This window comes from Pantoea sp. JGM49, assembly GCF_018257655.1.
GTDB classification, from domain to species: Bacteria; Pseudomonadota; Gammaproteobacteria; order Enterobacterales; family Enterobacteriaceae; genus Pantoea; species Pantoea communis.
In genome coordinates this window covers 1-111,766 of record NZ_JAERJM010000001.1, presented here as the reverse complement: position 1 = coordinate 111,766, position 111,766 = coordinate 1, and the positions used below count along the sequence as shown (strand labels likewise).

The window sequence follows — 111,766 nt, the reverse complement described above, 5'->3', positions numbered from 1 at the left end:
GGGGTTTTTTATTGCCTGTCGATCCTGCTCTGCCGCAATGACTCGTGATGATCTGGCAGAGTAGAAAAACCGACCGCTGCGCCGCAGGAGGCAGGTGCGAAGAGGTGGTGATCTGGCAGAGTACACAAACAGACCGCGGCTCCGCAGGTGCCAGGTGCGATGAACGGTGCGACGAAATGACAGGCAAAAAAAATCCCACGGCCCCAAAAGGCGGTGGGAGAAACTAAGCGCGCCCGGTTTAAGCACGCTCAAATTTTCAAGTCAGATCTTATGAATTCAGCTGGAACAGTGACATCTTCGACATATCAGTGAAGGTCTTGTAAGACGCTTGCAGTGCTGTCTGTTGCATGGTGTAACTGGAAATGGCGGAGGTGTAATCGACATCTACCAAATCGCTCATTTGCGACGTCATGATAGTATCGCGATCGTCACCCTGCGCATTCAGCGTGTCGAGTTCTGACAACTGTGTACCGACTGCAGAACGCACAGTCAAAACGTTGTTCAGTGAATTACTGAGGCCACGGTTGGTTTTATCCATCGCATCCTGGAACGTTTGTTTGGTCGCATCATCCGCATTGTCTTGTGGCACTTTAAGGGCCGCAATGGCGCTGTCGAGCATATTAAAGACATTGGTCTCGCTCGCCGTTCCATCTGGTTCAACTTTCGCATTGCTGGTAATCGACATGAACACAGAAGATCCGGTACTGCTCACATCCATAGTGCGCCCATCATCGACTTTCTGCGTGATAGCCTGATCGCCGCCCACATAGCTCACGCCAGTGCCGGCAGTATCGGTGAATGGTGCCGTATCGGTTTTGTAACCGGCGAAAATATAGCGACCATTACCATCCTGGCTGTTGGCCTGATTGAGCAACTGGGCGCGAATACCTTCCAGTTGGGTGGCGATAGAGGCACGGTCGTCATCGCTAAGTGTGCCGGTAGAGCCATAAACGATCAGGGTTTGTGCATCCTGAATGCTACTGGTCGCGCCTTTAAGCGCATTCTCTTCCATCGACAAGCTTTGATCCGCGAAACTACGCGCGGTCGCGTATTGGGTACTTTTCGCCTGAGACTGCGACAGCACCACGGCACGAGAGGCCGCAATGGGATCATCAGATGGGTTGTTAACACGACGACCGCTGGAAAGCTGTTCGCCCACTTTTAACCAGGAAGATTGCGAGTCAGTAATCCCGCGCACCTGCTGGTCAAAAATCATATTGGTACTAAGACGCATGGTTTTTATCCTCTATGCTTAGCCGCGGATGTCCATCAGCGCGTTGAAAATCGTGCTGGCGGTTTGCAATACCTGCGCATTCGCCATATAAAACTGCTGATATTTGGTCAGGTTGGCGTACTCTTCATCAAGGTTCACCCCTGAGACCGACTGCTGACGGTCGGTAAGCTGATCGACCACGTTTTTCTGCGTGGTACTGGCCGTTTCCAGCGTGCTGGTTTTGTTACCCACCGTGCTGACGATGCTGGCATACGCTTGCGCAATCGTTGCGTTGCCGTTAACCAACTTCGCATCCTGCAAATCCAGCATTTTTTGGGCGTTGGTGTTGTCACTTTCGCCACTGGTCGCACTGGATGCAGCAGCGATTTGCGATTCATCCGTGATAGCCACAGACATACTGCTAATCACGTTCTGGACCGGTTTTACCAGGAAACTATCTTTATTATCAGGCGTACCGGTAACGGTTAATTTCAGACCATCAAAGCTCAGTGTGCCGTCTGTCGCATCAGGCGTAACGCTAAATTTCACGTTGTCAGACAAGCGAGTCACAGACCAGGTACTGCTGGCGCTGTCATAGCTCATGGAGTAGTTTGAGGCTTTAAGCGCACTGGTATCAGACCATTCTGCGGTCACCGTTGCAGTGGACGTATTCTTGCTGTTACTCACTACGTTCGGTGAGCCGATGTTGAAGAATTTCGTGCCCAGATCGCCGTTACTGTCATATCCTGCAGTTTGCACGGCGTTAAAGCTGGTGGTGAAGGCTGCCGCTAACTGGCCAAGCTGATTCTGTACGGTATCTAAATCCTGCGTGCGGAACGCCAGCAAACCACCCAGTGAACCGGTCGTCAGGGTTTTTTCAGGAATTTCGACATTACCTGCTTGCTTGTCGACATAACCAACAGTGATACGCGAGTTATCGGCGCTGGAAGGCATCGCGACCAAATTAGTCGAATTTTTGCCGTTAACCAGAGTGACACTCCCCATCGAGACGATATAGCTACCCTCTTGCTGAGAGACGTTTACCCCAACGATGTTATTAAGGTTGTTCACCAACTGATCGCGTTGATCCAGCAGATCATTCGGTGCAGCACCGTTGCCGGTGGTCAGTTTTGCAATCTGGGTGTTGAGATCGGCAATCTGGCTGGTGTAGGTATTAATCTGGTCAACGTTAGAGGCGATATCCGTATTCACGCTGGTTTGCATGTTATTCAAGTACTGCGCCGTGGTCTGAAACTGATTGACCAACCCCTGGGCATAGCTCAGCATTGATTGACGTGCAGACGGATCGTTTGCATTACTTACCACGTTTTGCACATTGGTAAAGAAGCTTTGAATCGACGTTGAAAGGCTGGTGGTCGATGTCGACAGCAGGTCATCAATGTTTGAAATCTGACTGTATTGGGTATTCACCGCGCTGTAATTGGCATTGGATCCGCGCAACTGAGCAGTAACAAACTCATCATATTCACGCTGCACGCCAGACAGCGTCACGCCATTGCCATAGTAGCTGTTGCCTTGTAGGGTGCTATTGGCCTGCGACAGAATGGTGGTCTGACGTGAGTAACCCGCTACCGTGTAGTTGCTGATGTTGTTACTGGTGGTGCTTAATGCGGCCTGTGCGGCGCTCAGCCCACTCATCGCTGAGTTAATTATGCTGGACATCTCGGTTCCTTTATTTCCCGTTAACCGGGCTGGCAGTCATCAGTGCGATTGGGCGGGCTAAAACGCCCGCAGCTTATGATGGTTATCGGCGTGCTTAAGTGAAACTTGAGGTAAAAAATCAGAACAAATCGGTGATATCCTGGCTGTACGCCTTCACGACTTTCTCGCCCATGTTTTTGAATTGCTGGATCATTCCCACCAATTTCTGCGCATATTTCGGATCGGTGGCGTAGCCCGCTGCCTGCAGGGCTCGTGCGCCCTGCTCCGGCGTTGCGGCATTGGCAACGGCGGCATAGCGCGGGTTATTGGACAGCAGTTTGACGTAGTCGCTGAGTGCTTCCATATAGGAACCATACACACGGAAGGTGGCACGCACTTTCTTCGCCACGCCACCTTCATATTCGGTGGTCATGATGTCGGTGGTTGCGCCCTTCCAGTCACCACCGGCCTTGATGCCAAACACGTTGTAGCTCGGCTTGCCGTCACGCGTCAGGATCTGGCGCTGACCCCAGCCCGATTCCAGCGCCGCCTGGGCAAGGATCAAGTGATGAGGAATACCACTCTGCTGACTCGCGGCCTGCGCGGGTTGGGATAACTGGGCAATAAAGTCGTTGCTATCCGCTGGGAAACTGGACGGCGAGACCGGCAGACGCGGCACCGCTTTGCGTACCATCTGCTCCAGTTGGTTGGAAGGCAGATTGCTATAAATGAAGCTGTTATCCAGCTTCATCGGTACCGTGCCAGCGGTTTCATCAGGCTCTTGCGCGGGCTGCATCTGTTTGACGATCAAATCCGCCATACCCAGCCCGCGTTTACCGATTTCCTGCGCAATCTGCTGATCGTACATTGAGGTGTACATCTTCGTTGAGTCGCTGCTAAAGATGCCATCCTGCGGCAACGCTTCACGCATGCTCTTCAACATCATCTGTACGAACATTCCCTCAACCTGTTTTGCCACCTGCAGCGCCTTCCCTTTCGGGTCGGCGGCTGCTTCGCGTTTCAGGTTGTTCAGTGAGCGGCTGTCATAGGCCGCACTCATCAGCGATTGCGTATCGGTCATCAGATGATTTCCAGTTTGGCGCGCAGACAGCCTGCACTTTGCATCGACTGCAGAATCGACATCAGCTCAATCGGCGTTGCGCCCAGGGCGTTAAGTGCACGGACCACGTTATTAAGGTTGGCGCTGGCGTTAACACGCTGCAAGGCTCCGCCGCTCTGGCGCAAGTCGATCTGCGTCTGCGTCGTCGCCACGGTTTGTCCACCGGCGAACGGCGTGTTCGGCTGGCTGACGTTCTGCTGCTGATTCACTGTCACCGACAAGTTGCCTTGCGCCACAGCACAGGTATTGAGCGTCACCTCGCGGTTCATGACCACCGAACCGGTACGCGAGTTGATGATGACTTTGGCATCTTCAACCGGCACGGAAACGTCTATATTCTGGATTTCTGACAGCAGGCGCACCTGTGAACTGTTGTTGGGTGAAACGCGAATCTGCACGGTACGCGCATCAAGTGGCTGCGCTGAACCCACGCCACGGCTATTAATCGCATCGGCAATACGCTGCGCCATGGTGAAATCTTCAGTATTCAGTTGGAGATTGATGGTGTTTTGGCTGCCAAAGTTACTTTGCAGCTCGCGCTCTACCGTTGCACCATTAGTAATGCGGCCACCGTTTAGCTGGTTAACCTGCACACTGCTGCCGCCTGCAGATGCACCTGCACCGCCCACCAGAATATTTCCCTGCGCCAGCGCATACACCTGGTTATCGACCCCTTTCATCGGCGTCATTAACAGCGTGCCACCGCGCAGGCTTTTGGCGTTACCCAGCGAAGAGACCACCACGTCAATATTCTGCCCCTGCCGCGCAAACGACGGCAGCTTCGCCGTGACCATCACCGCCGCCACGTTTTTCAGCTGCATATTGGTGCCGGTGGGCACGGTGATACCGAGCTGCGACAGCATGTTGCTTACCGTCTGGGTGGTAAACGGGGTTTGTGTTGTCTGGTCACCTGTCCCATCAAGCCCCACCACCAGGCCGTAGCCGATCAGCTGGTTTTCGCGCACGCCCTGCACGGATGTCAGATCGCGAATGCGGTCAGCCTGGGCCATCAGACTGACACCGAGCAGCAGGCTCAGGCTCAGACGCAGCAGAGTGTTCATTTTCATCATTACCTCGATTACATCGGCGACACGTTCAGGAAGAAACGCTGGAACCAGCCCATGGTTTGCGCCTCATTGATATACCCGTTTCCGACATACTCAATACGTGCATCGGCCACCTGCGTTGACAACACGGCGTTGCTGGCGCTGATGGTGCGTGGGTTAACCACACCGGAGAAGCGAATAAATTCGGTTCCCTGGTTAATTTCGATCTGTTTCTCACCGACCACGCGCAGGTTGCCATTCGACAACACCTGATTCACGGTGACGGTGATGGTGCCGGTAAAGGTGTTATTGGCCGTTGCGCCACCTTTGCCAGCGAAGTCATTTTTGCCATTGGCATCCAGTCCGGCTTTCTCACCGGCGGCGCCGACCAGACCGCTCAGGCCGGTTGGCACAGTGCTCACGCCAAAGCTGTTGCTGCCATCGCGGCTCGCATTGGCTGAAGAACTTTTGCTGGCGCTGACATTTTCTTGCAGCGTAATCGTCAGAGTATCGCCAATGTTACGTGGACGGCGGTCTTCGAACAGCGGCTGATAGCCATAGTTCAGTGGCGCAACGCCCTGGAAAATGGAACCGTTTACCACTGGCGGTGCGGAAGGCGTGGGTTCTGCCGTTGTGGCACCCTGCACCAGAGGCGTACGCGGGACTAACGCACAACCGTTTAATGTCAGTAGCAGCGTGGCTACTAACCAATGCCCAGGCTTGAGAATCACTTGCTTCGCCACGGAGTTCTGACCTTATTCATGTTCTTAATCGGGCCAGCCAGGCTGGCCCAACGGCCCCAGATTAAACCTGGGTTAATTTCTGCAGCATCTGATCAGAGGTGGTGATCGCTTTGCTGTTGATTTCATAAGCACGCTGCGTCTGAATCATGGTGACCAACTCTTCCGCCACGTTGACGTTAGAGGTTTCAACATAACCCTGATACAGCAAACCAGCGCCGTTCTGCCCTGGCGTACTCTGCGTCGCCGCACCGGATGCCTGCGTTTCCTGATAGAGGTTTTCACCCAGACTATCGAGGCCCGCATCGTTCATAAAGGTGCTCAGCGTCAACTGTCCCACCTGCGCTGGGTTGGTCTGCCCCTGCTGCGTCACGCTCACCACACCGTCACGCGAGATGGTGATGCTGGTGGCGTTCGCCGGAATAGTGATCCCAGGCTGAACCGGATAGCCGGCGTTGGTCACCAGCTGACCGTTCTGATCTACCTGGAATGAACCGTCACGCGTATATGAAGAGGTACCGTCTGGCATCTGCACTTCGAAATAACCCTGACCGTTGATCGCCACGTCTTTTGAGTTGCTGGTCTGCGACAGGTTGCCCTGGGTATGCAGACGCTCGGTGGTCACTGGGCGCACACCGGTACCAATCTGCAAGCCTGAAGGCAATGTGGTCTGTTCCGATGACTGCGTGCCCGGCTGACGCAGCGTCTGATACATCAGATCTTCGAACACGGCACGCGAACGTTTAAACCCGTTGGTTGAAACGTTCGCAAGGTTGTTCGAAATGACGTCCATATTGGTTTGCTGGGCGTCAAGGCCGGTTTTAGCGATCCATAAAGAACGAATCATGTTGTTTTCCTTACGCCTTAGCTGCTCATGTTGAGCAGTTGATTGGCTTTTTGTTCGTTTTCATCGACGTTAGTGATGACTTTCATCTGCATCTCGAAACGTCGGGCGTTGGCGATCATGTCGACCATGGTTTCCACTGGCTTAACATTGCTGCCTTCCAGCACGCCTGGCATGACTGCGACCGTTGCATCAGGGGCTAAAGCCGCACCGCGTGTCGCCTGCGTCGCCTGGGTTGGACGGAACATGCCGTCGTCACCACGCTGTAACTCTTTGCCCGTGGCCTTAACCAGCTTCAGCTTGCCAATCTGCACCGTGGCGTTCGGTGCATCACCCGCATTACGCGAGGTGATGGTACCGTCAGCCGCGATGGTCAGTTCGGAGCCTTGTGGAATGGCGATTGGACCGCCATCGCCCATCACGGGATTGCCCTGAATGGTCAAAATACCGGTCGAGCTGATCTGCATATTGCCGTTGCGGGTATAGGCTTCAGAACCGTCAGCGGTTCGCACCGCCAGCCAGCCATCTTGCTGTACGGCCACATCGAGCGGGCGTCCGGTGTTGTCCATCGCCCCTGGCGTCATATCGGCACCCGGCGTTGAGGCAGCCACTAAGGTGCGCGTCGGCAGCGACCAGCCGTTGACCGGCACCGCGCGCAACGCGTTGAGCTGGGCGCGGAAGCCCGGCGTTGAGGCGTTGGCGAGGTTGCTGGCGGTCACCGATTGTTGTTCCATCGTCTGACTGGCGGCGCCCATCGCGGTATATATTGCGTGATCCATAATGCAATCCCGTTAGCGAATTAACGTAAGTTGATCAGGGTGTTGAGGATCTGATCCTGCGTTTTAATCGTCTGGCTGTTCGCCTGATAGTTACGTTGTGCAACGATCATGTTGACCAGCTCTTTACTCAGATCGACGTTGGAGGCTTCCAGTGCACCTGAAGTCAGTGAACCGTAAGTGCCGGTGTTAGCCAAACCGATAGCTGCCTGACCCGAAGAGTTGGTCGCAGACCAGACGTTATCGCCTTCTGACTGCAGGCCTTCCGGGTTAGAGAAGCTGGCCAGAACGATTTGACCCAGCAGCTGAGTTTTCTGGTTCGAATAGGTACCGGTAATGGTGCCGTCATCGTTGATGGCGTAGCTGGTCAGGTCGCCCGGCGCATAACCATCCTGCGTTGGGTTTCCGAATGACGTGGTGCCGGTGTTTTGTTGCTGGCTTCCAAGTACGCTCAACGTGATGGCCTGATTAGCCGCAGCACCATTAGATCCCTGAATAGTCAAGCCAACAGTGGTTGCGCCTGCGGTGGTTGTCCCGCCGCTTGTGATAGATTGCAGCTTACCGTTGGAGTCAAAGGTCATGGAGAAATCACCTGCCGACGCTCCAGTCGTGGAATCAATCGCGTGCACATCCCAGTTGTTATCACTGGTTTTCACATAATAGAGGTCGAGAGCATGATCGTTACCCTGTGAGTCATACACAGTGACGGTGCTTTTGGCGTTGTAGCTATCGACGTCTGACGAGCTGAAGGTTGCCACTGTTGGCACGCTATCTGTGGAGTTCAGGTTAGACACCAAACCGGCGGTCGTGGTCGCGCGCGCCGACATCTGCGTCGTCGGTACGCTCAATGCCACCGGGTTTGCACCCGTCTGAATGGTCGGCGGGGTACCGGTTGCCGGATAGCCGGTCACGCTCATGCCCTGAGTGTTCACCAGGTTACGGTTGGCATCCAGCGTGAACTGACCATTACGAGAGTAGTACACGCTACCCGCGGCATCGGTCATTCGGAAGAAACCGTTACCGCTCAGTGCCACGTCCAGACCACGGCTGGTTGAGGTCGTGGTACCGTCGTTGAAGTTCTGAATAACCGCAGCGACCTTGGTACCCATACCGATATTTGAACCAGCAAACATATCCGCGAACGAAATGGTGCTGGATTTGAAACCCGCGGTCGCGGAGTTGGCGATGTTGTTACCAATGACATCCAGGTTACTGGAGGCCGCATTCATACCACTGACAGCTTGAGAAAAAGACATAACGTGTCTCCTGCTAAAATTGAATTAGAGAATCTGACGAACTTCATCAAGAGTGGCGGAGCCCATGGTGCCGAGGTCCAGTTTTGAGGTGTTATCCACCGTACTCACGCCATTCACGTAAGCGTAATTAAGCGGTTGTGCCACCAATTGTGTGCTGCCATTACTGGCGGCAATTGATACAGAATATTTACCATCAGCCACTGTCGTGCCATTCGCATCTTTGCCGTCCCAGGAGAAGGCGTGAACGCCGGACGTCAATGCGCCCAAATCGACAGTGCGAACCACAGTGCCGTTCGAATCTTTGATGGTCGCGGTGGTGGCGGTAGAGGCTGTACTCAACTCCACACCGAAAGGTGTCGTGGTACCACTGCCCACCAGGATCTGGCTGCCATCAATCATCACACCATGCCCAATCAGCGTCGTACTCTGCAGTGACTGGCTGGTGGTGAGCTGACCAGAGATAGAACCCAATGTGGTATTCAGCTTCTCAATGCCGCTCAGGGTGTTAATCTGCGCCAGCTGTGTGGTGAGCTGGCTGTTGTCCATTGGGTTGGTGGGATCCTGGTTCTGCAACTGCGTCACCAGCATGGTCAGGAACTGGTTCTGCAAGTCCTGAGCACTGTTTCCCGTCCCTGTTGAACTGGACGAACTCAGTACCGTTGGGTCAAGATTGGCATTAACGCCGACTGCTACGCTCATGTTCGTGCTCCGTTATTGACCCATCGTCAGGGTTTTCATCATCATTGATTTCACCGTATTCAACACTTCGACGTTGGCCTGATAACTGCGGGACGCTGACATGGTGTTGACGGTTTCTGATACGACATCGACGTTTGGCATCTTGACGTAACCCTTCTCATCCGCCATCGGATTACCGGGGTCATACACCAATTTGGCCGGGGTAGGATCGTTCACCACGCCCGCGACCTTGACGCCACCGGTCGCCGCGCCAGGGGCGGCATCGGTCTGGAATATCACCTGTTTTGCCACATAAGGCTGGCCATCCGGCCCGGTGACGCTGTCGGCGTTGGCCAGGTTACTGGCACTGACGTTGAGGCGCTGTGATTGCGCGGTCATCGCAGAACCGGCGATATCAAAAATATTCAGCAATGCCATGGTTATTGCCCCTGCAGAACGCTCATCATGCCTTTGATTTGGCTACTGATGAGGGTGAGATCGGTTTGGTATTTCAGGCTGTTATCAGCAAACTGGGTACGTTCACGATCCATATCCACGGTGTTGCCATCCGCGGCAGGTTGATCGGGAATGCGGTACATCAGGTCCATGGATGGCTGAGAGTTGGTTTCAGCAGCGATGTGGCGTGAAGAGGTGACTTTCAGCGCCATGCTGCTCCCCTCCGCGCGACCATTTTCCATCACCTTGCTCAGCTGGCTGGCAAAGTCGATATCCCGCGCCTGGTAGCCCGGGGTATCGGCGTTGGCAATATTGGACGCCAGGATTTCCTGGCGCTGAGCACGCAGATTTAACGCTTCTGTACCAAATCGCAGCGCGGCATCGAGTTTGTCGAGCATGCTTCCTCCGCGAATGAGAATTTCGAGCTGACAGCTTAAGTGGACAAATGCAAGGGCGATCGTCTGAATAGCAGCAAAAATCACGGCTATTTTTGACATTGAATTTTTCGCGCGAAGAGTAGACTCAGGCCATCTTCTCGACAGGAGGCGTTTATGCGCAGTTCTTTATCTTTGCTGGCCACGTTGTTGTTGGCCTTCGCGCTGCCCGGCCATGCGGCGGACCTGACCGCACAGTTAACGCAGTTTTTTAAAGCGCGCGATCCGCAACATGCCGCGGGGATGACCGTGGTGGTGCGCACACCCAAAGAGCAGTGGCCGACCTGCGAGGCACCGGCGTTACAACTGCCGGGCAACAGCCGCCAGTGGGGTAATCTCAGCATTGCCGCCAGTTGCGATCAGAATCGTCGTTTCCTGCAAGTTCAGGTACAGGTGACCGGTCAGTATTTAGTTGCCAGCCGTCAGGTCGCCCGTGGCAGTACCCTCGACCCGAATGATTTCCGTCTCGAGACCGGGCGTCTGGATGAACTGCCTCCGCGAGCCCTGTTCGATAACAACAGCGTGACCGATGCGATTGCGCTGCGCGATATCCCGCCTGGACAGCCGGTGACCGCAATGATGCTGCGTCAGCCCTGGCGGGTCAAAGCAGGACAAAATGTGATGGTGGTAGCCAGCGGAAACGGGTTTAATGCCAGTAGCGAAGGACGTGCGCTGAACAACGCCAGCGCGGCACAAATGGTGCGCGTGCGCATGGGAAATGGTCAGGTTGTCAGTGGGCGCGTCGACGCGGATGGGAATATTCTGATATCGCTATAAAGCGTTAAAGAACCTTGTTGTTCTGCCGATAGAGATATCAACACAGACATTACCCTATGCTGACTCAGTTGACTGACCCTCAGCTGACCTTACAGGAGCACGACCATGAGCATCGACAGAACGCAGCCTTTAATTCCGGTGAGCACTGTACAATCCCGCGACACCAACGATAACAACGGCAAGGTGCGCCAAAACGTGACTGCTTCAACCAACGCCAGCACCAGCGAAAGCGGTGCCGAAGTGAAGTTGAGCACGGCTCAGGCGCAGTTAATGCAGCCGGGCAGCAAAGACATCAACACTGCACGTGTTGAACAACTGAAAACCGCTATTCGTAATGGCGAACTGAAAATGGATACCGGTAAGATCGCCGACGCGCTGATCGCCGATACCAAGGCGTATTTAGAGGGTAACTAATCCCAATGGACAATCTGCTGACCACCTTAGATAAAATGCAGGACGTGCTGGCTTCACTCACTGTGGTGATGGATGAAGAGCAACAGCAACTGTCTGCCGGCCAGGTTAATGGCAACCTGTTGCAGCGCATATCAGAAGATAAAAGCGCGCTGCTGACGACGTTGAATTATCTGGACGACATGCGCCGAAATACCGAAAAATCACTCGGTACTCAGGCGCCCTATGATGGTCACAGCGATCGTGAACGCCGCTGGCAGAGCATTCAGCAGCATACCCGCCGTTTGCGCGATACCAACACTCATAACGGTATTCTGCTGCAGCATCAAATCAGCTTCACCAATGATGCGCTCTCGGTACTGAAACCGCACCAGACTCAGGCGTTTTACGGTCCCGATGGATTAGGCAAAGGTCAGTCGACGCTCAGCCGCAAAGGTTAATAAAGAAAAATCCCGCCGAGGCGGGATTTTTTTATGCCAGCGTGCGGCGGGCAAAATCTCTCGGGCGGAAGCCCAACAGACCCAGCATGACAAAGTAAGCACCACCGCCAATAGCACAGACTGCAGCCAGACGCAGTAACCGCCACCACATCTGCCCTTCTTCCCAGGCCGGCATCACATGCAGAATGCCCAGCAGCGCTGCTGCCATGACCACAACCGCAATCATCAGACGCACCAGGAAGCTAAACCAACCCGGCTGCGGCTGGAAGATATCCTGTTTACGTAATTGCCAGTACAGCAGCGCGGCATTCAAACAAGCCGCTAATCCAATCGACAACGACAATCCGGCATGTTTGAGCGGGCCGATAAACGCCAGGTTCATCACCTGCGTCATGATCAGCGTCACAATCGCAATCTTCACCGGGGTCTTAATGTCCTGACGCGAATAGAATCCGGGCGCCAGCACTTTGACCACAATCAGCCCCATCAATCCTACCGAATACGCCACCAGCGCACGCTGCGTCATGGCGGCATCGAACGCGGTGAATTTACCGTACTGGAACAGCGCCACCGTCAGTGGGCCAGAGAGGATGCCGAGGGCAACAGCGCTCGGTAGGGCCAACAGGAAGCAGAGGCGCAGGCCCCAATCCATCAGACGCGAGTACTCATCATGATTGCCGCTGGCGAAACTCTTCGCTAACGATGGCAGCAAAATCGTGCCCAGTGCGACACCCAATACGCCCGACGGGAACTCCATCAAACGGTCAGCATAGTACATCCACGACACTGAACCCGAGACGAGGAATGAGGCGAAAATGGTGTTGATGATCAGGGATATTTGGCTCACCGATACGCCAAGAATCGCCGGTCCCATTTGGCGCATGACGCGCCATACGCCGGCGTCACGCAGGTTGAGGCGCGGCAACACCAGCATGCCGATTTTCTTCAAGTGCGGCAGTTGGTAGAACAGTTGCAACACCCCACCGACCACCACAGCCCATGCCAGCGCCATCACCGGTGGATGGAAATGCGGGGCAGCAAACACCGCAAAGCCAATCATGCTGATGTTTAATAACGTCGGCGCAAATGCCGGAACCGAGAAACGATTCCAGGTGTTGAGTATCGCACCGGCCAGCGACGCCAGGGAGATCAGCAGAATATAAGGAAAGGTAACGCGTAGTAGCGAACTGGTCAGCGCGAATTTATCGGCGGTATCAGCAAATCCGGGCGCAGTGACCATAATCACCCAGGGCGCGGCAATCATGCCGAGCACCGTCACCACCGCCAGCACCAGCGTCAGCAAACCGGAAACGTAGGCCACAAATACGCGTGTGGCCTCTTCGCCCTGCTTGCTTTTGTATTCGGCAAGAATGGGCACAAACGCCTGAGAAAAGGCGCCTTCCGCAAAGATACGGCGCAGCAGATTGGGCAGTTTAAAGGCCACGAAGAAGGCATCGGTGGCCATACCGGCACCGAAAACGCGAGCCACTATGGCATCACGGGCAAAGCCCAGCACGCGGGAAAAAAGGGTCATCGAACTGACCGCAGCCAGCGATTTCAACAAATTCATTTTGAGTGGCGCATCCTGAAAAGTGTCGGATAAATGAGCAACTTAGCGCGGACATCTGCTGATGTCCGGCGATAGTCTACTGCCACGGCGGGAAATGACCAGCATTGAGTGTTACAAGGGGTTATTCCTGTTCGGCATCGCGCCACAGTTTTTCCACCAGACGCTGCGCCGCCAGCGCCTGTTCACCGCTGGTTTCAGGCATCGTCTGATTTTGTACGCACTGGATAAAATGCTGTGCCGCACCGCTGAAACCACGCTGAGCAAGATGGCTTTGCCAGGAGGCTACCGGATCGGTGCGTAAGCCGCCGAGGTTCTCCTGCTGCCAGTCACGCATCTCATTAATTTCGATGTAGTCACCGTCGCAGATGGCGCTCACCACCTCGCGCTGCGTGCCCGCGCGACGATGCATGCTGGTGGTGATTTGCAGTGCCCCCGCCGAGAAGTGATGCTCGGCATACAGCATCGCCCCCTCCTCGTTAGTTTCAATAAAGCCCTGCTCACGCGTCAGTTTGCCCCCTGCCAGCCACAGCGCTGTATCCACCACGTGCAGGTAGTCATCCAACAAAGTGAAACGCAGATCCTGTGGACCCACGCTATCCGCACGATGCTTCTCAATACGCAGTGAAGCCGCTCGCGGCATTTCCGCTTTCAACTGTTGATAGCGTGGCGCAAAGCGACGATTAAACGCCACCATCAGTTTGCGTTTGCGCTTCTCCGCTAAAGCCACCAGCGCTTCCGCCTGCTGCAGGGTTTCGGCTAATGGTTTATCCACGCAAACATCTTTGCCCGCCAGCAGCAACGCCTGCACCACTTCAAAATGACTGGCGGTGCTGCTGTGCACAAAGACCGCATCACTGGCGGCTGCCAGCGCGTCCAGCTGACTGAAATATGGCATGCGGTAGCTGTCGCAAATCGGCTGGGCTTTAGCCTGATTCGGCGAAAACGCCCCTGCCAGCTGCCAGTCGGTGGCGTGCGACAACACGGGCAACCAGGCTTTTTGCGCGATGCCGCCTAATCCAACAATACCGATACGTAGCGTCATGTTATTGCTCCTTCTGCAACAGGTGCTCCAGCTGGGATTGCAGCTGAGCCACCTGTTGTTCCAACTGCGCAACCCGGCTGACCAAATCTTCACTGTCCATCTCATCCGTGCTCGCGGCGGGTGCTTCAGCCACATCGCCGCCGAACAGATGCATATAACGGCTTTCGCGTTTACCCGGCTCACGTGCCAGACGCACCACCATCGGGCCGTCATCACGGGTGATTAAGCCGTTCAACGTTTGCTCGACCTCATTCATATCGCTGAACTCATGCAAACGTCCACTGCGGGTACGCAGCTCACCCGGCGTCTGTGCGCCGCGTAAGAACAGTAGCGTCAGCACCGCCACTTCTGCGCTGTTAAGCTGCAAATTACCGAATGCAGAGTTACAGAATCGCTGTTCATACTTACTGACGCGTTGACCGAACCCGTTATTGGAGGTGGCAAGATGCTTTTTCACCAGCTCATCAAGCTGAGATTGCACCTCCATTTCACTCAGGTTCATCACCGGTTCACGGTTGGATTTTTGATTACAGGCGGTGACCACGCCGTTAAGGGAAAGCGGATATTGATCCGGAGTGGTGACCTGTTTCTCTAACAGGCAACCGATCACACGCAGCGCCTGCGCGGATAAAGCCATCTTCATGCGGTTTTCCTTTTATTGTCCACGCCGATCCGCGGTCCACTCCTGCCACGTCAGCGCGGTCAGCACGTGATCCTGCCAGCGTCCATCAATCAGCAGGTAATCTTTGGCATAACCCTCTTTCTCGAATCCGAGACGCGCCAGCAAATCACCGCTGCGCTGATTATGCGGCATATAGTTAGCCATAATGCGGTGAATGCGTTGCTGTCGTTGCATATAGCGAATCGCTGACTGCAACGCTTCAAACATCATGCCTTGCCCCTGCCACTTCTCGCCTAATGAATAACCGAGGTAACAGGCGTGAAATGAACCGCGCAGCACGTTGCTAAAATTGGCCACTCCGCGCACTTCATGCTCTTCCGGGTCCATCAGCACAAAATAGTAGGCAGAGCCCTGTTTATGCATATCCGCGATCAGTCCAAGGCGTGCCTGCCAGCCCGAGGGATAGCAGTGGCTCTCGTCGCGCACCGGCTCCCAGGGTTTAAGAAAGACGCGGTTCTCTGCATAATAATCTGCCAATCGCCAGGCATCGCGCTCGTGAACTAAACGGACCACCAAACGATCGGTAGTCAGGCGCACGCGGGGTCCAGCAGAACGATAGCCAAACATCATGACTCCTGAAATCCATAACTTTAAGAAAGATGTACGCCTGAGGCGATACTTCTCACTATAACCGTCCCTTTCACTACGGTAAAACCCTCAAGCCCCTGCCACGCAATTCATCCTTATCCAGGATTAATTTTTCTGCGGATTCGATGAAAAAATATCATCCTGGATACGCTGTCTTTCCCGTCAGCGCAGGCGGAAAATAGACCAACTGGTCACTTTTCTCTTCTCTTGCTCAGGATTAAGCATGTCTCGGGTAGCGCGGGCACGACGCCTCGGTAAAACATTCCTCTTAGTCGATAACATGTTGGTAGTGTTAGGCTTTTTCGTGGTATTTCCACTGATTTCTATCCATTTCGTTGAGCAACTGGGCTGGGCGGCGTTAATGGTGGGTATCGCGCTGGGTTTGCGTCAATTTGTACAGCAGGGGCTAGGCATTTTCGGCGGCGCGATTGCGGACCGTTTTGGCGCCCGTCCGCTGATTGTGACGGGCATGCTGATGCGCGCAGCCGGATTTGCCTGCATGGCGCTGGCGCATCAACCCTGGATGCTGTGGCTGGCCTGTTTGCTTTCCGGCCTCGGTGGCACCTTGTTTGACCCGCCCCGCAGCGCCATGGTGGTAAAACTGGTGCGCGCTCGTGAACGCGGTCGCTTCTTCTCGCTGCTGATGATGCAGGACAGCGCGGGAGCGGTGCTAGGGGCGCTGATTGGCAGTTGGTTGCTGGCGTGGGATTTCCGCCTGGTGTGCTGGGTGGGTGCAGCGGTGTTTGTCGCTGCGGCGATATTTAACGCCGTGTGGCTACCGGCGTGGCGCATCTCAACGGAACGCATTGCGATGCGCGAAGGTATGCAGCGTGTCTGGCAGGATAAACGTTTTCGCCTCTATGTGCTGACGTTGACCGGCTACTACATTCTGGCCGTGCAGGTCATGCTGATGCTGCCGGTGATGGTGAATCAGGTGGCTGGTGCGCCCGCCGCCGTGAAATGGATGTACGCCATCGAAGCCATGCTGTCGCTCAGCCTGCTCTATCCGCTGGCCCGCTGGAGCGAAAAACGCTTCCGCCTGGAAACCCGGCTTATGGCGGGTTTATTCCTGATGACCTTTAGCCTGCTGCCTGTCGGCATGACCCAATCTCTCCCTTCGCTGTTTTTGTTAATCGGCGTGTTCTACCTGGGGTCCATCATCGCCGAACCGGCACGCGAGACGCTCAGCGCATCGTTGGCCAGTTCACGCGCGCGGGGCAGTTACATGGGATTCAGTCGTTTAGGTCTGGCTATCGGCGGTCTGATTGGCTACTCCGGTGGTGGGTGGATGTTCGACATGGGCCAGCAATTGGCTCTGCCTGAACTGCCCTGGATGTTGCTGAGCAGCGTTGGCATCATCACTCTGCTGGCATTGTGGTGGCAGTTCCAGCCGCGCCCGGTGGCACCGATCATCTTCAGCAGCTAGTTTGCCCCTTCGGAGGATCTCTTCCATACTTCCCGCACGTCCGGAAAAAGGGTGACCTTTGTCACCCTTAGATTTACACAGGAGAAACGGGATGAAACTCTACATCTACGATCACTGCCCTTTCTGCGTGAAAGCACGCATGATTTTTGGCTTAAAGAACCTGCCGGTTGAATTGATCGTTATGCTCAATGACGATGAGCAGATGCCAAAAAAACTCATCGGGCAGAAGATGGCGCCCATTCTGCAAAAAGCCGATGGCAGTGCGATGCCAGAGAGTATGGACATTGTCCGATTGGTGGATAAGCAGGATCGCGAGCCGCTGCTTAATGGCAAAAACAACCCCGCCATCAGCGAATGGCTGCGCCGCGTTAACGGCTATATCAATAAGCTGCTGATTCCGCGCATCGCTGATGCCTCGTTTGCGGAATTTGCCACGCCGGAAGCGCGGAGTTACTTCCGTGAGAAAAAACAGGCCAGCGTCGGAGATTTCACTGAGCTGCGTAAACACGCGCCCGGGCTGATAAAAAACATCAGTGATGACCTGCGCCAACTCGATAAGCTCATCGTCAAACCCAATGCCGTGAATGGCGAACTGTCTGAAGACGATATCAATCTGTTTCCGCTCCTGCGTTCGCTCACCTTAGTGGCTGGCATCGAATGGCCGAGTCGCGTAGCGGATTACCGCGACAATATGGCGAAGCAAACCCAGATTAACCTGCTCTCTTCCATCGCGGCATAGCCCCGTCCGATGAGAAACGCTGCGGCGTTTCTCATCCCTCTCATGGTGACACCTGGCCCGGTTTCAGGCAGGCTATGGCTGTTTTGCCGTATCGTTCAGGATGAGGATCTATGAAAAAGGCGATGTCTGGGCTATTAGCCCTGTTTTTAGCCGTGCTGTTGAGCGGCTGTAATCAATTGACGCAATACACCATTAGCGAACAGGAAGTGAATCAAGCGCTGCAGAAGCGCAATAACTTCGAAAAAGACATCGGCGTATCCGGGCTGGTCAATGCACACATCGTGCTCAGCGATCTCACCAGTCAGATTGGTCGTGAAGAACCCGGTAAGATTACCCTCTCCGGCAAAGCAAACATCAATGTCAGCTCGCTGTTTGGTCCACAGCAGGCTGAGATGCAGCTGAAGATGAAAGCGCAGCCGATTTTCAATGCGCAGGAAGGCGCAATTTATCTGCATGATATTGAAATTGTCGACGCGCAAGTACAACCAGAAAAGATGGCGTCCATCATGAAAACACTGACGCCTTATCTTAATGAGTCTCTCAAACGCTACTTCAATGAGAAGCCTGCCTATGTGCTAAGCGAAGACCGTAGTAAAGGGGAAGCACTGGCGAAGAAATTTGCCAAGGGTATTGAAGTGAAGCCGGGACAATTGGTGATTCCGTTTACGGATTAACCTCAACCACCGCACCTTCGGGTGCGGTTTTTGTTTCCGGCAATAAAATCCCGTGCAAACGGTTGCTCACACCCTTATGATTACTCCCCGGCCTAAACGTGCCCATTCGTTTTTTCTCAGCCGGAGCCTTTTTGAATGACAGCCCAACCCCAGCAAATCACGATTCGCCGCCCTGACGATTGGCATATCCATCTGCGCGATGGCGCGATGCTTAATGCAGTTCTGCCTTATACCAGTGCGGTCAATGGTCGTGCGATTGTCATGCCAAACCTGGTTCCACCGGTGACCAGCGTCGAGGCCGCCAATGCCTATCGCGAGCGCATTATGGCTGCGCTGCCCGCTGAACACGCTTTTACGCCACTGATGACCTGCTACCTCACCGATTCATTAGATGCGGATGAAATTGAGCGTGGCTTCCGCGACGGGACCTTCACGGCAGCAAAACTCTATCCCGCGCATGCCACCACTAACTCCAGCCACGGCGTCACCAATGTTGATTCCATCGCCAGCGTGCTGGATCGTATGCAGCAGATCGGTATGCCGATGCTGGTACACGGTGAAGTCACGGATTCGCACATCGATATATTTGACCGTGAAGCACGCTTTATCGAAACCGTGCTGGAACCGCTGCGTCAGCGCTTCCCAGCCCTGAAAGTGGTGATGGAACACATCACCACTAAAGAAGCGGCAGAATATCTGGCTGCGGGCAACGACCTGCTGGGTGCCACCATTACACCACAGCATTTGATGTTTAACCGTAACCACATGCTGGTGGGCGGTGTTCGCCCTCATCTCTATTGCCTGCCGATCCTGAAACGCAATATTCATCAGGAAGCGCTGCGCGCCCTGGTGGCGAGTGGCAATCGTCGCGTGTTCCTCGGCACGGACACGGCACCGCATCTGCGTCATCTGAAAGAAGCCAGCTGCGGCTGTGCCGGCGTGTTTAACGCACCGACCTCGCTGCCTGCCTATGCCACGGTATTCGAAGAGTTGAATGCGCTGGAACATTTTGAAGCGTTCTGTTCAGAAAACGGCCCGAACTTCTATGGCCTGCCACTGAATGAAGGCACGCTGACGCTGGTCCGCGAGTCATGGACAGTGCAGGACACCATCAATGTGACCGATGACACACTGGTGCCGTTCCTTGCAGGTGAGACGCTGAACTGGCGCATCAAAGAATAATAATGCATGGCTTGCCTTTGGGATAATTTTACTGTACAAATAACCAGTATATTATCCCGGAGGCTTTTATGCGTGTTGAAATTACCGTAGCGAAAACTCAGCCCCTTCCCGCAGGTGCACTGGATGCACTCAGTGCCGAACTCACCCGTCGTATTTCCCGTGATTTTCCCGAAGATAATCACCATGTCAAAGTCCGTTATGCGGGCGGCAATCAATTGAGCGTATTTGGTGGCTGTAAAGCGTCACGCGAACGCATTAGCGATATTTTACAAGAAACGTGGGAAAGCGCAGACGACTGGTTTATTACTGATTAACTGCCACTGTGCCGTTTTTGCCGGGTTTCGCCACCCGGTTTTTTTGTTTTAATTTCCCTCTCGCCAGATAAAGTCGCTGCATCTAGACTCATGTTTAACGATACCCTATCCTTGCCTCGTCATGCTTACGGGAGGTGTTTTACATGACTACTGAAAAACCAGAAGAGGCGATGACCTTCGGTGAATTGCTGGCATTAATTGCTGAACAGCAGCGACGTTTAACGGTGCTGGAAAATGCCTTTGCCAGTTTGACGTTCTGCCTCGACGATCGCGCCAGTCAGTTACTGGTGCATAATCTGTCGCTCGAAGCGCAAAATCAGAACCACGACGCACAGTTACAGCAGCACTTTACTCGGTTGGCTGAAGAGATTCAGCGGCGTAATGGCCAGCTGCCTCCAGAAGCGCAGGCCTGAAACTGGCCTTTTTTTACTTGTCGCTGCAGCGTAAAGTTTTCCCCTAACGCCGCCGATAACTAAGGTGTAGCCACTGTCACGATTATCGAATAAAGGCCCGAAGCAGCGGGCACTTTATTATTCGACAAAAGTCGCATTCTGAACGCATTTATTATCGTTCTCTTTTTAATCGCCACACGTTTTAACTATTGTACCGCCTGTTTCATGTTATAATTGTTCCGCTAGTGCAAGAAAAGCCGCATTGAACCTCAAGAAGCACTTCGTTTAACGAGTAATAAGGAGGTTATAATGGACAGAAATAAAGACGTCATTCAGACTCATCCGCTGGTTGGATGGGACATCAGTACCGTAGACAGTTATGACGCCATGATGATCCGCCTGCACTCGCTATCATCGCAGGATCAGAAAGAAGAAGAAGCTGACGTGGGACCCACCTACTGGCTGACTACCGACGTAGCCAGACAGTTCATCTCGATACTCGAAGCTGGCATTGCAAAGATTGAGTCCACAGAGCAATACCTACGCGATAATCAAAAGCACTAATTTCTTACTTCGCGTGAAAGGGCACCCAATAGGGTGCCTTTTTCATGGACACGATTTTTTTGCTATGCTGTTGAAAAATTTCGTCGTTTGGCAGGAGTGATGTGGTTATGGTTTATGATCTGATTGTGGTGGGCAGCGGATCGGTGGGAGCCGCCGCCGGTTTTTACGCAACCCAGGCAGGCTTATCGGTATTGATGATTGATAGTGCCCATCCTCCGCACAGCCAGGGCACACACCACGGTGAAACACGCCTGATCCGCCATGCCTATGGCGAAGGTGAACGCTATGTCCCGCTGGTGCTGCGCGCACAAACCTTGTGGGATGAGCTGGAACGTCAGAGCGGTGAACGCATTATGCATCGAAGCGGCATCCTCAATCTGGCCCCCCTCACTTCCTCATTTATCCAAAATGTCATCGACAGCGCCAAAACCTATCAACTGGAAGTAAAAATCCTGCAGGCAGACGAAGTGCGCAAGCGCTGGCCGCAGATCTCTGTGCCCGACGGCTACGTTGGGGTATTCGAACCTCACTCCGGCTTCCTGAAATGTGAGCAGGCGGTTCGTAGCTGGATACAGCTGGCTGAACAGGCGGGCTGCGCACAACTGTTTAATTGCCCGGTGAGTGAGATCGCACGCGATGGTGACTTGCAGCAAGTCACTACCCGCGACGGCGTGTTTCGCGCGCGTAAATTATTGGTCAGTGCCGGAACCTGGGTGAGTGAGCTGGTAAAAGATTTGCCAGTACAACCGGTGCGTAAAGTCTTTGCCTGGTATCAGGCAGATGGACGTTATAGCGAGAACAACCAATTTCCTGGCTTCACGGTGGAGATGCCTGATGGCAGTCACTTTTATGGCTTCCCTGCCGACAACAATGCATTAAAAGTGGGACGTCACGATGGCGGGCAGCTGATGCAGAAACCCGAAGATCGTAAACCTTTCGGCAGTATCGCTGCAGACGGCAGTGAAGCCTTCAGTTTCCTGCGTCAGTTCTTACCGGGGGTTGGCGTTTGCTTACACGGTGAGGCCTGCAGTTATGACAACACACCTGACGAAGACTTTATTGTAGATACCCTTCCAGGCGAGCCAAATCGATTAATTATTACCGGCTTGAGTGGACACGGATTTAAATTTGCCAGCGTATTAGGTGAACTTGCCAGTGAATTTGCCCAGGATAAGCCCTTATCCTTTGACCTGAAGCCGTTTTCACTTTCGCGCTTTGCTTAACGTTGTCTCGCTGGCGCCTCAGGCGCCAGCCTTATATTGACGCAAGCTTACATTAATAGTTCTTTCCTGACATTTAAGCGTTAAGATTGCCGCATTAGGTGTAGCAATATTCAATTCAATTTTATTTCCCCGCCACCTATACAACCATCTTCAATATTTCTGACGCAGACATCGATATAAACGCACAATTTCCGAATGTCTTTTTAAATTTTATAGAAAGGTAAGCTTAATTGCTTTCATATTTCAAAGTATGGATGCTTATTACCACCTATTTCCAGATATGGATTCACTTTTATGTGGCGTAACTCCAGACAACATTTCGGGCTAATGACCATTATGTTGCATTGGCTAATGGCGCTGGTCATTTACGGCATGTTTGCGCTGGGTCTGTGGATGGTCGGATTGGGATATTACGATGGCTGGTATCACAGCGCCCCGGAAATCCACAAAGGCATTGGCATGCTCCTATTTGCCACATTACTGCTGCGCCTTGGCTGGCGTGTTATTTCTCCCCCACCCGCACTCTTACCACACTATTCTCCCTTAATTCGCCGCTCCGCCAGCCTGGCTCACGGGCTGTTGTATGGCTTGTTGTTGCTGCTACTGGTAAGCGGCTACCTGATATCGACCGCCGATGGCAAAGCTATCTCGGTGTTCGGATGGTTCGAAGTGCCCGCCCTGTTAAGTGGAGCAGGTGAACAGGCTGATTTGGCTGGCGATCTGCATTTGTGGCTGGCCTGGGGATTAGTGCTGTTTTCCGCGCTGCATGGGCTGGCGGCATTAAAACACCATTTTATTGATCGAGACGTCACATTGAAAAGGATGCTGGGTTACCGCATCCCGTTAACCTCTGAAAAGGAGAAGTAAAATGCTCAAGAAGACGCTACTGACACTGAGTGCCGCTAGCCTGTTAGGCACCAGTTTGCTGGCCAGCGCAGCAGACTATAAATTTGATAAAGAAGGCCAGCACGCCTTTGTTCAGTTCCGCATTCAGCACCTGGGTTACAGCTGGCTATACGGGACGTTCAAAGATTTTGACGGCACTTTTACTTTTGACGAAGCCAACCCAGCGGCCGATAAGGTTAACGTGACCCTGAACACCGCCAGCCTCGATACTAACCATGCCGAACGTGACAAGCATATTCGCAGCGCGGATTTCCTTAACACCGCCAAATTCCCACAAGCCACCTTTGCCTCAACCGCAGTGAAAAAAGAGGGCAAAGAGTACAAGATCACGGGTGACCTGACGCTCAACGGCGTGACAAAGCCGATCACGCTGGACGCCCGACTGCTGGGCGAAGGCAAGGATCCCTGGGGCGGCTATCGTGCCGGATTTGAAGCTAACGGTGAGATCGTGCTGAAGGATTTTAATATCACTAAAGATCTTGGACCGGCATCGCAGAAAGCTGAGCTGATTATCTCAGTGGAAGGCGTGCGGCAGTAAGGCAGAACCAGCCTGAGGTCATGCGGCCTCAGGCTGGATGCAGTTTACTTCTTCTCTGGCGCGGGGATCGCCATCGTCATGTTGAGTAAACCGCGTGACTTATTGAACACCTTATTACCGTTTTCACGGCCTGCGCGGCGTGAACGCTGCTCTTCCGGTGTTAATGTCGCCTCTTCCATGCACAGCGGGCTGCAGCAGTTGTGGTATTTCTCCGCACAGCTCGGGCACTGAATGAACAGCAGATGGCATCCGTCATTGACGCAGTTAGTGTGACTATCGCACGGCACGCCGCACTGGTGGCAACTCGAGAGAATATCGTCAGAAATACGTTCGCCCATACGTTCATCAAACACAAAGTTTTTACCTTTGAAACGGACAGGCAAACCTTGCTCACGCGCACGGCGGGTATATTCAATGATGCCGCCTTCAATGTGGTAAACATCATTGAAGCCTTTGTGTTTCATCCACGCACTGGCTTTTTCGCAGCGGATCCCGCCGGTGCAGTACATGACAATCTTTTTGTCTTTATGCTCCTGCAGCATATCCACGGCCATCGGCAGCTGATCGCGGAAGGTGTCGGCCGGGACTTCCATCGCCTGATCGAAATGGCCCACTTCGAATTCGTAGTGATTACGCATGTCGACAAACACCGCATCGGGATCATCCAGCATCGCATTGACGTCTGCGGCTTTTAAATAGGCACCGACATCGCTGGCATCAAAGCTTTCATCTTCAATGCCATCGGCCACAATGCGCTCACGAACTTTCAGGCGCAGTACCCAGAAAGATTTGCCATCATCGTCCAGCGCAATGTTCATTCGCAGGTTATTTAACGCCGGGTCAAACGCATACAGTGCAGTTTTCATGGCTTCGTACTGGCTGGCAGGAACGCTGATTTGCGCGTTGATCCCCTCTTTTGCCACGTAGACGCGTCCAAAGACCTTGAGCTTTGTTAGCGCAATGTACAGGGCATCACGGAAGACTTTCGGGTCGGCAATCTGGAAGTACTTGTAAAAAGAGACTGTGGTACGCGGCTCGTTTTCAGCCAGCATACGTTCTTTCAGCTCTTTATTGGAAACAAGGTTATGTAACACTGGCATGGTGTTCGATCCTGTTAGCAATCAGAGAAATTTAGCGCGCACATGATACCTGAATTCCGCTCGATGCAAAGCCCCTGGTCAGATAATCCTGAATGGCGTGATTACCGACGCAATTCTCCGCCGCAGTGGTAGATTAATGCGCAATCTGACTGCCTTACACCCGCCTGCAGGCTATGCTTGATTTCAGTCAGCACGAAAAAATGGCATAATCACGACAAATAACAGAAACCGGACTCTCTGGCACAAGACGCAGGATACTGACATTTCCATGACTCAACTTCCCCAATTTTCCCGTGAACTTCTTCACCCGCGTTACTGGCTGACCTGGATAGGTATCGGCTTTCTTTATCTGCTGGTGTTACTTCCTTACCCGGTGCTGCATACGATTGGCTGTGGCCTGGGCCGCATTGCCATGCGCTTCTTAAAACGTCGTGTGGAAGTCGCGCAACGTAACCTGGAACTCTGTTTTCCGGATATGCCTACCAGCGAACGTGAAGCCATGGTGAAGCACAACTTTGAATCGGTTGGCATGGGGCTGATTGAAACCGGTATGGCGTGGTTCTGGCCTGACTGGCGTATTCAAAAATGGGTGGCCACTTCCGGGCTCGAACATGTCAGCCATGCGCTTGCGGAAAAACGCGGCATTTTATTGATTGGCATGCATTTCCTGACTCTGGAGCTGGGTGCTCGCGTGTTTGGCATGCACAATCCAGGCATTGGCGTTTACCGGCCGAATGACAATAAGCTCATCGACTGGCTGCAAACCTGGGGACGCATGCGCTCAAATAAGAGCATGCTGGATCGCAAAGATCTCAAAGGCATGATTCGCGCCATGAAGAACAACGACATCATCTGGTACGCGCCTGATCATGATTATGGCCCGCGCAGTAGCGTGTTTGCCCCGTTCTTTGCCGTGCAGGATGCGGCAACCACCACGGGCACGCATATGTTGATTCGATTGGGCAATCCCAGCGTGATCCCGTTTCTCGCCCGCCGCCTGCCCAACGGACGCGGTTATGAGCTTAAAATGATGCCTGACATTCGCCATAAGTTCTCGCTCGAGAATGAACTCGATACCGCTATCGTGATGAATAAAGTGGTTGAAGAAACCGTTCTGTTGGCACCAGAGCAGTACATGTGGTTGCACCGCCGTTTTAAAACCCGCCCTGAAGGTCAACCATCGCTGTATTAATGTGATGTGGAGCACAGTCTGTGCTCCACGCTTTCCTGAAGAAATTTGCGTTATTTCACGACGATAGTCTGTCAATTTTAGTCAAACCGGACCAGTCTGAATTCAGGCTGATGGCATTGTTCGGTCCAGCTTTAACTTAATCCATGGAGCAGAATAACCTGTAGAAATGCAGAATATTCATCTTTGTTAACGAAATGTAAACACTAAAATGCGCATCTCTTTGAATTCTCATCCAGCAGCATCAAAAAGCTTCATCAATTGAAACAGGTGGTCACGGATCTAATTTTCACGCATTCCAGGCCTATTCCTATTTAATATTGCTGAATGCTTTTGCTCCGCTTATCAATCCAGTAAAATTAACTTACATAACAAGGTATTGTCTTAGTCCACCCCCTTTATATTCTGTTTCTACAAAAGAAGAGCTATGCTTATTCCTTTCTGGAATTTGTTAGCGAAATCGATTCCAGTTAATTTCAACCGTGACAGTTAGCCAAATAACTGCCCTTCTAAAAATATAAAAAGATTACACACAGCAAATATATCGCAGGAACCTATAATATGAATAAAGGCATCTATTACTACGTGACAATCAGTACCGATCAAGAGGGCTACCACCTCTTGCATCGGAAAGAGTGTAAACGTCTACCCGTTAAGGAGGATATGGTTTTTATCGGTACGCTCTATAATTTAAATCAGGCTTTATCAACCGCTCGTATTAATTTTAAAAAGGTGAAACCCTGTATTAAATGCTGCATTCGTTACTCTGCTCCTATTATTCGCGAGTCAGTACGTCCTGTACTGCATTTCCCGCAAAAGATGATCTAAACGGTTTGGGCGGTTGAATTGCATTCATCCGCCCGCCGTTATTCTATGCCTGCCCTGCACACTTCCATTTTTCGTCTATTCTTCTGTGAAATCCCTTTCAACAGACATGGAGTTCATTATGAGCTTGTACAGCACGCTTGAAGAAGCTATCGACGCCGCACGCGAGGAGTTTCTCGCCAGCCAGACGGATGTGCACGAGGACGATGCCAGCGTGAGCCAGTTCTCGCTACAAAAGTACGTGATGCAGGATGGTGACATCATGTGGCAGGCAGAGTTCTTTGACGGTGAAGATGAGCAAGGTGAATGCCTGCCGATCTGCAGCGGCGAAGCAGCCCAGGCGATATTTGACGGCGATTTCGACGAGGTGGAACTGCGTCAGGAGTGGCAGTCGGAAAACACCCTGCACGAGTGGGATGAAGGGGAATTCCAGCTGGAGCCACCACGCGATCTCGAAGAGGGTGAAGCTGCGGCAGAGGAATGGGAAGATGACGATAGCCCATCGGATAAATGGGCGTAAGCGTTACTCGTAAGGGCCGTGGCTGGCATCGACGGGCAGTAACAGCGTATCCATCACCAGCGAGAGTGGCAGATCAAGGATGGTCAGCACGCGCCATGGCCCGTCACGCACATCCCATTGCACACCGGGATAATACTGGCTGCCATGTCCCTGTCCCGGGACGGTTCGGCTGATAATACTGCCGCAGCCGCTCAAGACGAGTGTGGTGGCACACAATAGGGTTAATTTAAGGAAATAATTCACAACATTTACTCACAATGAACTGGCGTTAGTTTAACCGGGTCACGGGTGGAATAACTACACCTGTGCGCGTAAAGATTGTGTTAGTCAAAATGTTGGCAAAAAAAAAGCGGCATCGCTGCCGCTTTTAGGTTTTCGAGGTTAGCGCTGTGGAAGCGCCTCAGGATTGAGTGTCAATTTCTGATAACTCTCCACCCATTGATGATATTTCTCTGCACTTTCCCACAGGCGTGAGTGCACGCGCGCCAGCACTACCGGGTCACTGATGAGCTGCAAACGCTGCTCGCGGTTCAGTTTCTCAGGCGCATCGCTCAGTGCCTGATCGACACGGCGGTCGCGTGCATGATCCAGCAACGCACTCTGTTTGTGACGCGACGTGGCCATTGCGGTTGCCAGTGCATTGAATGCCGGGTTGAACAAGGCATGCATAAAGCCATTCTTCAACGCCCGCTCGCGGTTCAACTGCAGGTAGTGATCGGTATCAACCAGCTCTTTCGGTGGTTCATACTCTTCCGGGATCAGGAACAGCTTCGCATTCTTACTCTTCTGTCCCACCGTTGCACGGCTCGACATCACCGACACAAACGGCGACAGAATCAGTGAGAACACAATCGGCGCCAGCCACCATAAGAAGTTCAGATCGAGCACACCCATACCGGTCGCCCAAACGATACCTAACAGCATCTGAGAACCATGACGACGGAAAGCTTCGCCCCATGGTGTAGCATCGTCATCACGCTGCGGTGAGTTCCACACCACTTCCCAGCCGAGGAACGCGCTGACCACGAATACCGTGTGGAAAAGCATACGCACCGGTGCCAGCAACACCGAGAACAGCATTTCCAGAATCAGCGAGCAGAACAGACGAATGGCACCACCATAAGGTTTGGCACCTTTGAACCAGATCAACACCACACTGAGCAGCTTCGGCAGGAACAGCAGTACCAACGTGGTAGAGAACAGCGCGATCGCCAGATCAGGACGCCACTGCGGCCACACCGGGAACAGCTGGCGGGGTTGCAGGAAGTAGGTCGGTTCCATCAGCGTATGTACCACCTGCAACGCGGTGGACAAGGCGAGGAACATAAACCACAACGGTGCTGACAGATAAGACATCACACCGGTCAGGAACACCGCACGGTGAACCGGGTGCATCCCCTTCACCAGGAACAGTCGGAAATTCATCAGGTTACCGTGGCACCAGCGACGGTCACGCTTCAGTTCATCCAGCAGGTTCGGCGGCAGTTCCTCGTAAGAGCCCGGCAGATCATAGGCGATCCACACCCCCCAACCGGCACGGCGCATCAGCGCGGCTTCAACGAAGTCATGTGACAGAATTGAACCGGCAAAAGAACCTTCACCAGGCAGCGGTGCTAACGCACAGTGCTCGATGAACGGCTGAACACGGATGATGGCGTTATGGCCCCAGTAGTGCGATTCACCCAACTGCCAGAAGTGCAGACCGGCGGTAAACAGCGGGCCATAGACGCGGGTCGCGAACTGCTGACAACGCGCATACAGCGTGTCCATGCCTGACGCTTTTGGCGACGACTGGATAATACCGGCGTTCGGATTGGCTTCCATCATGCGCACCAGTCCGGTGAGACACTCACCGCTCATCACGCTGTCAGCATCCAGCACCACCATGTAGCTGTAATTGCTGCCCCAGCGACGGCAGAAGTCATCGATGTTACCGCTTTTACGCTTCACACGACGACGGCGACGGCGATAGAAAATCTTGCCTGCGCCTCCGACATCACGCACCAGCTCCATCCAGGCTTTCTGCTCAGCGATGGCGATATCGGCATCGTAGCTGTCGCTCAGGATATAGACATCAAAGTGCTCGGCATTACCTGTGCGCTGCACCGATTCCCAGGTGGCACGCAGACCGGCGAATACGCGTTCAACGTCTTCGTTACAGATCGGCATGATCAGCGCAGTACGATGCTCCGGATTGAGCGGCTCATCACCCGTGGTCGAATACGAAATGCTGTATTTGTCGCGACCCATCATCAACTGCAGGAAGCCCATCAACGCGGTCCAGAAACCAGCGGACACCCAGCAGAACAGAATGGCAAACAGGAACAATATCCCGGTTTGCAAAATGTAAGGCAGGATCAGCTCTACCGACTGCAGCCAGTTCTGGTTAAACAACTCGATAGGATCGAGCAGCGTCCAGCCCTGATATGGCAGAATGGTTTTCATGTACCAGGTCGCCACTACCGTCTGTAAAATCGTAAGAATCAGCAGGACATAACGGCGCATAGAACCGACATGACGCCACTTATCTTCGGTCTTTTGCTCTTCCGCTGTGGCATAACGCGGCGTGGATTTTTTCCCACGCACAGAATCCCATGCACGCGCGATCGGGTTGGTGCGCCAGATCTCAGGGAACATCAGCGAGCGCTTCACTTTAGGCATCGCCTTCAGCGTGGTGCGGTCGAGATAATCCTTACTGAGTTGTTGACCCTCGGCCAGTGAATCCGGCCAGGCCATCTGTACGCGTGATGACACCGATTTTAGCGGCGCATCATCCGGGCGATCGCTGGCGGCAACATCTTGCCCCAGCGCCGTATGAATAGCGTGGAACGCCTGGGCATTCTGTAACGAATCACTCAGACGAGCGCGCCCCGCCGCATCAAGCGGCAGGGCCTCCACGTAAGATTGAGGTAAAAAAGTCGATTTATTCATTGGCAGGTAGCTGATAGCTCCAGGTTTCCGTCAATGTCTTGTCGCCGCTCACCAGCGCCGCACGCATTTCAGTCGGCTGCTTGTTATCTTTCACGCGCAGACGCAATACCAAACGCCAGCCTTTGGTCACCGGGTTGTAGCGCACACTCTGCTCAACCACCTCGGCGTTGTTGCCCACACTGACCTGAGGCGCGACCTGGGTATTGTCCGGTAATTTGCTCATCGCTTTACCGACGAAGTCGATGGTAAAGGCAATGGAGCCATCCGGCTGACGTACCAGGTTAGACTGCTTCACATCACCCGCAGAACGCAGCGTGTTTTTCACCCACGCCACATCATCCTGATGCAGTTGGTTTTCATCACGCGTGAAGTGCAGACGATACTGGAAGTTCATCTCTTTGCCCGGCTCAGGCAATGACTCTGGCGTCCAGAAGGCCACGATGTTGTCGTTGGTTTCATCGGCCGTTGGGATTTCGACCAGTTCAACTCGGCCTTTACCCCAGTCGCCCTGTGGCTCAACCCAACCGCTTGGACGCAGGTCGTAGCGATCGTCGAGATCCTGATAATGGCTGAAATCACGGCCACGCTGCAGCAAACCGAACCCTTTAGGGTTTTCCACGGTGAACGTGCTCACCGCCAGATGTTTCGGGTTGTTCAGCGGACGCCAGATCCACTCGCCGTTGCCAGCATGAATCGACAATCCGTTAGAATCGTGCAATTCGTTACGGAAGTTGGTCACCGGTGAAGGCTGGTTAGCACCAAACAGGAACATGCTGGTGAGTGGCGCAACACCCAGCTTGCCGACGTTATCACGCAGGTAAACCTTAGACTGCACATCCACCGTCGACTCTTTGCCCGGCTTGATAATGAAGCGATAAGCACCGGACGCACGTGGTGAATCCAGCAGTGCATAGATCACCAGCTGCTTGTCCTGAGGTTTTGGACGTTCAATCCAGAACTCTTTAAAGCGCGGGAACTCTTCACCTGATGGCAGTGCAGTATCAATCGCTAAGCCGCGCGCTGAAAGACCATACACCTGACCTTCGCCAATCACGCGGAAATAGCTGGCGCCCAGGAAACTGGTGATTTCGTCGTCTTTACCCTTTTTGTTTAAAGGATACAGTACTTTGAATCCGGCAAACCCGAGGTTCTTGACGGAATCAGCATCGTGTTTCACGTTGCCGAAGTTGAAATAGTCAGGGTTATATTTGATTTCACGTACTGATGAGGCGGTGACTTCATTAATTTTCACCGGCGTATCAAAATACATGCCCTGATGGTAAAACTCGAGCTTAAACGGCGTGCGCAGTTTGCCCCAGTATGCTTTGTCGTGGTTAAACTGGATCTGCTGATAATCCGCAAATTTCATATCACGAAACTGAGAGGGTAAATTGCTCTTCGGCGCTTCGTAACCCTTCCCTGCCAGCGCCTTGGCTTGTTTTGCTACATCATCAATGTTGAACGCCCAGCTATTGTTGGCGTACAACGCCAGCAGAACTGCCGCGCCTACCCAGCGCATTTTTACCAGTCCCACTTTTTTATTCACTTTATTTAGCACATCCCCCCCTTTCGTGTGCTCAGATCAAACCCGTTTATCTTAAAGGATTATTCGGTTTTCCGACAGCTTATGCACAAGATTGTTCCGCTGATTTGTAAGCTGAAAGTGTGCTTTTCGGATAATTAAACCCTTCAGGTTAAGATACAGAATCACCTGATAGTATACGCTGTTTACAGGCGGTAGAATTTTCAGCCAGCATAATCCGGTTTCAGGGTGAAACCGGCAAGTAAACTGACAAATTGGAAGCTTATGAGTTCAGCAAAACCCGAACGCGAATATTTTCTCGACTCCATTCGAGCGTACTTAATGTTATTAGGCGTGCCCTTTCACGTCTCGTTGATTTACTCCACACAGCGCTGGGCCGTGAATAGCCACGATGCCTCAATGTGGTTAACCGTTTTGAATGACTTCATCCACGCCTTCCGCATGCAGGTGTTCTTTGTTATTTCTGGTTATTTTTCCTACATGCTTTACCTGCGCTATCAGCCACAACACTGGCTGAAGGTCCGCATGGAGCGTGTAGGTATCCCGCTGTTAACCGCCATTCCGCTCATTACCCTGCCGCAGTTTTTTATGCTAAAAAATCTGACCGACAAAGTGGGTCATTGGGATAGCTTTTCTTGGTATGACAAGTACAACACGCTGGCGTGGGAACTGATTTCTCACCTGTGGTTTTTACTGGTTTTAGTGATTCTGACGGCATTCGGCATGCTGACCTTCCGCTGGCTGAGCACTCAGCAGCGGAAGATTGATTATCAGCAGGTAGGCTGGGGGAAACTGACGCTGGCACTTCTGGCTTATGCATTGGTCTGGTGTCTGTTCCGCCGCGCGCTGTTTTATGCCGTACCGGCCGTGTTCGCCGACGGTCTGTTCAGCGTGGCCGTGATGCAAACCCTGACGTTCCTGCCGTTCTTTATGCTCGGTGCGCTGGCATGGAAACATCAGGCGCTGAAAGCCTTGTTTGTGCGCTTCAATCCGGTGATGTGCTTTGGCGCCATTGCGGTGTTTATCGCCTATAGCCTGAATCAACGCTACAGCAGCGGCGATGGCTGGCTGTATGAAATCGATGAGGTGATCTCAACCCTGATGGGACTTTGTATGCTGAATGTCTGCTTTAGCTTTGGCCACAAGCTGCTGAACAGCCACTCACCGCGCATCATGTATTTAGTGAATGCCTCACTGTTTATCTATCTGGTGCACCATCCGCTGACCATTTTGTATGGCATCTACGTCACCCCACACATTAGCAGCAACACGCTGGGCTTTTTTGTGGGCTTGCTGATGGTGTTTGGGATTGCTTTTACGCTGTACGAAATCCATCTGCGCATTCCGCTGTTGCGTTTCCTGTTCTCAGGTAAACCACAGCGCAATGAAGTTAAAACGCCCTCTGCTACACGGTAATCGGCATCAGCCCCCACAATGTGGGGGCGATTGTTGTCCGGTGCGCCAGCATGTCCTGCGGCATTTACAACAACCACTCCACCGGTAAGCGCCACACCAATCGCACCAACAGTCGTTGTACCCACGTACACTGCGGCTCATGCTTGTGCACCACCTCACCTGCTTCACCGGGATATTCAACCCAGTTCACCCGCCCCCAGTTGTCCAGACGCAGTGCCCAGGCACGATCGCGCATCCCGGCAATAAAGCGCTGATGGGTTTGCTGCGCCAGGGCTTCACTCTCAATCACCAGTCCCATTTCGGTATTCAGCACCGCAGAGCGGGGATCAAAATTAAACGAGCCGATAAACACCTTTCGGTTATCGACGGTGAAGGTTTTCGCATGCAAGCTTGAGCCGGAATTACCGGTTAACCCACGGTCATGTGGGGCTTCACTGGCATTCGCTTGTGGCTTCATCTCATACAGCGCAATTCCATGACGCAGCAGCTTTTTACGCCAGCGCGCATAACCTGCGTGCACCACGGACACATCATTGGCCGCCAGTGAATTGGTGAGTATGGCGATTTTGACACCCCGCCGCTTCAGTGCGACCAGATGAGCCACGCCGGCACGCGTGGGCACAAAATACGCCGAAATGATATCGAACTGCTGTTGCGGTGTGCCAATCACCTCCAGCATGCGTTGCGGCAACAGGCTGGAACGTTTCGCTTTGCCAAGTCCCTTGCGCGGATCATCACTCAGCAGACGCGATTCGGCCCACGTCATCTGCATTGATCCCTGTTCCATTTGGCTGACAAAAGAAGAGTGCTCCAGCCGCGCCAGATAACGCTGAACGGCTTCACTCTGCTGCCACTCTGCCGGTAAACGCACTGCCTGATGGGCATCGCCCGAGACATCTACCACCGCGCGCAAGGGGGAAACCGCTTTGCTCTGCCAGTAGCGCTCGAAATCGTGCGCGACTTGGTGTACCACCGGACCAATCGCCAGCACATCCAAATCGGTAAACAGCGGCTCATCGCCAGTCCCGAAATATTCGTCGCCGATATTGCGCCCACCGACCAGTGTCACGGCCCCATCCACCGTCAGGCTCTTGTTGTGCATGCGTCGATTAAGTCGGGCGAAATCAGTCAGATAACCGAGCGCGCGCAGGGTGCGAAAGGAAAAGGGATTGAATAAGCGCACCGCAATATTGGGATGACGATCGAGTTCGGCCAGCGTGTCATCCAGGCCCGGCGTATTATTGTCATCTAATAGCAAGCGAACTTTGACGCCCCGTTCGGCGGCATCCAGCAATGCGCTAAATAACAGACGGCCAGACATGTCGTTGTGCCAGATGTAGTACTGCACATCAATAGTGTGTTGCGCCATGCCCATCAGCAGGTAGCGCGCGGCAAAGGCGTCTAAACCATCGTTGAGGGGATGGATGCCACTCATCTCGGGATGCAGCGCACAACGTGCATCAACAATTTCTCGTAACCCTTCGCCCGCTGGCGGCTGCTGAACGGATGCTGCTTCACTCATACCGAATCCCTGAATTCACTGGATCTATTATTGTTAGTCTTACCGCATCGGATGGCCATCAGAGATATCTGCTACCGCTCGCTGACGCGTCTTTAGTTTACAGTCTAGACTTAGGCGTGCGTTCTGCATCCGACGTTTACCGTGAGGAGAGGATGATGACTCAGCAATCCCCGCGCCATCACCCGCAGCTTTTCCGCAGTTTCTTCCAGGGTAGCTTCCCCTGCTCCACCGCCTGCCGCAGCGGGGGCCGTCGTATGGATATGGTGATCAGTAGTGGTCACGATATGTTACTGGAGAAAGATTACGCTGCGTTGGCGCAGGAAGGATTACACACTGCCCGCGACGGTGCACGCTGGCATCTTATCGAAGCCACGCCTGGTGAATATGACTGGCGCAGCTTTTTACCGATGGTCCATGCCGCCGCACGTCACGATATGCAAATCATCTGGGAGCTGGCGCATTTTGGCTACCCGGAACATCTCGATATCTGGCGTAGCGCCTTTGTCGATCATTTTGAGCGTTTCGCACGTGCCATGGCGCAGTTGATGCGTGATGAAGGCGTTGAACACCCTTTTTTCACCCCAATCAACCAAATCTCCTTTTGGTCATGGGCCGGGGCAGATGTTTCCTGGCTTGATCCCTATGCCAGCGAGCGCGGCCGCGAGCTAAAACGTCAGCTGGTACGCGCCTCGCTGGCGGCGATGCATGCGGTTCGCGAGGTTTATCCTGATGCGCGCTTTGTACTCACCGATCCGCTAGTGCAAATCGCCGCCGACCCCGACAACCCCGACAGCAAACCCTACGCAGATGCACAGCATCAGGCCCAGTTTGAAGCCTGGGACTGGATTGCCGGGCGTGATGCGCCAGAGCTGGGCGGGCGTGAAGACTTCCTCGATATTCTCGGCCTGAATTACTATCCCGATAACCACTGGTTCTTTTCCGGCGACACCATCCCTGCTGAACACGCCACTTATCAACCGCTGCATCGCCTGTTGTTGCAATGCTGGCAGCGCTATCAACGTCCATTGCTGCTGGCAGAAACCGGTGCCGAAGGAGACGCGCGCGCGCCCTGGCTGCGGCATGTCATGGAACAGGCGCTGTTAGCGCTGGACGAAGGGGTGGCGCTGGAAGGCATTTCGCTCTATCCGGTAGTCGAATATCCGGCCTGGGCAGACGATCGACGTTCACCTGGCGCGCTGTTTGGCCTGGGCGATCCCAATGGCAATCGCACGCTACACGAAGCCCTGGCGTTAGAACTACGCAGTCAGCAAATTAAGTGGCACAACCGGGAAAAACTGAATTAAGAGTGTTGCGTCGGATGAACTTTTGGCGGACAGGTTTGTACATCAAGCGTGGGATCGGCGGGATGGCGCACATCGGTCAGCCATGTCATGGTGAACAGGAACACCACGCCAATTAAACAGGCGGAGAGCAGGCCAATTATGGCAATCAGTTTGTCATCTCGGGCTTCCATCGACATCTCCTTGCAGGCTTCCATGAACTGTTGCTGACCTTAGCTCATCCATAACGTCACCATCAGGACGAAGATTATAAGGGTAACAGAGGTCACTGCAAGTACCACAATAGCGAAGTGCGCATCATCCAGAGATTGTCGTAAAGGCTCGTCGTGATCGTCAGGTGGCGCGGGTGAACTCATGTCGACTCAATAACAAAAGACTTTTGTGCGCGGGATTGCCGCACTGAGTGTAATGGAATGCGTGGCAAGGTACAGAATTATTTCAGTATGAAATGACAACAGGGACGCAATGGCGTCCCTGTTAAGAGCCGGATTAGAAATCGTAGCTCATGGAGACTTTCAAGGTGCGAGGGTCGCCCTGCACCAGATAGGTGCCAGTACCATCTACGTTGGCCCAGTATTTCTCATTGGTCACGTTATCCACACCCACGCGCCAGACCAGATCGTTCTGGCTGACCTTCATGCGGTAACGCACACCCAAATCGAGCGTGGTATAGCTACCCAGTTTCAACGTATTGGCTGAGTTAGCATACTGCGAACCGGAGTGATTCAGCATGGCTGTCGCGGTCAAACCATCAACAGGCTTGATGTCGTACTCAGCACCCAGCACATAGTTGTAACGAGGCACACCGATAGCCTGTTTGCCATCATAGGTGCCGCCGGAGGTTTTCGTCATCACTGGATCGATCCAGGTCGCACTGGCATTCAAGCGCAGACCCAGAACCGGCTCACCAAAGACGTTGGCTTCCAGCCCACGGTGACGCTGCTCGCCATCCATCACATAAGCGCCGTCGCTGTTTAACAGGCCTGATGGTTTCTTGATTTCAAAAAGACCTAACGATCCGCCCATGCGACCGAAGTCGGTTTTCACCCCGATTTCGTTTTGCTTGGAGTGTGCAACACCCGTTACGCTGCCATAGTTAGTCGCGGTGTTAGGTGCCACGCTGCCTGGCTGTAACGCTTCGGTGTGGTTCGCGTAGAAGGACACCTGTTTCCACGGCTTATAAACCACGCCGTAAGTTGGCATCCAGCGATCATTGGTATAACGAGAACTGACATCTTCCGCGCCTGTTCCGTAAGCATAATTACGCACCACCACTTTCTGATGACGCGCACCCACGGTGAACAGCAGCGTATCGTCAAACACGCCTAATGTGTCACTCAGCAGATAACCTTGCGTACGTGTGCGGGCTGTCGTCAGCGGATCTGAGAATTTACCACCGGCGAAGGTCGCTGCCGGCTCTGCAACATCACCGCTGTTGTATATGTTGAACGGCGTGCCGACCAGCGACATGTTGTAGGCGTTTTTGGCATTGGTGGTTAATGCTGAATAGCCCACATTGACTTTATGACTGACGAAACCGGTGTGGAAATCACCGCGCAGACCCACCATACCGCTCATGTTGTCCTGAATGCGGTTGGAGTAGAAGCTGCTGATAGTGCCATCACCATTAGTGTCGGTAACCGTTGGCGAACCATAGTTACCGGTTTCGTGGGCGTGCTGCGCACCCAGTCCGGCATAGGCCGTCCAGCTATCGGTGATATCGTATTCCGCTTTCGCCATTCCGAATTCGGATTCCATATCGCTATACACCCATTTCTGGCTGTAGTTATGCGAATTGGAGGGAACTTCTGGAATGAAGTCGCCGAATTTCACGCCTTGCAGCGCATCATGATAGGTCTTTTTCTGATAGCCCACGTCCAGTGAGGTGCGCAGACGATCGCCACGATAATCCAGGCCCAATGATGCTGCCGTGGTGCGTTTCTTTTCGCCATCGACGCCAGTCTCACCTTCGCGATGAACTGCATTGAAACGTACGCCAAACTGGTTGTTATCACCGAAACGACGACCCACGTCCAGCGTTCCGCCGACCTGAGAAGAAGAGGTGTAATCCACGCCAACGCGGGTAATCGGCGTATCTTCCGCGTGCTTCGGCTCAAGGTTGATCATGCCACCGACGCCAGATGACGCCGCGCCGTTAACCAGGCTGTTAGCGCCTTTGAAAATTTCGACGCGATCAATCAGGGAAGCGTCCATCACCTGACGCGGCACCACGCCTGCCAGACCACCGAAGGTCATGTCGTCGCCATCCAATTCAAAGCCACGGATGCGATAAGCCTCGGCAAAGTTACCGTAGCCTTTAACATTTTGAACGCCTGCGTCATTACGCACCACGTCAGCGATGGTTTTCGCCTGCTGATCCTGAATCATTTTCGAGGTGAAGCCGATGACGTTAAACGGCACGTCCATGGCATTCTGCTCACCCAGCATGCCGAGGCGGCCGCCGTGGGCGATTTGCCCGTCGAGGTACGCGGGTACTAAATCATTGCCGCCGGATTTGAAGTCAGCTTGTGGCGTTGCGGTCACAGTCAGCGTCTGCTGCTCGTTTTTGGCCGCGGTTGAAGACGTTGTGGTGTTGGTGGTAGCAGCCATCACTGGCAAACAACCGGCACTGACCAGAACAGCAAGCAGCGTCGGTTTCAGTCCGGGATTGAAAGGCGAAGTACGCATGGATATCCCCTGATACGAAATATATTGATAATCATTTTTATTACGGTTTGCGATTATGCGGAGTGTTATTACGAAAGCAAGCAAAATCGCTGAACTTCCTCAACTCAGCGTGGTCAGATGCGCTTATTTGTTAAGAAAACGAAAACACCCTGCGCTAATTGCCCTGACCACTGTAATTTCACTCAGAAAATGTGGGGATTTAAGGCCGGTAAAAATAAGAGTACCGCGGCTTCGTTTATTGAAACCGCCGTCAGTCTGGGGGATTTAGGCGTTGTGACTTCGTTGATTGAAACCGCTGACTGTGTGGGAATTTAGGCGTCGCGGCTTCACTTATTGAAGCCGCTGACAGACGGGAATTCAGGCGTCGCGCCAACGTTTAAACACCAGTGAGGTGTTGATACCCCCGAAGGCAAAGTTGTTGGATTGAATATAATCGGTATCGATCGAGCGTGATTCGCCGATGATATAGTCCAGATCGCCACACTCTGCGGCGGGCTGCGTCAGATTCAGCGTGGGCGCAAACCACCCTTCTCGCATCATCTCAATGCTCATCCAGGCTTCCAGTGCACCACAAGCACCGAGCGTGTGACCAAAATAGCTTTTCAGCGAGGAGATTGGCGTGTCATTGCCAAAAATCGCCGCGGTGGCCTGACTTTCAGCGATGTCGCCGCGATCGGTGGCCGTGCCATGGGCGTTGATATAGCCAATCTGCTCCGGCGTCACACCCGCCGTTTTCAGCGCGCGTTCGATGCAGATCTGCATGGTTTCACGCTGCGGCTGGGTAATATGCGCCGCATCACAGTTGGTGTGGAAACCCACCAGTTCGGCGTAAATGGTGGCGCCGCGTGCCTGGGCATGCTCCAGTGATTCGAGGATCAAGGTTCCCGCGCCTTCGCCAATCACCAACCCATCGCGATGCTGATCAAAAGGTGACGGTGAAGAATGCGGTGCATCGTTGCGTTGGCTGGTGGCAAACAACGTGTCAAACACCGCCGCTTCGGAAGGACACAACTCTTCCGCACCGCCCGCCACCATCACGGCTTGATATCCATGGCGGATCGCTTCCCACGCATAGCCAATCGCCTGGCTGCCCGAGGTGCAGGCGCTGGAAGTCGGGATCACCCGGCCGCGCAGGCCAAAGAACAGCCCGGCGTTCACCGCCGTGGTATGCGGCATCATCTGCACATAGGTGGTGCCGGTAATGTTGTTGGTATGTTTTTCTGTCAGCATGGTGGCAAATTCACTGACCGGGCCGGTGCTGCCAGTAGATGAACCATAGGCAATACCGGTTTCCCCGCTGGTCAGCACCGGGTGATCGATCAAGCCGGCCTGTTCCAGCGCCAACTCGGTGGCGCGCGTCGCCATTAGCGACACTCGCCCCATCGAACGAATGCGTTTGCGCGTGTAGTGCGCAGGCAGTTCGAAGTTATCGACCGGGGCACCGAGCAAGGTGTGTAAGCCGTCGTAAATCTGCCATTCCGGCATTTTACGCACTGCATTTTGCCCCTGCTTAATGCGCGCAGCCACCGCTGGCCAGTTTTCACCAAAGGCAGTGACGCCCCCCATTCCGGTTACCACGACCCGCTGCATCACAGCATACCTCCATTAATTGAAATCACCTGACGCGTTACGTAGCCCGCAATATCCGACATCAAATAGCTGGCGAGCCCGGCGACTTCCTCAGCCGCGCCCATCCGTTTCATCGGGATGATTTTCAGCGCTTCGTCGATCACCATCGGCTCCAGATCCGTCATGCCGGTGTCAATCAAACCTGGCGCGATACAGTTCACGGTGATTTTGCGTTTTGCTAACTCGATGGCCAGCGCTTTGGTGGCACCAATAATCCCTGCCTTGGCCGCGCTGTAATTCACCTGACCGCGATTGCCCATGATACCGGACACCGAGGATAGGGTGACGATTCGGCCGCCTTTACGCAGACCAATCATCGGCATCACACAGGGATGAATCACGTTGTAGAAGCTGTCGAGGTTGGTGTGGATCACGCTGTCCCACTCATCTTCGGTCAGGGCCGGGAAAGCGCCGTCACGCGTAATACCGGCATTGTTCACTACGCCGTAATAGGCGCCGTGTTCGGCGATATCGTTTTCAATTGCCGTGCGTGTGGCTTCGCGATCGGCCACGTCAAACTGCAGAGTGCGCCCCACTCCGCCCGCATTCGTGATGTCCGCCAGCGTCTGTTGTGCACCCGCTGCATCACGGTGGTAATGCACCACCACGTTGAAACCATCCTGCGCCAGGCGAAGCGCAATGGCGCGGCCAATCCCTTTACTGGCGCCGGTCACTAATACGCTGCGCGTCATGCCTGCATCCCTTGTTGTAATTGGTTAAGTTCCTGTTCATCCGGCTGATAGGTATTCAGCCGACCGCTGGCAAGGACCGTATCCTGACTGCGGATCTCGCCTTCAAAGCTACCGAGCTTGTCGTCACGCATCAGCAGATGCATTTCCACCCGCAGCGTGCTGTCTGCGGCAAAGGTGGCAGCAGCGGCACGATAGCCGCGTCCCCCCAGTAACATGCCGGGGCGGATATTCCGATCGCCGCGCTGTCGGGCATGAAAGCCAGACCAGACGCCAACGGTCTGCGCCATGATCTCGACGCCAAACCACGCGGGCAGCTCGCCCTGCGCATTAAGAAACGGCGCGAGTACGCCCTGGTGGTTGATGGTCACTTCACACACCACACGCTCGTCGCTGACCTGAATCACGCGATCCAGCAGCAGCATCGGTGCACGGTGCGGCAGATAGTCGCCCACCGGCAGAAAATCAGTCATGAGGCTTTCCTACAATCAGGCAGGTGTTGTTCCCGCCAAAGGCAAAAGAGTTTGAGGCGATGATGGGACGCGCCAGCGGCTGTGGCAAAGTCAGCAGTCCGCAAACCGGCAGCGTGCTATCCAGGGTAGTGGCGCTAAAATCCTGCGCCGGTAACGCCAGATTCTGCTGCACGATGAGTGCCGCCAGCGCCGCCTCGGTCGCACCCGCCGCGCCGAGCGTGTGGCCCGTTAGGTGCTTAGTGGAACTACAGGGCACGCTATCGCCAAACAAACGATGAACCACGCCCGACTCGACCTGATCGTTGAGTGGTGTCGCGGTGCCGTGCAAATTAATGTAGCCGATATCCTGCGGCTGCAATTGGGCCTGCTTCAGCGCCATCTTCATCGCTTGCTCGGCGCCAATGCCTTCTGGATGCGGAGCCGACATATGCCAGGCGTCTGATGACTCACCCGCACCAAGCAGCGCCAGCGACTGCGGCTCACGCGTCAGCAGCAGCAGCGCCCCCGCTTCACCGATAGAAATACCGTCACGTCCTGCGCTGAACGGTGCACACTGGCGTTCGGATAACGAATCCAGGCTGGCAAAACCGTTTATTGGCATGCGGCTCAATGAATCCGCACCGCCCACCAGCGCCACATCCACCAGACCGGCCTCAATCAAGCGCTGTCCACTGATCAACGCGCGTGCACTGGAGGAACAGGCAGTAGAAATGGTGTACGCCGGGCCGTCCAGTTCAAGGTAGTGCGCCAGGAAACGCGACGGATCGCCCAACTCCTGCATGCGGTAATCGTAACCCGGTAAGCCTCTGTCAACCTGACGATCGCCTTCGTCCACGCCCGAGGTACTGGTGCCCAGCACCACCGCGACACGTTCACCACCAAAGCGGGCAATCGCCGCATCCACGGCCGGACGGATCTGCGCCAGCGCCGCCAGCAGCAGCTGATTATTGCGCGTGTTATGCGTGGCAAGTGCGGCGGGCACAGCTGGCAGTTCGCCCGGCACCTCGCCCAGCCAGCAGGTTTTACCTTGCTGCAACCAGCCTTCGCGCGGCTGCATGCCGGGTGCGTGGCCTGAGGTTAACTGCGCGGCAATCTGCTCCAGTGAGTTGCCAAGCGCATTCACCATGCCAAACGCCGAAATGTAGATCATGAAGATGCGTCCAGATGCTGAATTTGAATTTGATAACCGAAGGCGCGCTGGTCGATGCTGATCGGTTCACGTACGGTTCCCCGTTGCAGATAGCGAATCAACGTCACCACGTTACCGGCAGGATCGCGCAACTCACGACGATCACCCTCGTCGACCAGTTGCCAGCCTGGCGGCAACTGCGGTTGCCATGCGCTGAGCGGCCAGTGGCTCAGCATGACATCTGCCAGCACCTGGCTGGCTGGCGGCATTTCGGGCAGCGCCATCATCTGCTGCGTATGAATCCCGTTTTTATCATAGGTCACACGGAACAAGCGAATGCCCAGCGAGGACAAACCCGCCAGGCTGATTTGCTGTGAATCGGCGCTTAACAGCACCAGCAGTGACTGGGTTTTACCTTTGGCGTGGCCGGTCAGCAGTTGCTGCTGCTGAAACGCGGGTGAAATGCCCGGCGCAGGCAACGTGACGCGCACGCCCGGTTTCAGCCACGCGGTGGGCCGTTCGGATGGGCTGTCATGCTGCGCACAACCGCTTAACAGCAGGCTCAGCATCAACAACAAAGCACCTGTTTTCATCGTTGCTTCCTTTTCCCTGGTGCCAGCGCCAGCGGCGCTAACAAGAATGCACAAAAGATCCCGCTGCACAGCACCGTACCAAAACCACTGATCGCCGCTGTGCTGCTGAACACCAGCATGCCCAGCGTCAGCAGTGTGGTCATCATCGCCAGCGTGACGGCCAGCATAGAGGTCAGCGGCGTACCGCGCGGATTACTGAAGAACAGCGTGTAATTGATGCCGATGCCCAGCACCAGAATCAGCGCCAGCAAGGCAAATAAGTTCAGGCTGGCGCCAATCCAGCCTAATGTTGCCAGCGCTGCCGCCAGCGACAGCCAGGAAGGCAAGGCGCTGCGTAAACCCGCTTGCAGGCCAAGGCGCACGATGTAACTGACGGTGATCAGCAACAACGCCAGCGCCAACAGGCCACTCAGCAGCGTACGCCAGAAACGGAACAGTTCATCGTAGCTGGCTTTGCGATCGACCCAGCTCACGCCCGCCTGCTGCGTTGCTAAATCGAGTAACGCCGCACTGTTTTTCACGCCATTGACCGGCACCAGCACGCTGCTGCGTCCATCCGGCAGCGACAACCACAGCAAACGCCAGCCCTCGCTCAGCGGACTTGCCAGCCAGTCATCGGCATTGACTGGCATCGCCGCAAGATCGGCATTGGCTAACGTGATTCCCGCCTGTTTTAACCGCGTCAGGATATTCGGCGCAGCCTGCTGCAACAGCTGCAGATCCTGCTGTTGCTGATCCAGCGAATTAAGCGGCAATACGCGATAACCTGCCATCCAGCCCTGCTGCTGCGCCAGTTGTAGCTTGGGTGTCAGTGCGCTGAGACGTTGCAATGCCTGCTGCTCGTTATCCCCCCACACCACGAACCAGGTTTGGTCGGCCTGTTGTCCCGTGAGCTGTGCCAGTTGCCGATCCTGAGCCAGCAATTTAGCCGGAGCGCTCTGCAGATGAGCAATATCGTCATCGACGCGCAGCTGAATCATGCCGCTCAATGCATAGAGCGCCACCAGCAGTGGCAATCCGACTTTTAACAGCGTGTTGCGGCGCCATGCCGCTAACCAGCGCGCCAGCCACACCATACCGGGAATCGGTCGCACCGGCAGGCCACGCACCAGCCATGGATAAAAACAGATCACCGTCAGGCAAGATGCACTTAACCCGCTGGCGGCGAACACCGCCAGTTGGCGCAAACCGGGGAACGGTGCCAGCAGCATCAGCAACCAGGCAATCGCCGTGGTGCCCAGTGCCAGCAGTAACGTGGCGCGCACTTTATGCAGGCTTTGCCACGGCGTGTTTTGTTCGCCGTGTACCATGCGTTCCGTCAGATAGTACAAGGTATAATCGGCAGAGATGCCGACAATGCTGAGGCTCATCACTAAAGTCGTGAGATGCAGCTCACCAAAAAAGATCAAGGTCAGCACCGTACCCGCCATCGCGCCTATCGCCACCGAGAGCGCACACAGCGCCAGGGGCCGCAGCGAGCGGAACACCAGCCACACCAGCAGCAGCAAGCCGGCCAGTGTGACGCTGCCGAGCGTCTCGACATCATGCTGCGCGCGCTGGCTGGCATCATCGCTAAACAGCACTGTGCCACGCGTTAACAGCTGCGCATCTGGCCAGCGCGTTTTTAACTGCTGTTCAAGCTGGTTGAGGGCGGTCACCAACTGATGACTTTGCTGAATGCTAAAGGCATTGCTCGCCAGTTCACCGTGCAGGAAATACCAGCGGCGCTGCTGGGCGTCATTCACGGTTAACCAGCCGTTATGCAGTACCATTTTGCTGGCATTCTGCTGCAGTGCCAGCTGCGCGCCACGCACCAGCATCAGCGGATCGTTTTGAATTTCTTTACTGCTCACACCGGCAAACGCTGAAAACAGTTGCGCCAGAATCCAGTCGGCTTGTGCCGTACCGCCGTTTTGCAGACGGGCGCGCGTTAACGAATCGATCAGGCCGTTACGATGCTGGAAGGCGTAGGTGCCCCAACGCTGCATCTGGTCATCATCCAGCGCACCGCTCACCTGTTTCAGCATCGGCAGCGCCTGCAGCTGCGCTTGCCACCACTCTGCCGCTTCATCGCCGTGATCGTTATCGGCGCTCACCAGCCACACCAGCTGACGATCCAGCCGCTGCATAAAGCCTTGCTGGATTTCAGCGGGTGCCTGCCCCAGATTTTGTTGCGGCAGTAAAGCCAGCACGCTGCTGTTCAGCTGGCTGCGCGGCAACAGGATGGCCAGGGCCACCGCCAATGCCAGACAAACCGCCAGCCACAGCAGCGCAGCGGTTTTCTCACTGCGCTGGGGCAAAACGCGCTCGCTCTTCATCAGTCAGTTGTTTCGGCTTGGTGCGGGTATCACTTAAGGTGATGGCGGTTTTATCGCCCTGCTTATCATCCAGCGTAATGCTGTTAAGGAAGGCTGCACCTTGTAGATCGATGCGATTGAAGATTTTGTTCAGCGGTGCCGCCTTAGGCGTCAGGCTGAGCTGCCACTGGTCATTCCCTTTATCATGGAAATCGAGTTCAAAATTCTCGCGCAGCACCTTTTCGTCGGCCTTAAACAAGGCGCGCAGCAGATGATTGAACTGAAACATCTGCGGATTGCTGTCGGCGGTGATCACCTGCGGCAGCTGACCGCTCATGCTCTGCACCATGCGCTTATCATCGAGAATCAAGGTCATCACAAACGGCGTGGCCTGATGCCACCACAAACCTTGTTGCTGGGCGATTAATAACTGGCCACGCGACACCAGCGGCTGCGACATACCAGAAATGGTACGCACCTGCTCGAAGTTGGCGCGGATCACCGGCTGGCTGGCAAAACGCTGCTGCAGCTGATCCAACGTGATGGCCTGTGCGCTGGCACACAGCAACGTCAGCATCAGACAAAGAGTTCTGATCACGGTTTGACTCCCAGGCGTTCAAATAAAATATCGGGTGAAACGAAATTCATTTCCTGACTTGCCGCATCAACCGCCACCTGCAGCGTGTGTGCTTTGGTGGTGATCTGGCCCGCCACATTGCGGATGACATAATCGATACGCAGGCGGTTTTCGTATTCGGTAATGCGGGCTTCCACGCGGATCACCTCTTCACAGCGTAACGGCTGGCGATATTTGACACGCGTATCTACCACTGGCCAGACAAAACCGCTGGCGGTCATCTCACCGTAGCTGTAGTTGATGCTGCGCAGCAGCGCTTCACGCGCCACTTCAAAAAAGCGGAAATAGTTGCCGTGCCACACCACGCCCATCGGGTCGCAGTCGTGGAACGACACGGTTAATTCAACCTCAGCGCGCCAGATATGTTCACTCATCGCGGCTCTTCTCCTCTGGTAACGTCCAGAAATCGTAAAAGTTAAACCAGTCCAGCGGCGCCATCAGCGCATGCTGCTGCAGTCGTTCGGCATAGCGATCCACCGTGGCCTGCAGCGCCGCCTGTCGTTGGGCGCGCGGCAGCAGGATCGGATCGGCAAAGGGTTCACAATGCACTCGCAGTCTGCCCTGTTCCCGTAAGGCAAACATCAACAGCACCGGACAGCGTAAGGCGGCGGCCAGGACAAAAGGCCCCTGCGGAAACGGTGCCGGACGACCCATAAATGCACTCCACACCACGCGGCGTTCGCCCCCGCGCTGACGATGCACGGCGGTGCGATCGCCAACAATCGCCACCCATTCCCCGGCATCCAGTTTTTGCTGCAGCAGGATGGCCGTATCCGGGCCGATATCGGTGACCGGCATCAGATTCACCCCGGCCTGCGGTGCAATGCTCTCCAGCACCTCGCGAAAGCGCTGGGCGTTATCGGTAAACACCAGCGCATTGATCACCAGCCCACTGACCTGCTTTGCCATGGCGCGGCAGGCCTCGATATCACCCAGATGCGACGCGAGGATCAAATGTCCTTTGCCCTCCGCAGCACGGATGACCGCTTCGGCACCCGGCGCAAAATCAATATCGCGTCCCCACTGTACCTCTCCGCGCCAGCTGGCGACTTTATCCAGCATGCTGTAACCAAAGCGCAGAAAGTGGCGATAGCTATTGATCGGCGTCGGCAGGGCAATCTGCTGTTTACTGGCTTCTGCCTGCACCCGCGTCAGCCATTGCTGAGAAGCGGTACGCGCCTCACGTCCGCTCAACCAGTAAACCGCCACCACCGGCCATAGCAACAGCACAAACGGCAGCCGCCCGGCGCGACGATACAACCACAGCATAAAACGCAACCCGCTCTGACCCCGACGTTCTGGCGTGGCGGCCCAGTGCTGCGCCGTTTTACCCCGGCTCAGTAACTGTGGGATGCGCGGCACCATGCCAAAGAACAGGCGCGTGTGCATCCATGAGATACGCAGGTTGTCGTGCAAGGCATCAAAATGTGACAGGCCACTTTCCGGATAGGTGACGCGCGTGCTGATAAAGCGGCTCGGCGTGCCCTGCCAGTAGAGTCGCACCATGATTTCGGTGTCGAAATCCATGCGCTGGCCAATCGGGTGGCGATCGCAGAGTGCCAATGAGGGTTGCAGCGGGTAGACGCGGAAACCGCACATGCTGTCTTTTAGCGAGAAAGAGAGCGTTTCAATCCACACCCAAAAATGGGTGATGTAACGGCCATACAAGCGGGATTTCGGAATGGAATCATCGTAAACAGGCTGGCCGGAGATCAGGCAATCGGGATGGCTTTCCGCTTCCGCCAGCATGCGCGGCGTGTCTTCCACCTGATGCTGACCATCCGCGTCGAGTTGTAGCGCGTGGCTGTATCCTGCTGCGGCGGCCCGGCGCATCCCGGCGATTACCGCCGCACCTTTGCCCTGATTAACCGGTAAGGTGAGGATATCCAGCTGTGGAGCCTCAAGGTCAGCGATCTGCTGCTGAGTCTGCGTATCACTGCCGTCATCGACGATAATCACCGGCAGATTAAAGGGAGCCAGCCGCGCCAGCACCGAGGCCAGCATGGCGCCGTGGTTGTAGCAGGGAATCAGCACACAGGGTTTGAAAGGCGCATTCAGCACAGGCGAATCTTCCCGCTGCTGGCAATCTCAGTGCTGTCCGCGTAAATCAGGCTGTAGCTGAAGCTCAGCAGTGATTTGTCTTCCTGCCAGCTCAGCTGCAGCTCTAGCTCCGCATCAGGCGGCACCGGCTGCTGAAACTTGATGTTCTCAATTGAACGGAAGTGTTTACCGATGGCCAGGCGTGACAGGCCGTAATGTAAAGCCCAGTCGAGCTGCGCCACGCCGGGTAAAATCGGTAAGGTCGGGAAGTGGCCGCGGAACCAAAACAGATCCGCGGCAGCATGCAGGCGCAGCGTCAGTGTTGCGCCCTGCTGCAGGGCGTTGAGTTCAACCGGCAACATCAAACAGTTCCTCAATTTGGGACCAGGCGCGTTTACTCTGCGCCGTAACCGGAATCGCGTTGACGACACGCCAGTAACGCGGCATGGCGACTGGCTCCAGCCAGGGTTGTAGCGCGATTTTCCATTGTTTCTTGCGTTGGGTCAGCGTTGCGGCATCCAGCGTGTCCGGCAAAGCCAGCACCACGCCAATCGCCTGGCGTCCGTGACGCTGAATCGCCAGAGCGGCCGCGTCTTCTACGCCGGGTAAGGCCAGCAGTCTTCGCTCGATCTCACTGAGTGAAACGCGCTTATCTTCTATCTTCACCACCCGATCCTGACGCCCCGCCAGCTGAAATACGCCGGAGGGCTGTTGCACGATGCGATCGTCGAGCGGCCAACCTTCAGGGGTTTCCAGCAGAGCTGAAAACACCCGCCAGCCGGCTTCCTGCTGTACCAGCTTAACTTGGGGGAAACAGTGCCACGGGGCGTTTTCTTCCTGCGCACAGCGCCAGCCGATCACGCCGGTTTCGGTGCTGCCGTAAATCTCATCCACCGCACACTCAAAGGCGCGCTGAGCGTGCTGTGCATCAGCCCAGGGCAATGCCCCGCCAGCCGAAACAATCAGCGCACATGAAGGTGCATCCAGGGCAGAATCCAGGCGACGCAAAAAAGCCGGGCTACTGATAAAGGCATAGCGACGATCGCGACGCTGATCGGCGAGCTGTTCACCGTAAAAAATTTGCTGAGCGGCAAGTGGCAAGCTCAGCGCCATCGGCAACACAATGCGAAACGTCAGGCCATACAGATGTTGATGGCTCACTGACGCAATCACGTGGCATTGCTGCAGACGGTCGGCCCATAACGCTGCCAGCCATTGCGCTTCAAGATCGAGTGCACGCAGTGATTTCTCCACGCGACGCGGCGTCCCGGTGGAACCGGAGGTGAATAGCACCAGTTCGGCATCTTCGGCGATGGCAGGCAGTTCGCCCAGCGCCAGTGCACCGTCCCAGCGCAATTGTGGCAGGGACACCGCCAGCGGCATATCGCTGATCACGCCATCCAATTGTTCTGCCATCTCTTCCAGCTGCGCGGCCCGACAATGTCCGGGGATCACCGGGGTTTTACCGGCGTGCCATAACGCCAGCAGCGCCGCCGTGAAGTGATAACTGTTATCGAAGCACAACGCCCAGTGCTGACCCGGCTGGCTTTGGAGTTTTTCCATTAACGCCAGCACCTGCTGACGCATCTCCGATAACCAATGCTGTTGCTGCCCTTGCCAGGCCACCACGCGATCCGGCGCAGCCAGCCAGTCGCGGATACTCACCACCTTCATGCCTTGTTCCCCATACGCTGACGCAGCAACCATTCGCCGCCCATCAGCGTGCCCATCAGCAGATAGCTGATGCACCCATTCCAGAGTGTCCACAGCGAGAGATCATTGAGCAGGCAAGTGACCAACGCCACGCTGCCATTAATAATGAAAAATCCACACCATACCTGTGTCACGCGTCGCGTATAGCGCACGGCCCGCGCGGGCAAATCCGCTTCACGCAGCCGCGCTAAACGCTCGACCAGCGGCATCGGGCTCCACAAAGATGTGCCAAACAGCAGCAGCATCAGCCCATTCACCACCACCGGATACCACAGCAACAAATGCTGACTGCGCAACAGCATGCTGGCGAGGCACAGTAAGGTCCCCACCAGCGCCAGCGACAGCATCACTCGCCCCATCGCGCCCTGCGCATGACGTAACTGCCAGATGCGCCAACCAAACAGCAGGGCTAACAGAGCAATCACGCCGCGCCATTGCGGATGGGTGACGGCAAGCCACACCAGAAACGGCCAGGCCAGCAGGGCCAGACCATTTATCAGGCGCAGAAAGGCTGGCATGCCGGAAATCAGGCTTCGTCGCGCATCAGTTGATCGACGGCATCCACCACATCCTGCACGGTGCGAACCGCACGGAAGGCTTCAGGTTTGATTTTACGGCCGGTGCGCTTTTGCAGGTGCACCACCATGTCCACCGCATCAATGCTGTCGAGTTCGAGGTCTTCATACAGACGGGCATCCGGGCGGATATCATTGGCATCAATTTCAAACAGCGAGGTGAGCAGCGAGGCCACTTCCTGGTAAATTTCGTCTTTATTCATCATTTTGACTGTTCTCAGGCTTGCTGTTGTTCAACAAACGCGGCCAGCGTGGCCACGGAAAAAAAGTGCGCGCGTAAGGTTTCGCTTTCTGCAGAAAGCTGTACGCCGAAGCGATTTTTCACCGCCAGTCCCAGCTCAAGGGCATCGATTGAATCGAGTCCCAACCCTTCGCCAAACAAGGGGGCGTCGGTTTCTATATCGTCCGGGCTGATATCTTCCAGATTCAGCGTGTCGATAATCATCAGTTTGATGTCGTCAATCAGTGCTTGCATAACTTACTTTGTCTCTTCAGGGACCAGCGCCTGTTGCAGGTGACGCGTCAGGCGACGCGCGGCGAGCGGCTGCGCATCTTCTTCGGCTTCACTAAAGGCCTGGCTATCAATACGCGATTGTACGCGTACAGTAAAAACGGGTTTAACCAGCGGAATCTGATACCAGCGACTTTGCTTATCGAGCATACGCTGGGTGCAGCTAATATGTACCACGCGCAGATCGCATCCGGCACGCACCGCGATATTGGCGGCACCGCGTTGCAGCTTTAACGGTTCACCATAACGGGTACGCGTCCCTTCAGGAAAAATCAGGATGGTATCGCCGCGCGCTAAACGCTGCTGGCTATCGGGCAACAAGGTATCGGCTTCGCTGTTAATCAGGTAATCGGCACATTTGATGACGCCATTAAAAAAAATATTGTGCTGCAGTTCGGCTTTTACCAGACAATCCATTTCCGGAAGCACCGAAGCAATCATCACATAATCAATTAACGAAGGATGATTGGCGACAATCAGACAGCCGCGATCCTGGCGCAGTAGCTCCGCACCAATGATCCGATAATCGTAGACACCGACAAAGCGACAAAAGCGCAGGAAACAGCGGAAGCTCCAGGCAATGCTGCTGCGTGCAATCTGACGACGACGCAGGCCATCGCGCTGAATCAGCAACAGCAGGTTAAACCAGGTCACAGACAGCAGCAGACCGCCCACGCTGAACAGCGTAAAACTCACGGCAGTCATCACCAGTCGCCAGTAAAAGTTGCAGCCAGCACGCCAGCGCAGGGCTAACGAATTATCCGCCATGATGACGCTCCCAGTGCCACAGGTGACGTTTACCGGCAATCGTCATTCGTTCGTCACCTTGCAACATCGCCTGCAGGAATTGCAGGCTTTGCGGCAAAGTCTCGGCTGCGGGGCGCGCGGGCTCTGCTGTGCAGCGCCACTCATTGCCAGATTGCAGCAACAAAGCCACCGCGTAAGGGGCGTTGAAGCGGTCAATTTCGGGTAGCCACGGCTGATAATAGGCAGGTACAACGCCGTCAAAATCCACCAGCAGCACCTGCGCGTAGCCCGCCTGATGCAAAGCCGCGACCTCAAGCAAACCCTGTTGAAAACTGTCCATGCCCGCTGAAATTGACGAAGAGACCAGCGGCTGTCGCGCCGCAATGGTTAAACTCCCCACCGCAGAGTTGTGTACGGACATGGCAAAATCGGTCGGAGAGAGCGCCTGCTGATCTTTTAACGCCGTGAGTATGCGCAGATTACGTTCCAGCTCACCGTGGCGGCTGGTAAACACAATGGCATCCACCGTTTGACGTGCCAGTAGCGCCAGCCCGCTTTCCACAGCCGCACGGCTGCCTGCACTCAGGCGGCGTGCAGTCATCATCGGCAAAAATTGGGGTTTGGCGATCGGTAGGGTGGCGTCCAACGCGGTTTGCTGTCCGGCCCAGTGCTGCCACTCATCGGCAGTGCTGTGACCTGGTGCAATCGCGTGCCAGTCAACCAGGGTGTAAGCGAGTTTCATACCTGTATTCTTTCTTCAGCCTCAGGGATGGTCAGATTTTCGCTGTGCGGCATCCCTTCCCTGCTTGCGTTCGAGTCCGTCATCCGTCTCATGCGAATGTCGCCGATTAACAAGGCGGGCACGTGGCCCGCCTGTTTTCTCTTTCGGCAGCGTTAGCGCTTTCTTTAAAACATTATGTCAGCGATCACGCATGGCGCTTATTTTACGGCCTGAACCGCAAGACGCGTCTGAATACCCTGGTTCAGATTCTGAATCCAGCGGTTGTAGTTACGATGGATCTGGCCACTGCCCGCTTTCAGATTGGTACTGCTCACGTAATCAATGCGGTAGCTGTTTGCAGCATAAGTGATGCGAATGTCGGCCGTATGACCGCGCTCGGACAGCTTACCGTTCATCACGCCTGGGCCTGCCGGGGAAATCACCCAGTGGTTGGCCGCACCGGCTTCAACAATGGCGCGCTGCATTTGACTATCCGTGTAGCTCTGCCCAACGGTCTGGCTCACGTTCTGAATGGGCGCGGTGCGCGGTGCGCAACCCGTCATTAATGCCGCTGTCACGATTAAGGCAAGCGCCGCTTTTTTATTCATCATTTCCTTTTTTTCCCCTGTCGTAGCCAATCACCACTAATGGCGACCGTGTGCGTAATTGAACTTGCACTGATCCGTTCAGACTTTGTAAAGCGCGCGAATAATACCACTATATGTAAAGACAAGTAAAAAAAAGCACGAATGACTTAAGCAGCGCCTCATTTCATGGCAAAAGCAGAAATTGCCGGGTTTACAGCGTAAAATCTGCCACAAAACCGGCTTGTGGCATGATGTTTAGCCCTGCCAGCCGCCGCCGAGCGATCGGTAAAGATCGATTTGTGCGAGCAACAGAGTGTTTTTCACTGAGACAATATTGAGCTGAGTGTTAAACAAGGTGCGCTGCGCGTCCAGTTCATCCAGATAAGAGGCATAACCGTTCTGATAACGATTACGTGCGATGCGATATGCTTCTGTCACATAGCCTTCTTGCTTCTGCAATTCCGTCAGCTGTTCCTCACTGCGGCGAATGGCATCCAACGCGTTATCCACATCCGAAAAGGCACCGCGTACCACTTTCTCATAGCCATAAAGCGCCTGGTTACGTGCGGCCATCGCCACATCCACCTGCGCCGTCAGTGCTTCACGATTTAATAGTGGTGCGAGAATGCTGCCGCCAATGCTCCACAGGCGGAAGGGATTGTCGAGTAACTGATGCAGTTGAAAACTTTGCAGCGTGCCGGTCGCCGTCAGATTAAGTGAAGGCAATAAATCGGCCTGCGCCGAAGCCAGCGAGGCATCCGCGGCAATCAACTGACGCTGTGCCTGCACGATATCCGGGCGGCGGTTGAGCAGCTGAGACGGCAACAACGCCGGCAGCGTCTGCGGTTTGATATGGTCGAAGTTGCGGGTACGGGCAATCTCGCGCGGATTCATGCCCACCAGCACGCTGAGTGCATTCTCTTGTTGTTCGATTTGATGCTGTAACTGCGGCACCTGCGCTTTGGCGGTCTGATATTCCGATGCCGCCTGCATCCACTCCAGTCGTGAGGTATAGCCGGTTTCAAACTGGCGCTGCGCCAGATTTAACGAGTTTTCACGCGTGGCCAGCGTCGCTTCGGTGACACGCAATTGTTCGTCCAGCGCGCACAAACTGAGGTAACCGGAGGCCACCGAACTGGCCACCGTTAATTCAGCCGCGGAAGCTGCAGCACGCTGGGCATCCAGAGACGCTTGCGAGGCAAGAATGCTGTTGCTGCGACTGCCCCAGAGGTCCACGTCATAGTTTGCCTGCAGCAGTCCCTGGAAGACGGCATTCTCATACGGTTGCCCGGTTACTGCCGACAATGCGCGCTGGTGTGTGGCGGCAACCCCGGCGGATAGCGTGGGGAAATTATCCCCCTGCGCAGCACGCAATTGCGCGCGGTACTGATCGACCCGTGAACGGGCAATCAGGATATCGCTGTTATGTTGCAACGCCTGGTTCACTAAGCGGTTAAGGTTATCGTCGCCAAAGCGTTGCCACCACTGTGCTTCGGGTGCTGCCGATGGGCCAACCTGCTGGCGCCAACTGTCCGGGATCGGTAAGGATGATGGGGCCTTTTCCACTTCTGTCGCGCAGCCGCTAACCATCAACGTCATCAGCGAGGCGAGGATTAACCGCTTCATGGCGCATCCTTGTGCGGCTCTGCTGCAGTATCAATATTGACTTCAACCGACATGCCGGGACGCAATTCTTCAGTATCGCCGAGGATTTGAATACGTACCGGAATACGCTGTGCGATCTTCACAAAGTTACCGGTGGCATTGTCCGGTGAAATGGCACTGAATTCCGAACCGGCGGCGGGGGAAATAAATTCAACCCGGCCGTCAAAACGCTTGCCGTCCAGTGCATCAACCCGAATCGTCACGGGTAATCCTGGACGCACACGTGCCAGCTGTGTTTCTTTCAGATTGGCGATCACCCACTTGTTGTCCGGCACCACTGAGGTCAGGCGTGTGCCTGCCGTAACATAAGTGCCTTTACGCACCGACAATTGACCCAGTTGTCCGCTATCCGGCGCAATGATGCGGGTGTTGGCCAAATCGATATTGGCCAGTTCCAGTGCGGCTTTAGCGCTGGCGACATCGCCTTCCAGGGAACCGCGATTCACTATGACCGTTTGTAAACTCTGCTGCGATACCGCAACCTGCGCATCTGCCTGGCGAAGTTGCGCTTGCGCCTGCGCGTTAGCGGCACGCGCCGCGTCACGTTCACGCACGGAGAGCGACCCATCGGCCGCCAGATTTTCTACACGCTTCAGGTCAAGGCTGCTTTTCAGCGCCTGGGCTTTGGCATTCTCCAGCGCAGCTTTATTGCTGAGAATATTGGCTTCCGCACTGCGGCGTTGCTGTTGGTTATTGTTTTGCGCAGCGATTTTCATATCCAGCTGCGCTTGCGCCTGATGCACGCGCTGGCGATAGATACGATCGTCAATGGTCATCAGTAACTGCCCTTTGGTGACCGGTTGTAAATCCACCACATTCACGTCGGTCAGATAGCCGCTGACCTGCGGGCTGATAAAGGTGACCTGCCCGCGCACATAGGCGTTCTCCGTTGACTGAATCGTGCTGGTAAACGGCCACAGCTGCCAGGCGTATAAAATCACCAATACGCCAACGATCACGATGCCGCTGCCGAAAGCGATGGAAAGAATGCGTCGGCGGTTGGCGCGTTCGCGCTCCGCAGCCTGAATATCGTCCTGTTGGCTCATGAATTCTCCGTCGGGTTTGAAGCTTGCTGACGCTGTTCCGTCAAATTATGGCGTGCCTGACGCCAGTTGATATAACGCAGCCGCGTCAATCGCCACAGCACCCACATTAGGGTGATCAGCGCCATCGCGGCAGTCAATAAATAGGTGTCGTTGTAGGCCAGCACGTTAGCCTGGAGTGTGGCCACAGCTTGTAGCTGGCTGCTGCTCTGCGCGCTGAGCAGAACGTTGTCGGGCAACTGGCTGCTAAACAGTGAACTGTATTGGCTGAGGCGCTCGATGACATTGGGATCAAGCTGTGACAGCTGATCGCCCAGCAGGCTGGAGTGGTACTTCTCCCGCCACATCTGGAAGGTGCCGAGTATAGCCGAGCCAATCAGCCCGCCCAGATTTTGGCTCATGCCAAACAGCACCACAAAACTCACCAGATTTTTCGGCTGCGTCACCACACCGCCAATCCCTAACAGCATCGCGGGCGCGAGGAAGAACGCGCTGCTAAAGCCGAGTAAAAACTGACTGACATACAAATTGTTGCCGCGTGTCACTGGGCTGGATTGTGCATCCATGTACGAGGCGATGATCATCACCACCAGCGAGGTGACGATGGGCCAACTGAGATGCGTCGGTTTGATGGTCAATGCACTGGCGATCATGCCGAAAATCACCCCAGCGATAATCGCTAAAGCCAGGCCACGCATCTGGTCATTCAGCAGCCCAAGCTGTTGCAGGAAGCCCACCGCGCCGGTGTTTTGCTCGGCCAACACAATGCGCATCATGATCATCACAATGCCCAATCGCACAATCATGCCGTTACTCAGCCATCGGGTGTTAATCAGCGGATTCGTGCGGTTATGTTCCACCACCACTGCCGCAACAATCAGCACCAACGAAAGGGCTAATGAAATACCCAACCACGGCGTGGTAAACCACCACTCGATGCGGCCCAGCGATAGCACGCCGCACAGCAGTGCCATGCCGGGTGCCAGCAGGATAAAGGTGACAAAATCCATCTTTTCAAAGGTCTTGATACGATCGCCCGGCGGCAACTTCACCACCAAAACACAACCGAGCGCTATCATCGCCAGCCCTAACTCAAACAGATAAAGACCGCGCCACTCTTCCAGCTGGAGCAATTCGGTAGAGAACAAACGAGCGAGCGGGATCGCCAACTGCGATGCGGTGATGCCGATCACCAGGGCTTTGAGTCGGTGTTTCGCCGGCCAGGCCTGAATTTGGTAATAGATACCAAGGGAGCTTAGCGCCGCGCCCACCATCCCGTGAGCGGTGCGCACAATAATGGCGGAACTGAGATCGTTGGCCAGGATATGGAAGAACGCCACGATGACGTAAAGCACGAGAAAAGCTTCGGTAAACAGCCGCAGGCCAAACTGCTGACGAAATTTAACCAGCAGCAGGTTGATGGAAATGTTGCCCATCACGTAGACAGCCGGCAGCCAGGCAATCTCATTGCTGTAAGCGCCAAAGGTGCCCTGAAGATTGGTGAGATTGGCCGTCACCAGCGCATTACTGAGCGCGCCGGTGATGGAGATCAGCAGTCCAATAATGCCAAACGCCACGCGCTTTGAGGGTGAGTGGATTGGGGTGGAAGGTGAACCCGGCAGCATCGGTTTTTCATGAGGCAGCCATTCACGTTGTGCATAAGGATTGCGTTTTGCCACGATTAGATACTTCCCAGTCGAGCCAGCAGCTGTTGCAAAACCTTCTCGGTCACTGCCAGCGCTTCAGGATCGATGTCTGCCAGCAACTGTGCGCGCAAGCTGTCTGCCTGGGTTTTCACTTCAGCAAATGCGACGCTGCCCTGCTCGGTCAACACCAGCAGGCGTTTACGGCGATCCTCTTTCGGCTGCACGCGCGCCAGTAACTGCTGTTTTACCAGTCGATCTACCAGTGGCACCACGCTCGCTTCTTCTAATCCCAACAGTTGGGCCAGCGCTTTCTGGGTCGGCGGCTCCGTGGCCGTGGCCACTGTCGCGATGGCCATCCAGCTGCTCATACTTAAGCCACTCTCTTTAAGGCGACGATCGACTGCCAGCCGCCATGCATGGGCCGTAAGATGTAATAAACGCGAAAAAGGTTGCGGATAGTCACTCAAAACGTAGTAGCCTAATGATTAGAGACCTAACTAAACAAGTGCGTTATTATAAACAAAGTGTCAGCCTGATGAAAAGTTTGCTTAAATTAGCACTGTAGTTCGCGCGCCTCTGCCCTTCCACTCAGTTCTCAAATAGATACGGCCTGCCACAAAGCCTATCCCTGTACAGCTATTTTGTATAAGTTTCGCGTAAATCAAATTATTTAAATCACTGATAAATAATAATAAGCACAAATCCCTCAAAAATATCATTGTACAAGTTAGGGTTCATTGTATAAGTTTATTTCCCGTGAGCCAGCGACTGGCTCCGTAACGAATGATGCACTTTGCGTCGCCTCTGAAGGTGTTTTTGGATTTCCACCTTCAGAGGTGTCTTTTTTGCGTTGGTTGATGAGTTTGGGTCTTACGCGCCTGTCCGCGCGTAAGTTTTTTCATCATGGAACTGAAGGCCAGGTTGCCATCAGACCGATCTGAAGGGCTTCATACATGCAAAACGCCGCCACCAGCAGTGACGCTATCGCTGACTACTTTAAACTCGCCGGTAACAGCGACAGCACCGAGATGGAAGTTTTCGGGCAGATCATCGCTGAAATCCTGCAAGCCGGCATGCCGGTCACCAATAAAGCCATCATCGCTTCGCTGATTAATCGCCTTGAGATGGAAAATGATGTGATCCAACTGGATATTTATCGTCATCTTCTCGAACTGGTGGTTAACAAAACGCCTGACGATCTCTCGGTGTAATACCGGATTCCAGGGACGGACTCACTCTCTTCTTCGCTCTCCCGCTAGCTTCATCCCTCAATGCCCGCTAACATCATCCGCGTTTAGTGTCCAACTGGTTGCTGCCATGCCGTGACGGTATGCGCAAAATAATAAAAGAGCCTGCACATTTATGAGCCGATCTACAGAACACGCCCCTGCGGCGAACGATATTACCGTGGGCAGCGTTTTACGCTCGCCTGCGCTGCTTACCCGTGAGTGTCTGGCGGGAGTGATTACCGCACTGGCACTGATCCCGGAAGTGATCTCCTTTTCTGTTATTGCGGGTGTCGATCCCAAAGTGAGCCTTGTCGCCTCGGTGGTGCTGTGTCTGACCTTGTCGATTTTAGGTGGCCGCCCAGCCATGGTCACGGCAGCAGCGGGATCGGTGGCACTGGTGATTGGACCGATGGTGCACGCGCATGGGGTTGAATACATTCTTCCTGCGGTAATCCTCGGCGGTATCATTCAGATTATTTTTGGTCTTGCCGGGCTGTCCCGCATGATGCGCTATATTCCGCGTTCAGTGATGCTGGGCTTTGTGAATGCGTTGGGCATTCTGATTTTCTTCGCGCAGGTTCCCCACGTCTGGGGGCAATCGGGATTGGTATGGGTGCTGTTTGCCGTGACCCTGGCGATTGTGCTGCTGTTACCCAAAATCCTGAAAAGCGTCCCGTCACCGCTGGTCGCCATTGTCGTCGTCACCGGGGTGGCGTTGTTGCTGGGTTATCGCGTGCCTAACGTTGGCGATGAAGGGCCAATGAGTTCAGGCTTGCCCGGATTTACCACGCTGCTGGTGCCGTTTAATTTACAGACGTTACAGATTGTCTGGCCTACCGCGCTGAGTATCGCCTTCGTGGGTTTGATGGAATCTCTGCTCACCGCCAAACTGGTGGACGATATTACCGATACGCCTTCAGGTAAGCGCCGCGAGTCCTGGGCACTGGGTGTCGGTAATATTTTGGCCGGTTTTTATGGCGGTATCGCTGGCTGTGCCATGATCGGTCAGACCATTGTTAACGTTGAGCTGGGCAAAGCACGCACGCGCATCTCAACCATTGCGGCAGGTATTGTGCTGTTGCTGCTGGTCACCGGACTGAGTCAGATCATGGCGCAGATTCCTATGGTGGTCCTCGCGGCCATCATGATGGTGGTCGCAGTGAAAACTGTTAACTGGCACAGCCTGCAACCCGCCACGCTAAAACGTATGCCGTGGTCAGAAACCTCGGTGATGGCCCTGACGGTTGTGGTCACCGTTTGGACTGGCAACCTGGCGCTGGGCGTATTGATTGGCGTCATCCTCGCCATGATGCTGTTTGCACGTCGTATTGCCCATGTTATCCATGCTGAGCGCAAGTTAAGCGATGACGGTGAACAGGTCTATTACACGGTGCGCGGCCCGCTGTTCTTTGGCAGCAGCAATGATTTATTCGAACATTTCGATTACGGCCACGATCCGAAAGTCGTCACCATTGACCTGACGCATGCACAAATCTGGGATGCATCCAGCGTCGCGGCACTGGATGCCATTGAATACCGCTATCAACGTCACGGTGCAACAGTCACCGTCATCGGACTGGATAACCGCAGTAGCGATTTCCGCGATCGCCTGAGCGGTAATCTGGGGTGATGATTTTAATGAAGTGAGTTTGAGTCACTTCATCCAGAATGATGAGTCTCTGAGCTGTCATCTCCAACGAGCTGACAGCTTTTTTATGTGCTTGAGTCAGCGAGAGATCAACTACGCTTAGGAGGCAACGCTGGGTTGCCCGAAGAAAGGACGTTATTGATGAAGCATTTTTTCGCTGGGATGATGATTATCACTTGTCTGGCAACGTTAATAGGCTGCCAGCAATCCGACAGGCCAATTGGGCCAGATGGACGCCCCAACGTGCCCACCGAGCAGCCTATTCCGGGCGGGCCGATGAGCAAAGGGCCTGTGGGGCAACCGCAAGCTTAAGGTTAATCGTGCCCGAGAGCCGTTGAGCCGTTGAGCCGTTAATATCGTGGATTGATACTGAAATGGGTATTCGGAAGTGAATTACAGGCACAAAAAAACCGCCCTTGGGCGGTCACGACATTACTGCATATTGCTTTGATTTTATTTGGTTTTAGCGACTACTAAATATGGTACCCGGGGCGGGACTTGAACCCGCACAGCCATAAGCCGAGGGATTTTAAATCCCTTGTGTCTACCGATTTCACCACCCGGGCAGGGTGTAAATTGGAGGCGCGTCCCGGAGTCGAACCGAGGTAGACGGATTTGCAATCCGTTGCATGGCCACTCTGCCAACGCGCCTTTATTCTGATGTGTCATCCGTTAACAACGGAGGACTAAATTTGGAGCGGGAAACGAGACTCGAACTCGCGACCCCGACCTTGGCAAGGTCGTGCTCTACCAACTGAGCTATTCCCGCAATTCACCGAACTCGCTGATTTTATTCAGCTTCTTGCAGACTCGCTGCCGTTCGATGCGATGCATTCTACTTATCTGACGCAATGAGTCAATAGAATTATCCACACAGCGCGTCCGTTTGCTGCTTTTTAAATCGCATCGATCAGCTATCGAGCAGATCACCGCGTGCGGCGCTTAAATATTGGAACATTGACCAGAAGGTCAGCACCGCGGCGATATACAGTGCCACCACGCCCACGCCCACTACGGTTGCGTCTGGACGCCACAGCAAGGCGAACAGGGAGAACATCTGCGCCGTGGTTTTCACTTTGCCAATCCAGGAAACCGCCACGCTGCTGCGCTTACCAATCTCCGCCATCCACTCACGTAAGGCTGAGATAATAATTTCGCGCGCAATCATGGTTGCTGCCGGTAAGGTAATCCACCAGGCGTGGAAATACTCGGCGACCAGTACCAACGCAATGGCCACCATCACTTTGTCAGCCACGGGATCGAGGAAAGCGCCAAAACGCGTAGTTTGTTTCCAGCGGCGGGCAAGAAAACCATCAAACCAGTCAGTCACGGCGGCAACCACAAAGATCAATGCAGTGGCAAAAGGTGCCCATTGAAAAGGCAGATAAAATGCCAGCACAAAGAATGGAATCAGTACAACTCGGAACAGGGTAAGACACGTCGGAATGTTAAATTGCATATGCCAGTAACTGTCTGGTGTGAGTAGAATTTAACGTATGTTCCTACATTGCCCCCCCTGTTTCAATGCTAGTGTTTCAGCGAGTAGTAGATTTTTTCCGCCAGCGCGAAGGAAATCCCCGGCACTTTAGCGATCTCATCCACGCTGGCATTCATCAGGGGTTGCAGGCCCCCCATGTACTTAAGCAGCTGTTGACGCCGTTTTGGCCCTACCCCTTCAATGCTTTCCAGCGCACTGGTGTTCTTCACTTTGGCGCGTTTTTTCCGGTGCCCCGAAATTGCATGATTGTGAGAGTCATCACGAATATGTTGAATGACATGCAGTGCAGGCGAATCTGGCGGCAACGAAACGCCCTCGCCTTCCGCTTCAAAGAACAGCGTTTCCAGACCCGCTTTACGGTCAGTGCCTTTTGCCACGCCCAGCAGAATGGGATGATCTTTATCCCAGGGCACATCCAGCTCTGCGAACACCTGTTTCGCCTGTGCCAGCTGGCCTTTACCGCCATCGATGATAATCACATCAGGGATTTTGTCCTCCTCCAGCGCTTTACCATAACGACGACGTAATACCTGGTTCATCGCGGCGTAATCGTCGCCGGGCGTGATGCCTTCAATGTTATAGCGGCGGTAATCCGAACGCTGCGGTCCATCGCGGTTAAAGACCACACACGAAGCTATCGTCTGCTCACCCATGGTGTGACTGATGTCGAAACACTCCATGCGCTTGATGCTGTCGAGTTCGAGAAAGACGGCCAGCGCCGCTAGTCGCTGCTGAATAGTGGAGTGCTGAGACAGTTTAGTGGTCAAAGCGGTGGCCGCATTGGTGCGCGCCAGTTTAAGGTAGCGTGCCCGATCGCCGCGCGGTTTGCTTTGAATATTGACCTTGCGGCCGGCCAATTCACTCAAGGAATCGGCCAGCAACTCACGTTCGGGCAGACTGAAGTCCAGCAGAATATCAGCTGGCAAAGTGCGTGCTTCACTCCCCTGCAGATAAAACTGGCCGACAAAGGTTTGCACCACTTCGGTGAGATCGGTATCAGCAGGCACTTTCGGGAAATAACTGCGGCTACCCAGCACTTTGCCCTGCCGAATAAACAGCACGTGCAGACAAGCCATACCGGCGTCGAATGCCACCCCCATCACATCAAGGTCATCCCCCTGATTGGAGACAAACTGCTTCTCTGTGACGCGTCGTACCGCCTGAATCTGATCGCGCAGACGCGCCGCTTCTTCGAAGCGCAATCCATAGCTGGCCTCTTCCATGCGTTTGACCAGTTGGTTGATTACTTGATCATCTTTACCGGCGAGAAACAGCCGCACGTAATCGGTTTGCTGCGCATACTCATCTTCGCTGACCAAACCCGCTACACACGGCCCAAGGCAACGGCCAATCTGATATTGCAAACAGGGGCGAGAGCGGTTGCGATAAACACTGTTTTCACACTGTCGAATCGGGAACACTTTCTGCAACAGCGCCAGGGTTTCACGCACCGCATAGCCATTAGGGAAAGGCCCAAAGTATTCCCCTTTCGCGTGTTTGGCACCACGATGCATCGCCAGTCGCGGATGCGCGTCTGCACTCAGAAATATATAGGGATAGGATTTATCATCACGCAGCAGCACGTTATAGCGAGGCTGATAGAGCTTGATGTAATTGTGTTCAAGCAGCAACGCTTCGGTTTCGGTATGCGTCACCGTCACGTCGATGTTTTGGATGTTACTGACCAGGACTTCGGTTTTTCGGCTGCCCACCTGAGTGCGGAAATAACTGGTCAGGCGCTTTTTGAGGTCTTTCGCTTTACCGACATAGATCACCGTGCCTGTCGCGTCATACATACGGTAGACGCCGGGCTGACTGGTCACGGTGCTAAGAAAGGTTTTGGAATTGAAAACGTCACTCACTACTGATTAACGGCTCCGCATTATAGAGACCATGTCGAATGGCCAGATGCGTTAACTCTACGTCGCCACTGATGTTCAACTTACTGAACATACGATAACGGTAACTGTTAACGGTTTTCGGGCTGAGATTAAGCTGCTCGGAAATTTCCGTCACCTTTTGCCCTCGGGTGATCATCAGCATAATCTGCAATTCCCTTTCCGACAAACAGCTAAAGGGCGATTCGGCTTTTTGCGGCTCGATTTGGCTAAGCGCCATTTGCTGCGCAATATCTGATGCGATATAGCGCTGGCCTGAGTGCACCGAACGAATCGCACTCACCACTTCCTGCGGGGCCGCACCTTTGCTCAGATAACCCGCCGCACCGGCTTGCATTACTTTTGCCGGCAGCGGATTTTCGGTATGGATGGTCAGCATAATAATGCGGATGTCAGGATTGAAGCGCACAATTTTTCGCGTGGCCTCCAGACCGCCGATGCCCGGCATATTCATGTCCATCAGCACCACGTCGACCGGATTGCTGCGGCACCATTTCACCGCGTCTTCACCACAAGCCACTTCCCCGGCAATTACCAATCCCTTCATATCTTCCAGTATGCGGCGAATACCGGCGCGTACCAGTTCATGGTCATCAACAAGAAGCAGACTGATCAACGGGACGTACTCCGCAGGTTAGTGAGGGGAAAAATATATTTCAGGAGGGCCATCTTACCGGGTTTGCCGGGGAAAAAACATCTGGCTACGCAGATAAATCTCAAATGAAATGATACACATCAAATTAAGCTCAATCCCAGATATCTTTTGAGTGAAACGCTTAGCATGCAAGAATTAAAATGTGAAATTGTGACTAATATCATTATGTTATAATTTATGCTCTTTTCATTGACCGCTGAGCTTTGCTTAATAAAAATAACTTCAACGCCTGATTCTTCCTGCCTGTTAATAACGCAAACATCCATTTAATGTAGGTTTAATCTCCACCGCTTCGCCTGGGATAAATTCCTCATTCAACCATATGATATACTCTGTTTTTTACACACAGATATTGTGTCTACATTCAGTAACACCACCAAGGAGTCAAAGATGAGTGATGAAGACTTTTCAACATCGCGGGATACCCAGGCATTGGCCGATGAAGTCGCTTGCCTGAAAATGATGGTGACGCTGATTCTGAAAGGGATGGGTCAGGCGGATGCCGGTAAGGTGATCATTAACATGGAGCGCTATGTGCAAAGCGCGTTAGCGGATAAGCCGCAGGCGGAAGTGTTCAGCAACACCATTCGTCAGATTAAAACCGCCTACCGTCAGTAAGCGGTGAAGCCCCGCGCAATGCGCGGGGTGGTCAACTGTGCGACTGCCAGTTCACTGAAACACCCAGTGACGGCAGCACCTCTTCCGGACTAAACCGGCGTGTGCCACGATACTTGTCCGCCAGTGCCGGTTGATGAACCGGAATACGAATGGCAAACAGATTATCCTCAGATTGAATCAACCCGGGTGATAAAGGTTCGTACACGACGTGGTGCTGCTCAAACATTTTTTCCAGCATCGGCGTTGCTGAGCTGATCAGGTACTCCATACCGCTGAGTTCCGCCAACTGCACCGCATGCCACAAAATCGTCAGTGGCAGTTCTGCATCCACCTCAAGGCGTGCTGAAAAGCGTGACATTTCCCAGACTTTTTCCTGATCGAACGGCAGCACCATGCCTTCAGGCACTTCTGGTTCATGCCAGGGCAACAAACGTGCACAGCCGCAAATCCCCTGGCGCGCATTCCAGGCGATCATCCAGGTGACATCGGAGCGATCAAAGCGATCATACTCCTGTCCGGGCGTACTTAAGCGCGGCGGGATAGACCAACCTTCACCCCGCGCAAAAACGCTATAGCGATACGTTCCTAATTCTGCCAACAGAGAGGACGGCATATCCTTAAGCTGTGTTTGAATTACTTTCATCATGCGCCCCTGACATCCCCATGTTTGCAATGATTTCTTTGCGCCAGCCTGGCAAAGTTCCGGCGCAGGGTAGACAACTGACTAAAGAGTGGGAACTACTAAAATTAGTAGTTGCCTTTTTGCTATATCAGGCCAATTGCCGCCGCATAACACGCAATCTGCGTTTTATTGGAAACATTAAAACGCTTTTGCATATTCTTTTGGTGAAAATTCACCGTATGTTCTGAAATCGCTAAAATCAGTGAAATTTCCGCAGAAGTTTTTCCTTCCGCTGTCCATTTCAAAATTTCCAGTTCGCGTTGACTAAAATCGTTAGATAAAACCGCCATTGAACTATCATTTAGCCGCTCCAGCACGCGCAAACTCAGTTCCGCCAGAAGGTGCAGTTTCACCTCTAGCTGAACGCGTAAGTGTTGAGTCTGACTGTGAAGCGCTGATGCTATAGATAATATACCAATGGCACGATTTGGCGCCATTGCCGAACAAGAAAAGCCGCTGTTGAGCCCTGCCGCATTCGCTTCAGCCCATAAATTACCGGCACCGGTAAATAAATCCCGCGTCCATTCCACGCCTCGTCCCGGCCGCTGACAAAGCAACAGCACCGGATCGACAGCATAATAATTTTCGCTTTCATAGCGCTTAACCCAGCTTTCCGGGTAAGTACTGAACAAAAACACGCGCGGCCGGGTAAAAGGCACGGGATGTTGAACCAGGAAAGCGAATGAATCGAAACCCATCGCTTCAATGTGTTTTTGTAATAGCGTTTTTACTTGAATCACTTCCGTCAGCGCCTGAAATTCATTTTCAGTTTCGCCACGCCAGACGAAATAATTATCGGTCGTCATTATTGCCTCAGCGTTGTTTCACGCTTTAACTTGTTATTCGTTCTGATTAACACAAAAAATAAATTAACTAGAGAAAAAATATTGATTGAAATGAGAGCAGCCCGCGGGGTAACAATCATAACTATCCTGTTGTCAACGCGTTACCATTATGGGGAACTGAAAACAGATACATTTTGCCAACAGCTTCACAACTTTAATCCTCCTTCCTTATTAGAATAGGATTTTTCCGAAGGAGTTTCAATCACCCTATTCATCGAAAATCATCATTAGATTGATAAATTTTTAGCATCGTCATTAACTAAAATCACTCACTTTGAAAGCGGTTACTGAGAGTAATAGCGGTATTTGTGGGACGACGGCTATTCGGTTCATTCTTAATCCCAGTGATTTCTGTAGTGAGCGGTATAACGTGATTTCCGTCACCCTCTTTTCCAGCTACGCTTAGAGGATGTGCGGGGGATGACGCTGTGGACTTTTCAGGGGAAGACGTTGCGCCCTCACCCATACTGGCGCATTGTCATGCGTATTCGAGCATCATAACGGGGCTGACTATGATGAACCAACTGGCATTACCTTTCCTTGTACTGGGCGGTTGTACAGCGCTGATGATCTTAAAAGATCTTTTCCGTCACCCGCATCCGGTGGCAATCATGAATATCATCTGGCCGCTGACCGGCCTCTATATGCCGTTCATCGGATGGTTAGCCTGGTGGTATCTGGGCCGTAAACCTTCACGTCAGGTAAAACTTGCGCTGCTGGTTCCACAAAAAATTCAGAGTAATGCCAGCTGGCAAACAATATTTATTTCCACCTCATTATCTGCCGCGGCCTGTATATTTGGCGACATAATGACCCTACCAATAATCACCTTGCTAAATCAGTTCGCCATTATGCCAACGCTCTGGATGCAGGCAATTATTTGCTTGATAGTTTCTCTGGTGGTGGGTTTATTTTTCCAGTTCCTGGCTATCCGTCAACGTGAAAAACGTTCATTTGGCCGGGCGTTATTATTAGCGTTTAAAACCGAAACGTTTCCCCTGCTGATTTATCAATTAGGTATTTTTATCTTTATGGCACTGGCACTAAAATTTGTTCTCAACCAACAAATCAATCCATTGCTGGTGGCTTTCTGGTTTATGTTACAACTGGCCATGATCATCGGTTTTCTATTCTCCTGGCCCGCTAATCATTTCCTGATAAAACGAGGGCTTAATCCCGCCGTCTGACTAACGACAGTATCCGGCGCCGCGCATCCCCAGGTGAAAATGTCCGGCATGCGCGGCGTTGTAATCCGGTCCTAACGCATTACCAAAGGTCGCACAGCCGTTGTGCCATAAAGCGCGAAGCCCTGCAGCCGCATCCTCAGGTTGATGCCAGTTTTTTGCCACCTGCAGCCAGCGTCCATCTGCAAGCTGAAACCCAGTCACATCCCATGCATCTGCTGTTGCATGCTCGCTTAAACGCCCCTGCTGGCGATGATAGATATTTCGACAGGCGTAACTGCCGACGTGGGTGATTCGCCGAATCGGGCTGTTGATACCTGCCTGCTGAAGGGCGTGAGTGCTGTTGAGGACAAACATTGTGCTGCTCACCGCCATCGGGCAACTGGCAAGAAAGCTGCTGCTCAATGTCACTTCACCAAAACCACTCACGCGCAAAGGCTGGTCAATAGGGCAATCACCTTGCAGTGCTGGCACGGCGCGAAATTGTACCCACCCCTGCTGACTGGCTCGATGCATCACCGCCATACATGCCGCAGGATCGTGACCCAGGCGCTGCAATTTGTAGCGCATCATCCATCCTGGAGGGTCAGTCACCGACAGCGGTGTAAATGGATTCCACTGTGGCGGCAGATGCGTTTTCAGCCACGGCAAACTCCACCAGCCACATAATGCCAACAGAGCAATCGCTAATAATGCGCGCATCACACCTCACGTTTACTCATAAAAAGAAGACGTAAGTGTAGGTGGCAAAATGGAGAGATAACGCAGAAAAGGCTTAATTGCTGAAGATTTACGCAAATTCACCGTGGATTATGCCATGTAAATATTTACTGACAGAGTAAACCCCGCAAAAGGTCACAATTGTAAAAAAACAATTACCGAGAGTTGCAACCTTTCCACTATCTTATGCCACTTGCCCTATCAAACGGCACGTTATCTAACAGCCAGTAGAGCTGACACAACATCAAAACAGGAAAGATATATTTATGGTTGATCAATCCAAAGAGGCGCTTATCGAGGCCGAGCAGCCCGATAAGCTCCAGCGTAATCTACATAACCGCCATATCCAACTGATTGCCATCGGTGGCGCGATCGGCACCGGGTTGTTTATGGGCTCAGGTAAAACTATCAGCCTGGCCGGCCCCTCGATCATTTTCGTTTATATGATCATCGGCTTTATGCTGTTCTTCGTGATGCGCGCAATGGGCGAATTGCTGCTCTCTAATCTCGAATATAAATCCTTCAGCGATTTTGCCGCCGATTTACTCGGCCCGTGGGCGGGCTATTTTACCGGCTGGACTTACTGGTTCTGTTGGGTGGTGACGGGCATTGCCGATGTGGTGGCCATTAGTGCCTATTTCCAACTCTGGTTCCCCGACTTCTCCATCTGGATGAGTGCACTGCTGTGTATATTTGTGTTCCTGGCACTCAATATTGCGACGGTGAAATTGTTTGGTGAGATGGAGTTCTGGTTCGCGATTATTAAAATCGTGGCGATTGTTGCCCTGATCGTGACTGGCATCGTGCTGGTGAGCATGCATTATCCTTCGCCCAGCGGCAGCGCGGCAGCCCTGAGCAATATCTGGGATCACGGTGGTATGTTCCCGAAAGGATTGAGCGGCTTCTTTGCTGGCTTCCAGATTGCGGTGTTTGCCTTCGTCGGCATTGAGTTAGTCGGCACGGCCGCAGCGGAAACCAAAGATCCGCACAAGGTGCTGCCACGTGCGATTAACGCTATTCCGGTGCGTATCATTATGTTTTACGTTCTGGCACTGCTGGTGATCATGGCGGTGACGCCGTGGAATCAGGTCATGCCGGACCGCAGCCCCTTCGTTGAGATGTTTGTGCTGATCGGATTACCCGCCGCCGCCAGCATCGTTAACTTCGTGGTGCTGACTTCTGCTGCATCATCCGCTAACAGTGGCATTTTCTCCACCAGCCGTATGTTGTACGGTTTGGCAGAACAAGGCGTGGCACACAAAGCATTTGGCCGCCTGTCGGCACGCGCGGTTCCCACCACCGGGCTGTTTTTCTCCTGCTTCTGCCTACTGTGCGGCGTTGCGCTGATTTACCTGATCCCCGATGTGATGACGGTATTCACCATGGTCACCACGGTATCGGCGATTCTGTTTATGTTCGTCTGGACCATCATCCTGTGCAGCTACCTGGCTTACCGCAAACAGCATCCGCAACGTCACGCTGAGTCGAAGTTCAAGATGCCGCTGGGCAAGCTGATGTGCTGGGTGTGCATGGCGTTCTTCGCCTTTGTAATTGTCTTGCTGACCTTGCAGGATGATACTCGTCAGGCGTTGATGGTCACGCCGCTGTGGTTCGTCATTCTCACCATGGGCTGGTTGTTACGTCGTCGTAAAGCCTGATAGCACTGCCGACAAAAAGCCCCGAATGCTCGGGGCTTTTTTTTTTATAACCTTTCGCGTAATTTATGCCATGCCTGCGCCAGTGAAGGTCGCACAGAAGGCTCCCTTTCTGGTGCCGGTTCGGGAACATGTGCCGATCCCAGATTGAAGGTGAAGGTGTAATTGGGTGCTTCCCCCATCCTTAAATCCGAAATCAAGGTCTCTTCACCCTGCTGGCGCATGGCGTAAAAACCATGGCTGAACCACGCCACCCGCTCGGCATACCAGTCACCTTTAAACGCATCGAACAGTTGCGGGTTGCGCGGGTGCCAATGAATTTCCAGTGCTCGATCGGGTGACAACAGTGACCAATAGGCCTCACCGTAACGATCGGGGGTCATAATCACGGTTCGCCACACCAGGGTATTAAATGCCGTTGGCGTCACCAGCACCTGCTGCGGCTTGATGGATTGATCAGTTAAATCACGATCGATATGCTGCGTCGCCACGCCCTGCACCACCATGCTCCAGCCAAGATACAGCGTACTGATCAGCAAACCCGCCTGATTCCAGCGCAGTCCGACTCCATCACGCCGCCATAGCGCCACCCCCAGCGCGATCAGCAACGGCAAGGTATACAACGGATCGATGATGTACATGCTGCCAATCGCGTAGGGGAAATCGGTAAACGGCAACCCCAGCTGCGTGCCGTACACTGTTGTCAGATCAAGCAACGGATGCGTGATCAGGGCCAGCCAAATTGCCAGACACCAGCCGCGCCAGTGGGAGCGACTGCGTGTTGCACCTGCGATCAGCCAGGCCAGCAGAGGCGCAACTAGCGTGAGCCATATCAGCGCATGACTCTCAGTTCGATGCAGCGTCATATTGCGAATCGCATCGCCATGATCGATAAACACATCCAGATCGGGCAAGGTGCCGGCAATCGCACCCACCAGCGCCGATTGCCATAGCGGCACGCGCTTGCCCATCACCGCGACGGTGACCGCCGCGCCCAACGTCAGTTGTGATAGCGAATCCATGCACTCTCCTGGTTAAAGCGGGATCAACGCACGCGGATCCCTTCAATAATCATGCGCTGTACATTCTCCAGCGTTTGCTCGAAAAATTCCGGGTCACTCAGGGTCTGGCCGGTGATCGCCTCAACCTGTGACGCAAAATCCGCGTAATGTTGCGTGGTGGCCCACAGCAGGAAAAACAGATGCTGCGGCTGCACCCCGGCTAACCGCCCTTCCGCAATCCACTGCTCGATGATCGCCGCCTTCTCATCCACCAGCGCTTTTAAATCCCCGGCCAGTTCACCTTTGAGTAACGGCGCACCCTGGAGCATTTCCAGACAGAACAAGCGCGAGGCCTGCGGGTGATCGCGCGACACCTCCAGCTTAAGACGGATATATTTCCGAATGGCGGTCAGTGGGTCCTGATCGTGGCGCAGTGCGCGCAGTGGAGCCAGCCAGACATCAAGGATCTCCTTCAGAACCGCGATATACAGCACCTCTTTTGAGGGATAGTAGTAAAGCAAATTGGTCTTGGAGACGTCGGCACGCTCTGCCACTTTATCGAGGCTGGTACCGTGAATACCGAACTGCGAGAAGAAGCTTAACGCCGCTTCCAGTATCGCAGCCCGTTTTGCGGCAACGGCACGTGAACGTCGGCCCGGTTGTTTTTCATCGCTTTTCACACTGTTACCTCCTCAATCCTGCCTGTTCGCATCATAACAAAGCCCCTCTTTCCTGCCTAATCGCTCTCCCTGCACCTTTTTTGACCACCGTGCGCATGAAAAACGTGCAAAAAGTTTTGACCAAACGGTCTGATTTAGACCAACCACTCCACTTTCATCCTTCCATGGGTTTTAACACATTGTTGTACAAGGTATTTAAAAATGTGGCACAGGCTTTGCAGTTTTGTGACTGAGCGCCGCTCGCAGGATGCGTGCAGGAAGCAGTGCAGCGCGTAGAGCAATGCCCGTTCAATGCAGAGAGGTTTCACATGAAAATTGGCGTATTTATCCCGATTGGCAATAATGGCTGGCTCATCTCCACCCATGCGCCGCAGTACAAACCGACTTTTGAACTGAATAAAGAGATTGTGCTGAAGGCCGAGCATTATCACTTCGACTTTGCGCTCTCGATGATCAAACTGCGCGGCTTCGGGGGTAAAACCGAATTCTGGGATCACAATCTCGAATCCTTCACATTGATGGCGGGGCTCGCGGCGGTGACCTCAAGGATTGAAATCTATGCCACGGCAGCCACTCTGACGCTGCCCCCAGCAATTGTGGCGCGCATGGCCGCCACCATCGATTCGATTTCCAATGGTCGTTTCGGTGTCAATCTGGTCACCGGCTGGCAGAAACCCGAATACGAACAGATGGGATTGTGGCCGGGTGATGAATACTTCTCCAGCCGTTACCAATACCTCACCGAGTACGTCACCGTGCTGCGCGATTTATGGGGCACCGGTCAGAGTGACTTCAAGGGTGAATTTTTCACCATGAACGACTGCCGCGTGAGCCCGCAACCGCAGAAACCGATGAAGGTGATCTGCGCCGGTCAGAGCGATGCCGGCATGGCGTTCTCCGCGCAGCATGCCGATTACAACTTCTGTTTCGGTAAAGGGGTCAATACGCCTACCGCCTTCGCCCCGACCGCCAGCCGCATGAAAGTCGCAGCAGATAAAGCCGGACGGGATGTCGGTTCCTATGTGCTGTTTATGATCATTGCTGCCGAAAGCGACGAAGCCGCACGCGCCAAATGGGAGCATTACAAAGCGGGTGCTGATGAAGAAGCGCTCGCCTGGCTCACCACACAAAGTCAGCAGGATACCAAGTCCGGCAGCGACACCAACGTGCGTCAGATGGCCGATCCCACATCAGCCGTGAACATCAATATGGGCACCCTGGTGGGTTCATACGCCAATGTGGCACGAATGTTGGATGAAGTTGCCGAGGTTGACGGCACACAGGGCGTGCTTCTGACCTTCGATGACTTCCTGCAAGGCATTGAAGATTTCGGTGAGCGTATCCAGCCATTAATGCAGTGTCGTCAAAACGTTATCACTTCGCAGAAGGAGGTTGCCTGATGAGTACCGTGACTTGCGCCCATACGTCGAGTTTGCCCAATATCACCCTGCCCGCCCGACCAGAAGCGATTGCACTGCCGCCGACGCAAAGCGCCTTGATCGTCGTCGATATGCAGAATGCCTATGCCACCGAAGGGGGTTATCTGGATCTTGCTGGTTTTGATGTCTCCGCCACAAAGCCAGTGATCGCCAAAATTCATCAGGCGGTAACCGCGGCGCGCGCCGCTGGCATGCAGATTATCTGGTTCCAGAACGGCTGGGATGACCAGTACGTTGAAGCGGGTGATGCCGGCTCGCCTAACTTCCATAAATCGAATGCACTGAAAACCATGCGTAAGCGCCCGGAGTTACAGGGCACGCTCCTGTCGAAAGGCGGCTGGGATTATGCGCTGGTGGATGAACTGGTGCCGCAGGCAGGAGACATCGTGCTGCCCAAACCGCGCTACAGTGGCTTCTTCAATACGCCACTCGATAGCATGCTGCGCAGCCGCGGTATCCGCCACCTGGTGTTCACCGGCATTGCCACCAACGTGTGCGTTGAGTCGACACTGCGCGATGGCTTCTTCCTCGAATATTTTGGCGTGGTGCTGGAAGACGCCACTTATCAGGCCGGACCGGCATTTGCCCAACAAGCGGCGATTTTCAACATCGAAACCTTCTTTGGCTGGGTTAGCGACACGGACACTTTTTGTGAAGCTCTGAAAGCTTAGGGTCCATCTCACCTGCAAAACCATAACGATAAGGAACTGCGACGATGCCTAAAAGTGTGATTATTCCTGCCGGAAGCGGCACCCCGATTGCGCCCTTTGTGCCAGGAACCCTGGCCGATGGCGTGGTGTACGTGTCAGGCACGCTACCGTTCGATGCCAGTAACAATGTCGTCCACGTCGGCGATGCCGCGGCACAAACCCGACACGTACTGGAAACCATCAAAAAGGTGATCGAGACCGCCGGTGGCAGCATGAGTGACGTCACTTTCAACTCTATTTTCCTCACCGACTGGAGCCATTACGCCGCGATTAACCAGGTCTACGCCGAGTATTTCCCCGGCGACAAACCCGCGCGCTTTTGCATTCAGTGTGGATTGGTTAAACCAGATGCGCTGATTGAAATTGCCAGCGTCGCGCACATCGGGCCGCAGGAGGCGTAATGCACCTTGAGATTCATGGTTTAACCGCTGCCGACGCGCCAACACTGGTGCTGTCGTCCGGCCTGGGTGGCGTGGCGGGCTTTTGGCAACCCCAGCTGGCGGCGCTCGCTCCCCATTATCGCGTGGTAACTTACGATCAGCGCGGTACCGGTCGCAGTGCCGATACGCTGCCTGAAGGCTACAGCATGGCGATGATGGCCGCCGAACTGGCTGAGCTACTGGCGCAGCATGATATTCACCATTACGACATTATTGGCCACGCACTGGGTGGCCTGATTGGCCTGCAGCTGGCGCTGGATTATCCCGATCGTGTCGGCCGCGTCGTGGTGATTAATGGCTGGCTCTCATTGGATCCTCATACGCAACGCTGCTTCCAGGTGCGGCAGGATCTCCTGCTCAACGTAGGCGTTGAAGCCTTCGTGCGAGCGCAGCCACTGTTCCTCTATCCGGCTGAATGGCTGGCGCGCCATCAGGCGCGCATCACCGCTGAAGATGCCCATCACGTGACCCATTTTCAGGGCATGGAAAATCTGCTGCGCCGCTTGCATGTATTAATGAACAGTGATTTCCGTACGCATGCGGCGCGGATTCATCAGCCTGTGTTAGCCATTTGTAGCCAGGACGATCTGCTGGTGCCGTGGAGCTGCTCTCCACAACTGGCCCAGGCGCTGCCGAATGGCAGTCTGATTGAGATGCCGTGGGGCGGGCACGCGATGAGCGTGACCGATGCCGATAAGTTTAACGCTCTGCTGCTGGGGTGGCTGGCCGAAACGGCTGCTCCTGCACAGCGCGCCGCCAGTTGAACAGAGGAGTGAAACCATGAGTGTGCTTGAGCTGCCGCTGGTACCGAATGTAGATCGCGATGCTTTCCGCCAAGCCATGGCACGACTGGGCGCGGCGGTGAATATCATCACCACCGACGGTCCGGCTGGTCGCGCCGGATTCACCGCATCTGCTGTCTGTAGCGTGACGGATACGCCGCCCACTTTGCTGGTGTGTCTGAATCGTTCGGCCTCAGTCTGGCCGACCTTTCGGGACAATGGCTATCTGTGCGTCAACACCCTGGCGGCCGGTCATGAAGATCTTTCGACACTGTTTGGCGGGAAGACGCCGATGGAACAGCGTTTTGCTGCGGCTAACTGGCACACGCTGGCCAGCGGTTCACCGCTGCTGGAGGGTGCCACCGTGTCGTTCGATTGCAAAATCACCCAGGTGGTCAGTGTTGGCACACACGACGTTTTGATGTGTGAAGCACTTGCGCTGGTACGTAACGATGATTCCCATGGCCTGGCGTGGTTTGACCGTGGATATCATCACCTTTTACGGCAGGACGCCCGCTAACGCCGCTCTGCGCGGTCCGGTTCCACCGATATCCTGGAGAAAACGATGGCGAATTCCTGGTTCCCCCGCTGGCAGAAAAAGTCAGCCATGACCGAAGATGGGCTGATTGCACCGGATGAAACCCTGCCGTTCGGGCAGACGTTTGTCATGGGCCTGCAGCATGCTGTAGCAATGTTTGGCGCGACGGTGCTAATGCCGTTGTTGATGGGACTCGACCCCAACCTGGCGATTCTGGTTTCCGGTATCGGCACGCTGCTGTTCTTTGTGGTCACTGGCGGACGCGTGCCGAGTTATCTTGGATCCAGCGCCGCCTTTGTCGGGGTGATTATCGCGGTGACCGGATTCAACGGCCAGGGATTGAACCCTAATCTGTCGCTGGCGTTAGGCGGCGTCATTGCCTGCGGCGCGCTTTATACCTTCATTGGCCTGATCGTTATGAAGGTGGGTACGGATTGGATTGAGCGGCTCATGCCCCCTGTCGTCACGGGTGCAGTGGTGATGGCAATTGGCCTGAACCTGGCACCAATTGCTGTCCATGGCGTATCAGCATCAATGTTCGATAGCTGGATGGCCGTCATGACCGTGCTGTGCATTGGCGTGGTCGCGGTCTTCACACGCGGTTTGGTTCAGCGCTTGCTGATTCTGGTTGGCCTGATTGTCGCCTGGGCGATCTACGCCTTGCTCACCAATGTGTTTGGCCTCGGTAAGCCAGTCGATTTTAGCGGTGTCGCCAGTGCGCCCTGGTTTGGTTTACCACACACCACCGCGCCGGTATTTGATATGCAGGCGATAGTGATGATTGCCCCTGTCGCCATCATTCTGGTGGCTGAAAATCTTGGGCATATTAAAGCCGTCGCCGGTATGACGGGACGCAATCTTGATCCCTGGATGGGACGTGCGTTTGTCGGGGATGGCCTCGCCACCATGCTGTCAGGTTCGATGGGAGGCAGCGGCGTGACAACTTACGCCGAGAATATTGGCGTAATGGCGGTCACCAAAGTCTATTCGACACTGGCGTTTGTCGCGGCAGCAGTGATTGCGCTGATACTCGGCTTTTCACCGAAGTTTGGTGCCTTGATCCATACCATTCCCGGCCCGGTGATTGGCGGTGCCTCTATTGTGGTATTCGGTTTAATTGCCGTGGCAGGTGCGCGGATCTGGGTGCAAAACAACGTTGATTTCAGTCAGAACGGCAATTTGATCATGGTGGCCACCACGTTAGTGCTGGGTGCTGGCGATTTTGCTTTAAAGATCGGCAGTTTTACCATTGGCGGAATTGGCACCGCGACCTTCGGTGCCATTATTCTTAATGCCATTCTTAAACGTCGGGGTGCCGCGCTGGCAAACCAGGCGGCACGACAGCATCCTTAAGGCTCCAGCGGTGCCTGCTCAGGCACCGCTTTCTTGCGGCGAAGTCGTAACTCACTGACGATCACCCCACAAACGATCAGCACACCGCCCAACAAGGCAGCGGCCGGTAAACGTTCACCCGCAATCCGTCCAACCACCCCTGCCCAGACCGGTTCACCGGCGTAAATCACCGTAGCCCGCGTCGGTGACACGCTGCGCTGCGCCCAGTTCATTGTCACCTGAATCAGTGCACTGGCCGCACCCAGACCCAGCGCACTCAATAGCAATGGCGTTGAGATCGTTGGGACCGATTCGCCATTAGGGATCATAAAGACAAAAGCGCAAGCCGATGCGACCATCAGTTGGATCAGCGTCACGCGACGCACATCAACCTGGCCTGCAAAGCGACTGATCAGAATAATTTCAGCCGCAATCGCCAGTGTACTGAGTAACGTCGCTATCTCGCCCGCGTTCAACGTCAGGCTACCGTCTTGTGGCCCGGCCACCAGCACTAAACCGGTAAACGCCAGCATAATGCCAATCCATGCCATTAACCCTGGCGGACGGCGCAGAAATACCCATTGCAGTAACGGTACCACCGGCACATATAGCGCGGTCAGAAACGCCGACTGGCTGCTGGAGATGGTTTGCATCCCCCAGGTTTGTAAGCCGTAGCCACCCGCAATCGACAGGCCAATCAGCGCACCGGCTTTCACTTCGAGCCATGTCATGTGCCTCAGATAACGGCGGAAGAAAAAGGCCAGCAATAACGATGCCGTGGCAAAGCGCAGCCCCACAAAGAAAAAGGGACCGGAATGTGCCATCGCCCGGTGCACCACCAAAAAGGTGCCACCCCAAACCATGGTAATGAAGATGAGAACGAGTTCCTGACGCGTAATACGCAGGCTGAGACGGGAATTTGAAGCAGACATAACGCACCACAATAATCGATTGGCGATCATTTTTGCCTGGTCAGGAGGGGAAAAGCAATCTTTGTTACCGCCGGGAGAACCCGGCGGAGGGGGGGATCAAACACAATCACATTATTTCTTGCTGCGACTGCGTCCCCCTTTTTCACCTGCTTCGGAAGCGCGTTGCGGGTCATTCCTGAAATTACCGCCGCTATTTTTTCCGCCTTTACGACCGGCTTCCGCGGCTCTCTCGCGATCTTCCGCGAAATTGCCTGATCCTCCACGATGTTGTGCCATCATTTCCTCCAGGGATTGAGCATCTGTGGTTAGGCCTTTTCATCCAATGTGGTGAAAAGCAAGGCGGCGGAGTATTCGCGCCACCTGATAAAAGGATAGCCAGGCCAGTCTGATATTCGGCTAATATTCATACTTTGAAACATATAATTCACTTATTTTTCTATCATAAACCAGATTAACATCCAGCTTACAAGCGGTTAGCCGGGTTAAAAGCGCAGCGCTAGACGTATCCATCTATCCTCCCTTCCGGCACCTTACGCAGTCTCTTCTATACTTCTGAATACTCATCACCCTCAGCAGGATAGAAAACCATGGCAAAAGTTTTGGTGCTTTATTACTCAATGTATGGACATATCGAAACCATGGCGCAAGCCGTGGCTGAAGGCGCAAAGAGTGTGAGCGGTGCGGAAGTCACCATTCTTCGTGTACCGGAAAGCATGGATGCGGAGAGATTTGCGCAGGTGGGCGGCAAGGTGAATCAGGCGGCGGCTGAAGCAAAACCTGAAGATTTAACCCAGTACGACGCCATCATCGTGGGTACGCCAACCCGCTTTGGCAATATGGCCGGTCAGATGCGTAATTTCTGGGATCGCACCGGCGGATTATGGGCCTCAGGCGCGCTGTACGGCAAACTCGCCAGTGTGTTCGCCTCTACCGGCACCGGTGGCGGCCAGGAACAAACCATCACCTCCGTTTGGACCACCCTCGCCCATCACGGCATGGTTATCGTCCCCATCGGTTATGGCACCAAAGAACTTTTCGATATTTCTCAGGTACGCGGCGGCACGCCTTATGGCGCCACCACCATTGCGGGCGGTGACGGCTCACGCCAACCGTCAGCAGAAGAACTGGGAATTGCCCGCTATCAGGGCCAATACGTCGCCGGACTGGCGGTAAAACTGCTAGGATAAATCCACAACAGGAGACCTTTATGGCCACAGAACAGTCGAAAGCTCACCACGTGGGCGAATGGGCCACGCTGCGCCACACCTCACCTGAAATTGCTGAAGCCATTTTTGAGGTGGCGAATTATGACGAACGACTCGCGGAAGAAATCTGGCGTCAGCAAGGTAGCGACGATGTGCTGCTCCGCGCTTTTGATAAGACCGATCAGGACGTTCTGACGTGGGACGACAAAACAGTCGAGCGTAAAAACGTTTAACACGCAGGCGGGCATGTCCCGCCTTTGTCATTTTTTCTGCCAAGGAGCCCTTTATGTCAGCCTACCAAAGCATCAACCCGGCCAATAATCAGTTGCTGAAATCCTGGCCTGATCACGATGACACCTATATGCAGCAGGCACTCAGCGCGGCTGACGAACTCTACCACTCTACGTGGTGTAAAGGCGATATGCAGCCACGTCTGCAGGTGCTGCACCGACTGGCCGATTTGATTGATCAGCGCGTTGACGAATTAGCTGAGATTGCCAGTCGTGAGATGGGCAAGTTAATTGGTCAAAGCCGGGGGGAAGTAAAAATCTGCGCGCAGATCGCTCGGTACTATGCCGAACATGCGGCTCACTTATTACAGGCACAACCTTATCCCAGCACGGTGGGCGATGCCTGGCTTGAGTATCACCCGATTGGCGTGGTGGTCGCCGTCGAGCCCTGGAACTTCCCTTATTACCAGTTGATGCGCGTGCTGGCGCCAAATCTGGCATTGGGAAATCCGGTGCTGGCGAAACATGCCAATATTGTGCCGCACTGTGCGGATGTCTTCGAAAAACTGGTTGAAGAAGCGGGTGCGCCAAAGGGTGCGTGGAGCAATCTGTTTATCTCTAATCAACAAGTCGCCGATCTGATTGCCGATCCGCGCGTGCAAGGTGTCGCGCTAACGGGCTCTGAACGTGCCGGTAGCGCTGTGGCGGAGCAGGCCGGAAAGCATCTGAAAAAGTCCACGCTGGAGTTAGGCGGCAATGACGTATTCGTGGTGCTGGACGATGCCGATATTGACGAAGCCGTGCGCCAGGGCGCGCAGGCGCGATTAAGTAACTGTGGTCAGGTATGTACCGCAGCGAAGCGCTTTATCCTGCACGAAAAAATCGCGACGGAGTTTATGGTGAAGTTTAGTGCGGCCCTGCAATCGGCCAAACCGGGGGATCCACTGGATGAAAGCACCACGCTGGGTCCGCTTTCATCGAAAGAGGCTCGCGACCGTTTAGTGAAACAGGTTGAGGATGCGGTTAAGCAGGGTGCGCATGTTGAACTGGGCGGAAAAGTGATAGAAGGCGTGGGTTGTTATTATCAGCCAACGATACTGACTGGCCTCACACCGCAAAATCCCGCCTATTACCAGGAGTTCTTTGGACCGGTGGCACAGGTTTATGTGGTGGCTGACGATCGCACCGCCATCGCACTGGCCAATGATTCGCACTACGGTCTGGGCGGTTCAGTGTGGACGCGCGATATTTTGCGTGGGCGCAACATGGCATCGCAGATCGAGACCGGTATGGTGTTTATCAACTCTCAAAGCGATACCGCCGCGGAGTTGCCGTTTGGTGGCGTGAAACGCTCAGGCTATGGACGGGAGTTGTCCGATCTTGGCCTGAAGGAGTTTGCGAATCAAAAACTGGTGGTCGTCGCCGGTTAACGGAAATAAAAAACCCCGTCGAGGCGGGGTTTTTTCATTACAGCGACGTTAGTTGCTGGCGGGAGCGGCTTTTGCCGCCTCACCTTCCGGCTTGGCTGGCGTCGCATCTGACTGCGCTTTCTGCGCTGCAGCGGCATCGGCTTTCGCTTTGTCCTCCGCCGCTTTCTGTGCAGTGGTTTTCTCAGCTTTCGCTTTATCCTCTGCGGCTTTTTGGGCAGCCGCTTTGTCTGCCTTCACTTTCTCTTCAGCGGCTTTAGCATCAGCCGCTTTCTGCGCAGCTGCTTTGTCCGCTGCAGCTTTATCTGCAGCCGCTTTATCTGCAGCGGCTTGATCCGCTTTCGCTTTTGCGTCGTCATTGGCGGCAGCAGGCGCTGGTTGTGCCGCTGGCTGTGCTGCTGGAGCCGGAGCAGCCGGCTGCAGCGGGGTACCCTGCAGTGCAGTATTCAACGCGGTAGCAAACTGATCCCAGCTGCAGTAGCCGTTAGCATCGGCATCACAGCCTGCCAGTTGCAGCGTGACACGCTTCGGCGGGTTTTTCAGGCTCAGCACATCAGCATTGCGCAGCTGTTCCGCTGTCTGATAAACGTATTCCACTTTCAGCAGATCTTTGTTGTTTTTAGCATCGTGCCAGCGCTCAAACACCACCTGACCACCGATTGGCGTCTTCTCATCGTTACCCGGCAGCTCGTATGGCTTAACCTGCAATGCGCTCAGCAGTGAGGCAATATTCGAATCGTGCCCCACCATCACCGTGACTTTCGGTGCGTTCGCTTTGTCCTGGTCCACTAACTGGCTGCGGATGTAATCCACCAGTGGTGCGGCCACTTCACGCGCGACATCGGGAGAAGTGAACAGCGCATCCTGATAACCATTTTTGATTGCCGCGAGGGATTTCCACTGCTCAGGAGTTTTAATCTGGCCCCAGGCCACCTGATCGGCCGGGAAACCTTCGTAATATTGCAGCGTGAAGGCATCAACCAGCGAATTGCCGATTTTCAACGGTCCATTCACGTTAGGCTCTTTGCCATTTTCTGCGCTGAAGGTGTTGTCACCGCCGCTCAGATCACACTGTTTTTTACCGTTACAGGCCGGTGCCGATTTGTAATCAACAATTTTTTCTAACTGCTGGAAAGCCGGTTTCAGCGCCAGCTTCTCATTCGCAGCCGTCATCGCCGCCAGCGCTTTCTTATTGAATTCGTCGCTGCCGTCAGTGATCACCGGATTAAAGATAGGATCCATGGTGCCCATCGCATCCTGATGCGTCACGGAAATATCACAACCCGGGAAAGCGCCAGTAATGAAGTATTGCGCGGTGGCGACCGTACGTTGCAGGCTGTTGGCATAGACAAAGATGTTGCTGCTGTCCGGGCAGGTGCCGCTTTCCACCAGGCCCTGCTGTGCCAGCCACTGACGGGTATAGTTACCCATGTAGACTTCCAGCACGCCGCCTTTGGTGGTTAACTCGCCGCCGGGCACATCCCACTGCGGCCAATTCTTCTTGGTGGATTGTTCCAGCACGCTGCCGTTGTTGGCTAACGGTGCGCGCAGATTGTGACGGCTCAGCATCAGCACTTGCTGTAACTGCATATCTCCATCTGCCGCGTAAGCAGACATACCGATCGGGAGCGCAGCGATAACTGACAACGCGCAAAGACTCAGTTTCTTGATCATTGTGCCTATTCCATAATTCATCAGTGAAACACTCTGGCATTCAAACGATTAGCTCGCCATTGAGCGAATTACCGCACAGTGTAACCCAGCTTGCCTCGGAAAATCGCCAGATGTTTACAAAAACCGTGAATGGAATATAGCAGTAAACGCGCGTGCCGTCGGGTAACGGCAGCAGATTGAAAAGCAACGGGATGTTTTTCGGAATTCCGGAACGCAGAAAAGCAAAAAGCCCGCATTTCTGCGGGCTTCTTTAATATGGCGGAGGAACAGAGATTCGAACTCTGGGATGGTTTCCCATCGACGGTTTTCAAGACCGTTGCCTTAAGCCACTCGGCCATCCCTCCGGAAATCTTTTTGTCACTTCACTCTGCAAGAGTGATGGCGGAGGAGGAGAGATTCGAACTCTCGGATGGTTTCCCATCGACGGTTTTCAAGACCGTTGCCTTAAGCCACTCGGCCACCCCTCCGCAATGAGGCGCACTATAAACATCCCCCCGAACGATGTAAAGCGCGGATTGAATCGTTCGCCTGAAAAACAGCCAAAATCCATTTTTTCGCTGTCAAAATCACCATTCTGCTCAGTGAAACAGCAATTTATCGCGTAAAGATGGGTAAAACGACTTTGCTGTCTGGTAGCCGTTGCGTATCCTCAGGCCATATTTGGTGTTCTCTCTCTATAATGGAGCGCATGATGGATAGAATAATTAGCTCGTCACAGCAGCAATCGCTGATCAGCACCCACAAAGTGCTGCGCAATACCTACTTCTTACTTGGCCTGACGCTGGCGTTCTCCGCGGTCACTGCCACGCTCAGCACCGTTTTTGCTCTGCCCTCTCCCGGATTAATTTTGATGCTGGTCGGTTTTTACGGTCTGATGTTCCTGACCTACCGTCTGGCGAATAGCCCGGCAGGTATTCTGGCGGCCTTCGCCTTTACTGGTTTCCTCGGTTATTGCCTTGGCCCAATCCTAAGTTCCTTCCTTGCGGCAGGCATGGGCGATGTGATTGCCATGGCGCTGGGCGGTACGGCGCTGGTGTTCTTCTGCTGTTCGGCCTACGTCCTGACCACGCGTCGTGACATGTCCTTCCTTGGCGGTATGATGATGGCTGGCTTCGTGGTGCTGCTGGTTGCGGTCGTGGCGAATATCTTCCTGCAACTGCCAGCGCTGCATCTGGCGATCAGTGCGCTGTTTATCCTGTTCTCAGCGGGTGCGATTCTGTGGGAAACCAGTAACATCATTCATGGCGGCGAAACCAACTATATCCGCGCCACCGTGAGCTTGTATGTGTCGCTGTATAACATCTTTGTCAGCCTGCTGAGCCTGTTAGGCTTCGCCAGCAAAGATTAAGCTGCAGACATAAATGTCCAAAACCCCGCTTCGGCGGGGTTTTTGCTTTTTAGCCGTTGGCGAACTTACAATACGCCGATTGATGCTGTGAGGAATGACTGTGATTTTTGCCGGTAAAGAGATCGCCACCGATGCGGAAGGCTACTTAAAAAATAGTGCGGACTGGAGCGAAGCACTCGCTGCGGTGATTGCTGAGAATGAAGCCATTGTGATGAGTGAGGCTCACTGGGAAGTGGTACACTTTGTGCGCGCCTTCTATCAGGAGTTCAATACTTCCCCTGCGGTGCGCATGCTGGTGAAAGCCATGGCGCAGAAATATGGCGAGGAAAAAGGGAATAGCCGTTATCTGTTCCGACTGTTCCCTGAAGGTCCGGCAAAACAAGCCACAAAAATAGCTGGTTTGCCAAAACCCGCCAAGTGTCTGTAATCAGCCAGTGGTAAATCGCGTAGGTATCGGCGTGGGTTGATGAGGTTCCACCAGCACCTTATCGACCCGTGCACTGGTTGGCCCGCCTGCTTTCAGCCAGGTGATGAGCGCCTCCACTTTTTGTTCATCGCCAGCGGCCAGCACTTCAACACTGCCATCGCGCAGGTTGTGCGCATAACCGGTAACGCCCAGTTTATTGGCCTGTGACTGGGTGTAATAACGAAAGCCTACCCCTTGCACCATACCGTGCACCCAGATTTTGTAGCACGTGTTCGCCATGGCTATCTCCCCATTGTGCGTTGCAATTTGCCGCCATCCACCGGAAAATGGCGCCTCATTTTTTCAGGTAAGCATAGCAAACATGACCGTTCGATTGATTCTCGCTAAGGGACGTGAAAAATCCCTGCTCCGCCGCCATCCGTGGGTGTTCTCAGGTGCCGTTGCCCGTATGGAAGGTAAAGCCCAGTCTGGTGAAACTATTGATGTCTGCGACAGCAATGGTAAATGGCTGGCCCGTGCCGCTTATTCTCCACAGTCACAAATTCGCGCGCGCGTCTGGAGCTGGCAGCAGGATGAGTCAATCGACATCGCCTTCTTTGTCCGCGCTTTTGAAAAAGCGCAGCAGTGGCGCAAATGGTTGGCGCAACGTGATGGCCTTGATAGCTATCGCCTGATTGCCGGTGAGTCGGATGGCATGCCTGGCGTGACCATTGACCGTTTCGGCAACTTTATGGTGCTGCAGCTCCTGTCCGCCGGTGCTGAATATCAACGCCCGGCGATTCTCTCTGCCTTACAGCAGTGCTTCCCAACTTGCGCGATTTACGATCGTTCTGATGTTGTCGTGCGCAAAAAAGAAGGACTGGAACTGACACAAGGCCCAGTCACTGGTGAACTGCCGCCGCCGTTACTGCCGATTACCGAACATGGCATGAAATTGCTGGTCGATATTCAGGGTGGCCATAAAACCGGTTACTACCTTGATCAACGTGACAGCCGTTTTGCCACGCGCCGCTACGCTGAAAACGCTCGCGTGCTGAACTGCTTCTCTTACACCGGCGGATTTGCCGTGTCGGCTCTGATGGGTGGCTGCCGCGAAGTGATTAGCGTGGATACGTCACAGGATGCGCTGGATGTGGCGAAACAGAACGTTGAGCTCAATGGCCTCGATCTGTCTCGTGCACAGTTCGTGCGTGATGATGTCTTCAAACTGCTGCGTCGCTACCGTGACAGCGGCGAAAAGTTTGACGTGATCGTGATGGATCCGCCGAAATTTGTTGAGAACAAGAATCAGCTGATGGGCGCCTGCCGCGGATATAAAGATATTAATATGCTGGCGATGCAGTTGCTCAATCCTAACGGTATTCTTCTGACATTCTCTTGCTCAGGACTGATGGCCACCGAACTGTTCCAGAAAATTATCGCCGATGCCGCAGTGGATGCGGGTCGTGATGTACAATTTGTAGAGCAGTTCCGTCAGGCAGCCGATCACCCCGTGATCGCCAGCTATCCTGAAGGTCTTTATCTGAAAGGTTTTGCCTGCCGCGTGCTGTGACTTGAAAATCTGTACCCTGCCTCCATATTAGAGACAGGGCACAGTTTTGGGAGGCACCATGATTACCAGTAAATTTGGCATTGGACAGCAGGTCCGTCACCGTCTCTCCGGGGTGCTCGGCGTTATTGTGGATGTCGATCCGGAGTTTTCGCTCGATGAACCCGAGCAGGATGATGTGGCGGCCAGTGAAACGCTGCGCGCCGCACCCTGGTATCACGTAGTGATGGAAGATGAAGAAGGCGAACAGGTGCACACCTATGTTGCTGAAATTCAACTCGCCGGTGAAACGTCGTATGAGCATCCTGAGCAACCTTCGATGGATGAACTTGCTGCTTCCATCCGGCAGCAGTTACAGGCACCTAGCCTGCGCCATTAATGACAACGGCGACCTCGGTCGCCGTTTCAGCTTTACGACGCGATGGGCGGAATACCCAGACGCGGAATTTCAATCTTAGGACAACGATCCATCACCACCGTCATGCCCGCATCGCGCGCTAGCACTGCCGCCTGCTCATTGATCACGCCCAATTGCAGCCACAGCGTATCGGCACCAATGGCAATCGCTTCCTGCGCCACACCCCACGCGGCCTCAGCATTGCGAAACACATCTACCATATCCACTTTACCCGGAATTTCTGCCAGCGTGGCGTAAGCGGTCTGCCCCAGCAACTGCTGCCCCGCCAGTTTTGGACTCACCGGAATAACCTCATAACCCTGATCAAGCAAAAACTTCATCACACCATAGCTTGGGCGATCGGCGCGATCGCTCGCCCCTACCAATGCAATGCGTTTGGTGCGGCTCAATACATCACGAATCGTTTGATCATTCATTTTTTTCTCCTTGTTCGTTCGCCTGAGTGTAGTTGCCATTGCGTGACACAGTGCAAGACCCTCAGATAAAAACTTTGCGCCTCAGCACGAATAAATATGTGAAAATGTAAATTTACTGCCATAATGTAATAATTTGCTACACATCACCCTTAATCCCCATCCTCCGGGAGTTGAAATGAAGCTGTCTTTGGCTGTTACGAGTTTACTCGTGTTACTCGTATCGGCATCCTGCCATGCCATTACCCTCAAACTCGATCCTGAAATCGACTTGCTGGTGCTCGATGGTCGCAAAATCTCAGGCTCGTTGCTGAAAGGCGCGGACAGCCTGGAGCTGGAGCGTGGGCAGCATCAATTCCTGTTTCGCGTTGAAAAACCTTGTGCGGATGCCACGCATTTTCAGTCGGTGCCGATGATCGTCACGTTCAATGCCAGCGCCACCTCAGTCGCGATTCGTTTACCCGTTCTGGCCAACCGCCGAGAACGCAGCACGTTCGATAAGGCGCTAAATTTCCAGCTCGTTGATGAACGAGGGAATGAAATCACCAGCGTGCGCGATCGCTTACCACAGGGTAGCGATAGCGATCTGGAAAAGGCCATGCTGAATTATAACCGTACTGCCCAGGCGGCATCGGTTCCTCGCTTTGCGCTGCAATCGGTGAGTGCGCCGGATGCCCAGATGAGTCTCGATTTTGCCTGGCAGGATGCGGGAGAGTTACCTTATCTGCAACAGTGGTTTCAGCGTTTTGATGCTGCTACACGCCTGAGATTTATCAGTTGGATGAAAACCTTACGCGCAAGTTGATAGTGTTGAAATGTCAGGGGTACACTCATGCCTTAAAATTAATGCATGAGAAGAAACAGGAAGCCCTATGGAGCAGACCGTTCGTACCCTTAACGTTCAGAAACACATTGCCCTCGTTGCCCACGATCACTGTAAAGCGACGCTACTGGAGTGGGTTAAAGCCAACCAGAGCGCGCTGCAACCGCATGTGCTCTATGCCACCGGCACCACAGGTAATCTGATTAATCGCCACACCGGTTTAGACGTCAACGCCATGCTAAGCGGCCCGATGGGTGGCGATCAGCAAGTGGGTGCTTTGATTTCCGAAGGGAAAATCGATGTGCTGTTCTTCTTTTGGGATCCGTTAAATGCGGTGCCGCACGATCCCGATGTCAAAGCCCTGTTACGTCTGGCCACCGTGTGGAATATCCCGGTGGCGACCAATCGCGCCACCGCGGATTTCATTATTCAGGCACCGATGTTTGCCCAGCAGTTTGAGATCCAAATCCCCGATTATCAGCGCTATCTTGCCGACCGCCTGAAAGCGTAATGTTCAGGCCTTCCGACTTAGCGGCACGCCCAATTCGCGGAAGTGTTCGACAAAAACGGAAGGCCGATCTTTATCAAACAGCATCCACACTTGCTGACGTGCGCGGGTAATCGCCACATAGGCCAACCGTCGCTCTTCAGCGTCAGGGAAATCTTCCGGCTGGGGTAATAACCCCTTTTCCATAATCGATTCACGCGCCTCAGCGGGGAAGCCATCACGCCCCTCATGCAGGCCCAGCATAATGACAAAATCTGCCTGCTGCCCTTTGCTGGCATGAATGGTCATAAAATCAATCTGCAATTTCGGCCAGCGCGTTTTGGCTTTATCGAGGATGGCAGGACGCAGATGGTGATAGCGCGCCAGCAACAGCACACGCTCTTCCGGTTTCGCATAGCCACTTAATTTATCCAGCAACGGTTCCAGTTGCTCCTGCGGCAGCAGCGTGACTGACTTCTTATTCCCCTTGCTCAGACTGTTGAGCGGCTTGCGCAGCTGATGAGGATTCTGCTGCACAAAGCGGTTGGCAATCTCACCGATGCGATCGTTGAAACGATAGGTGGTGTCCAGTACACAGCGATCGCCGTCACCAAAGTAGTGGTGGAAAGCCGTGGTCAGACTCATCTCGGCGCCGCTGAAACGGTATATTGCCTGCCAGTCATCGCCCACCGCGAACAAACTGGTGCGCTTATTCTGCTGACGTAACGCAGTCAATAAAGCGGCACGCTGTGGCGAGATATCCTGAAACTCATCCACCAGGATATGCTTCCACGGGCTGATAAAGCGTCCTTTTTCGAGAATGGCAATCGCCTGATGGATCAGCCCGGAGAAATCGACTGCCCCCTCCTCTTTCAACGCACTCTTCCAGGCTTTTAATAGCGGCGCCATCAGTTTGACGCGTTTGCTGAAGTTATCGCGGAAATCTTCAGGTACATCGGCAATCATCGCCGCCTGCGCACCGCCGTGCATGCGCATCAGTCCCAGCCAGCGCTCCATGCGTGAGGCCAGCCGTTGCGCCAACTTGTCATCCTGCCAGAATGGGCCTTCAGCGACCTCCCACTCCAGTTCCTCCTGCAACCATTGACGCCAACCGCTCGCCTGCGCCTTTTTACTGTTGCACTGTTCGCGCCAGGTGTCGATCAGCAGTTGCCGCCGCGCCTTGCTGTCACTTTCAAGCTTGCTGATCACCGGCTGCTTATTGCTGCCTTCGCGGATGATGTGCAATGCCAGCGCGTGAAACGTTCGCGCCTGAATCGCACTCTCACCTAAGCGTTGCTGAATACGATCGTTCATCTCTTCGGCCGCCTGGCGACCAAATGCCAGCAGCAGAATCTGCTCCGGCTGTGACAGCTTGCGTTTCAGCAACCAACCGGCACGTGCCACCAGCACCGAGGTTTTACCACTTCCCGCACCGGCCAGCACCAGTAAGGCGTCTTCACCGTTGACCACCGCTTCGCACTGGGAAGCATTAAGCGGTGTAGTTTCGACAGTGGAGAAAAACTCGTGGTAGTCCTTGATGACCTTCGTCGTCCATTCACGGTTGCGCTGGCGAATGGCGGTTTCACCTTGTTCTAACCACTGCTGGCAAAACTGCCAGCGCGCACGGCAATTATCAAACTCATTCAGGCGCGAAAGTGGCAGCGGTAAGGCGGAAAATTGGCGTTGAATGCTCTCCTTTACCGTAGCCAGTTGGCTGCGCTTTAACCAGCGATCCTGTTGCGTGTAGGCGATAATCTCCTGTTCCAAAGCCATCAGGACTTGTGCACTGACTTCGCTCATTTCCTGGCTCCACTGCTGCCAGGCATGCTGCAAGTAATGGAAAAAACGCTGCGTCTCCTGCCATTCCGTGCCGTGCAGGCGTACAACCTTATCTTCTGGCAAGTGAAATTCCAGCTCTCCCCAAACCATGCCGCGTTTACAAGCAATACTGATTAACTGATTGAACGGGATAAGATATTCGTGACGATCGCCACTGACTTCCACGCCAGCGGCCAGCAGACGCACCCGATTATAGGGATGCTGAGCCAGACGTTTGCCCATTGATGTTGCTTTCAGTTCCATGTCCGCACCGTCTTGTGGAATTCGATTATCGCGCAGTTTACCTGTCAGACTCTTGGCGCTCCAGCCTTAAAACAGGCTAAACTGTAATTCGCAATTAGTTTATGATTAATTATCTCTAAATTCATAGAGTTACTTATGACCGCAGTTTGTTAAATTTCAGCATGGCAGCAAATTGGCAGCAGAAATTTATTCCATTGGCAGCGGACATAAAAAAACCCGCTTTCGCGGGCTTAGCTCAGTGCAACTGTAACGGTTGCTGTTCTTGATGTACATGGGGCATAACTTTGTTCACTTGCCCCGGACATACGATTATCCCGGCAATGGCTTCGTGTGTCTTAAAAGTACAACTGCAATTGATGTTGGTGCACTGATGGTAACGCTCTTTTGTTTCTTTTGAGATATAGCGGCTGCTTTTAGCGTGAGCGGCGGTACTGCATAACGGGCAGTGCATCATGATGAATAATCCTTTAGATGGCGAAGCGGTGGCGGCTGTTTGTATTTTGATTAATCAAACTTGAATTTGCAAATTTAAGTTTCATCTTATTTACTCCTCCTCGCCATCTACTACGCCATCCTCTTCAGCAGTGTATTCAACATCAGATAGCAGCACCTCAAAATCGAGTTGTGTTGTATATCCTCCGCTTGAAAGGTTATGCGTCACCTTGCTGATAAGCCATGGCTGCGCATCGATCACGGATTTAAATCCTTTAACTTCTACCGGCGTTTCCGGGTAAAGGTCTGCACGCCCCATTGCCAGCGTGAGCGAAAACTCAGCCACACCGCGCTGTAGCTTTTCCCACTTGGCCTTAGCTGCTCTCATTGCCGTTGCCTTACTGGAATAAACCGTCGTCAGCGTGAATACGTTATCTTCGCTCCCTGCAAGATAATCACCCTCTTTAGCCTCTGGCGTTTTAACTGCTTTAGCTTTGGTCTTTTTTGCTGCCGGATGCTCAAGCGCACGCAGATGCCGCTCTTTCGGTTTACGCTGAAGCTTCACCTTCTTTGGCTTTGGATCTTTGGTGTGCAGCCAGCTCGCAGATACCCCGGTATATGCCCCACGGTCAGCAATACTAAAGCTGTGCCGGTCGCCATCACTGCGCGTGACGGTCATCTGAGGGATGGGTTTTCCACTTATGGTTACGCCGTTCCCCGGCTTGATGAATAGCAGCCTGCCAGCCTTTACTGCTGCTACCGCGCCATAAAGTGTTGCGAGACGCGTCAGGAACTTTGCATCTGTCTCCTGTGTCTGGTCGATGTGCGCCACAGTGATCCCGGCAAATCCGCTTGCCAGCATAGGCTGCAACTTATTACGCCCCGCAATTTGCGTCACGATTTCGCCAAGGGTTGTATCGTGGTAAGACACTTCACGGCGGGAATTTAGCGTACCGCGAAAGTCGGCGCTGCGGGCACGAATGGTCATGGTATCCGGCGCGCCGTGGTGCTCCACTTCATCCACGGTAAAACTACCCTTACCGATAAGCGCCTGCCCCTTCCATCCCAAAAACAATGTCACAACAGCGCCGCGCACTGGCATTGCAAGTTTGCCGTCTGCGTCGTCCAGCTCAATATCCAGCTGATCAGCTTCAAATCCGCGGTTGTCTGTTAGGGTGAGTGAGATCAGACGGTCTTTAACGCTGGTCGTAATATCCTTAGAGTCAACCTTGAGCATAAAATCTGGCATGAGCCGGGCGCCCATTTGCACCGGCAGTCCACTGATTCCCGTCATCCCAATAAACCTCCAGCCGATGAAATCAGACTGCCCGCCGCCGACTTCACGCTGCTGATAGCCGATGTGATTTGACCAGGCAGATTACTGACTCCGCTGATCAGCCCGCTGGCCTGTTGATTTAGATCCCCAAACATTGACGTCAGTGATTCATCCACTCGTTTAAGGCTCAGGGTAAACATGATTTTGCTGGCTGCGCCGTTAGGGAAAAACTCACTGTGCGTATTTGAAATATTTTCGATTACGTACATGCCGTAAATCATGCCGCTACCACCAATAAGAGGCCACGCCATGCCCTGATCAGCCAGCAGGCGAACGGTCATAAGGGAAATTGCCCCGCCAGTTATCTCCGGGCGCAGCTCACCAGACAGCGTGATTTTTTCATCACCCGGCCCGATAAACTGCGCCGCCGGGCGCAGACCAAAGCGGTTATTAGTAGGCCAGCGATAGTCGATGTTTTGCTGCAGCTCGCCATAAGGTAGCGTCTGCCTCATAAACGGCATCATGCCGTAAATCATCATCATCGTTTAGTCCTCCCAGCCCATTTTGCTGCGGTTTTGTGCCTGCCGGTTGCGCTGCTCTTTAGCCTGATGCTGCGCCATCAATGCCAGCGCATCGTCCTTCGTCATCCCCTCATGCATGTACAGTTCATACTGATAGGTGTTCTGACTGCGGTCAGTGAAACCACCTCCCGCTGACGGTGCTGTGACTGGCCTGTAAGGTGCGCCACCCCATGCAAGGTTGTACTGTAGCCCGTCCGTGTCCACGCCCGCGCCACCGGTTGCTATCGGATCGGGGGAAGGCACCTTGTCTTTGAGTCCGTCGGATTTGGTGTCGATAATCCCGAGTTTCTCCAGCACCCAGTCAATGCCGCTACGCAACTGATCAAGTGCTTTACTCGGTATATTGAGTGCTTCAGCCAGCATGTTGCCGAACTTTTTGCCCATGTCACCGGCAGCAGCCAGTTCGGTTTGTGTTGATTTAACCGGCTCCAGCAGTTTGCCGAACCATTCCCACAACGATTTAATCTTGTCCCCCACAGCAGAAAAGATTGGCGTGAGCGAACCAAACGCATCGCCAATTGGCCCCATCGCGGCGGTGAATCCCTCTGCGAAACCGCTGATAAAGGCGCTGATGGGTTCCCAGTACTTGCGCACCAGTAGCGCCCCGGCAACAATTGCTGCCGCCACTGCGACGACCGGCAATGTAATGGCGCCCAGCGCTGTTGCGATAGCACCACCTGCGATACTAAAAGCGGTGCCGAGGAAAGCAGCTCCTGCAATTAGTGCGTTTACACCTGCAATGACAGGCCATGCAACCAGACCAATAGCACCAATCGCGCCAACTAATATCAATCCGGCAGCTGCTGCTTTTGCAATGCCGGTTGATAGCACTGGATTTTTTTGCACCCAGTTATCAACCTGCAAGAGAAACTTGGTCGTGTCCTGCGTCAGGGTGCGAATGCTGCCATCCATCTGATCGTAAATGTCAGTCCCCAACGCCTCATATGCGGACTGCATTTCCTTGAAGTCTCCGCCAAGGTTATCCTGCTGAACCTTAACAAGTTTCTCCGTGCTTCCATCCGAGTTCTGAAAGGTTTTTGTAAGCCGATCCAGTTCACCACTTGCGGCTGATTTCATTAAGGTCACAGCCGATGAGGCAGCTTCTTCACCAAAAATGGTTTTTAAGTACTCAGATTGCTGTGAGTCGCCAAGCCTGTTTTTCTCAAATGACTTTTGCATCTCTTTGAGAATGGTAAAAAACGGGCGCATATTGCCTTTGCTATCTGAGGTATGCACCCCCAACTCTTTAATTGCTTTGAATGCTGCTCCAGTCGGTGCCTGCACACGTAACAGCATGGCGCGAATTCCTGTACCAGCCATGCTACCGGTTGTTCCGTTATTCGCTAGCGCGCCAATCATTGCCGCTGTCTGCTCAGCGCTTACCTTTGCATTTTTAGCTACCGAGGCAACATATGGCATCGCGTCACTAAGATCTTCAAACTTTGTGGCAGTTTTATTCAGCGTTGCGGAGATTACATCCCCTAAGTGGGCAACTTCGCTATTAGCTAGTCCAAAGGCGTTTTTGGTGCTCATCAATAACTCGGCGCTATCTTCCATTGTGCGGTTATTGGCGAGCGACATATTCAGCGTAACTGGCGTTGCCGCTTTGATGTCGTCCACGCTGCCGCCCGCTTTCGCGATAACGATTTGAGCTTGTGCGGCGTCGTTTGCCGAAGCAGCCGTGTTATCACCGATGCTGCGCGCCTGAGTTTTGAGGGCCAGGAACTCAGGCGAGTTCTTATCAAGGCCGAGCGTTGCCTGCAGGGTTGAGTTTGCCAGCGCAAAGTCATAGCCCGGACGCAGAATGGTTGATGCTGCCATGCCGCCAACAGTCGCCGCCCCAAGCCCAGCAGCGCCAACGTTACGCACCTTCGACGACAATTCCTGCCCGCGCCGGTAACGCTCACTGGTCTGGTTGAGCCGTTCCTGCTGTGCGTTCAGGCGCTGTAATTCCTGCTTCTGGCGGCTCAGGCTGGCGGTTGCCATTGCCGAGGCCGATTTAAGCCGCTGCTGCTCAGTGCTCAGGCTGCGCGTGGAGATGCCCGCCTGGGTCAAAGCCTCGCGCTGCTGCTGCACGGAAAGGCGCAGTGCGTTGGATTTGGTTTGCAGTTCAGATGCGGCCTGGCGCGCCTTCTCCAGTGCACGGGCCTGCTGCGTAGTGGGTCGCTCGGTGTTTTTGAACGCCACTGCCAGCGATTCAGCTTCGGCCTTGGCCTCTTTCAGCTTCTGGCTGGTGACGGCAAGCTGCGCGCTCGTTTTACGGAAACCGTCGATTTTGCCCGACTGCGCGTCCAGCTCTTTGATGCTGGTCTGCGTCTGGCGGATTTCAGCGGTTAATCCTTTGGTGGCTTTTTCGACGGCTTTGAATGGGCGCGATGCTTTGTCTACCGCGTTCAGCAGCACCTGCACTTTGAGGTTATTGCTCATCCGGGTCTACTCCGCTTCGGATTAAGGCTTTGTGCCGCCAGATCATCAACTCAACCAGCGGCATGCTGTGCATTTCGGAAGGGGGCCAGTGAAATATTGCGGCAATGTCCGCCATAAGATCATCGACCGTCAGGCCTTTAGGCCACTCTATTCGTCCGACTTCGATTGCAAAAAACCAATCACCTTTCCACCCAACGCGATTAAATCAACCGGGTCGAGATTGTTGCACTCCGGCTTTGTGAGCGCGGGGTGAGTGATACGCGGCAGGACAGTCAGCAGCGAGTCAACATCCGACTGACACAAATCAGACAAGCGCACGCCGCGCAGAGAGCCAGCAGTTGGTTTAATCAGCTCAACCTGGCTAATCTCCATCTCGCCACGCTTCAGCGGAGTTTCAAATACAACGACATTCTCATTCTGTTCCATAGCAATTATCTCTGTTCACTGTAATCAGGGAAGAACCAGCGCCGTTATGGCGCTGGCATCAGGGTTAAACGAGGCCGATGTTTTTACGGCGCGCCGCCAGACGGTCAACGCCGTTGACGATTTCAACCATGTTCACGGTGTCGATTTCGATCAGCGCTTTGCCGTTAAACGTCAGCTTGTAATACGTGTTTTTACTGGTGATTTTCACTTCGGTGTCTTCACTCGGCTTTGATTCGCCAAAGTCGAAGGTCTGGTGCTTACCGCGCACCTCCACCTCTACCGCAATTTCTTCACCGGTATCATCGCGCTGATAAGAGCCGGTGAAACGCAGCGGGATATCGGACGCGCCCCACTGCGTGAGCACCAACTCATCCATACCGCCGATGCTCCATTCAATATCAAGGGCATCATCTTCCAGACCGTTGTCGATAAACGCCGCACCGCTCATACCGCCCGCACGGAACGGGTCAAGCTTGCGCGCCAGCTTTGGCAGGGTGACGGCAGTCACCACGCCCTGATAGCTGTTAGCGTCGTTGAAAAGGTTCATCGCCTTTAGTTTGCGTGGCATTGCCATTTATCCGGCTCCTTAGCTGTTAACGGATGCGGCGAAGTTCGCCAGATAGCTGTCGGTAATGCGCTGGCGTAACGTCAAGTCTTCCAGCGGCGGAACCGGCGTGTAGTCGTAATCGATAAAGAGTTTGCCCGCCTTCAGGGTTTCTTTATCGTTGGCGCTTTCGTCATACCAGGCTGATGCGCCCAGCAGATAACCCGCGTTGCACAGTTCGCGGAATTTCGCGTTGATACCCGCGATGATTTCTTTCACCAGTACCGGCGTCAGTGGCTTGTCGTTCGCCCACATGTGCGCCTCTGCCATGGTGTCAGCCAGCACCTGCGCGGTGCGGGTGTAGTTCTCAAACTGGAACAGCGGATCATCACTGCAGGTGCGGTTGCCCCAGAAGCGGAAACCGTCCTTGCGGATAAGCGTGGTGACATCCGCCTCGTTCAGCAGGTCTGCATCGGTGCCGACCTGCTGCAGATCCCAGAACACCGACGCCGAAATACCGGTGACGCCGTTTACGCCAACGTTCGACAGGGTTTTATGCCAGCCGGTGTCGTTGTCGATTTTGGCGCGCAGGCCCAGCGCACGCGCGGTAGCGTATGCGGTATCGGACGCATTCGTGGTGGTGTTCCACGCGAGGAAGTCAGGCCAGATCACCATCAGCTCACGCTGACTGAAGTTCTGTCGATACAGGCGGGCTTCGGAAATGGTTTTGCACTCCCACGCGGACACGTAGCCGAAGGCGCGCAACTGCTGCGCAATGCTGGCAAGCGCGGTCGCCACTTCCAGCGAGTCGAGGCCGGGAACGCCGAGAATGCGCGGCTTCACATCGAGCTGAGTCTGCGCTGCAAGCAGCGCTTTCATGCCGGTGTATTGCCCGTTCTCGTCGGTGCCGCCGATGATGTTGGAAATGGTTTCAGCCTGGCTTGCGCCTTCTTCGACGCGCACCACGACGGTGACGGGTTTTGACTGATCGGCGATTGCCTGCAGGGAAGCCGCAAGCGTGCCTTTCACGCCAGCTTTACCGACTGCGCCCTGCACGTTGGTAATCAGTACCGGCGTGTTCAGCGGGAACGTCGCCGCGTCCGCATCTTCAGCGGTGCAGACCATGCCGACAATTGCGGTTGATACGGTGGAGATAGTGCGCGTGCCGTCGTTGATTTCGACGACGCGGACACCGTGATGATAATCTGCCATCTGTTGCACTCCTGGTTAAAGGTGTGCTCAGGGTGTCAGGTCAGCAATGCAGGTGCATGCGGTTGCGGTTTGCTCATGGATCAACGGACAAAAGAAAAGCCCCGCAGGGCTTATCTCAGAACAGGCAGGCTTTACCCTAGAAGAATGACTGCCGTGTAAACCACCGCGCAGGCCACGACAGGAACAAGCATATCCAGCAGGCTCGGGATATCCCACGCCCTGATCGCAAATCCTCCCCACCACGGCATGTTCTTGCGATGACCATCACCAAACATCGCAATCCAGCGATACTCCGCCTGCGTCTGCTCGCGTGCAATAAACCACAGGCAACCCAGCACCGCGCCGCTGTGCCAGTCATTTAAGATCAGCCCGAAGAGGCACTGCACCGCCACGGCGGCGCAGGCGTGAAAGACCGGTGACAAATCCATTATAAGCCCCCCACATCTGGTACAGCGGGCCACGCCACATCAGGTGCGGTGGAGGTATCCACCGCCTGCAGAGCCTGAATATAGGTCATCCACACAACAAGCGTTGCTTTGTCATCATCGGTGATGATGCCGAGCATCAGCTGCGTCTGCCACGCCTGCGATGCGCTGTTTGCGTCAGCAATACGGCTGGCCTTTTCTGCGCTGGCATTTTTCACCAGAGCCGCCTGCTGCGCGGCTTTATCGGTCACCCATTTTTTACCGTTCCACGCATCGAAGGCGGTAGCGGGTTTCAGCAGTGTGGTGTCTGCCGGATATTCACCTGGCTGGCTGATAACCTGCGCCGTTCCATCCGTCGTGCTGTAAACCGTTTCGCCGCGATGATCGTCAACCTGCTGCCAGTTGCCACCAAAGATAAGGGCTTTACCCTGCACCGGCTCAGGTGGCGCGGTACAGGTTGAGTTAGCCGGACTGCCTACGCCTACAGAAACATACTCCTCGCTTGAGCCTGTATACTCGCCCGTCGCTGCGTCAAAGTTATAGACCGTTAACAGACCGCTTTCTTTCGCCAGTCCGCTTTCGTCCAGGCTGGTATAAACGATGGCAGGCGTTGCCGGAAGCACTTCCATCTCTTCAGGGATTGTCATTTCTTCAATTACGTCAGCCATTATGCGGCCCTCACGATATAGTTAAATGCCACGTTGCGCGGACGCGTTTCAGTTGCAGAGCGAACGACATTGGCTGAATCAAACGTCACAGCAAATCCTCCCTTCTGTTGCGTTACCGGCGTTTGCTCTCGCGATGGTCCTTCGGTGAATGCTCCGTTAGTCGACGCATGCGGGCTGGTCATGAGGCCGATTCCATTGCCCATTTCAAGCGTGCCCGTTATGCGCTGCAAGGCATCCGTCTGCAGCGAAAGAATTGCACGGCCAGTGTCAATGCCGCGCCCATCATCCCAGCCGCGAATAAACTCACCACGTAAATCGGGTAGCTTGAGGGATGGATAAGCCTTCGCCAGCTCCGGGTAAGTCGTCGCACTGAATGATGCGCCGTTGCATTTCAGCCAGCCAGACGGCGCTGCCTCTGCAGGCCAAGGCATAGGAACGCCCACCGGTACGAGGTTATTCATAACCGAGTCCGCCCTGACCAGTTCCACCCATACAGACCAACCGTTGGCTGATGTGCATGTGCGAATGAATCGCTGATTGGCAGTTGTAGAGTGGTAAACCTGACTGATAACTCCTGTCGTGCCCGTGGCTTTTACTTCAAGAAAACCATAAGCACTACCTGATGGGCCGTTGGTGTAATTCCCGTAATAAACGCCACTTTCAGTAAGCGTATTTGCGTCAGTCTGAGTTGTTAGCTCATTTGGCCTCAGCGTTGTTTGAGTCCATGGGCTCCAAGTTGTGCCACTCAATGTGCGCTGCCACGAGCGGTTAATGGTGGCTGAGCTGGTAGTGATTGAGGTAAAACGCTGCAGAAGTGAGTTACTACTCAGTCGCAATTTAACTTCCAGAATACCTGTAGGTGAACTAACCATAGGCATATTGCTCGCCGCACCTGTAACTGAGTATGTGCCTGGTGTTAACGCCGCATTGGCATCATTAATGTAACCCTGAATGGGCTGCTCACCAATTGCACTCCACGCCTCCCAAACTGGCGCAGACGCGTTCCACTGTGCTGATAAACTGCGCACATACATTGCACCGAAACGAGTAGTATATCTCTGTGTGCATCCCCACGAACCGCCTTTGAATACCTCAAGAATCCCCACGGTTGACTCGGGAAGATTTTTTGATGCTGTGGTGGGCGTTACTGAAGAAAAATACCAAAGCCCTAAATAATCATCCACTGGTCCAAAGTTGTTAACATCAACACCGGCAGTTACAGCCCCTTTGATTGATAAAGAACTGTCTTTTACGTCCTTGACCGCCTTGGAGGTTGCAACGGTGTCCTCACTAGTGCTGTCTGTAGCACTACTACGTTTTTCTTTGAGCAGGTACTGCGAATGCGGATCGGTATTATCCGTATGCGCCTTCATCACTGACTGCACAAATGCAGTGGTCGCAATCTGCGTATCATTCTTGCTTGCGGCAGGCGTCGGCGCTTTCGGCGATCCGGTCAGAGTCGGGCTGGCCTTTGGTGCGTACTGCGTATGCGGATCAGCGGCGGCAACGTGTTTTGCCATCAGGTCATCGGCATAGGCTTTAACCTCAATCACCGCGTTGTCAACATACTGGCGCGTCGCCAGCACAATAGACGGGTCGATTTTGAGGGTGACCGCATCCGTGCTGCTGACAATCAGGATCATGCGCACGGTCTGCGTGCGTCCGCTGCCCTCCTGCAACTGGGGCTTATAAGTTTCAGCACAGTTAGCCACGGCAATCAGCACGCCGTCGGCGTCTAACAGGCCTATTTCGCGAATCCAGAAACCGCCCTCAGTCTCCGGGATAACCTGCTCAGCAATAATCTGGCTGCTGTTAGCCGTATCAATGCTCAGCGAGTTCAGCGCGGCGCGGCGCTTCTCACCGACCAATTTGGTCTGAGTGGCGTTCGGTGTGGGAAGCGTGCCGCCCCCGTCGCCGACAGCCATTTGAGTAATCTGCAGTTGGGTACCCAGCGCGGCGGCGTTAGCCAGCTTGGATGCGCCGAGATTCGTCAGCAGGGCATAATATTTTGTCGTCATGCGCGCACTTCCGTCAGGTCAATGATATGTAGCGCCACGGCGGTAAAGCCGGTGCCGCCCACGGTAATAGTTTCAGGGGTGTAGGGATAAACCGTCAGCTCGTCGCCGGTGTAGCAGGCAGCGCCCACGGTGAGCGGCCCGGATGAATCGAGATTGATGGACAGGCCAATAAGGTGCCGACTGCACGGCTTGGCGTCCGCAATCATCCGCTCCAGCTCGTTGTACATTTCCTCCGTGATGCCGGTATCCAGCACACCCACATCGAGCCGGAACGTGCCAGGCGTCTCGTTGGTCTTCCACCACTCAATGACGCGGATCAGATAGCCGAGCGGTTCCACCACGCGGCGGATTGCGCCAATGGTTCCCTTTTTCTGATGCACCGCTCGGGACGCCGCCACAACAGCACGCTTGGTGGACTCGGGCCATTTGGTATCCCAGCGGTCAACCGACCACGCCCACGCCAGATAAGGCAGCAGGACTAGCGGACATTCGTAGGGGTTCCAGAGCTGGCGCAGCGGCACATTCATTGCGCTGAGACTGGACAGCGCTTCGGCAGCGGCAACCTCCAGCACTGACGAACCGGTGGGAAGCAGGCGATCACTCATCCGATCCCCCCACGGTTAGCATGTACCCGGTGCAGTAAGCGGCCTGCGTTTTATCCAGCACGACGTCGGCGACCGGCTTAATCAGATTGACGCGCTGCACACCTTCAACGTGCATGGCGGCATATAGCGCCGACAGGCGAATGTCACGCCCGAGCCGCTTCTGTGTGCTGATATAGGCAATCAGCTTCGCCTCTGACGCAGCGCGGATTGGCTCCGCTTCCGGCCCCGGATAGAGATATAACTCGGCTTCAATCTCATAACTGACGATGGTTGCCGACTGCACGTTTACCCGATCAGCAACGGGGCGCACGTTTTCATCGTTAAGCGCGGCATTGACCACAGCCAGCAAATCATCTGCAGCGATGCCATTACCCTCGCGGGCCAGTATGGTGACCGTGACAACAGCCGGTGACGGGCTGATGGCTGATGCATCCGCCACGCGTCCGTCTGCACTGCGGGCGTGATACTCATACGCCCCTGTCGGCCCTGCCACGCTCAGGCCTTCGAATGCTCCAGCAATGCGGGCGCGAAAATCATCGTTACTTTCCATCACTGCCGACGTGGGGGGAATGGTGGTGTCGTCTGCCGGTGTAATGATCAGGCGTTCAACACCGTTATTAGCGCCAACCTGGTCTAAATCATCGTCCATCGCATAGGCCACCATCACGGCACGCGCAGCTTCGTTAATGCGCTGGCGCAGGATCACCTCACGATAGGCATTTTCCTGCAGCACCTTCACGACGGGTTCAGATTCCAGCGCAAGTGTCAGCGCAACAGCCGCCTGCTGCTCTTCGGGGTACAGCGAAATCAGCGTGGCTTTTCGCTCAGCCAGCAGCACTTCATAGTCCAGCGTTTCCACCACGTCGGGCGCGGGTAACTGGCTCAGGTCAATAGTTGCCATGTTCTCAGCTCACAGGAACGGTTAGTGAAAAAGGCTGCAGCGTGTCGGTTCTGTTGCCGGTCAGTTCAACCACCATGCCGCCGTTAAAATCCGGGTCGAAATTAATGGCGGTGAGCTTGACGCGGGGTTCCCAGCGCAGCAGCGCCAGATAACAGGCCGACATAATCTGCAGGCGGAGTGATTCGTTTTGCGGCTGGTCAATCAGCGCAGACAGCAGCGAGCCGTATTCGCGGCGCATTACGCGGGTGCCAACGGGCGTCATCAGAATGTCGCGCATCGACTGACGGATGTGATCGAGGTCGGTAATGGCTTTGCCGGTTTCCCGGTTCATGCCGATATATTTCGCGGTTGTCATTGAGGACCGTCCGTTCTGCTGCCGCCGCGTTGGACGCCGCCGTGGTCGTGGTCATCCACAACAACGCCATTCGAATCAAATTTCCCGCCACTATGATTAACGTCGCCCGTCATCTTGCCCCCCCCTGAAAACTCGAATGTCTTAGCTTTCAGATGGGCTGAGCATTCCACTTCTGGCGTGCTTAGCAGGATTTTGACTGCCGCCTCAATCGTGGCGGTCTGAATACCAGCCGCTTTAAGTGCTCCGGTTGCCGGTTCATACTCGATCACCGCACCGTCCGGAAATGACCAGTGCAGCGCGTCAGCCGACGCCGATGGCGCAGGGTTGTTATCAGAAAAAACTGCCGGCAGCACAAAGCCGGTATCTGTTTCACCGCCGAGGCACAAAACGATCACCTGCTCACCCACTGACGGCGCATTCCATGAACGTGTATTACCCGCACGGGCAGTCAGCCAGTGAAGCCAGCCAGTCGTAAGATTTCCTGTATCCACGCGGCATAACCCGTCGTCCAGATTTACGGCGGACACGGTTCCAATACGGATCAGGTTGCGCAGCAGGCGCAGAATTTCAAAAATTTGTTCATTTTGTTCCATTTCGTTATGTTGTTAGATTGAAGTAGTTACTACCACTTCAGCCAGTTTGGTAGTTGATGAACAAACATCTTTAGGAAGGTATTGATATGAATATCGAAGAAATTCACTTCGAAAAATGTAGTGATTTTTTAAATTACTTTTTACCTTGGAACAGCAAACTCAATAGCTTTATTTTTCGAGGACACGCCAACTCAAGCTGGGAATTAATTCCAACCGCATTGAGAGAAAAAGATAACCCAATGGTTACCTTTCTCGACTTAGCTGGCTATCAAAAGCCTTTTAATAACATTACCGAATACCTCCAAATTCAGATGGAATATCATTTCATTAGGAATTTTTATAGCACCGCTGATAGACAAGGGCTGAGATTACCTAACTCCAGTTTTTTACGTAAAAATCTAACAGGAATATTAGATCCTAATGTAAAGCTATTCTTGGAAGGAGAAGATTACTGGATACCTCTTGAGCTTTATGATTGCGCAGCATTGGCCCAACACCATGGATTACCGACGCGACTACTCGACTGGTCATACGACCCATTCATTTCAATTTTTTTTGCTTTGAAGGGTGCTTTAGAAAATGAAGGTAATTTATGCATATGGTGCTTAAATACTAATCTATTGACTGAGCCATATTTAGAGGCAGACGAATGCCCTATAAAATTTGTCACCCCGCCGTATTATGACAACCCAAACCTTAATTCTCAGAAGGGTATATTTACTCATACCCCGACTAAGATTCAGTCTACAGTAGCCAATGCCATCGGCACACCTGTAAATAGAACACCTTTGGATAAATTCCTAGCTGAAAAGTTAAAAGGTTATGGACGAAGAGATGAGGTATTGCGGAAAGTCACACTACCATGCTCAGAAGCAAAGACCGCCTACTATCATTTAAATAATCATGGATATTCATCATCTAAAATTTTTCCTGGGTTTGATGGGGTTGTCAAAGAATTACTCGATACTGTAATTAGCGAACAACAATTGCAAGTACCACCTCATGAACGATAGATAAGTCTTCATCGCTCAGTCCTAAAAGAGGGCGAGATTCATATTGCACCTCTTTACCGTTTCGGGATGGCCTATCCCGCAGGCCGTAATGATGGATGCGAGCCATACGCTGCACGCGCCCGGTAAACTCGACCACCGCCTCGTCAGATGTTGCCTGTACTTTCATGTACTTTGCAGTGCGGAGCCTGGCAAACATCTCGCGCTTTACCCGGCCCTTTTTACTACGTATGGGCTGCGTCTTGCGGGGTTTAAACGGCGTGCCGTCCGGTGCCTGCTGGTTCTTGATGTTCTTCTGCTGGCTGGCGCGCAGCTTCTTCGCGATGTTACGCGCCATCTCTTTTCGTGCAGATGCGGAGAGGTTGCCAATCAGCGCATTCAGCCGGTCATTGACCATCTGCAAATCGTTCATAGTTTCATTTCACTGACGAGCACACCACGGGCATACACCTGCAGTGGGCGATAATCATTTTCTGGCAGCGGATTTTCTGCCAAGTGAGTGACATGTAACTCGTCACCCACGTGATTAACAATCACGCGCTCGCTCAGCAGTAAATCAATACTGATATCACTGGCGGTATCGCTGATCACATCCGCTTTAAAGGTGAAGCCGGTCTGCTGCTTCTCTTTCGTTGCCATCATGTCGGGTTCATTCACCCGCAACCATTCCAGCATCGGCACAATCAGCACGTCGATATCACCGGTGTAATCGGTAATCACCATATTCAGCCGGTACTGATACTCAAACGACAGCGAGGTGGCGAGCGTTGAGACGATACGCCCGCTGTCGATAAATACGTTCAGGCTGTCAGGATTTCGCTGCAGCAGCGGTACGCTGTCGGTCAGCGCTTTGCGCAGTTGGTTGGGTTTCAACATCGTGTTGCTCCTGACAGTCTTTGATGATTTCAACCTGCAGCCCGCAGGATGCGAGTGCAGCCTCAAGCTGGCGATTATCCGCCGCCAGATCGCCCGCCGTTCTGAGGCTGTTTCCCGGTACCGGGCAGCTTGTCACGCGTGGACAGCCAATCCAGATAATCTCTGGCGCTGGCGAAGGCCGGTCGGGTGTGCAGCCTGATAACATCGTCAGGCAGAGCAGCAGCAGACCAGTCACGTAATACTGGATTCGCATCGGTTTCCCTCTGAACTTGTGCCTCACGGGTCAGCGCACCGGCGCTGGCCCTCCCCTGCATCAACCGCAGTGCGGCTTCGCGTTTCTGGCCCTGCTGGTTTTCACTGTTCAGCCTGGTAATTGCTTTATCCCGGCTTTCGATGCCCGCCGACAGAGTGCCGATAATCTTCTGCGCACTCTCCAGCTCGTCGCTGGCTACCGACCATCGCCAGCCGGTCAGCGCCAGCGCTACCAGTGCCGCCGCCAGAAGCGTGACGACAATGCGGATCATGCGCTGGCTTCCGGACGTTCACTGCTGAACAATGCGCCTGCAATGACGACAAACAGGCAGGCCAGTGAAGTGATTTTCCAGTCGGCTCCGTATAACAGCCCGCCAATAAAGGTGCGGTGATACCACTGAAGCGGAAGAACGTCAGCCAGCATGAAGAAGTGATGCAACAGCAGATGCATCTTTTGCCTGGCCATTCCTGTGTAAGTCTGCGCATATAAAGCGATAAAGCTGATCACCACCCACAGCGCAAACTCGACCCAGACAGCCGCAGCCAGCAGGTAGATTGCATGCGTGACCGGCAGCAGAATGCCAACAATGACCAGCGAAATGCACAGTCCGATCACAAACCACGTCGTGTTTACAAATTTCATTGCTTTACGCTCCTTTTAAGCACCAGACCAGTTCACGCCCACGGCGGTTATCCAGCCCTTGATTAAACACACCCTGCACATACACCCAGCGCGGCAACTGCATACAGGCGTCCCGCCATCGCTCCTGATTAAGCAGCTTCACCATTGTTGAGCCGCAGGCATTGCCGGTACCGACGTTGAAGGCCAGCGATACGAGTGCGTCATAAACCTTTTGCGGTACCCTCGTGAACAAACACCGGGAAAGCGCTAGCTCAGTGCGCAGTACGTTGGCAATGAACGTGCCAGCAACCTGCCGCTCCGTAATGGTTTTTCCCGGCACTACACCTGCTGTATTGCCGATGCCGTCCGTCCACTTGTCCGCGTCGCACTTATACGGGCTCAGGCGACACCCTTCGTAATCCGCGATTAGCTTCAGCCCCTCCACGGAGGTGTGAAGCGTCTGGAATCCCGGCAGCGTCGAGGCAATCGCCAGCACCACCCCCACCGAGCAGCGTTTAACGATTTGCAGATTCATAGTCACCCCGGCTGATGCGGCCATTCGCAAAAAGCTGATAGGTTTTGCGCCGGTAATACCAGCTCACCAGAAACATGCCGACACCCAGCAACATACCGAGCATCGTTGCCACGTCCTGCAAATCCCACTTACCCAGCCATCCCATAACGACCGCAATGGCATAGGTAATAAAGGCGCTGATACGCTCCATTGTGATATTCATGATTCAGTCCCAAAGGTTAACGGTCTCGCCCGTTGGCGCTTCCGGTAGTTCGGGCAGATCAACCGGGTAGCCGTGTGGCAACACCGGCCCCGCATCAGCAAGGCCGTTATTTGCCGCATAGACCTGTTCGGTCACCTGCTCGGTTCGCCCATAGTGGCGATAGCAGATTTCATCAACGGTATCGCCCTGCAGCGCATAAACCCGCGTCACAGCAGACTCACAATGCAGCCCGGACGCTCAGCGATACGGCTGATGCTGAACCGCGCATCACGCCAGTATTCATCGGCGCTGGCCTCCACCTCGGTTGCCTTTTTCGTGCCGCTGGCGTCATATCCGCGATACTTCTCGACAACGGTGGCGGCTGTGATTGAACCCACCGCTGCGAGGTAATACGTGATTTTTTCGCTCACACCGTCCAGCGTTTCAGCCGGTACGGCATCCAGTGTTTTAAACCCTGCCGCCATCTGCTCGGCGCGCCACTCGTAAAGCTCGGCGTTCACTTCAGCAATGGCTGTCAGCACCGACTGGCGCAGGCGCGGTGCGGTGACCGTTCCCTCGTAGCGCAGCGATTCGCGAAGCTGCTGCAGGTCGATGTCAGGCCAGAAAAAGGTATTTTTTACCGGCGGCTCGGCAGTCTCTGCCGGTCGCTGTGCTGCTATTACCAGCGTGCTCATAGTTGGCCCTTAAATAGGTGGGCGGTGGAGGACGGCGTAAACACTGAAAGTGCGCTGCCGTCCTGCCGCCCTGCGCGGGGTCGCGTCCGGTCAGCGGCTGGCCTGTGCCTGCTTTTTCATCACAGTTGCCAGCCGCTCAATGTCCTTTTTGACGCCACAGCCCTCATGGAGCTGTAGCGCACGTCTAAGGTGGTCCATCGCCTCAAGAGTCCCGCCCGCATCGCGATATACATACCCGGTAATTTTGTGCAGCTTGGCACGCACCTGATCGGGCATGTCTTCGGATTCTGTCAGCCGGATGGTTTCAAGCAGCGGGTCAATATCCACCGCCTCTTTTAACGTCCAGGCTCGCGTCGCGGCGCTGGCGACTTCCTCTGCCAGCAGATACGGCAGGCTGTCACGCTTGAATCCGTCAGGTGGCACCAGACCGTGCGTGAGAGCGTAACGGGCAATTTCGAGTGCGCCGGTTACGTCTCCTGTGTCCAGTCGCCAGATCATGACGGTCATCACGATGGCATCCTGCGCGCCGCGCCCGCTGTTCATCACGCCTGCAATCCACGGCATGTAGTCAGGCAGCAACTGGCGTTTCAGCTCAGCCTTGCGCTCTACCGAGTGGACTTTCTTCAGGCGGCGCTTGTCCTCGTTGAGTTTCATGAGCATCTGCTCATAGCCGGTGGCGTGGCGCATCGGGTTAGACTCCCGTTGCGTTTCGGTTTCGGCCTGGACTCGCATCCGGTGACGGCGGGCGGGACTCAGCATGCATTACTCTCCAGCCGCCGGGGTGGAAGCAGGCGCGGTAAAGTCACCGAGCTGGATGTTTTCGATCAGGCAACCCGCCGCATAGTCTTCCACCACGTAGTCTTCGTTCGCAGACTCGTAGTTTTCGATGCGGTCACGCTTCGGCACCTCTTCGATATGGCGGCGCTGCGTGCCTTCCTGCCAGTAAATCGACAGGTTATCGAGGCGCGTCACCAGAATGGCGTTAGCCGGGAAGTAAGGCACGCGCACCGCTGGCAGGTTGCCGATGCGTTTCTGACTGATGATGACGTCAGCCGCAAGCTGTTCGGTGTTCGCCTGGCTCTGGTTCACGATCGGGAAATACTTATCAGCCAGCAACTGACGGCCCACGATGACAACCAGCTCCGGGTCTTCCTGATACCACGGCTCGATCAGGTTGTTGGTGGCATCCATCACCAGCGCGTCAAGGTTGGCGTAGTCGCCGGATTTGCCCACGCGGATTTTTGCCGAAATCACCGCGCCATCTTCGTCGGTAACTTTGCTCATCACTCGGTCTGGCGCTTCGTTGCGGTACTTCTGCAGCCAGCCTACCGCCACGTCCTGCAGCATTGGGTTAGTTGCGCGGTTCGACGTCTTGGCGCGGCGCGTACCGTTGAACCCGATCATGATGCGGTCCAGCGCCTGACGCTGGATGATGGCGTCACGTAAGCGGGTCTGGAAATCTTCATAGCGCGCCCACAGGTCAAGCGTGTTGTAACGGATGTGGAAATCAAAGTTGACCTGCGCGCACTCATAGCCGCGGCTGTCCAGCGAAGAGAAATCAGCGGTTTCGCGCTCATCACCCCCAGCGGTGTCCGTGGTGCTGGCAATTGAGCCGGACACGCCGACGCCGATTTTTTCGCCCTTCATTTCCGGCACCGGCACGATGTTGATGCGGGTCAGAAACGCAGATGACTCCTGCACGCGGGTCATCAGCTTCTGCGCGACGGACGGCTCAACGCTGAACTTCTTGTTCATATCGCCAGTTTCGACGCCGTTCAGCTCGGCAACGCGGGACAGATAGGTATTAAATTTAAAACGGGTTTGCTGGCGCATTGGCGCTCCTGTTAATCAGTGTTCAGGTTTACTCAGTCCGGGCTTATCAGCAGTCGGTCTGCACGCTGCCTTTGTTATCACCGCCGGTCGCAGGCGGACGACGGTTAAAGCCACCATCGGTATTCGCAAGCGAATCCTGCAGCGCGCTCAGCGCCTCGCGGTCTTTACCTGCAGCAGTTTCCAGCGCTTCAAGACGTGAGGAATATTTCTGCTCAACGCTGGCGAGCTGCTGCGCAAAGCTTTCGCCGTTCTGCTGCACCTGCTCAGCCACCGCCGTCACTGCCGCGCTCACGTCGTTAAAACGCTCGTCGTCGGTTTTCTCTTTGCGGGTAAACAACTCTTTCACGCGGTTCAGCAGAGACGGCCCCTGTTCGGCTTCTTCGTAGAACTCGATCAGAGTTTCTTCGGCAGCGGTAAACAGGTTGTCTTTTTGCAACTTACGTGAGGCAAGCGGGTTAGCTTTGGCGGAGGCGCTGAAGCTGAGGTATTCAGTGCCGAGGCTTGCCGGATCGTCAGTTACAGCCAGGCCAACCAGATAGGCTTCGCCGGTGTCTGAGAAATTCGGGTTCACTTCGATAGAGGTGTAAACCTTCTGGCGCGCCTTGGTCAGATCGACAAGGTCAGGCGTCGGGTCGATATAGCCAAACAGCGCGAGCTTGCCCGCCAGCGGGCCTTCGGTGATTTCTTCGGCTTCGACTTTCGTTACGTCACCAAAGCGGCGGAAAGTGCTGTCAGCGGCATAACCCTTGATGTGCTCCATGTTGATGCGGGCACCGTACACGGTCGGGTCATAGTTTTTCGCCATCTGCGAAATCCAGTCGCGGGAAATCTCGCGACCATCGGTAGTAGCGCCCTGGACCGCGATGCGGAAACGCTTTGCTTTAGTTGCCTTAGTTGCCATGTAACAGGCTCCGGTCAGTGGATTGGTTCGGTTCGGGGCCAGTTTCCCCATCACCATCCAATCCCTCAACGAATGCCCGCCCGCTCACGTACCAGCAAACAGCGAGTGCAGGCGCGCGTTTTTCGCCGTCGGTAGCCTTATCGCCATGAACATGACACCCGGCACCATCATCACCGATCCGCGCCGTCAGGCCGCGCTGCTGTACTGGCAGGGATTTTCCGTGCGCCAGATTGCGGAGACGCTCGGACAGAAAACGCCAACCGTGCAGAGCTGGAAGCAGCGCGACGAGTGGGAAAATGTTGCGCCCATCAGTCGCGTTGAAGCCAGCATGGAAGCCCGGTTGATTCAGCTCATCATGAAAGAGGTCAAGGGGAATGGTGATTACAAGGAAATAGACGCGCTCGGGCGCCAGATTGAACGACTCGCCCGCGTCGAGCGCTATCGCGGCAGCGGCAATGAGGCCGATCTCAATCCCAACGTGCGCAACCGCAACAAGGGCGAGCGCCAGCCGCCGAGCAAAAACGTTTTCAGCGACGAGCAGACCGAAAAGCTTACCGATCTGTTCATGGACGGCTGCTTTGACTATCAGCTCCACTGGCACAAAGCCGGGCTGGCTCACCGTATCCGCAACATCCTTAAATCCCGCCAGATTGGCGCGACGTTCTACTTTGCCCGCGAAGCGCTTATTGATGCGCTGACGACCGGGCGAAACCAGATTTTCCTGTCAGCGAGTAAGGCGCAGGCGCACGTTTTCAAAAATTACATTCTGAATTTTGCCCGACTGGTTGATGTTGACCTGAAAGGCGATCCGATTGTGCTGCCAAACGGCGCAAGCCTGATTTTCCTCGGTACTAACGTGCGCACCGCGCAGAGCTACACAGGCAATCTGTACCTGGATGAATATTTCTGGATACCGAAGTTTCAGGAGCTGCGAAAAGTAGCCAGCGGAATGTCACTGCACAAGAAGTGGCGCACCACCTACTTTTCCACGCCGTCGAGCCTGTCGCACAGCGCTTACCCGTTCTGGTCTGGCGAGCTGTTTAACAAAGGCCGCCGCAGCAAAGATGATCGCATTGAGATTGACCTGTCTCACTCTCACCTGGCGAAAGGCGCGCTGTGCGGTGATAACCAGTGGCGGCAGATAGTCACGGTTGAAGATGCGCTGTCAGGCGGGTGTGACCTGTTCGACATCGATCAGCTGCAGCTCGAATACAGCCCGGCGGAATATCAGAACCTGCTGATGTGTGAATTTGTCGACGACGAAGCCAGCGTGTTTCCGTTTGCCGAGCTGCAGACCTGCATGGTCGACAGCCTGGAGGAGTGGAACGACTTTAACCCTTACGCACTACGTCCGTTTGACTATCGCCCGGTGTGGATTGGATACGATCCCTCGCACACCGGCGACAGCGCCGGGTGTGCTGTTCTCTCTCCGCCGCTGGTTAAGGGCGGCAAGTTCCGCGTGCTGGAGCGTCATCAGTGGCGCGGCATGGACTTTGCTGCACAGGCGAAATCGATAAAGGAACTCACTGAAAAATACACCGTGGAATACATCGGTGTGGATGCGACCGGCATCGGACAGGGCGTTTTCCAGTTGGTGCGCCAGTTCTTCCCTGCAGCGCGGGAAATCAAATATTCGCCCGAAGTAAAAACCGCCATGGTGCTTAAGGCCAAGGACACCATTACCAGCGGGCGACTGGAATACGACGCGGGCCAGACCGATATCACTCAGTCATTTATGGCTATCCGCAAAACAATGACCGCCAGTGGCAACCGCTCAACTTACGAAGCCAGCCGCAGCGAAGAAGCCAGCCACGCCGACGTAGCCTGGGCAATCATGCACGCCCTCTTAAACGAACCGCTTACCGCTGCCAGCGGTGGTGAATCACCTTCTTTCCTGGAGTTTAACTAATGAACAAACGCAGAGGCCGCAAGGCATTCACCGCCAAAAGCGATCACGCGCAGCCCGAACAGACTGCGCAACAGCCCTTTGAGGCGTTCAGCTTCGGTGAACCTACAGCGGTGCTGGATAAGCGCGATATTATGGATTATGCCGAATGCATCCATAACGGACGATGGTATGAACCGCCGGTCAGTTTTCATGGCTTGGCGAAAAGCCTGCGCGCAGCAGTGCATCACAGCTCACCGCTCTACGTTAAACGTAACATTCTGGCCTCAACCTTCATCCCGCACCCGCTGTTGAGCCAGCAAGAGTTCAGCAAATTTGCGCTGGATTATCTGGTGTTCGGCAACGCCTTCGCCGAACTGCGCCGCAACACACTGGGTCAGCCGCTGCGACTGGAAACATCACCGGCGAAGTACACACGCCGTGTGACCTGCCCCCAGGATTAGATACAACCTTCAGTTAGTAATGTCGGTTGGTTTTTCTTCATATTTCCCGTTTCGCCA

At 54.2% G+C, this 111,766-nt stretch carries 123 protein-coding genes, 5 tRNA genes and 2 pseudogenes; 41 read left to right on the top strand and 89 right to left on the bottom strand.

Annotated features, from left to right (window positions below; all coding sequences use genetic code 11):
• Positions 1–268: 268 nt before the first annotated feature.
• The 11 genes from flgL to flgB all read right to left on the bottom strand — a co-directional run bounded on the left by flgL (position 269) and on the right by flgB (position 10,189).
• A complete protein-coding gene (gene flgL / locus JK231_RS00650; protein WP_166931821.1) occupies positions 269–1,234 on the bottom strand; it encodes a flagellar hook-associated protein FlgL in 966 nt (321 codons plus the stop codon).
• Positions 1,235–1,252: 18 nt separating this feature from the next.
• Entirely contained in the window at positions 1,253–2,896 is a 1,644-nt protein-coding gene (gene flgK / locus JK231_RS00645) for a flagellar hook-associated protein FlgK (protein ID WP_211727780.1), read from the bottom strand.
• Between the two features lie 118 nt (positions 2,897–3,014).
• Entirely contained in the window at positions 3,015–3,956 is a 942-nt protein-coding gene (gene flgJ / locus JK231_RS00640; protein WP_034830681.1) for a flagellar assembly peptidoglycan hydrolase FlgJ, read from the bottom strand.
• Positions 3,956–5,056: a flagellar basal body P-ring protein FlgI gene (locus JK231_RS00635; RefSeq protein WP_034830711.1), complete on the bottom strand. Its 1,101-nt coding sequence runs from the start codon at positions 5,054–5,056 to the stop codon at positions 3,956–3,958. Before JK231_RS00635 ends, flgJ begins: the two co-directional genes overlap by 1 nt.
• A gap of 17 nt (positions 5,057–5,073) precedes the next feature.
• Positions 5,074–5,784 (bottom strand): flagellar basal body L-ring protein FlgH, encoded by a 711-nt coding sequence (locus JK231_RS00630; protein WP_034830679.1) that lies wholly within the window; start codon positions 5,782–5,784, stop codon positions 5,074–5,076.
• 61 nt (positions 5,785–5,845) lie between these two features.
• Entirely contained in the window at positions 5,846–6,628 is a 783-nt protein-coding gene (gene flgG / locus JK231_RS00625; RefSeq protein WP_034830678.1) for a flagellar basal-body rod protein FlgG, read from the bottom strand.
• A 17-nt stretch (positions 6,629–6,645) separates the two neighbouring features.
• Positions 6,646–7,404: a flagellar basal body rod protein FlgF gene (locus JK231_RS00620; RefSeq protein ID WP_034830676.1), complete on the bottom strand. Its 759-nt coding sequence runs from the start codon at positions 7,402–7,404 to the stop codon at positions 6,646–6,648.
• Between the two features lie 20 nt (positions 7,405–7,424).
• Entirely contained in the window at positions 7,425–8,657 is a 1,233-nt protein-coding gene (gene flgE / locus JK231_RS00615) for a flagellar hook protein FlgE (RefSeq protein ID WP_211727779.1), read from the bottom strand.
• A gap of 24 nt (positions 8,658–8,681) precedes the next feature.
• Positions 8,682–9,356 carry a flagellar hook assembly protein FlgD gene (flgD, locus tag JK231_RS00610; protein ID WP_034830672.1) on the bottom strand — a complete coding sequence of 225 codons (675 nt, stop codon included), beginning with the start codon at positions 9,354–9,356 and terminating at the stop codon, positions 8,682–8,684.
• Positions 9,357–9,368: 12 nt separating this feature from the next.
• Positions 9,369–9,773, bottom strand: coding sequence for a flagellar basal body rod protein FlgC (gene flgC / locus JK231_RS00605; RefSeq protein ID WP_034830669.1), 405 nt, complete (start codon positions 9,771–9,773; stop codon positions 9,369–9,371).
• Between the two features lie 2 nt (positions 9,774–9,775).
• Positions 9,776–10,189, bottom strand: a complete 414-nt coding sequence (gene flgB, locus JK231_RS00600; protein ID WP_034830667.1) for a flagellar basal body rod protein FlgB — start codon at positions 10,187–10,189, stop codon at positions 9,776–9,778.
• Between the two features lie 153 nt (positions 10,190–10,342).
• Between flgB and flgA the strand changes: the two genes are divergently transcribed.
• The 3 genes from flgA (at position 10,343) to flgN (ending at position 11,853) form a co-directional block, all read left to right on the top strand.
• Complete coding sequence (gene flgA, locus JK231_RS00595) at positions 10,343–11,002, top strand: flagellar basal body P-ring formation chaperone FlgA (protein WP_097119607.1); 660 nt, start codon at positions 10,343–10,345, stop codon at positions 11,000–11,002.
• Positions 11,003–11,107: 105 nt separating this feature from the next.
• Entirely contained in the window at positions 11,108–11,416 is a 309-nt protein-coding gene (gene flgM, locus JK231_RS00590) for a flagellar biosynthesis anti-sigma factor FlgM (RefSeq protein ID WP_034830662.1), read from the top strand.
• A gap of 5 nt (positions 11,417–11,421) precedes the next feature.
• Positions 11,422–11,853, top strand: coding sequence for a flagellar export chaperone FlgN (flgN, locus tag JK231_RS00585; protein WP_058959595.1), 432 nt, complete (start codon positions 11,422–11,424; stop codon positions 11,851–11,853).
• Between the two features lie 31 nt (positions 11,854–11,884).
• Here the strand turns inward: flgN and murJ are convergent, their stop codons facing one another.
• From murJ to rimJ, 4 genes are all read right to left on the bottom strand, one after another.
• Positions 11,885–13,423, bottom strand: a complete 1,539-nt coding sequence (gene murJ, locus JK231_RS00580) for a murein biosynthesis integral membrane protein MurJ (protein WP_097119606.1) — start codon at positions 13,421–13,423, stop codon at positions 11,885–11,887.
• Between the two features lie 121 nt (positions 13,424–13,544).
• Positions 13,545–14,465 carry a Gfo/Idh/MocA family oxidoreductase gene (locus JK231_RS00575; protein ID WP_211727778.1) on the bottom strand — a complete coding sequence of 307 codons (921 nt, stop codon included), beginning with the start codon at positions 14,463–14,465 and terminating at the stop codon, positions 13,545–13,547.
• A 1-nt stretch (position 14,466) separates the two neighbouring features.
• Entirely contained in the window at positions 14,467–15,108 is a 642-nt protein-coding gene (locus tag JK231_RS00570) for a DUF480 domain-containing protein (RefSeq protein WP_034820121.1), read from the bottom strand.
• Positions 15,109–15,120: 12 nt separating this feature from the next.
• Positions 15,121–15,714 (bottom strand): ribosomal protein S5-alanine N-acetyltransferase, encoded by a 594-nt coding sequence (rimJ, locus tag JK231_RS00565; RefSeq protein WP_034820126.1) that lies wholly within the window; start codon positions 15,712–15,714, stop codon positions 15,121–15,123.
• 244 nt (positions 15,715–15,958) lie between these two features.
• Here rimJ and mdtH point away from each other — a divergent pair, with 244 nt between their 5' ends.
• The 10 genes from mdtH to JK231_RS00515 all read left to right on the top strand — a co-directional run bounded on the left by mdtH (position 15,959) and on the right by JK231_RS00515 (position 23,693).
• Complete coding sequence (gene mdtH, locus JK231_RS00560; protein WP_034820128.1) at positions 15,959–17,161, top strand: multidrug efflux MFS transporter MdtH; 1,203 nt, start codon at positions 15,959–15,961, stop codon at positions 17,159–17,161.
• 91 nt (positions 17,162–17,252) lie between these two features.
• Positions 17,253–17,900: a glutaredoxin 2 gene (grxB, locus tag JK231_RS00555; RefSeq protein ID WP_058959598.1), complete on the top strand. Its 648-nt coding sequence runs from the start codon at positions 17,253–17,255 to the stop codon at positions 17,898–17,900.
• Positions 17,901–18,010: 110 nt separating this feature from the next.
• On the top strand, positions 18,011–18,574 hold the full coding sequence (locus tag JK231_RS00550; RefSeq protein ID WP_211727777.1) for a lipoprotein: 564 nt from the start codon (positions 18,011–18,013) through the stop codon (positions 18,572–18,574).
• Positions 18,575–18,709: 135 nt separating this feature from the next.
• Positions 18,710–19,756, top strand: a complete 1,047-nt coding sequence (pyrC, locus tag JK231_RS00545; protein ID WP_211727776.1) for a dihydroorotase — start codon at positions 18,710–18,712, stop codon at positions 19,754–19,756.
• Between the two features lie 68 nt (positions 19,757–19,824).
• Positions 19,825–20,070: a DNA damage-inducible protein I gene (gene dinI, locus JK231_RS00540; RefSeq protein WP_097119603.1), complete on the top strand. Its 246-nt coding sequence runs from the start codon at positions 19,825–19,827 to the stop codon at positions 20,068–20,070.
• Positions 20,071–20,213: 143 nt separating this feature from the next.
• On the top strand, positions 20,214–20,483 hold the full coding sequence (locus JK231_RS00535) for a hypothetical protein (protein WP_034820140.1): 270 nt from the start codon (positions 20,214–20,216) through the stop codon (positions 20,481–20,483).
• 288 nt (positions 20,484–20,771) lie between these two features.
• Positions 20,772–21,026 (top strand): biofilm formation regulator BssS, encoded by a 255-nt coding sequence (bssS, locus tag JK231_RS00530; protein WP_013508627.1) that lies wholly within the window; start codon positions 20,772–20,774, stop codon positions 21,024–21,026.
• Between the two features lie 107 nt (positions 21,027–21,133).
• The gene (gene solA / locus JK231_RS00525; RefSeq protein WP_160832485.1) at positions 21,134–22,249 is read left to right on the top strand and encodes an N-methyl-L-tryptophan oxidase; all 1,116 of its coding nucleotides are present in this window, start codon (positions 21,134–21,136) and stop codon (positions 22,247–22,249) included.
• A 294-nt stretch (positions 22,250–22,543) separates the two neighbouring features.
• The gene (locus tag JK231_RS00520; protein ID WP_097119601.1) at positions 22,544–23,116 is read left to right on the top strand and encodes a cytochrome b; all 573 of its coding nucleotides are present in this window, start codon (positions 22,544–22,546) and stop codon (positions 23,114–23,116) included.
• 1 nt (position 23,117) lies between these two features.
• A complete protein-coding gene (locus JK231_RS00515; RefSeq protein WP_097119600.1) occupies positions 23,118–23,693 on the top strand; it encodes a YceI family protein in 576 nt (191 codons plus the stop codon).
• 44 nt (positions 23,694–23,737) lie between these two features.
• Here JK231_RS00515 and JK231_RS00510 read toward each other — a convergent pair whose 3' ends face one another.
• Positions 23,738–24,793, bottom strand: coding sequence for a rhodanese-related sulfurtransferase (locus JK231_RS00510; RefSeq protein ID WP_058959603.1), 1,056 nt, complete (start codon positions 24,791–24,793; stop codon positions 23,738–23,740).
• A gap of 268 nt (positions 24,794–25,061) precedes the next feature.
• Here JK231_RS00510 and JK231_RS00505 point away from each other — a divergent pair, with 268 nt between their 5' ends.
• The 3 genes from JK231_RS00505 to JK231_RS00495 all read left to right on the top strand — a co-directional run bounded on the left by JK231_RS00505 (position 25,062) and on the right by JK231_RS00495 (position 27,327).
• Positions 25,062–25,985, top strand: a complete 924-nt coding sequence (locus JK231_RS00505) for a Kdo(2)-lipid IV(A) acyltransferase (RefSeq protein WP_034820169.1) — start codon at positions 25,062–25,064, stop codon at positions 25,983–25,985.
• A 558-nt stretch (positions 25,986–26,543) separates the two neighbouring features.
• Positions 26,544–26,810 (top strand): hypothetical protein, encoded by a 267-nt coding sequence (locus JK231_RS00500; RefSeq protein ID WP_034820172.1) that lies wholly within the window; start codon positions 26,544–26,546, stop codon positions 26,808–26,810.
• A 118-nt stretch (positions 26,811–26,928) separates the two neighbouring features.
• On the top strand, positions 26,929–27,327 hold the full coding sequence (locus JK231_RS00495; RefSeq protein WP_034820175.1) for a MysB family protein: 399 nt from the start codon (positions 26,929–26,931) through the stop codon (positions 27,325–27,327).
• 3 nt (positions 27,328–27,330) lie between these two features.
• Here JK231_RS00495 and JK231_RS00490 read toward each other — a convergent pair whose 3' ends face one another.
• The 3 genes from JK231_RS00490 to JK231_RS00480 all read right to left on the bottom strand — a co-directional run bounded on the left by JK231_RS00490 (position 27,331) and on the right by JK231_RS00480 (position 31,786).
• Positions 27,331–27,570 (bottom strand): YceK/YidQ family lipoprotein, encoded by a 240-nt coding sequence (locus JK231_RS00490; protein ID WP_211727775.1) that lies wholly within the window; start codon positions 27,568–27,570, stop codon positions 27,331–27,333.
• Between the two features lie 138 nt (positions 27,571–27,708).
• The gene (gene mdoH, locus JK231_RS00485) at positions 27,709–30,258 is read right to left on the bottom strand and encodes a glucans biosynthesis glucosyltransferase MdoH (RefSeq protein WP_211727774.1); all 2,550 of its coding nucleotides are present in this window, start codon (positions 30,256–30,258) and stop codon (positions 27,709–27,711) included.
• Positions 30,251–31,786, bottom strand: coding sequence for a glucan biosynthesis protein G (locus JK231_RS00480; RefSeq protein ID WP_202404433.1), 1,536 nt, complete (start codon positions 31,784–31,786; stop codon positions 30,251–30,253). The genes mdoH and JK231_RS00480 overlap by 8 nt, the downstream gene beginning before the upstream one ends.
• A 279-nt stretch (positions 31,787–32,065) precedes the next feature.
• Here JK231_RS00480 and mdoC point away from each other — a divergent pair, with 279 nt between their 5' ends.
• Entirely contained in the window at positions 32,066–33,217 is a 1,152-nt protein-coding gene (gene mdoC / locus JK231_RS00475; protein WP_211727773.1) for a glucans biosynthesis protein MdoC, read from the top strand.
• Positions 33,218–33,281: 64 nt separating this feature from the next.
• On the opposite strand, the gene JK231_RS00470 is transcribed toward mdoC, so the two are convergent.
• On the bottom strand, positions 33,282–34,739 hold the full coding sequence (locus JK231_RS00470) for a phospholipase D family protein (RefSeq protein WP_211727772.1): 1,458 nt from the start codon (positions 34,737–34,739) through the stop codon (positions 33,282–33,284).
• A gap of 155 nt (positions 34,740–34,894) precedes the next feature.
• On the opposite strand from JK231_RS00470, the gene JK231_RS00465 reads away from it, so the two are divergent.
• Complete coding sequence (locus JK231_RS00465; protein WP_211727771.1) at positions 34,895–36,043, top strand: beta-glucosidase; 1,149 nt, start codon at positions 34,895–34,897, stop codon at positions 36,041–36,043.
• On the opposite strand, the gene JK231_RS00460 is transcribed toward JK231_RS00465, so the two are convergent.
• From JK231_RS00460 to JK231_RS00350, 23 genes are all read right to left on the bottom strand, one after another.
• Positions 36,040–36,213 carry a hypothetical protein gene (locus tag JK231_RS00460; protein ID WP_166931874.1) on the bottom strand — a complete coding sequence of 58 codons (174 nt, stop codon included), beginning with the start codon at positions 36,211–36,213 and terminating at the stop codon, positions 36,040–36,042. The genes JK231_RS00465 and JK231_RS00460 overlap by 4 nt on opposite strands.
• A 316-nt stretch (positions 36,214–36,529) precedes the next feature.
• Positions 36,530–38,728 carry a TonB-dependent siderophore receptor gene (locus tag JK231_RS00455; protein WP_058959611.1) on the bottom strand — a complete coding sequence of 733 codons (2,199 nt, stop codon included), beginning with the start codon at positions 38,726–38,728 and terminating at the stop codon, positions 36,530–36,532.
• 357 nt (positions 38,729–39,085) lie between these two features.
• A complete protein-coding gene (locus JK231_RS00450; RefSeq protein WP_097119595.1) occupies positions 39,086–40,318 on the bottom strand; it encodes a beta-ketoacyl-ACP synthase in 1,233 nt (410 codons plus the stop codon).
• Positions 40,318–41,049, bottom strand: coding sequence for a 3-ketoacyl-ACP reductase FabG2 (locus JK231_RS00445; protein WP_034820202.1), 732 nt, complete (start codon positions 41,047–41,049; stop codon positions 40,318–40,320). The genes JK231_RS00450 and JK231_RS00445 overlap by 1 nt, the downstream gene beginning before the upstream one ends.
• A complete protein-coding gene (locus JK231_RS00440; protein ID WP_097119594.1) occupies positions 41,046–41,519 on the bottom strand; it encodes a hotdog family protein in 474 nt (157 codons plus the stop codon). The genes JK231_RS00445 and JK231_RS00440 overlap by 4 nt, the downstream gene beginning before the upstream one ends.
• Positions 41,512–42,669 carry a beta-ketoacyl-[acyl-carrier-protein] synthase family protein gene (locus tag JK231_RS00435; RefSeq protein WP_211727770.1) on the bottom strand — a complete coding sequence of 386 codons (1,158 nt, stop codon included), beginning with the start codon at positions 42,667–42,669 and terminating at the stop codon, positions 41,512–41,514. The genes JK231_RS00440 and JK231_RS00435 overlap by 8 nt, the downstream gene beginning before the upstream one ends.
• Positions 42,666–43,241 (bottom strand): DUF3261 domain-containing protein, encoded by a 576-nt coding sequence (locus JK231_RS00430; protein ID WP_211727769.1) that lies wholly within the window; start codon positions 43,239–43,241, stop codon positions 42,666–42,668. Before JK231_RS00430 ends, JK231_RS00435 begins: the two co-directional genes overlap by 4 nt.
• Entirely contained in the window at positions 43,238–45,559 is a 2,322-nt protein-coding gene (locus JK231_RS00425; protein ID WP_211727768.1) for an MMPL family transporter, read from the bottom strand. The genes JK231_RS00430 and JK231_RS00425 overlap by 4 nt, the downstream gene beginning before the upstream one ends.
• Positions 45,525–46,115 (bottom strand): outer membrane lipoprotein carrier protein LolA, encoded by a 591-nt coding sequence (locus JK231_RS00420; protein ID WP_211727970.1) that lies wholly within the window; start codon positions 46,113–46,115, stop codon positions 45,525–45,527. The genes JK231_RS00425 and JK231_RS00420 overlap by 35 nt, the downstream gene beginning before the upstream one ends.
• A 17-nt stretch (positions 46,116–46,132) precedes the next feature.
• Complete coding sequence (locus JK231_RS00415) at positions 46,133–46,549, bottom strand: thioesterase family protein (protein ID WP_097119589.1); 417 nt, start codon at positions 46,547–46,549, stop codon at positions 46,133–46,135.
• Positions 46,542–48,236: a glycosyltransferase family 2 protein gene (locus JK231_RS00410; protein WP_211727767.1), complete on the bottom strand. Its 1,695-nt coding sequence runs from the start codon at positions 48,234–48,236 to the stop codon at positions 46,542–46,544. Before JK231_RS00410 ends, JK231_RS00415 begins: the two co-directional genes overlap by 8 nt.
• Positions 48,230–48,577: a hydroxymyristoyl-ACP dehydratase gene (locus JK231_RS00405; protein ID WP_058959618.1), complete on the bottom strand. Its 348-nt coding sequence runs from the start codon at positions 48,575–48,577 to the stop codon at positions 48,230–48,232. The genes JK231_RS00410 and JK231_RS00405 overlap by 7 nt, the downstream gene beginning before the upstream one ends.
• Complete coding sequence (locus tag JK231_RS00400; protein ID WP_211727766.1) at positions 48,564–49,889, bottom strand: AMP-binding protein; 1,326 nt, start codon at positions 49,887–49,889, stop codon at positions 48,564–48,566. Before JK231_RS00400 ends, JK231_RS00405 begins: the two co-directional genes overlap by 14 nt.
• Positions 49,886–50,446 carry a hypothetical protein gene (locus tag JK231_RS00395; RefSeq protein ID WP_211727765.1) on the bottom strand — a complete coding sequence of 187 codons (561 nt, stop codon included), beginning with the start codon at positions 50,444–50,446 and terminating at the stop codon, positions 49,886–49,888. The genes JK231_RS00400 and JK231_RS00395 overlap by 4 nt, the downstream gene beginning before the upstream one ends.
• A gap of 8 nt (positions 50,447–50,454) precedes the next feature.
• On the bottom strand, positions 50,455–50,709 hold the full coding sequence (locus JK231_RS00390) for an acyl carrier protein (RefSeq protein ID WP_211727764.1): 255 nt from the start codon (positions 50,707–50,709) through the stop codon (positions 50,455–50,457).
• An 11-nt stretch (positions 50,710–50,720) separates the two neighbouring features.
• The gene (locus JK231_RS00385; protein WP_034820252.1) at positions 50,721–50,978 is read right to left on the bottom strand and encodes a phosphopantetheine-binding protein; all 258 of its coding nucleotides are present in this window, start codon (positions 50,976–50,978) and stop codon (positions 50,721–50,723) included.
• Positions 50,979–50,981: 3 nt separating this feature from the next.
• On the bottom strand, positions 50,982–51,782 hold the full coding sequence (locus tag JK231_RS00380; RefSeq protein ID WP_097119584.1) for a 1-acyl-sn-glycerol-3-phosphate acyltransferase: 801 nt from the start codon (positions 51,780–51,782) through the stop codon (positions 50,982–50,984).
• Positions 51,772–52,503 (bottom strand): beta-ketoacyl synthase chain length factor, encoded by a 732-nt coding sequence (locus JK231_RS00375; RefSeq protein WP_097119583.1) that lies wholly within the window; start codon positions 52,501–52,503, stop codon positions 51,772–51,774. Before JK231_RS00375 ends, JK231_RS00380 begins: the two co-directional genes overlap by 11 nt.
• Positions 52,504–52,700: 197 nt before the next feature.
• Entirely contained in the window at positions 52,701–53,093 is a 393-nt protein-coding gene (locus tag JK231_RS00370) for a hypothetical protein (protein ID WP_097119582.1), read from the bottom strand.
• Positions 53,094–53,324: 231 nt separating this feature from the next.
• Entirely contained in the window at positions 53,325–54,695 is a 1,371-nt protein-coding gene (locus JK231_RS00365; protein WP_166931918.1) for an efflux transporter outer membrane subunit, read from the bottom strand.
• Positions 54,692–55,780 (bottom strand): HlyD family secretion protein, encoded by a 1,089-nt coding sequence (locus JK231_RS00360; protein WP_097119580.1) that lies wholly within the window; start codon positions 55,778–55,780, stop codon positions 54,692–54,694. Before JK231_RS00360 ends, JK231_RS00365 begins: the two co-directional genes overlap by 4 nt.
• Positions 55,777–57,456: an MFS transporter gene (locus JK231_RS00355; protein ID WP_211727763.1), complete on the bottom strand. Its 1,680-nt coding sequence runs from the start codon at positions 57,454–57,456 to the stop codon at positions 55,777–55,779. The genes JK231_RS00360 and JK231_RS00355 overlap by 4 nt, the downstream gene beginning before the upstream one ends.
• Before the next feature lie 2 nt (positions 57,457–57,458).
• Positions 57,459–57,890: a MarR family transcriptional regulator gene (locus tag JK231_RS00350; RefSeq protein WP_034820286.1), complete on the bottom strand. Its 432-nt coding sequence runs from the start codon at positions 57,888–57,890 to the stop codon at positions 57,459–57,461.
• A gap of 486 nt (positions 57,891–58,376) precedes the next feature.
• Between JK231_RS00350 and JK231_RS00345 the strand changes: the two genes are divergently transcribed.
• Together JK231_RS00345 and JK231_RS00340 are read left to right on the top strand one after the other, a co-directional pair.
• The gene (locus JK231_RS00345) at positions 58,377–58,634 is read left to right on the top strand and encodes a biofilm/acid-resistance regulator YmgB/AriR (protein WP_097119577.1); all 258 of its coding nucleotides are present in this window, start codon (positions 58,377–58,379) and stop codon (positions 58,632–58,634) included.
• Between the two features lie 151 nt (positions 58,635–58,785).
• Positions 58,786–60,282, top strand: coding sequence for a SulP family inorganic anion transporter (locus tag JK231_RS00340; protein ID WP_166931927.1), 1,497 nt, complete (start codon positions 58,786–58,788; stop codon positions 60,280–60,282).
• Between the two features lie 498 nt (positions 60,283–60,780).
• Here JK231_RS00340 and JK231_RS00335 read toward each other — a convergent pair.
• From JK231_RS00335 to uvrY, 6 genes are all read right to left on the bottom strand, one after another.
• Positions 60,781–60,866: transfer RNA gene (locus tag JK231_RS00335), tRNA-Leu, on the bottom strand.
• An 11-nt stretch (positions 60,867–60,877) separates the two neighbouring features.
• Positions 60,878–60,951, bottom strand: a tRNA-Cys gene (locus JK231_RS00330).
• Between the two features lie 42 nt (positions 60,952–60,993).
• Positions 60,994–61,069: transfer RNA gene (locus tag JK231_RS00325), tRNA-Gly, on the bottom strand.
• Positions 61,070–61,210: 141 nt separating this feature from the next.
• The gene (gene pgsA / locus JK231_RS00320; protein ID WP_034820295.1) at positions 61,211–61,759 is read right to left on the bottom strand and encodes a CDP-diacylglycerol--glycerol-3-phosphate 3-phosphatidyltransferase; all 549 of its coding nucleotides are present in this window, start codon (positions 61,757–61,759) and stop codon (positions 61,211–61,213) included.
• A 68-nt stretch (positions 61,760–61,827) separates the two neighbouring features.
• Positions 61,828–63,660 (bottom strand): excinuclease ABC subunit UvrC, encoded by a 1,833-nt coding sequence (gene uvrC, locus JK231_RS00315; protein WP_211727762.1) that lies wholly within the window; start codon positions 63,658–63,660, stop codon positions 61,828–61,830.
• Positions 63,653–64,312, bottom strand: a complete 660-nt coding sequence (uvrY, locus tag JK231_RS00310; protein ID WP_034820300.1) for a UvrY/SirA/GacA family response regulator transcription factor — start codon at positions 64,310–64,312, stop codon at positions 63,653–63,655. The genes uvrC and uvrY overlap by 8 nt, the downstream gene beginning before the upstream one ends.
• 429 nt (positions 64,313–64,741) lie before the next feature.
• Here uvrY and JK231_RS00305 point away from each other — a divergent pair, with 429 nt between their 5' ends.
• Positions 64,742–64,969, top strand: a complete 228-nt coding sequence (locus JK231_RS00305; protein WP_034820303.1) for a DUF2594 family protein — start codon at positions 64,742–64,744, stop codon at positions 64,967–64,969.
• A gap of 31 nt (positions 64,970–65,000) precedes the next feature.
• On the opposite strand, the gene JK231_RS00300 is transcribed toward JK231_RS00305, so the two are convergent.
• Both JK231_RS00300 and sdiA read right to left on the bottom strand, forming a co-directional pair.
• Entirely contained in the window at positions 65,001–65,612 is a 612-nt protein-coding gene (locus tag JK231_RS00300; protein WP_034820307.1) for an acyl-homoserine-lactone synthase, read from the bottom strand.
• A 122-nt stretch (positions 65,613–65,734) separates the two neighbouring features.
• On the bottom strand, positions 65,735–66,457 hold the full coding sequence (gene sdiA, locus JK231_RS00295) for a transcriptional regulator SdiA (protein WP_211727761.1): 723 nt from the start codon (positions 66,455–66,457) through the stop codon (positions 65,735–65,737).
• Between the two features lie 551 nt (positions 66,458–67,008).
• On the opposite strand from sdiA, the gene JK231_RS00290 reads away from it, so the two are divergent.
• The gene (locus tag JK231_RS00290) at positions 67,009–67,683 is read left to right on the top strand and encodes a DUF4396 domain-containing protein (RefSeq protein WP_034820313.1); all 675 of its coding nucleotides are present in this window, start codon (positions 67,009–67,011) and stop codon (positions 67,681–67,683) included.
• On the opposite strand, the gene JK231_RS00285 is transcribed toward JK231_RS00290, so the two are convergent.
• Complete coding sequence (locus JK231_RS00285) at positions 67,684–68,382, bottom strand: extensin family protein (RefSeq protein WP_097119575.1); 699 nt, start codon at positions 68,380–68,382, stop codon at positions 67,684–67,686.
• A 284-nt stretch (positions 68,383–68,666) separates the two neighbouring features.
• On the opposite strand from JK231_RS00285, the gene cycA reads away from it, so the two are divergent.
• Complete coding sequence (gene cycA, locus JK231_RS00280) at positions 68,667–70,058, top strand: D-serine/D-alanine/glycine transporter (RefSeq protein WP_058959632.1); 1,392 nt, start codon at positions 68,667–68,669, stop codon at positions 70,056–70,058.
• Positions 70,059–70,102: 44 nt separating this feature from the next.
• On the opposite strand, the gene JK231_RS00275 is transcribed toward cycA, so the two are convergent.
• Both JK231_RS00275 and rutR read right to left on the bottom strand, forming a co-directional pair.
• Positions 70,103–71,077 (bottom strand): metal-dependent hydrolase, encoded by a 975-nt coding sequence (locus JK231_RS00275; protein ID WP_097119574.1) that lies wholly within the window; start codon positions 71,075–71,077, stop codon positions 70,103–70,105.
• 23 nt (positions 71,078–71,100) lie between these two features.
• Positions 71,101–71,736 (bottom strand): HTH-type transcriptional regulator RutR, encoded by a 636-nt coding sequence (rutR, locus tag JK231_RS00270; RefSeq protein WP_034820328.1) that lies wholly within the window; start codon positions 71,734–71,736, stop codon positions 71,101–71,103.
• 308 nt (positions 71,737–72,044) lie between these two features.
• Here rutR and rutA point away from each other — a divergent pair, with 308 nt between their 5' ends.
• From rutA to rutG, 6 genes are read left to right on the top strand one after another with little or no spacing between them, the layout of a single operon-like run.
• Complete coding sequence (gene rutA, locus JK231_RS00265) at positions 72,045–73,136, top strand: pyrimidine utilization protein A (RefSeq protein WP_058959634.1); 1,092 nt, start codon at positions 72,045–72,047, stop codon at positions 73,134–73,136.
• On the top strand, positions 73,136–73,846 hold the full coding sequence (rutB, locus tag JK231_RS00260; RefSeq protein ID WP_160832462.1) for a pyrimidine utilization protein B: 711 nt from the start codon (positions 73,136–73,138) through the stop codon (positions 73,844–73,846). Before rutA ends, rutB begins: the two co-directional genes overlap by 1 nt.
• Positions 73,847–73,890: 44 nt before the next feature.
• Entirely contained in the window at positions 73,891–74,286 is a 396-nt protein-coding gene (rutC, locus tag JK231_RS00255; protein WP_058959636.1) for a pyrimidine utilization protein C, read from the top strand.
• A complete protein-coding gene (gene rutD, locus JK231_RS00250) occupies positions 74,286–75,089 on the top strand; it encodes a pyrimidine utilization protein D (RefSeq protein ID WP_211727760.1) in 804 nt (267 codons plus the stop codon). The genes rutC and rutD overlap by 1 nt, the downstream gene beginning before the upstream one ends.
• 16 nt (positions 75,090–75,105) lie before the next feature.
• Positions 75,106–75,627 carry an NADH-dependent FMN reductase RutF gene (rutF, locus tag JK231_RS00245; protein ID WP_211727759.1) on the top strand — a complete coding sequence of 174 codons (522 nt, stop codon included), beginning with the start codon at positions 75,106–75,108 and terminating at the stop codon, positions 75,625–75,627.
• A gap of 45 nt (positions 75,628–75,672) precedes the next feature.
• Complete coding sequence (gene rutG / locus JK231_RS00240; protein ID WP_211727758.1) at positions 75,673–76,998, top strand: pyrimidine utilization transport protein G; 1,326 nt, start codon at positions 75,673–75,675, stop codon at positions 76,996–76,998.
• Here the strand turns inward: rutG and JK231_RS00235 are convergent.
• Together JK231_RS00235 and JK231_RS00230 are read right to left on the bottom strand one after the other, a co-directional pair.
• Entirely contained in the window at positions 76,995–77,909 is a 915-nt protein-coding gene (locus JK231_RS00235) for a DMT family transporter (protein ID WP_097119569.1), read from the bottom strand. The genes rutG and JK231_RS00235 overlap by 4 nt on opposite strands.
• 111 nt (positions 77,910–78,020) lie before the next feature.
• Positions 78,021–78,185 carry a general stress protein gene (locus tag JK231_RS00230; protein WP_071845623.1) on the bottom strand — a complete coding sequence of 55 codons (165 nt, stop codon included), beginning with the start codon at positions 78,183–78,185 and terminating at the stop codon, positions 78,021–78,023.
• A gap of 311 nt (positions 78,186–78,496) precedes the next feature.
• Between JK231_RS00230 and wrbA the strand changes: the two genes are divergently transcribed.
• From wrbA to JK231_RS00215, 3 genes are read left to right on the top strand one after another with little or no spacing between them, the layout of a single operon-like run.
• A complete protein-coding gene (gene wrbA, locus JK231_RS00225; protein WP_211727757.1) occupies positions 78,497–79,096 on the top strand; it encodes an NAD(P)H:quinone oxidoreductase in 600 nt (199 codons plus the stop codon).
• Positions 79,097–79,116: 20 nt separating this feature from the next.
• Entirely contained in the window at positions 79,117–79,347 is a 231-nt protein-coding gene (locus JK231_RS00220; protein ID WP_038647733.1) for a YccJ family protein, read from the top strand.
• A 53-nt stretch (positions 79,348–79,400) separates the two neighbouring features.
• Positions 79,401–80,774, top strand: a complete 1,374-nt coding sequence (locus JK231_RS00215; protein WP_097119568.1) for an NAD-dependent succinate-semialdehyde dehydrogenase — start codon at positions 79,401–79,403, stop codon at positions 80,772–80,774.
• Between the two features lie 48 nt (positions 80,775–80,822).
• Here the strand turns inward: JK231_RS00215 and agp are convergent, their stop codons facing one another.
• From agp to JK231_RS00200, 3 genes are all read right to left on the bottom strand, one after another.
• Positions 80,823–82,445 carry a bifunctional glucose-1-phosphatase/inositol phosphatase gene (gene agp, locus JK231_RS00210; RefSeq protein WP_160832457.1) on the bottom strand — a complete coding sequence of 541 codons (1,623 nt, stop codon included), beginning with the start codon at positions 82,443–82,445 and terminating at the stop codon, positions 80,823–80,825.
• Positions 82,446–82,701: 256 nt separating this feature from the next.
• A tRNA-Ser gene (locus tag JK231_RS00205) sits at positions 82,702–82,789 on the bottom strand.
• 35 nt (positions 82,790–82,824) lie between these two features.
• A tRNA-Ser gene (locus JK231_RS00200) sits at positions 82,825–82,912 on the bottom strand.
• Positions 82,913–83,136: 224 nt separating this feature from the next.
• On the opposite strand from JK231_RS00200, the gene yccA reads away from it, so the two are divergent.
• Entirely contained in the window at positions 83,137–83,793 is a 657-nt protein-coding gene (yccA, locus tag JK231_RS00195; protein WP_034820380.1) for an FtsH protease modulator YccA, read from the top strand.
• 100 nt (positions 83,794–83,893) lie between these two features.
• Positions 83,894–84,220, top strand: coding sequence for a sulfurtransferase TusE (tusE, locus tag JK231_RS00190; RefSeq protein ID WP_038647738.1), 327 nt, complete (start codon positions 83,894–83,896; stop codon positions 84,218–84,220).
• On the opposite strand, the gene yccX is transcribed toward tusE, so the two are convergent.
• On the bottom strand, positions 84,221–84,499 hold the full coding sequence (gene yccX / locus JK231_RS00185) for an acylphosphatase (RefSeq protein WP_211727756.1): 279 nt from the start codon (positions 84,497–84,499) through the stop codon (positions 84,221–84,223).
• A gap of 82 nt (positions 84,500–84,581) precedes the next feature.
• On the opposite strand from yccX, the gene rlmI reads away from it, so the two are divergent.
• Together rlmI and hspQ are read left to right on the top strand one after the other, a co-directional pair.
• Complete coding sequence (gene rlmI / locus JK231_RS00180) at positions 84,582–85,772, top strand: 23S rRNA (cytosine(1962)-C(5))-methyltransferase RlmI (RefSeq protein ID WP_211727755.1); 1,191 nt, start codon at positions 84,582–84,584, stop codon at positions 85,770–85,772.
• A gap of 58 nt (positions 85,773–85,830) precedes the next feature.
• Complete coding sequence (gene hspQ / locus JK231_RS00175; protein ID WP_034820407.1) at positions 85,831–86,148, top strand: heat shock protein HspQ; 318 nt, start codon at positions 85,831–85,833, stop codon at positions 86,146–86,148.
• Positions 86,149–86,180: 32 nt separating this feature from the next.
• Here the strand turns inward: hspQ and JK231_RS00170 are convergent, their stop codons facing one another.
• On the bottom strand, positions 86,181–86,603 hold the full coding sequence (locus tag JK231_RS00170; protein WP_034820410.1) for a CoA-binding protein: 423 nt from the start codon (positions 86,601–86,603) through the stop codon (positions 86,181–86,183).
• Between the two features lie 175 nt (positions 86,604–86,778).
• Here JK231_RS00170 and JK231_RS00165 point away from each other — a divergent pair, with 175 nt between their 5' ends.
• Together JK231_RS00165 and JK231_RS00160 are read left to right on the top strand one after the other, a co-directional pair.
• Positions 86,779–87,405, top strand: coding sequence for a DUF2057 family protein (locus tag JK231_RS00165; protein ID WP_097119296.1), 627 nt, complete (start codon positions 86,779–86,781; stop codon positions 87,403–87,405).
• Positions 87,406–87,472: 67 nt separating this feature from the next.
• Positions 87,473–87,934, top strand: a complete 462-nt coding sequence (locus tag JK231_RS00160; protein WP_034820416.1) for a methylglyoxal synthase — start codon at positions 87,473–87,475, stop codon at positions 87,932–87,934.
• A 3-nt stretch (positions 87,935–87,937) separates the two neighbouring features.
• Here the strand turns inward: JK231_RS00160 and helD are convergent, their stop codons facing one another.
• From helD to JK231_RS00075, 16 genes are all read right to left on the bottom strand, one after another.
• Complete coding sequence (helD, locus tag JK231_RS00155) at positions 87,938–89,992, bottom strand: DNA helicase IV (RefSeq protein ID WP_211727754.1); 2,055 nt, start codon at positions 89,990–89,992, stop codon at positions 87,938–87,940.
• 235 nt (positions 89,993–90,227) lie between these two features.
• On the bottom strand, positions 90,228–90,446 hold the full coding sequence (locus JK231_RS00150; protein WP_211727753.1) for an ogr/Delta-like zinc finger family protein: 219 nt from the start codon (positions 90,444–90,446) through the stop codon (positions 90,228–90,230).
• 90 nt (positions 90,447–90,536) lie between these two features.
• On the bottom strand, positions 90,537–91,718 hold the full coding sequence (locus tag JK231_RS00145; RefSeq protein WP_211727752.1) for a phage late control D family protein: 1,182 nt from the start codon (positions 91,716–91,718) through the stop codon (positions 90,537–90,539).
• On the bottom strand, positions 91,715–92,242 hold the full coding sequence (locus tag JK231_RS00140; RefSeq protein WP_211727751.1) for a phage tail protein: 528 nt from the start codon (positions 92,240–92,242) through the stop codon (positions 91,715–91,717). Before JK231_RS00140 ends, JK231_RS00145 begins: the two co-directional genes overlap by 4 nt.
• Before the next feature lie 3 nt (positions 92,243–92,245).
• Positions 92,246–94,708, bottom strand: a complete 2,463-nt coding sequence (locus JK231_RS00135) for a phage tail tape measure protein (protein ID WP_211727750.1) — start codon at positions 94,706–94,708, stop codon at positions 92,246–92,248.
• Complete coding sequence (locus tag JK231_RS00130; RefSeq protein ID WP_211727749.1) at positions 94,698–94,823, bottom strand: GpE family phage tail protein; 126 nt, start codon at positions 94,821–94,823, stop codon at positions 94,698–94,700. The genes JK231_RS00135 and JK231_RS00130 overlap by 11 nt, the downstream gene beginning before the upstream one ends.
• Positions 94,824–94,855: 32 nt before the next feature.
• On the bottom strand, positions 94,856–95,134 hold the full coding sequence (locus JK231_RS00125) for a phage tail assembly protein (protein ID WP_211727748.1): 279 nt from the start codon (positions 95,132–95,134) through the stop codon (positions 94,856–94,858).
• Positions 95,135–95,198: 64 nt separating this feature from the next.
• Positions 95,199–95,708 (bottom strand): phage major tail tube protein, encoded by a 510-nt coding sequence (locus tag JK231_RS00120; RefSeq protein WP_211727747.1) that lies wholly within the window; start codon positions 95,706–95,708, stop codon positions 95,199–95,201.
• Between the two features lie 12 nt (positions 95,709–95,720).
• Entirely contained in the window at positions 95,721–96,890 is a 1,170-nt protein-coding gene (locus JK231_RS00115) for a phage tail sheath protein (RefSeq protein ID WP_211727746.1), read from the bottom strand.
• Positions 96,891–97,021: 131 nt separating this feature from the next.
• Positions 97,022–97,318 (bottom strand): hypothetical protein, encoded by a 297-nt coding sequence (locus JK231_RS00110; protein WP_211727745.1) that lies wholly within the window; start codon positions 97,316–97,318, stop codon positions 97,022–97,024.
• On the bottom strand, positions 97,318–97,983 hold the full coding sequence (locus tag JK231_RS00105) for a tail fiber assembly protein (RefSeq protein WP_249221581.1): 666 nt from the start codon (positions 97,981–97,983) through the stop codon (positions 97,318–97,320). The genes JK231_RS00110 and JK231_RS00105 overlap by 1 nt, the downstream gene beginning before the upstream one ends.
• Positions 97,983–100,001 carry a phage tail protein gene (locus JK231_RS25425; RefSeq protein ID WP_249221580.1) on the bottom strand — a complete coding sequence of 673 codons (2,019 nt, stop codon included), beginning with the start codon at positions 99,999–100,001 and terminating at the stop codon, positions 97,983–97,985. The genes JK231_RS00105 and JK231_RS25425 overlap by 1 nt, the downstream gene beginning before the upstream one ends.
• The gene (locus JK231_RS00090) at positions 99,998–100,606 is read right to left on the bottom strand and encodes a phage tail protein I (protein WP_211727744.1); all 609 of its coding nucleotides are present in this window, start codon (positions 100,604–100,606) and stop codon (positions 99,998–100,000) included. The genes JK231_RS25425 and JK231_RS00090 overlap by 4 nt, the downstream gene beginning before the upstream one ends.
• Positions 100,599–101,507, bottom strand: a complete 909-nt coding sequence (locus JK231_RS00085; RefSeq protein WP_211727743.1) for a baseplate assembly protein — start codon at positions 101,505–101,507, stop codon at positions 100,599–100,601. The genes JK231_RS00090 and JK231_RS00085 overlap by 8 nt, the downstream gene beginning before the upstream one ends.
• 4 nt (positions 101,508–101,511) lie before the next feature.
• Positions 101,512–101,862: a GPW/gp25 family protein gene (locus tag JK231_RS00080; RefSeq protein WP_211727742.1), complete on the bottom strand. Its 351-nt coding sequence runs from the start codon at positions 101,860–101,862 to the stop codon at positions 101,512–101,514.
• Positions 101,859–102,455 carry a phage baseplate assembly protein V gene (locus JK231_RS00075; RefSeq protein WP_211727741.1) on the bottom strand — a complete coding sequence of 199 codons (597 nt, stop codon included), beginning with the start codon at positions 102,453–102,455 and terminating at the stop codon, positions 101,859–101,861. The genes JK231_RS00080 and JK231_RS00075 overlap by 4 nt, the downstream gene beginning before the upstream one ends.
• Positions 102,456–102,541: 86 nt before the next feature.
• On the opposite strand from JK231_RS00075, the gene JK231_RS00070 reads away from it, so the two are divergent.
• Positions 102,542–103,468 (top strand): FRG domain-containing protein, encoded by a 927-nt coding sequence (locus tag JK231_RS00070; protein ID WP_211727740.1) that lies wholly within the window; start codon positions 102,542–102,544, stop codon positions 103,466–103,468.
• Here the strand turns inward: JK231_RS00070 and JK231_RS00065 are convergent.
• From JK231_RS00065 to JK231_RS00015, 12 genes and pseudogenes are all read right to left on the bottom strand, one after another.
• A complete protein-coding gene (locus JK231_RS00065) occupies positions 103,428–103,877 on the bottom strand; it encodes a phage virion morphogenesis protein (protein ID WP_211727739.1) in 450 nt (149 codons plus the stop codon). The two genes, JK231_RS00070 and JK231_RS00065, sit on opposite strands and share 41 nt — an antisense overlap.
• A complete protein-coding gene (locus JK231_RS00060; protein WP_211727738.1) occupies positions 103,874–104,341 on the bottom strand; it encodes a phage tail protein in 468 nt (155 codons plus the stop codon). Before JK231_RS00060 ends, JK231_RS00065 begins: the two co-directional genes overlap by 4 nt.
• Complete coding sequence (lysC, locus tag JK231_RS25420) at positions 104,274–104,594, bottom strand: Rz1-like lysis system protein LysC (protein WP_249221579.1); 321 nt, start codon at positions 104,592–104,594, stop codon at positions 104,274–104,276. The genes JK231_RS00060 and lysC overlap by 68 nt, the downstream gene beginning before the upstream one ends.
• A pseudogene (locus tag JK231_RS00055) lies at positions 104,518–104,865 on the bottom strand (LysB family phage lysis regulatory protein); the annotation flags it as partial. The gene lysC and the pseudogene JK231_RS00055, both read right to left, overlap by 77 nt.
• Positions 104,862–105,236, bottom strand: coding sequence for a DNZ54_00345 family protein (locus JK231_RS00050; protein ID WP_211727736.1), 375 nt, complete (start codon positions 105,234–105,236; stop codon positions 104,862–104,864). The pseudogene JK231_RS00055 and the gene JK231_RS00050, both read right to left, overlap by 4 nt.
• Positions 105,237–105,240: 4 nt before the next feature.
• Entirely contained in the window at positions 105,241–105,750 is a 510-nt protein-coding gene (locus JK231_RS00045; protein WP_211727735.1) for a lysozyme, read from the bottom strand.
• Complete coding sequence (locus tag JK231_RS00040) at positions 105,731–105,946, bottom strand: HP1 family phage holin (RefSeq protein WP_211727967.1); 216 nt, start codon at positions 105,944–105,946, stop codon at positions 105,731–105,733. Before JK231_RS00040 ends, JK231_RS00045 begins: the two co-directional genes overlap by 20 nt.
• Before the next feature lie 9 nt (positions 105,947–105,955).
• The gene (locus JK231_RS00035) at positions 105,956–106,162 is read right to left on the bottom strand and encodes a tail protein X (protein WP_211727734.1); all 207 of its coding nucleotides are present in this window, start codon (positions 106,160–106,162) and stop codon (positions 105,956–105,958) included.
• The gene (locus JK231_RS00030; RefSeq protein ID WP_211727733.1) at positions 106,159–106,626 is read right to left on the bottom strand and encodes a head completion/stabilization protein; all 468 of its coding nucleotides are present in this window, start codon (positions 106,624–106,626) and stop codon (positions 106,159–106,161) included. The genes JK231_RS00035 and JK231_RS00030 overlap by 4 nt, the downstream gene beginning before the upstream one ends.
• Positions 106,627–106,716: 90 nt before the next feature.
• Positions 106,717–107,385 (bottom strand): terminase endonuclease subunit, encoded by a 669-nt coding sequence (locus JK231_RS00025; RefSeq protein ID WP_211727732.1) that lies wholly within the window; start codon positions 107,383–107,385, stop codon positions 106,717–106,719.
• 3 nt (positions 107,386–107,388) lie between these two features.
• Entirely contained in the window at positions 107,389–108,459 is a 1,071-nt protein-coding gene (locus JK231_RS00020; protein ID WP_211727731.1) for a phage major capsid protein, P2 family, read from the bottom strand.
• Between the two features lie 46 nt (positions 108,460–108,505).
• Complete coding sequence (locus JK231_RS00015) at positions 108,506–109,360, bottom strand: GPO family capsid scaffolding protein (RefSeq protein ID WP_211727730.1); 855 nt, start codon at positions 109,358–109,360, stop codon at positions 108,506–108,508.
• A gap of 145 nt (positions 109,361–109,505) precedes the next feature.
• On the opposite strand from JK231_RS00015, the gene JK231_RS00010 reads away from it, so the two are divergent.
• Both JK231_RS00010 and JK231_RS00005 read left to right on the top strand, forming a co-directional pair.
• Complete coding sequence (locus JK231_RS00010) at positions 109,506–111,269, top strand: terminase ATPase subunit family protein (RefSeq protein ID WP_211727729.1); 1,764 nt, start codon at positions 109,506–109,508, stop codon at positions 111,267–111,269.
• Positions 111,269–111,688: pseudogene (locus tag JK231_RS00005) on the top strand (Presumed portal vertex protein); the annotation flags it as partial. The gene JK231_RS00010 and the pseudogene JK231_RS00005, both read left to right, overlap by 1 nt.
• Positions 111,689–111,766: the final 78 nt, after the last annotated feature.

Bases quoted from the DNA above. Each gene is read 5' to 3' on its own strand.
- flgL (WP_166931821.1), bottom strand. From the start codon at position 1,234: ATGCGTCTTAGTACCAATATGATTTTTGACCAGCAGGTGCGCGGGATT.
- flgK (WP_211727780.1), bottom strand. From the start codon at position 2,896: ATGTCCAGCATAATTAACTCAGCGATGAGTGGGCTGAGCGCCGCACAG.
- flgJ (WP_034830681.1), bottom strand. From the start codon at position 3,956: ATGACCGATACGCAATCGCTGATGAGTGCGGCCTATGACAGCCGCTCA.
- JK231_RS00635 (WP_034830711.1), bottom strand. From the start codon at position 5,056: ATGAACACTCTGCTGCGTCTGAGCCTGAGCCTGCTGCTCGGTGTCAGT.
- flgG (WP_034830678.1), bottom strand. From the start codon at position 6,628: ATGATTCGTTCTTTATGGATCGCTAAAACCGGCCTTGACGCCCAGCAA.
- JK231_RS00620 (WP_034830676.1), bottom strand. From the start codon at position 7,404: ATGGATCACGCAATATATACCGCGATGGGCGCCGCCAGTCAGACGATG.
- flgE (WP_211727779.1), bottom strand. From the start codon at position 8,657: ATGTCTTTTTCTCAAGCTGTCAGTGGTATGAATGCGGCCTCCAGTAAC.
- flgD (WP_034830672.1), bottom strand. From the start codon at position 9,356: ATGAGCGTAGCAGTCGGCGTTAATGCCAATCTTGACCCAACGGTACTG.
- flgC (WP_034830669.1), bottom strand. From the start codon at position 9,773: ATGGCATTGCTGAATATTTTTGATATCGCCGGTTCTGCGATGACCGCG.
- flgB (WP_034830667.1), bottom strand. From the start codon at position 10,189: ATGCTCGACAAACTCGATGCCGCGCTGCGATTTGGTACAGAAGCGTTA.
- flgA (WP_097119607.1), top strand. From the start codon at position 10,343: ATGCGCAGTTCTTTATCTTTGCTGGCCACGTTGTTGTTGGCCTTCGCG.
- flgM (WP_034830662.1), top strand. From the start codon at position 11,108: ATGAGCATCGACAGAACGCAGCCTTTAATTCCGGTGAGCACTGTACAA.
- flgN (WP_058959595.1), top strand. From the start codon at position 11,422: ATGGACAATCTGCTGACCACCTTAGATAAAATGCAGGACGTGCTGGCT.
- murJ (WP_097119606.1), bottom strand. From the start codon at position 13,423: ATGAATTTGTTGAAATCGCTGGCTGCGGTCAGTTCGATGACCCTTTTT.
- JK231_RS00575 (WP_211727778.1), bottom strand. From the start codon at position 14,465: ATGACGCTACGTATCGGTATTGTTGGATTAGGCGGCATCGCGCAAAAA.
- JK231_RS00570 (WP_034820121.1), bottom strand. From the start codon at position 15,108: ATGAAGATGGCTTTATCCGCGCAGGCGCTGCGTGTGATCGGTTGCCTG.
- rimJ (WP_034820126.1), bottom strand. From the start codon at position 15,714: ATGTTTGGCTATCGTTCTGCTGGACCCCGCGTGCGCCTGACTACCGAT.
- mdtH (WP_034820128.1), top strand. From the start codon at position 15,959: ATGTCTCGGGTAGCGCGGGCACGACGCCTCGGTAAAACATTCCTCTTA.
- grxB (WP_058959598.1), top strand. From the start codon at position 17,253: ATGAAACTCTACATCTACGATCACTGCCCTTTCTGCGTGAAAGCACGC.
- JK231_RS00550 (WP_211727777.1), top strand. From the start codon at position 18,011: ATGAAAAAGGCGATGTCTGGGCTATTAGCCCTGTTTTTAGCCGTGCTG.
- pyrC (WP_211727776.1), top strand. From the start codon at position 18,710: ATGACAGCCCAACCCCAGCAAATCACGATTCGCCGCCCTGACGATTGG.
- dinI (WP_097119603.1), top strand. From the start codon at position 19,825: ATGCGTGTTGAAATTACCGTAGCGAAAACTCAGCCCCTTCCCGCAGGT.
- JK231_RS00535 (WP_034820140.1), top strand. From the start codon at position 20,214: ATGACTACTGAAAAACCAGAAGAGGCGATGACCTTCGGTGAATTGCTG.
- bssS (WP_013508627.1), top strand. From the start codon at position 20,772: ATGGACAGAAATAAAGACGTCATTCAGACTCATCCGCTGGTTGGATGG.
- solA (WP_160832485.1), top strand. From the start codon at position 21,134: ATGGTTTATGATCTGATTGTGGTGGGCAGCGGATCGGTGGGAGCCGCC.
- JK231_RS00520 (WP_097119601.1), top strand. From the start codon at position 22,544: ATGTGGCGTAACTCCAGACAACATTTCGGGCTAATGACCATTATGTTG.
- JK231_RS00515 (WP_097119600.1), top strand. From the start codon at position 23,118: ATGCTCAAGAAGACGCTACTGACACTGAGTGCCGCTAGCCTGTTAGGC.
- JK231_RS00510 (WP_058959603.1), bottom strand. From the start codon at position 24,793: ATGCCAGTGTTACATAACCTTGTTTCCAATAAAGAGCTGAAAGAACGT.
- JK231_RS00505 (WP_034820169.1), top strand. From the start codon at position 25,062: ATGACTCAACTTCCCCAATTTTCCCGTGAACTTCTTCACCCGCGTTAC.
- JK231_RS00500 (WP_034820172.1), top strand. From the start codon at position 26,544: ATGAATAAAGGCATCTATTACTACGTGACAATCAGTACCGATCAAGAG.
- JK231_RS00495 (WP_034820175.1), top strand. From the start codon at position 26,929: ATGAGCTTGTACAGCACGCTTGAAGAAGCTATCGACGCCGCACGCGAG.
- mdoH (WP_211727774.1), bottom strand. From the start codon at position 30,258: ATGAATAAATCGACTTTTTTACCTCAATCTTACGTGGAGGCCCTGCCG.
- mdoC (WP_211727773.1), top strand. From the start codon at position 32,066: ATGAGTTCAGCAAAACCCGAACGCGAATATTTTCTCGACTCCATTCGA.
- JK231_RS00470 (WP_211727772.1), bottom strand. From the start codon at position 34,739: ATGAGTGAAGCAGCATCCGTTCAGCAGCCGCCAGCGGGCGAAGGGTTA.
- JK231_RS00465 (WP_211727771.1), top strand. From the start codon at position 34,895: ATGACTCAGCAATCCCCGCGCCATCACCCGCAGCTTTTCCGCAGTTTC.
- JK231_RS00460 (WP_166931874.1), bottom strand. From the start codon at position 36,213: ATGGAAGCCCGAGATGACAAACTGATTGCCATAATTGGCCTGCTCTCC.
- JK231_RS00455 (WP_058959611.1), bottom strand. From the start codon at position 38,728: ATGCGTACTTCGCCTTTCAATCCCGGACTGAAACCGACGCTGCTTGCT.
- JK231_RS00450 (WP_097119595.1), bottom strand. From the start codon at position 40,318: ATGCAGCGGGTCGTGGTAACCGGAATGGGGGGCGTCACTGCCTTTGGT.
- JK231_RS00445 (WP_034820202.1), bottom strand. From the start codon at position 41,049: ATGACGCGCAGCGTATTAGTGACCGGCGCCAGTAAAGGGATTGGCCGC.
- JK231_RS00440 (WP_097119594.1), bottom strand. From the start codon at position 41,519: ATGACTGATTTTCTGCCGGTGGGCGACTATCTGCCGCACCGTGCACCG.
- JK231_RS00435 (WP_211727770.1), bottom strand. From the start codon at position 42,669: ATGATCTACATTTCGGCGTTTGGCATGGTGAATGCGCTTGGCAACTCA.
- JK231_RS00430 (WP_211727769.1), bottom strand. From the start codon at position 43,241: ATGAAAACAGGTGCTTTGTTGTTGATGCTGAGCCTGCTGTTAAGCGGT.
- JK231_RS00425 (WP_211727768.1), bottom strand. From the start codon at position 45,559: ATGAAGAGCGAGCGCGTTTTGCCCCAGCGCAGTGAGAAAACCGCTGCG.
- JK231_RS00420 (WP_211727970.1), bottom strand. From the start codon at position 46,115: ATGCTGACGTTGCTGTGTGCCAGCGCACAGGCCATCACGTTGGATCAG.
- JK231_RS00415 (WP_097119589.1), bottom strand. From the start codon at position 46,549: ATGAGTGAACATATCTGGCGCGCTGAGGTTGAATTAACCGTGTCGTTC.
- JK231_RS00405 (WP_058959618.1), bottom strand. From the start codon at position 48,577: ATGTTGCCGGTTGAACTCAACGCCCTGCAGCAGGGCGCAACACTGACG.
- JK231_RS00400 (WP_211727766.1), bottom strand. From the start codon at position 49,889: ATGAAGGTGGTGAGTATCCGCGACTGGCTGGCTGCGCCGGATCGCGTG.
- JK231_RS00395 (WP_211727765.1), bottom strand. From the start codon at position 50,446: ATGCCAGCCTTTCTGCGCCTGATAAATGGTCTGGCCCTGCTGGCCTGG.
- JK231_RS00390 (WP_211727764.1), bottom strand. From the start codon at position 50,709: ATGATGAATAAAGACGAAATTTACCAGGAAGTGGCCTCGCTGCTCACC.
- JK231_RS00385 (WP_034820252.1), bottom strand. From the start codon at position 50,978: ATGCAAGCACTGATTGACGACATCAAACTGATGATTATCGACACGCTG.
- JK231_RS00380 (WP_097119584.1), bottom strand. From the start codon at position 51,782: ATGGCGGATAATTCGTTAGCCCTGCGCTGGCGTGCTGGCTGCAACTTT.
- JK231_RS00375 (WP_097119583.1), bottom strand. From the start codon at position 52,503: ATGAAACTCGCTTACACCCTGGTTGACTGGCACGCGATTGCACCAGGT.
- JK231_RS00370 (WP_097119582.1), bottom strand. From the start codon at position 53,093: ATGATGAATAAAAAAGCGGCGCTTGCCTTAATCGTGACAGCGGCATTA.
- JK231_RS00365 (WP_166931918.1), bottom strand. From the start codon at position 54,695: ATGAAGCGGTTAATCCTCGCCTCGCTGATGACGTTGATGGTTAGCGGC.
- JK231_RS00360 (WP_097119580.1), bottom strand. From the start codon at position 55,780: ATGAGCCAACAGGACGATATTCAGGCTGCGGAGCGCGAACGCGCCAAC.
- JK231_RS00345 (WP_097119577.1), top strand. From the start codon at position 58,377: ATGCAAAACGCCGCCACCAGCAGTGACGCTATCGCTGACTACTTTAAA.
- JK231_RS00340 (WP_166931927.1), top strand. From the start codon at position 58,786: ATGAGCCGATCTACAGAACACGCCCCTGCGGCGAACGATATTACCGTG.
- pgsA (WP_034820295.1), bottom strand. From the start codon at position 61,759: ATGCAATTTAACATTCCGACGTGTCTTACCCTGTTCCGAGTTGTACTG.
- JK231_RS00305 (WP_034820303.1), top strand. From the start codon at position 64,742: ATGAGTGATGAAGACTTTTCAACATCGCGGGATACCCAGGCATTGGCC.
- JK231_RS00300 (WP_034820307.1), bottom strand. From the start codon at position 65,612: ATGAAAGTAATTCAAACACAGCTTAAGGATATGCCGTCCTCTCTGTTG.
- sdiA (WP_211727761.1), bottom strand. From the start codon at position 66,457: ATGACGACCGATAATTATTTCGTCTGGCGTGGCGAAACTGAAAATGAA.
- JK231_RS00290 (WP_034820313.1), top strand. From the start codon at position 67,009: ATGATGAACCAACTGGCATTACCTTTCCTTGTACTGGGCGGTTGTACA.
- JK231_RS00285 (WP_097119575.1), bottom strand. From the start codon at position 68,382: ATGCGCGCATTATTAGCGATTGCTCTGTTGGCATTATGTGGCTGGTGG.
- cycA (WP_058959632.1), top strand. From the start codon at position 68,667: ATGGTTGATCAATCCAAAGAGGCGCTTATCGAGGCCGAGCAGCCCGAT.
- JK231_RS00275 (WP_097119574.1), bottom strand. From the start codon at position 71,077: ATGGATTCGCTATCACAACTGACGTTGGGCGCGGCGGTCACCGTCGCG.
- rutA (WP_058959634.1), top strand. From the start codon at position 72,045: ATGAAAATTGGCGTATTTATCCCGATTGGCAATAATGGCTGGCTCATC.
- rutB (WP_160832462.1), top strand. From the start codon at position 73,136: ATGAGTACCGTGACTTGCGCCCATACGTCGAGTTTGCCCAATATCACC.
- rutC (WP_058959636.1), top strand. From the start codon at position 73,891: ATGCCTAAAAGTGTGATTATTCCTGCCGGAAGCGGCACCCCGATTGCG.
- rutD (WP_211727760.1), top strand. From the start codon at position 74,286: ATGCACCTTGAGATTCATGGTTTAACCGCTGCCGACGCGCCAACACTG.
- rutF (WP_211727759.1), top strand. From the start codon at position 75,106: ATGAGTGTGCTTGAGCTGCCGCTGGTACCGAATGTAGATCGCGATGCT.
- rutG (WP_211727758.1), top strand. From the start codon at position 75,673: ATGGCGAATTCCTGGTTCCCCCGCTGGCAGAAAAAGTCAGCCATGACC.
- JK231_RS00235 (WP_097119569.1), bottom strand. From the start codon at position 77,909: ATGTCTGCTTCAAATTCCCGTCTCAGCCTGCGTATTACGCGTCAGGAA.
- JK231_RS00230 (WP_071845623.1), bottom strand. From the start codon at position 78,185: ATGGCACAACATCGTGGAGGATCAGGCAATTTCGCGGAAGATCGCGAG.
- wrbA (WP_211727757.1), top strand. From the start codon at position 78,497: ATGGCAAAAGTTTTGGTGCTTTATTACTCAATGTATGGACATATCGAA.
- JK231_RS00220 (WP_038647733.1), top strand. From the start codon at position 79,117: ATGGCCACAGAACAGTCGAAAGCTCACCACGTGGGCGAATGGGCCACG.
- JK231_RS00215 (WP_097119568.1), top strand. From the start codon at position 79,401: ATGTCAGCCTACCAAAGCATCAACCCGGCCAATAATCAGTTGCTGAAA.
- agp (WP_160832457.1), bottom strand. From the start codon at position 82,445: ATGATCAAGAAACTGAGTCTTTGCGCGTTGTCAGTTATCGCTGCGCTC.
- yccA (WP_034820380.1), top strand. From the start codon at position 83,137: ATGGATAGAATAATTAGCTCGTCACAGCAGCAATCGCTGATCAGCACC.
- yccX (WP_211727756.1), bottom strand. From the start codon at position 84,499: ATGGCGAACACGTGCTACAAAATCTGGGTGCACGGTATGGTGCAAGGG.
- rlmI (WP_211727755.1), top strand. From the start codon at position 84,582: ATGACCGTTCGATTGATTCTCGCTAAGGGACGTGAAAAATCCCTGCTC.
- hspQ (WP_034820407.1), top strand. From the start codon at position 85,831: ATGATTACCAGTAAATTTGGCATTGGACAGCAGGTCCGTCACCGTCTC.
- JK231_RS00170 (WP_034820410.1), bottom strand. From the start codon at position 86,603: ATGAATGATCAAACGATTCGTGATGTATTGAGCCGCACCAAACGCATT.
- JK231_RS00165 (WP_097119296.1), top strand. From the start codon at position 86,779: ATGAAGCTGTCTTTGGCTGTTACGAGTTTACTCGTGTTACTCGTATCG.
- JK231_RS00160 (WP_034820416.1), top strand. From the start codon at position 87,473: ATGGAGCAGACCGTTCGTACCCTTAACGTTCAGAAACACATTGCCCTC.
- helD (WP_211727754.1), bottom strand. From the start codon at position 89,992: ATGGAACTGAAAGCAACATCAATGGGCAAACGTCTGGCTCAGCATCCC.
- JK231_RS00150 (WP_211727753.1), bottom strand. From the start codon at position 90,446: ATGATGCACTGCCCGTTATGCAGTACCGCCGCTCACGCTAAAAGCAGC.
- JK231_RS00145 (WP_211727752.1), bottom strand. From the start codon at position 91,718: ATGACGGGAATCAGTGGACTGCCGGTGCAAATGGGCGCCCGGCTCATG.
- JK231_RS00140 (WP_211727751.1), bottom strand. From the start codon at position 92,242: ATGATGATGATTTACGGCATGATGCCGTTTATGAGGCAGACGCTACCT.
- JK231_RS00135 (WP_211727750.1), bottom strand. From the start codon at position 94,708: ATGAGCAATAACCTCAAAGTGCAGGTGCTGCTGAACGCGGTAGACAAA.
- JK231_RS00130 (WP_211727749.1), bottom strand. From the start codon at position 94,823: ATGGCGGACATTGCCGCAATATTTCACTGGCCCCCTTCCGAAATGCAC.
- JK231_RS00125 (WP_211727748.1), bottom strand. From the start codon at position 95,134: ATGGAACAGAATGAGAATGTCGTTGTATTTGAAACTCCGCTGAAGCGT.
- JK231_RS00120 (WP_211727747.1), bottom strand. From the start codon at position 95,708: ATGGCAATGCCACGCAAACTAAAGGCGATGAACCTTTTCAACGACGCT.
- JK231_RS00115 (WP_211727746.1), bottom strand. From the start codon at position 96,890: ATGGCAGATTATCATCACGGTGTCCGCGTCGTCGAAATCAACGACGGC.
- JK231_RS00110 (WP_211727745.1), bottom strand. From the start codon at position 97,318: ATGGATTTGTCACCGGTCTTTCACGCCTGCGCCGCCGTGGCGGTGCAG.
- JK231_RS00105 (WP_249221581.1), bottom strand. From the start codon at position 97,983: ATGGCTGACGTAATTGAAGAAATGACAATCCCTGAAGAGATGGAAGTG.
- JK231_RS25425 (WP_249221580.1), bottom strand. From the start codon at position 100,001: ATGACGACAAAATATTATGCCCTGCTGACGAATCTCGGCGCATCCAAG.
- JK231_RS00090 (WP_211727744.1), bottom strand. From the start codon at position 100,606: ATGAGTGATCGCCTGCTTCCCACCGGTTCGTCAGTGCTGGAGGTTGCC.
- JK231_RS00085 (WP_211727743.1), bottom strand. From the start codon at position 101,507: ATGGCAACTATTGACCTGAGCCAGTTACCCGCGCCCGACGTGGTGGAA.
- JK231_RS00080 (WP_211727742.1), bottom strand. From the start codon at position 101,862: ATGACAACCGCGAAATATATCGGCATGAACCGGGAAACCGGCAAAGCC.
- JK231_RS00075 (WP_211727741.1), bottom strand. From the start codon at position 102,455: ATGGAACAAAATGAACAAATTTTTGAAATTCTGCGCCTGCTGCGCAAC.
- JK231_RS00070 (WP_211727740.1), top strand. From the start codon at position 102,542: ATGAATATCGAAGAAATTCACTTCGAAAAATGTAGTGATTTTTTAAAT.
- JK231_RS00065 (WP_211727739.1), bottom strand. From the start codon at position 103,877: ATGAACGATTTGCAGATGGTCAATGACCGGCTGAATGCGCTGATTGGC.
- JK231_RS00060 (WP_211727738.1), bottom strand. From the start codon at position 104,341: ATGTTGAAACCCAACCAACTGCGCAAAGCGCTGACCGACAGCGTACCG.
- lysC (WP_249221579.1), bottom strand. From the start codon at position 104,594: ATGCGAATCCAGTATTACGTGACTGGTCTGCTGCTGCTCTGCCTGACG.
- JK231_RS00050 (WP_211727736.1), bottom strand. From the start codon at position 105,236: ATGAAATTTGTAAACACGACGTGGTTTGTGATCGGACTGTGCATTTCG.
- JK231_RS00045 (WP_211727735.1), bottom strand. From the start codon at position 105,750: ATGAATCTGCAAATCGTTAAACGCTGCTCGGTGGGGGTGGTGCTGGCG.
- JK231_RS00030 (WP_211727733.1), bottom strand. From the start codon at position 106,626: ATGAGCACGCTGGTAATAGCAGCACAGCGACCGGCAGAGACTGCCGAG.
- JK231_RS00025 (WP_211727732.1), bottom strand. From the start codon at position 107,385: ATGCTGAGTCCCGCCCGCCGTCACCGGATGCGAGTCCAGGCCGAAACC.
- JK231_RS00020 (WP_211727731.1), bottom strand. From the start codon at position 108,459: ATGCGCCAGCAAACCCGTTTTAAATTTAATACCTATCTGTCCCGCGTT.
- JK231_RS00015 (WP_211727730.1), bottom strand. From the start codon at position 109,360: ATGGCAACTAAGGCAACTAAAGCAAAGCGTTTCCGCATCGCGGTCCAG.
- JK231_RS00010 (WP_211727729.1), top strand. From the start codon at position 109,506: ATGAACATGACACCCGGCACCATCATCACCGATCCGCGCCGTCAGGCC.